Source organism: Micromonospora sp. NPDC005254, assembly GCF_042872525.1.
In the GTDB taxonomy this organism is placed as follows: Bacteria; Actinomycetota; Actinomycetes; order Mycobacteriales; family Micromonosporaceae; genus Micromonospora.
Window position 1 is genome coordinate 594,373 of the sequence record NZ_JBIAKM010000001.1, and the last position, 103,273, is coordinate 697,645.

Consider the following 103,273-nt stretch of genomic DNA (forward strand, 5'->3'; position numbering starts at 1 on the left):
GTCGGAACGGTTGTCCTTGACCTTCAGATCGATCTTCCGGCCGTTCAGTGCTCCGGAGGAGTTCAACTGCTCGACCTTGAGTTTCAGGGCCCGCTGGTATGTCTGACCGACGGGGGCCGCAGCCCCGGAGAGTTCGAGATCGGCAGCGATCACGATCGGACTCGTGTCCTGCTCCGCTCCACCGAACTGGCAGCCGGTGAGCGTGGTGGCCACTACGGCCGATGCGAGCGCCGCGATGGTCGCGGAGCGGATGGGGCTCAACTCAGTCCTCCAGGTGCGGGCGCGGGCGCTGCCCGGTCACCGCCGCTAATCCGTCCTCAGTGGAGGACGGGATCTCCTCTGCCGTACGGTGTGCGCGAAGCCTGCAAAACCTTGCCAATGGCCGGCGCTGTGGTCAAGCGCGGACCCCGGTTGCATTTTCGGGACGGTCATCCCACATGCTGGGGTAACACAATGTTTGCAAAAGCTCACTTTGCATACACGCGTGACCACTCTGGAGTTACATGCCCTGTTCAGGGGCTTGCGGAAATGAAGGTATCAGTTGACCGGATCAGGGGTTCCGCGCCGTCCGACCGTTTCCTGCCTCACTGCGGCTTCCCAAACACGATCTTCTCTGATGAAATCGCGGCCGTGCCGCACGTGGTCCCCTCCGCTTACGGCACGGCTCGGCGGGCCAGGCGGGGAAGAAACGACGGAGGCGATGTCGTGAGCACCGGACCGACGACCCTGCCCGCGCTCGGCGAGAATGCTCGGCGTACGCGCCGGCGCCTGCCGAGACTGCGGGACGCCCGGATCCGGTCCAAGCTGGCGCTGATTCTGGTCGTTCCGGTGGCCGCCGTTATCGCGCTGGCCACCGTCCGGCTGATCTCGGTGGGCGAGGGCGCCTACGACGCCACCCGGGCCCGGTCGCTCACCGCGCTCTCCATCGACGTCAGCGCGCTGACCCAGGATCTCCAGGCCGAGCGGATGGCCGCGGCGGCCTACCTGGCCGCTCCCCAGCAGCCTGCCGACGCGTACAACCTGCGGGTGCGCCAGACGCAGCAGCGCGTGGACCAGTACAACGCCGAGCGGGGCCGCATCGGCGACGTGCCGGCGGCGCTGCGGGACCGGCTGGCGGCGATCGACGACCACCTGTCCACCCTGGACGGCACCCGCCAGGAGGTGCTGGACCGCCGGCAGATGGCGGTCGCCGAGGCGGTGCTGCGCTACGGCGTCATCCTCACCGACCTGGTCGCCTACGGCGACGGGCTGGCCCAGCTGCCCGGCGACGAGAGCCTGTCGGACAGCCGTCGCGCGGTCGCCGCGTTCGCCCGCGCCAAGGCGTCCGTCGCCGAGGAGGAGGCGGTCGCCTTCACGGCGCTGACCGCCGGCCAGCTCGACCCGGAGCAGTTCTCCTCCTTCGTGGCCACGCTGACCAGCCAGCAGGAGGCACTGGTCGCCTTCTCGCTCGCCGCTGACCCCGTGCAGCGGGCCCTCGTCGACAGCACCGTCTCCGGTGACGCGGTCGGCCTCTCCGACCGGGTCGCCACCGACATCACCCGCTCCGTCGGGCAGCGCCCGCTGGTCAGCGCGCAGGACGCCACCGCCGCCATCGGCGCGGTCAACGACCTGATGCGCTGGGCTGAGACCCAACTGCAGGACCGGCTGCTCGAGCAGGCCGACCAGGCGCGTTCGGACGTCATCCGGCAGGCCGTGGTCGAGTCGATCCTGGTGCTGCTCACCCTGATTATCGCGGTGTCGCTGGCCGTGGTGCTGGCCCGATCGCTGAACCACTCGCTGCGCCGGCTGCGCGAGGGCGCGCTCTCGGTGGCCAACCACGACCTGCCGGACGCCGTGCAGCGGCTGCAGAACATGGGCAGCGTGGGTGACGGTGGCGTGGACGAGATCGTCCGCCAGGTCCGGGACCCGATCCAGCTGAACAGCCGTGACGAGGTCGGTCAGGTGGCGTTGGCCTTCAACGTCGTCCACCGGGAGGCGGTGCGGGTCGCCGCCGAGCAGGCCGCACTGCGCACCAGCGTCTCGGCGATGTTCCTCAACCTGGCCCGCCGCAGTCAGACCCTCGTCGACCGGATGATCGGCGAGCTGGACGCGATCGAGCGCGGCGAGGAGGACCCGAAGCGGCTGGCCCAGCTCTTCGAGTTGGACCACCTGGCCACCCGAATGCGCCGTAACGACGAGAACCTGCTGGTCCTGGCAGGCGCCGACTCCGGCGCACCGCGCCGCGACGACGCGTTGGTCGTGGACGTGCTGCGCGCCGCGCAGTCCGAGGTGGAGCTCTACAACCGCATCGAGTTCGGCACCGTCGACACCGACATCTCGGTGGCCGCGCACGCCGTCAACGACGTGGTACGCCTCGTCGCCGAGCTGCTGGACAACGCCACCCGGTTCTCGCCGCCGAACACGACGGTCGTCGCCGACGGTCGCCGTATCCGCGACTACGTCCTGATCCAGATCGAGGACCGCGGGCTCGGCCTCACCGACGAGCAGCTCGACTCGCTCAACCGCCGGCTGGCCGCCCCGCCGAGCGTGGACGTCGCCGCGTTCCGGTTGATGGGTCTGGCCGTGGTGAGCCGGCTCGCCTCCCGCTACGGCATCCGGGTGGAGCTGCGCCGCAACGCGGAGGGCGGCACCGTCGCCCAGGTGACGCTGCCCGCCGCCACCGTGCTCCTGCCCAGCAACCGGGGCCGCGAGCAGGTGCTCACCCGTCCGCGCCAGCCGATGGCGGTCGAGCAGACGCCGCTCACCCCGGTCAACCACGCCGAGTCGTACGCCGGGGCCACCACCGCGGCGGCGACGCTGCCCGACCAGTGGCGGACCAGCGCCCCTGCGCCCGCGCAGTGGCAGTCGCCGGTCGACGCGCGGGACACCGCCCCGGCCGTGCAGGCCGGCGGCTACACCGGGGCCCGCCCGACGGTGCCGCCCGCCGCCGCGCCGGCCACCCCGGTCCCGCCCGCCCGAACCGCGTACAGCAACGGCGCGGGCACCTCGGTGGGCAGCCCGACCGTGGCGTACCCGACCATCGACGCGCTGCCCCGACGCGGCTCGACGGCCGACACCACGGACGGTCGGAGCGCGCCGGTGCTGCCCGTCGGGCCGGTCGCCGGTCCCGGAGCGGTCGCCCCGCCGGCGCCGCCCGCGACGCCGGCCCCGCCCGTGCAGCCCGCCCCGCCGGCCACGCCGCCGACGCCCGCCGCGCCGGTCAGCACCCGGCCGGAGTTCCCCGCCGAGGCGCCGATCTTCCGGGAGATGGAGGCGGTCTGGTTCCGGTCGCACGGCGACGACGCCACCGCGATCTTCACCCGGCCGCAGTTCGACACACCGCCCGCGCCCGCCGACGCCGGCCTGCGGGGGGCCAACGGCGGTCAACCGGCCACCGCGTCCGCGCCGGCGACCGCGCCGGCCCGACCGCCACTGCCCACCCGCACCCCGGGCAGTTCCGAGGGCACCGGAGCGCAGAGCGTGGGAAGCATGGACGGATTCGGCGGTGCGAACACCGGCGGTCGTGGCGGTGCGAGCACCGGCAATCGTGGCGGTGTGAGCACCGGCGGTCGCGGCGCCTCGACGCCGAAACCACCGCCGTCGTACACCCCGCCGGCCGTCCCGACGGCGCCGGTAGCGGCCCCCGCCGCCACGGCGAGCACGCCCCCGCCGGCCACGGACCCGGACGCCTGGCGGACGGCGGCCGACGAGGGCTGGTCGCTGGCCAGCCGGGCCGCCGAGCCGGCCGCCGCCGGCACCACCCGCTCGGGTCTGCCCAAGCGGGTGCCGCAGGCACAGCTCGTGCCGGGTGGCATCGAACCGAAGGGTGGCCGGGACCGCAGCCGGCGGACCCCCGATGAAGTACGCGGCCTGTTGTCGGCCTACCACCGCGGCGTACAGCGTGGTCGGACGGCCGGCACGGACCTGAACAGCACCTCGACCAAGGAGAGCCGATGAACAGGCCAGCTGCCATGCAGGACATGGGTTGGCTGCTCACCAACTTCGCCGACAGCGTGGCGGGCATCGCCCACGTGGTGGCGGTGTCCGCCGACGGGCTGCTGCTCGCGTCCTCCCGGGACCTGCCGGGGGACCGGGCGGACCAGCTCGCCGCGATCACCTCCGGCGTGGTGAGCCTGACCGAGGGCGCGGCCCGGATGTTCAGCGCGGGCGGGGTGTTGCAGACCGTCATCGAGATGGACAGCGGTTACCTCTTCCTCATGTCGATCAGCGACGGCTCGTCGATGGCCGTGCTGGCCGCGCGGAGCTGCGATGTGGGCCAGGTGGGCTACGAGATGGCGCTGCTGGTGGAGCGGGTCGGTGCCGCGCTGGTGCCGCTGCCGAGGGACGCGGTGCGTTCGTAGCGCCGGTAGACCCGGCGCGCGGACCGCGCGCCGGAACAGGGATGGGAGGCGGTGTGGGCCGGCTCCGCTGGGGACGAGGAGGTGATCATGGATGGACCAACGGCGCGCTGACCCGCGCGGCGCTCTGGTGCGTCCGTACGCGGTCACCCGTGGTCGTACCGAGCCCCGGCAGGACATCGCCCTCGAGGCGGTCCTCACGGCCTCTCCCACTCAGGTTGCCGAGTCCCGTTTCGCGGGGCACGACAAGCACCGCATCGCCACCGTCTGCGAGGGCCGTGCACAGTCGCTGGCGGAGATCGCCGCGTACACCCGGATGCCGCTGGGCGTCGCCCGGGTACTGGTCGCCGACATGGTGGCCGAGAGCCTGCTGACGTTACACACTGCTGCTCCCGCCGAGGGGTTCGAGGAGCGGATGGAACTGCTTGGAAGGGTGCTAAGTGGACTTCGCAGGCTATGACCCCCCCGCTGGGGGGCGGCCGAGCCGGGGAATCGTCTCCGCGAAGATCGTCGTCGCGGGCGGCTTCGGCGTCGGTAAGACGACCCTCGTCGGCTCGATCTCCGAGATCACGCCGCTGACGACCGAGGCGGTGATGACAGCCGCGGGTGTCGGTATCGACGACCCGTCCAAGGTGCCGGGCAAGGAGACCACCACGGTCGCCATGGACTTCGGCCGGATCACCATGGCCCAGGACCTGATCCTGTACCTGTTCGGTACGCCGGGTCAGACCCGCTTCTGGTTCATGTGGGACGAGATCATCCGAGGTGCGGTGGGTGCCGCCGTCCTGGTGGACACCCGCCGGATCACCGACGCGTTCGCCCCGCTGGACTACTTCGAGAACCGCAACCTGCCGTACGTGGTGGCGCTGAACCGGTTCGACGGCGCTCCCCAGTACGAGCTGGAGGAGATCCGCGAGGCGCTGGCCATCTCGCCGCAGGTGCCGTTGGTGATGACCGACGCCCGGCACCGGGATTCGGTCAAGCAGGTGCTGGTGACGGTGGTCGAGCACGCGATGCTCCGGCTCCAGGCCGAGCACGGTCGGGGCTTCCCCACGCCGGTCGGCTGAACCACCGCGTCGTGGCCGGCACACCAGGGCCGGCCACGACGCGTCAGTCGACCCGGAGCCGGTAGCCGCGCTTGACCACGGTCTGCACCACGCGCGGCGCGCGCAGGCCGGCCCGCAGGCGTGCCACCGCCATCTCCACCGCGTGCTCGTCGGCGCCCCGGGGGAGGGTCCGCAGCAGCGCGGTGCGCGACAGCACCCGTCCGGGGGCCTGGGCCAGCGCCCGCAGCACCGCCATGGGGGCGGGAGCCAGCGGGCGTAGTTCCCCGTCGATCACCGCCGCGTGCCCGCGCAGGGTGAGCAGGTGCCCGCCGGCCTTGAACGTCAGGGTCCGGCGAGGCAGTTCGTCGACGATGGTCCGCACCAACGCGCCCAGCCGGGCCCGCCCTGGCGCGCTCACCGGCACCCCGTGGCGCAGCAACGGCTCGGCGGTCACCGCGCCGACGCAGCTGGCCAGCACGTCGCTGCGGAGCGCGGCCACCACCGCGTCGGTACGGTCCCCGGCGGCCCGCAGCAGCGCCTCGGCCGCCGGTGCCGAGGTGAACGTCACCGCGTCCACCAGCCGGCCGGCGATCAGGTCGATCAACCGGTGCAGCGGCGCCGGGTCGGTCGGCGGCGCCCAGCGGTAGACCGGCACCTCGATCACCGTGGCGCCGGCCGCCTCCAGCGCGAGCGTGCACTCGGGCTGCCGCTCACCGTGCAGCTGCATGGCGATCACCTGCCCGGCCACGCCACGGCGGCGCAGGTGATCGACCACCTCGTCGCAGCTCTCCGACGCCGGTGACCACTGGTCGTGCAGCCCGGCCGCGCGGATCGCGCCGCGTGCCTTCGGGCCCCGGGCGACGACGTACGAGCTGGCGAGCACCGAACGCAGTGGTTCGGCCAGCCCCCAACCCTCGGCCGCCTCCAGCCAGCCGCGCATCCCGATGCCGGTGTTGGCCATCAGGATGTCGGGTGGCTGGTCCAGGCAGGCGCGGGTCGCCTCGCGCAGTTCCGTGTCGTCGGACAGCGGCACGATCCGCAGCGCCGGGGCGAGCACCACGCGGGCGCCCCGGCGTTCGAGCAGCGCGGCCAACTCGTCGCGCCGCCGGTCGGCGGTCACCCCGATGGTGAAGCCGGCCAGTTCTTCCCGCATCAGCCCTCCCGTCGCAACCGCACTTCGACGATCCCGTCGTGGCAGCGCGTGTCGTGCCGGGCCACGGCCATCCCGGGCAGGTCGAGGCACTCCCCGGTGCGCAGGTCGTACACCTGCTTGTGCAGCGGGGAGGCGACCGTCGGCACGCTGCCGCGGCTGCCCACGATGCCCCGCGACAGCACGTACGCCCCGGAGACCGGGTCGCGGTTGTCGATCGCGAACAGCCCGTCCACGGTGTGGAAGAGGGCGACCTGCACGCCGTCGACCAGGGCGGCGGCGCCCCGGTTCGGCTCCAGCCGGTCCAGCGGGCACACCGGGGTCCAGGTCAGCGTGGTGGTGGGGCTCATCGCCGTACCCCCGGAAGGCCGAGGGTGACCGGCTGCCGGCGGTGACCGCCGGGCGGACCGTCACCACGCGCGGGCACCGGCTGGCCGCGCTCCTGCGCGAAGGTGATCGACGGGTCGGGCACGTCGGGGGCGTTGACGAAGGAGGTGTAGCGGCGCAGCCGCTCCGGGTCGTCCAGCACGTCGCGCCACTCGTCGGAGTACGACGCCACGTGTCGGGCCATCGCCGCGTCCAGGTCGGCGCAGAGCCCCAACGAGTCGTCCACGATCACCGCGCGCAGGTGGTCCAGGCCGCCGTCCATGGCCTCGATCCACCCGGCGGTGCGTTGCAGCCGGTCGGCGGTGCGGATGTAATACATTAAAAATCTATCGATTAGTCGAATCAGTGCTTCTGTCGACAAATCAGTGGCGAACAGGTCGGCGTGGCGGGGCCGGAAGCCGCCGTTGCCGCCGACGTAGAGGTTCCAGCCGGTCTCGGTGGCGATGATGCCGAAGTCCTTGCTGCGGGCCTCGGCGCACTCCCGGGCACAACCGGAGACCGCCGACTTGAGCTTGTGCGGCGCGCGCAGCCCGCGATAGCGCAGCTCCAGCGCAACGGCCAGCCCCACCGAATCCTGCACCCCGTACCGGCACCAGGTCTCGCCGACGCAGGACTTCACCGTGCGCAGCGCCTTGCCGTACGCGTGGCCGGACTCGAAACCGGCGTCCACCAGGCGTCGCCAGATCTGCGGCAGCTGCTCCACCCGGGCCCCGAACAGGTCGATCCGCTGCCCGCCGGTGATCTTCGTGTAGAGCTGGAAGTCCCGGGCGACCTCGCCGATGACGATCAGCTTCTCCGGGGTGATCTCGCCGCCGGGGATGCGGGGCACCACCGAGTAGCTGCCGTCGCGTTGCAGGTTGGCCAGGAAGTGGTCGTTGGTGTCCTGCAACGACGCCTGCTCCCCGTCGAGCACGTGGCCGTTGCCCAGCGAGGCGAGGATCGACGCCACCACCGGTTTGCAGATGTCGCAGCCGCGTCCCCGGCCGTGCTCGGCGACCAGCCGGGAGAACGTGCGGATGCCGCGGACGCGGACGATCTCGAACAGCTCGCGGCGACTCACGTCGAAGTGCTCGCACAGCGCCGTGGACTGTGCCACGCCGGCCGCGTCCAGCAGCTGCTTGAGCATCGGCACGCAGGAGCCGCAGCTCGTGCCCGCCCGCGTGCACGCCTTCAACGCCGGCACGTCCGCGCAGCCGCCCGCGATGGCGTCGTCCACGTCGCCGCGGGTGACCGCGTTGCAGGAGCAGACCTGGGCGGTGCCGGGCAGCGCTCCGGCGTCCGCGCCGCCGCCGTCCGGGGCGAGCAGCGCCAGCGGAGCGGCCGGCAGCGGGCCGCCCACACTGGCCCGCAACGTCGGGTACGCGCTGGCGTCACCCACCAGCACCCCGCCCAGCAGAGTGTGCGCGTCGTCGGAGAGGACCAGTTTCGCGTACACCCGGGTGGCCGGGTCGGTGAACGTGACGTCCAGGCAGTCCTCGGTGGTGCCGTGCGCGTCGCCGAACGACGCCACGTCGACACCGAGCAGTTTCAGCTTGGTGGCGGTGTCCGCGCCCGGGAAGGTCGCCGCGCCGCCGACCAAACGGTCGGCCACCACCTCGGCCGTCGCGTACCCGGGGGCGACCAGGCCGTGGCAGGTGCCGTCGACCGCCGCGCACTCACCGACGGCCCAGACGCGCTCGTCGGCGCTGCGGCAGGTCGCGTCGACGAGCACCCCGCCGCGCGGACCCAGCGGCAGGCCGGCGGCCCGCGCCAGCTCGTCGCGGGGCCGGATGCCGGCGGCCACCACGACCAGCTCGGCGTCGACCACGCGGCCGTCGGACAGCTCCAGGGCGTCGACCGCGCCGTCGGCGCCAGCCCGGATCGCGGTGGTGGCCACCCCGAGGTGGGTACGCACACCCAGCTCCTCGACGTAGCGGCGCAGCATCGCACCACCGGCCTGGTCCACCTGCACCGGCATCAGCCGGGGCGCGAACTCGACCACGTCGGTGCTCAGGCCGAGCAGGCGCAGGGCGTTCGCCGCCTCCAGCCCGAGCAGTCCGCCGCCGATCACCGCGCCGACCCGCCGGCCCCGCGCGTACGCCCGGATCGCCGCCAGGTCGTCCAGGGTCCGGTAGACGAACACGCCGGGCAGGTCGGCGCCGGGCACCGGCGGCACGAAGGGGTACGACCCGGTGGCCAGCACCAGCGCGTCGTAGCCGTACTCGCCGACGGCGGTGGTCACCACCCGCCGGGCGCGGTCGATGGCGGTGGCCGGCTCACCCAGGCGCAGTCGCACACCGTCGTACGGGGTGTGCACGTTGAGCTCGTCCTCGCTCACCCCGTCGAAGTACGCCGAGAGCCGCACCCGGTCGTACGCCGGACGCCCCTCCTCGGCCAGCACGGTCACCCGCCAGCGGCCCTGCGGATCACGGGCGCGCAGCGCGTCGACGAAGCGCTGCCCCACCATGCCGTTGCCGATGACGACCAGGTCCCGACCGCTCATCGCGTCACCTCCACCGATTCCGCTTCGGACAGCCAGTCGACGATGCCGCCGACCGCGTCCCGGCATCCGCCGCATCCGGTGCCGGCCCGGGTCCCCGCCACCACCGCGTCGACCGTCCGCGCGCCGGAGCGCCAGCACCGCACCAGCGCTCCCTTGGTGACGGTGTTGCACTGGCAGACGACTGCCGCGTCCGGCATCAGCGCCGGTGACGCGCTCGGCGCCGCGACGGCCCCGCCCAGCGCCCGGCCCAGCAGCAGGGCCCGCCGGTCGGCCGGCACCGGGTGACCCCGGTCGAAGAGCTGGATCACCGTGCCGACCGAGGGGTTGTCGCCGAGCAGGATCGCGCCGATCAGCCGCTCGTCGTGGATCCGTAGCCGGGCGTACGTGCCCCGGGCCGGGTCGGCGAAGGTCAGCTCCTCGCCCGGCCCGCCGCCCGCCGCGTCGCCCATCGCGGCCAGGTCGATTCCGGCCGCCTTGAGTCGGGTCACCACCGGCCGGGGTCGGTAGCGGGCCAGCGGGTCGGTGCCGGTCAGCACGTCGGCGAGCACCCGGGCCTGGGCCCAGGCGGGTGCGACCAGCCCGGTGATCGCGCCGTCGTGCTCGGCGCAGTCGCCGAGCGCCGAGACCCTCCGGTCGTTGGTGCGCAGCCGGTCGTCCACCACCACGCCGCGCCGCACGGTCAGCCCGGCGGCCTGCGCGAGGGCGGTGTCCGGGCGTACCCCGCAGGAGAGCACCAGCAGGTCGGCGTGCAGCGACCGGCCGTCGGCCAGGTCGAGGCGGACGCCGGTGTCGTCGGCGACGACTCCGGTCGCCGGCACCGCGAGCTGGATGGTGACGCCGAGCCGGGCGAGCGTGCCGGCGAGCACCGCGCCGGCCGCGGGGTCGAGCTGCCGTTCCATGAGGTGCCCGGTGTGGTGCACGACGGTGGTGGCGAGCCCCCGGGTGGCCAGGCCGCGGGCGGCCTCCAGGCCGAGCAGCCCACCACCGAGCACGATCGCGCTGCGGGCCCCGTCGGCGACGGCGAGGATCCGGCGGCAGTCGTCCAGGGTCCGGAAGGGAACGACCCGCTGCGGCAGGTCGGTCGGGTCGAGGCCGGGCAGCGGCGGCACCACCGCCCGCGCGCCGGTGGCCAGCACCAGGTGGTCGTAGGAGATCCGTTCGCCGTCGCCGGTGCGGACCTCGCGGGCGGGCCGGTCCACCGCGGTCACCGGCACGCCGGGGCGCCTGTCGATGCCGTGCCCGGCGGCCTCGGTCAGCTCCACGTCCGGTTCGGCGATCCGGCCGGTCAGCAGCGTGGAGAGCATGATCCGGTTGTACGCGCGGTGCGGCTCCGCCCCGAGCACGGTGACCTTCCGGTCTCCCTCGCGGGCGTGCAGCTCGGCCGCGAGCCGGGCACCGGCCATCCCGTTGCCGACGATCACCACTCGGGCCGTCATGCCTTCTCCACCCGGACCGCGCAGATCTTGAACTCGGGCATCCCGGAGATCGGGTCCACCGCGTCGTTCGTCACCGAGTTGGCTCGGCCGGCGCCGGGCCAGTGGAACGGCGCGAAGACCGTGTCCGGGCGGATCCCCGCGCTGAGGCGGGCCGGCGCGCGCAGCTCGCCTCGGCGGGACGTGACCCGCACCGGGTCGCCGTCGTCGATGCCCAGCCGGGCCGCCAGGTCGGGGTGCAGCTCGACGAACGCCTCGGGCGCGGCGCGGCGCAGCGCGGCCACCCGGCGGGTCTGGGTGCCGGACTGGTACTGGGCGAGCACCCGGCCGGTGGTGAAGTGCAGGGGATACGTGGCGCAGACCTCCTCGGCTGCCGGCCGGTGCTCCACGGCGTGGAACCGGGCCCGGCCGTCCGGGGTGCCGAACCGGTCGGCGAAGAGCCGTGGCGTGTCCGGCCCGTCCTCGCTGGGGCAGGGCCAGAAGACACCGTCGGTCTCGTCGATCCGGGCCCAGTCGATGCCGGCGTAGTCGGCGACCCCGCCGGCGGAGGCGCGGCGCAGCTCGGCGAACACGGTGGCCGGATCGGTCGGAAACCGCGCCGCCGCCGTCCCGGCGTCGCCCAACCTCGCCGCCAGGTCGGCGAGGATGGCCAGGTCGGTGCGGACGCCCGGCGGAGGCGGGCGCAGCGCCCGTCGACGCAGCACGCGGCCCTCCAGATTGGTCATCGTGCCGTCCTCCTCGGCCCACTGCGCGGTGGGCAGCACCACGTCGGCCAGGGCCGCCGTCTCGGAGAGCAGCAGGTCGGCGACGACCAGCAGGTCGAGGTCGCGCAGCCGGCCCTCGATCCGGGCGGCCCGGGGAGCGGAGACCACCGGGTTCGAGCCGAACACCAGCAACGCCCGGGGGCCGTCGGGGGTGCCGAGCGAGTCGAGCAGTTGGTAGGCCGGCACGCCCGGGCCGGGCAGGTCGTCGGCCGGCACGCCCCAGACACCGGCGACGTGCTCCCGGGCCGCCGGGTCGTCGATCCTGCGGTAGCCGGGGAGCTGGTCGGCCTTCTGCCCGTGCTCCCGCCCGCCCTGGCCGTTGCCCTGGCCGGTGAGGCAGCCGTACCCCGAGCCCTCGCGGCCGGGCAGGCCGAGAGCGAGAGCGAGATTGACGTACGCGGTGACGGTGTCGACGCCCTTGGCGTGCTGCTCGGCGCCGCGCGCGGTCAGGATGATCACGCGGCTGCCGGTGCCCAGCGCGCGGGCGGTCGCCTCCAGGTCGGCCACCGGCACGCCGGAGAGCTGTTCCGCGCGGGCCGGCCACCAGGCGGCGACGCTGCGGCGGACCGCGTCGAAGCCGGTGGTCCGCTCGGCCACGTACGCCTGGTCGACCCACCCTTCGGTGACCGCGATGTGCAGCAGCGCGTTGGCCACGGCGAGGTCGGTGCCGGGCAGCGGTTGCAGGTGCAGGTCGGCCTGGCGGGCGGTGGCGGTGACGCGGGGGTCGACGACGATGAGCCGGCCGCCGCCCCGGCGCTGCTCGGTGAGCCAGCGCACCAGCGGCGGCATGGTCTCCGCCGGGTTGGCGCCGACCAACAGCAGGGTGTCGGCCCGGCCGAGGTCGGCCAGCGGAAACGGCAGCCCCCGGTCGACACCGAAGGCGCGCAGCCCGGCGGCAGCCGCCGAGGACATGCAGAACCGTCCGTTGTAGTCGATGTTGCGGGTGCGCAGCGCGACCCGGGCGAACTTCCCCAGCGCGTACGCCTTCTCGTTGGTCAGCCCGCCGCCGCCGAAAACGGCGACCGCGTCCCGACCGGAGCTGTCCCCGATGGCGCGCAGGTCGGTGACGATCCGGTCCAGCGCGGCGTCCCAGGTCGCCGGGCGCAGCTCGCCGCTGACCGGGTCGCGCAGCAGCGGGGTGGTCAGCCGGTCCGGGTGGTCGAGCAGCTCGGCGGAGGTCCAGCCCTTCTGGCAGAGCCCGCCCCGGTTGGTGGGAAACTGGCGGGGGAGCACGCTCACCCCGGTGTCGTCCTCGCGCAGCGTCATGCCGCACTGAAGGGCGCAGTACGGGCAGTGCGTCGCCACCTCCCGGGGCGTACGCCCCGGTCGAGTTGCCGGCCATGCACCGTCTGTCATGTCCCGAAAGCGTGCCGCCGGGCGGTTTCCGGTCCGGGTCTCTTCTGTTTCGGTCCTGTCAAGTGGGGCTCACACCGCACAGGGGCAGCGGACGTGACGGGCGGGTGATGGCGGCCCCGGACGGACGCGTGACCAGCGGCGGCGCCGGGCCTCATCTCCCGGGACGGTCAGCGGAACGATGGTTCCTGCGTGGCCAGGGCACGCCCGGTGACGACGGCGGTGCCGGTTCGGGCTTCGGCTCGGGCTTCCGATCGGGTGGCTTGTCCGGCACAGCGCTCCCCCTAACTGTCGTGGAGATCTTGGACAGTTTCCGTTAGCTCGTAACGGAAACTGTCCAAGATCTGGGGCGGGGCAAGAGCGGCCCCGGCACGAACGGGTCCGCCGGGTCTCGGGTCCTTGCCGGCCGCGCCGTCTATGACCACCTTGCGATCAGTGCTTATAATGTGGGAAACCTGTCTCAATTTATGGGAGACTGCGATGAGCGTGGTGGACGTCTTCGACGCGGTGGCCGGTACCTATGACGAGGCCCGTCGGCGGCTCGTGCCCTGCTTCGACGCGTTTTACGGCACCGCCGTCGAGGTGGCTGCGCCGCCGCTGCGCGCCGCGCTGGCCGCCGGCCGTACCCCCGAGGTGTTGGATCTGGGCGCGGGCACCGGCCTGCTCTCGCTGCTGCTCGCCGCGGCGGTGCCCGGGGTCCGGCTGACCCTGGTGGACGCCGCGCCGGCGATGCTCGCCCGCGCCGCCGACCAGTTGAACGCGCGGTCCGTGCCACACCGAACGGTCCGGGCCGACCTGGCGGACGAGTTGCCGCCGGGCCGGTACGACGCGGTGGTCAGCGCCCTGGCGATCCACCACCTGGACGACGCCGGCAAGCGCGCGCTCTACCGGCGGGCCGCTGCCGCGCTGGCGCCAGGCGGGGTGTTCGTCAACGCCGAGCAGGTCGCCGGCCTCACCCCGGCGCTGGACCGGCGCTACGACGAAGTCTGGACAGCCAGGATCACCGAGCTGGGCTCGTCCCCCGAGGAGATCGCCGCCGCCCGGGAACGGATGAGCCACGACCGCCCGGCGACCGTGGCCGACCAGTGCCGGTGGCTCGCCGAGGCGGGTCTGGTCGACGTCGACTGTTTCTTCAAGGAGTGGCGCTTCGCGGTGTTCGGCGGCCGGGCCGGGTAATCCCGGCGGAATGTACGTTTCGCCGCCCCGGGGCGAGTCGATGGGCGTGGGGATGACTGGGGGTCATACCGCTGGGTAGTCTCAGCGGCATGACTGCCAAGGTGACATTGTCGTTCACGGACGAGACGATCGAGGAGGCCCGACGCTTCGCCAAGCGCGAAGGGCTGTCCCTCTCGGCGTGGATGGACCAGGCCGCCCGCGAGAAGGCGCTGCGCGAGGTCTTCACCGCGCACGCCGCCGCCGTGGGCCGTGCCGGCCTCGACCTGGAGTCCGCCGCCCTCGCCGACGCCCGCGAGGTCGGCATGGTCAACGATCTCTACTCCGGCGGACGGCCGCGTGCTGCGTAGGGGTGAGGTCTGGCGCATCGAGGGCGCCCGGGAACGCCTCGGGCTCGTGATCAGCTCGGACGTCTACAACTCCACAGACGTGCCCATCGTGATCGTGGTCGAGGTGGTCGAGGAATCGCTGCTGCGCGACTCACCCCTCGCCGTGCCGATGGGCCGGTACGTGGTGATGCCCGACCGGATCTCCGCACCGATGAAGAAATGGTTCACCGACTGCGTGGACGTCGCCGACACCGAGACCATGCTCCGGGTCGGCCGCGCCCTGCGCATCCTCCAGCAGCTCTGAGCCATCGGACCTCACCATCGCCGCCGGCCCGTGGTGCGGTAGGCGTTTCCGGGCCGACCCGTGACGGGCACTGCCAGGTAATCCCGCTTCCCTAGCGTTCCTCCTCGTCGCATCGACGAGGAGGAGCCGCCGTGAGCACGCTCACCAGCACCGCAGTCCGGTGGCGGCAACCTCGGCGTGCCCGCGGTGCAGCTGGTCGGGCTGGCGGTGCTCGCCACCGCCGGCGCCGCGTACCCCCGGTTGGTGCCCGCGGTCTACCTGCCGCTGATCGTGCTGGCCGCGCTGGCGGCGGCCCGCTGGCTGGACACCGTGCCCGGCGCGCGCAACGAGCCCGGGTCGCTGCGCGAGGCTGCCCGGGACCCGCACACCTGGATCATGTCGCTGCTCTACATCGGCACCTTCGGCTCGTTCATCGGGTTCGGCTTCGCGTTCGGCCAGGTGCTCCAGCTCCAGTTCGCCGAGCGGTTTCCCACAGCCGTCGACGCCGCCTGGCTGACCTTCCTCGGGCCGCTTGTGGGCTCGCTGATCCGGCCGCTGGGCGGCCACCTCGCCGACCGGCTCGGCGGAGCCCGGGTGACCTTCTGGAACTTCGTGGCGATGGCGATCGGCGCCGGCGCCGTGCTGTACGCGGCCCGCGAGCGCTCGTTCGGGCTCTACCTGGCCAGCTTCCTCGCCCTCTTCGTCTTCTCCGGTGTCGGCAACGGCTCCACGTACAAGATGATCCCGGCGATCTTCCGGGCCCGGGCGGCGGACGCCGTGGCCACCGGCACACGTGACCCGGAGGCCGCCGCGCGGTGGGCGCGGCGGATGACCGGCGCGTTGATCGGCATCGCCGGCGCGATCGGCGCCTCCGGCGGGGTGCTGGTCAACATCGCCTTCCGCCAGTCGTTCCTCGGCTCCGGCAACGCCGATTCCGCCTACCTGGCGTTCATCGGCTGGTACGCGCTGTGCTGCGCGGTGACCTGGTTCGTCTACCGGCGTCCGGGGTCCCATCGGCTCGCCGGGGTGTGATCCGGGTCATGACCGGCGCGTCGCCGCGCGGCATCCCACCCCCGTTTTGACCTGCCGATGGGGCGCCGGGTATCGTTGCCTGCTGTTGTACGACATCCAGAGGCGTGCCCTATCAGGTACGCTTGGTCGTTCGTGCGCGCTGGTCCGGCCTGCTAGATCTGGTCACCTCGGCGCGCGACCCCAGACCGACGACGAGACAAGGTAGACCTGTGCGTACGTACAGCCCGAAGCCGGGTGAGATCGAGCGTCAGTGGCACGTCATCGACGCCTCTGATGTCGTGCTGGGCCGCCTGGCCACCCACGCCGCCACGTTGCTGCGTGGTAAGCACAAGCCGACTTTCGCGCCGCACGTCGACACGGGCGACTTCGTCGTCATCGTGAACGCGGGCAAGGTTGCGCTGACCGGCAACAAGCGCCAGACCAAGGTCGCTTACCGCCACTCGGGTTACCCGGGTGGTCTGAAGCAGGTCGGCTACGACGAGCTGCTGACCAAGCGCCCCGAGCGGGCCATCGAGCTGGCCGTGAAGGGGATGCTCCCGCACAACAAGCTCGGCCGTCAGCTGATCAAGAAGCTGAAGGTCTACGCCGGTGCCGAGCACCCGCACCTCGCGCAGCAGCCGGTGCCGTTCGAGATCAAGCAGATCGCGCAGTGAGCGCGGGCGAAGGAAGCAGCATGACCGACATCATCGAGACCGAGGTCGCCCCGGAAGCCCCCGAGGCTACCGAGGCGCCGGCGCCCGTCGCCCGCGCGCCTCGTGGTGACCGGCCGATCCAGACCGTGGGCCGCCGCAAGGAGGCCATCGTCCGGGTCCGCATCGTCCCGGGCACCGGCAAGATCACCTGCAACGGGCAGGACCTCGAGGCGTACTTCCCGAGCAAGGTGCACCAGCAGCTCATCAAGGACCCGCTGGTCACCGCCGAGAAGCTCGACCAGTTCGACGTCATCGCCAACCTGCGTGGCGGCGGCACCACCGGCCAGGCCGGTGCGCTCCGGCTGGGCATCGCCCGCGCGCTGATCATCAGCGAGCCGGACGACCGCCCGGCCCTCAAGAAGGCCGGCTTCCTGACCCGGGACGCCCGGGTCAAGGAGAGCAAGAAGTACGGCCTCAAGAAGGCCCGTAAGGCTCCCCAGTACTCGAAGCGCTGATCTTTCCCAGCGCGTTGTACTTCTGACGGACGGCCGGTCCGCCTCCCCTCGACCGGGGAGGTGGGCCGGCCGTTCCGCTTTCTCCTTCTCGGTAGTGCTCATCGGAGGTTGGCGGGTATGGGTCGGTTGTTCGGCACGGACGGCGTACGCGGGCGGGCGAACGCGGATCTCACCCCCGAATTGGCGCTCGCGCTCGCCGTGGCCGCCGCGCACACACTCGCCGAGACGGACCGCAGCCACCCGCCGCTCGCCGTGGTCGGCCGGGACACCCGGGCCAGCGGCGAGATGCTGGAGGCCGCCGTCGTGGCCGGGCTGACCAGCGCCGGCGCCAACGTGGTACGCGTCGGCGTGCTGCCCACCCCGGCCGTGGCGTTCCTCACCGCCGAGGCGAAGGCCGACCTCGGAGTGATGCTCTCCGCGTCGCACAACCCCATGCCGGACAACGGCATCAAGCTCTTCGCCGCCGGCGGGCACAAACTGCCCGACGAGATCGAGATGCGGATCGAGGCGGCCGTCGAGACGAACGCCACCACCGCCTGGGACCGGCCGGTCGGCGCCGGCGTCGGCCGGGTGCACGACCTGCTCGACGGTGCGGACCACTACATCCAGCACCTCGTCGGCACCGTGCCGCACCGGCTCGACGGGATCAAGGTCGTCGTCGACTGCGCCAACGGCGCCGCCGCCGAGGTCGCGCCCGTCGCGTACCGGGAGGCCGGGGCCGAGGTCATCGCGATCCACGCCGAGCCCGACGGGCTGAACATCAACGACGAGTGCGGCTCCAACCACATCGAGGCGCTGCGCGAGGCCGTCGTCGAGCACGGCGCCCACCTGGGCATCGCCCACGACGGTGACGCCGACCGCTGCCTGGCGGTCACCGCCGACGGCGACGAGGTCGACGGCGACCAGGTGATGGCGATCCTCGCGCTGGCCATGCGCGACGCCGGCACGCTCACCCAGGACACCCTGGTGGCCACCGTGATGAGCAACCTCGGCCTGCGGCTGGCGATGTCCGCGCAGGGCATCCGGCTGATCGAGACCAAGGTCGGCGACCGGTACGTGCTGGAGGAGCTGCGCGCCTCCGAGCTGGCGCTCGGTGGCGAGCAGAGCGGCCACATCGTCATGCCCGCGCACGCCACCACCGGCGACGGGGTCCTCACCGGCCTGCACCTGATGGCCCGGATGGCCGCGACCGGCAGATCCCTGGCCGAGCTGGCCTCCGTCGTCACCAAGCTGCCGCAGGTGCTGATCAACGTCCCGGTCGGCGACCGCACCGTCGGCGCCGCCGCACCGGCCGTCCGTGCCGAGGTCGAGCGGGCCGAGGCGGAGCTGGGCGAGACCGGCCGGGTGCTGCTGCGCCCGTCGGGCACCGAACCGCTCGTCCGGGTGATGGTCGAGGCCGCCACCGAGGCGACCGCCCGCGAGGTCGCCGAGCGCATCGCCGACCTGGTACGCACCGCCAGCCCCGCCGGGTCGTAGTCGAGTGGACCGGGGCTTTGGCCCGGCGCGTCAGCGGGTCAGGGCGCGCAACCGGGTGACCGCCTCGGTCAGCACCTCCGGACGCTTGCAGAACGCGAACCGGACCAGTCGTCGGCCGGCCTCGGCGTCGTCGTAGAAGACCTGGGTCGGCACGGCCACCACGCCGCAGCGCTCCGGCAGCGACCGGCAGAACTCCACCCCGTCCGAGCCGCCGAGCGGGGTGATGTCGGCGGTGACGAAATACGTCGCCTCCGACGTCAGCACCTCGAAACCGGCGTCGGTGAGGCCGCCCACGAGCTGGTCGCGGCGCTGCTGGAGCCCGTCGCGGAAGCCTGTGTAGTAGTCGTCGGGCAGGGCCAGCGCCACGGCGACCGCAGGTTGCAGCGGAGCGGCGTTGACATAGGTGAGGAACTGCTTCACCCGCAGCACGGCCGAGACCAGCGCCGCCGGGCCGCTCACCCAGCCGACCTTCCAACCGGTGCAGGAGAACGTCTTGCCGGCCGACGAGATGCGCAGCGTCCGCTCCCGCATCCCGGGCAGCGCGGCCAGCGGCACGTGCGGACCGGACGCGTCCGTGAACACCAGGTGCTCGTAGACCTCGTCGGTGACCGCGTACGCGCCGTACTCCTGACACAGCTCGGCCACCAGCGCCAGCTCGGTCGGCGTGAACACCTTGCCGGTCGGATTGTGCGGTGAGTTGAGCAGCACCAGCCGGGTACGCGGCCCGAACGCCGCCCGCAGCGCCGCGGGGTCGAAGGCGTACCGGCCGTCCGCGGCGGGACGCAGCGTGACCGGCCGCCGGACCGCGCCGGCCAGCGCGATCGAGGCGGCGTACGAGTCGTAGTACGGCTCGAAGCAGACCACCTCGTCACCCGGCTCGCACAGCGCGAGGATGCTGGCCGCCACCGCCTCGGTCGCGCCCGCCGTGATCACGATCTCGCCGTCCGGGTCGTACGACAGGTCGTGGAACCGCCGCTGGTGGGCCGCGACGGCCGCGCGCAGGGCGGGTATCCCCGGGCCGGGCGGGTACTGGTTGTGCCCGCCGCGCAGCGCCTCGGCGGCGGCGGCCAGCATCTCCGGCGGGCCGTCCGTGTCCGGGAAGCCCTGGCCCAGGTTGACCGCCCCGGTCCGTACGGCGAGGGCGGACATCTCGGCGAAGATCGTCGTGCCGAACGGCCGCATCCGGGCCACCAGCGGGTCGACATCGGTGCTCGTCGTCACCTGCGCCAGCCTACGGGCACCCGGCGGCGCAACCCCAGCCTCACTCGGGCTCGCAGCGGGTCATCCAGTACCCCTGGCTTTTGTCGATCACCGGCTTTCCGGCGCCGGTGATCGTGATCGTGCAGTCGAGGGGCTTCTCGGCCACGCCGTCGGGCCAGGTCGCCTCCACCATGACCCGGCTCTGGCCGTTGGTCCGGATGGTCGTGCGCCACGGCAGCTTCGCGCTGTCGACGTGGATGAGATCACTCTCGGCGTCGTAGTAGGCGATGTCCGCCTCACCCACGCCGGACACCTGGTAGACCACGGTCACCGGCGCGGGCCCCGACGTCGGTTGCGTGATCGGCTTCTTGGTGGGCCCGGCGGTGGTGGTCTCCGGATCGGTGGGCGCGGTGGGCTCCGGCGCGACGCTCGGCGGCCAGCCGTCGTCGTCGAAGGGGCCGGTGTCGTACGGGTCCTCGGCCACCGGCTCCCCGACCAACTGCCCGACCAGGGGCCCGGCCACGCAGAAGCAGCCGCAGACGGCGAGGGTGAGCGCCGCGACGACCGCGACGACGATCCCGACCACGCGACCGTTGCCGCCGGAGGGGCGCCCGGCCGGCGGATAGCCGGGATAGAGGTAGGGCGGTGGATAGCCGGGTGGCGGGTAACCCGGCGGTGGGTAACCCGGCGGCGGATAGGCGGCTGGGGTGGGCGCCGGCGACGGGGGTGGTGGCCAGGGAGCCGCCGCGGTGGGCGTCCACGAGGTGCCGGTGGGATCGGGTGTCCACGGCGCGGAGGGCGACGCGGGTGTCCACGGCGGTGGGGGTGCCCAGGGCTGGCCCGGGGCCAGTGGGTCGGGCATCGGGAAGGAGCCCGGCGCGGCCCAGTCGGACGGCGGCGTCGCCGGCTGTCCCGCCGTCGGATCCGGCGGCGTCGGGGTTGGTTCCGGGGGTGACGTCGGGGGCACCTCGGGTGGGGGCGCGTCGGACATGGCTGCTCCGGGCGGGAGTGGGTATGGGGCCAACGGGCCAGGGGAGCGCGCGCCGAGCCCGCCGGAAGACTGTCGTACCCGCTGGCCGTCCGCAACCCCGTTGCTGCGGTGGCACCGCGACCGGTCCGGTGACACTCGTCCCATTGCGGCCCGCCCACCACCGATCGCTCAAATTCGGTGCTTGTTTAGCCGACTTTCGAGCACCCATGCTGAGCGAAACTGGGTTAGGCTGCGGGCCATGTGTGGAATCGTGGGATACGCGGGCGCGCGCCCGGCACTGGGCATCGTGCTCGACGGGCTGCGGCGGCTGGAATACCGGGGCTACGACTCGGCGGGCGTGGCGATCGTCTGCGATGACCAGCTGCTGACCGAGAAGAAGGCCGGCAAGCTCGCCAACCTGGAGAAGGTGCTCTCCGAGCGCGCCGCCGACGACCCGACCTCCTGCGCGGCCAGCCCGATCGGCATCGGTGACGGCACCACCGGCATCGGGCACACCCGGTGGGCCACCCACGGCGGGCCGACCGACCGCAACGCCCACCCGCACCTGGCCCCCGACGGGCGCGTCGCGGTGATCCACAACGGCATCATCGAGAACTTCGCCAAGCTCCGCGCCGAACTGGAGGCCGACGGCGTCCAGTTCACCAGCGACACCGACACGGAGTGCGCCGCGCACCTGCTCTCCGCCGCGCTGGCCGACCTGCGCGCCGCCGGCCAGCCGGACAGTCCGCAGCTGCTCGCCGCCGGCATGCGCGTCGTGTGCCAGCGGCTGGAGGGCGCGTTCACCCTGCTCGCGGTCGACGCCGGGGTGCCCGGCGCGGTCGTCGGCGCCCGGCGCAACTCGCCGTTGGTCGTCGGCCGCGGCGAAGGGGAGAACTACCTGGCCAGCGACGTGGCCGCGTTCATCGAGCACACCCGGGAGGCGGTGGAGCTGGGTCAGGACCAGATCGTCCTGATCACCGGCGACAGCATCGAGATCACCGACTTCGACGGTCAGCCCGCCAGCGGCAAGGACTTCCACATCGACTGGGACTCCTCGGCCGCCGAGAAGGGTGGCTACGACTGGTTCATGCTCAAGGAGATCGAGGAGCAGCCGCAGGCCATCGCCGACACGCTGCTCGGCCGGCTCACCGAGACCGGTGAGATCGCCCTCGACGAGGTCCGCCTCAGCGACCAGGATCTGCGCGACGTCGACAAGATCTTCATCGTGGCCTGCGGCACCGCGTACCACGCCGGCATGGTCGCCAAGTACGCCATCGAGCACTGGACGCGGATCCCCTGCGAGGTGGAGCTGGCCAGCGAGTTCCGCTACCGCGACCCGGTGCTCGACCGGTCCACGCTGATCGTGGTGATCTCGCAGTCCGGCGAAACGATGGACACGCTGATGGCGCTGCGCCACGCCAAGGAGCAGAAGGCCCGGGTGCTGGCGATCTGCAACACCAACGGCTCGACCATCCCCCGCGAGTCCGACGCCGTGCTCTACACCCACGGCGGGCCGGAGATCGCCGTCGCCTCCACCAAGGCGTTCCTCACCCAGGTCGTCGCCTGCTACCTGATCGGACTGCACCTGGCCCAGGTCCGCGGGATCAAGTTCGCCGACGAGGTCGGCGCGGTGGTCGCGCAGTTGCAGGACATCCCGGGCAAGCTGCGCGAGCTGCTCGACCGGATCGAGCCCGTCCGTGAGCTGGCCCGGGAGCTGAAGTCCGAGCCGACAGTGCTGTTCATCGGCCGGCACGTCGGCTACCCGGTGGCCCTGGAGGGCGCGCTGAAGCTGAAGGAGCTGGCGTACATGCACGCCGAGGGCTTCGCCGCCGGTGAGCTGAAGCACGGCCCGATCGCACTGATCGACAAGGGCACCCCGGTGATCTGCGTGGTGCCGTCGCCGGTGGGCCGGGGGATGCTGCACGACAAGGTCGTCTCCAACATCCAGGAGGTCCGGGCTCGTGGCGCGCGGACCATCGTGATCGCGGAGGAGGGCGACGAGGCCGTCGTCCGGTACGCCGACCACCTGATCTACGTGCCGCGTACGCCGACCCTGCTGGCCCCACTGGTCACCACGGTGCCGCTGCAGGTGCTCGCCGCCGAGATCGCCGCCGCCCGGGGGCACGACGTGGACCAGCCCCGCAACCTGGCCAAGTCGGTCACCGTCGAGTAGCGCGTCGTCAGCGGCCCAGCACCACGCGGGCCATCCCGTCCAGCGCCGGGTTGTCCGGCTCCCAGTAGCCGGTGTGCCCGCCGCGACCGCTGGGGAACACCCGGCCGCCGAACCCGGGGTCGGCCGGGTCGTGACCGAACCACAGCTCGTGGCCGGTCCGATCCGGCCAGCCCAGCACGGCGGCGAGCGGAGCGGCGCCCAGCAGGACCCGGCGGCCCAGCTCGTCCACCGGCCGGGCCAGGCGGATCACGTCGTCCGGAGCGCTGCTGGCCCACACCTCTGCGGCCGGTACGCCAAGCTCGGCGGCGTGCGCCGCACCGACCCCCGGTGAGCCGACGAACATCAACGCGTCGGCCGCCAGCCCGTGCTCCCGGGCGGCGATGCCCACCACCAGCGACCCGTAGCTGTGCCCGAGCACGGTCTGCCGCGCCGGCGGCCCCTCGTGGGTGGCGCGCAGCCCCTCCTGGAAGCGGTGCAGCGCCCCGCCGGCGTCCCGGGCCTGGCCGGCCGACGCCGCCTCGGTCAGGAAGTCCGGTGCGTCGTAGTCCAGCCACAGCACCGCCGCGCCGCGCTCACCCGGCGCGAGCGTCGCGCAGCGCTCCAGCACCCGGGCCGCGCGACCCAGCTCGCCAGGGGCGTCGTCCAGCCCGGCGGTCATTCCCGGCACGTACGTCAGCACCCGGTCGGCGTGGTCCGGGTCGCCGAGCGCCACCACCACCCGACCCTCACCGGCCGGGTCCAGCCCCAGCAGGTACGCCCGCGGTTCCCCGGTCGCCAGGCGCTCGGTGAGCGTGTCCAGGCCGGCCAGCCGCGCCGCCACCGCGCGCAGCCGCAGCGACGCGAGCGGCCCCGGCGGCACCCGGGCCAGCAACCGCCGACGCTCGGCCAGCAACTCCGCGCGCCGCGCACCGAGCCGCAGGCGGTTGGCCTGGTCGCGGGCGGCCACCGGCACCCCGTCCAGGCCGCCGACGAGGGCCGGCTCGTGCCCGACCAGCCACCGTCGCTGCGCCGGGGTCAACCCGGACCACCAGGCGCGCACCAGCGCCGGCGTCGCCCCGGAGGCCGGTCGGCCGGGCGGCGGTGGGGACGCCCAACCGGTGCCGGCGGCCCGGGCCAGCTCGTCCAACCGGTCGGCGGCCTGCCGGTCCGCCGCGTCGGCCAACTCCAGCGCGCCCCGCAGCGCCGCCGCCACCCCGGCCGGCTCGGTCGGTCGGGGACGAGTCGGATCGACGTGCACGCCACCGGACCGGTCCACCACCAGGCCGGCCGCGTCGGCCCGGGCGACCGCCTCGGCGAGCCGCGCCTTTGCCACCACGAGGCACCCGGCCAGCTCGGACAGCACCTGATCGGCCTCGATCAGCGCGGGCGCCACCGAGGTCACCTCGCCCCGCAGGCCGCCCAGCCGAGCGTCCGCCGCCACCGCGGCCGCGCCGGACCAGCCGCCCCGCAACCGCCCGGCGGAACCGGCCAGCTCGCCGGCGTGCCGCTCGACCGGACCGGTCAGCCCGGCCCAGGCCGCCCCGGCCGCCCGCCAGCCGCCCGGATCGGCGGCCCAGAGCTGCCGGTAGCCGACCCCGCTCACCGGGGCAGGACGGCGAACCGGCCGGCAGCCCGGTCGTCCACCGTCTCGTACGCCTCGGCTGCGGCCCGGACCCCACCAGCGGTCGCCGCCACGTCCGCTCCCAGTCGGCAGAACCACGCGTGCGCGGCCGACTCCAGCCCCGCCAGAGCCGTGGCGGCCCGCCAACCCGGCGCCGGCACCAGCAGGCCGGGCACTCCGGCCAGACCCCGCGCCAGCCGGTACGCCTCGTCGTCGAGCGCACCGGCCACGGCGCGCAGCTCCTGCGGCCGGACGGCGAACGGCTCCTCGGTCATGACCCCCACCCCCGTGCACGATCGGCATCCACGCGCTGACGCTAGGCAGGGTCGGGCCGTGCCGGAGTGCCCTGTGGACAGCCGGCTGCGGCCGTACCCCGGTGTGTCCACAGGCGTTGCCCACGGCGGGCCCGACGGCTAATCTGCCGCCTCGGCCGCCGGTAGGGTGGTCTGGTGATCGTCGCTGTCGGCATCGACGTCGTCCTGGTCGACCGGTTCACCCGGTCCCTGGCGCGGACGCCGCTGCTTGCCGACCGGCTCTTCACCGCGGCCGAGCGGGCCACCCGCTCCGGCACCCCACGCTCGCCCGAGTCGCTCGCCGCCCGGTTCGCCGCGAAGGAGGCCGTCGCCAAGGCGCTCGGCGCCCCGGCCGGGCTGAGCTGGCACGACTGCGAGATCGTGCCCGATAGGGCTGGCCGGCCCTGGCTGACCGTCTCGGGCACCGTCGCGGCGGCGGCCGTCGAGCGGGGGATCAACCACTGGCACCTCTCGCTGTCGCACGACGGCGGGATCGCGTCGGCGATGGTGGTCGCGGAACGGTGACGTCGGCCGGGTGGCCGGGGCGGCCCACTCGCGAGCGGAATGGGGCACGGTGACATGAGAGCGGTGTGGCGGGCGGCCGACGTACGGGCAGCAGAGGCGGGGCTGAAGGGCACACTGCCGGAGGGCACGCTGATGCAGCGGGCCGCCGCCGGGTTGGCCCGCCGGGCCGCTCTGCTGCTCGCCGAGCGGGGCGGGGTGTACGGCGGCCGGGTGCTGCTGCTCGTCGGCTCCGGCGACAACGGCGGTGACGCCCTCTACGCCGGGGAACGGTTGGCCCGCCGGGGCGTCGAGGTGTCCGCCCTGCTGCTCAGCCCGGGGCGGGCGCACCCCGCGGGGCTGGCCGCGCTGCGCGCCGCCGGTGGCCGGCTGGTCGACCGCCCGGCCGGCCCCGTCGACCTGGTCCTCGACGGCATCGTCGGGATCGGTGGCGCGGGCGGGCTGCGGGCGAGCGCGGACGAGGTGGTCCAGCGCCTCGACGACCTGCGCGGGCGCGACGGCGCTCGGGCCACCGTGCTGGCCGTGGACGTGCCGAGCGGGGTGGCGGTGGACACCGGGCACGTGCCGCTGGTCGCGTCCGGCCGGCCCGCCGCGGTCCGCGCCGACGTGACGGTGGCCTTCGGCGCGTTGAAGCCCGCCCTGGTCGTCGGACCGGCAGCCGTCCTGGCCGGGCACGTGGAGCTGGTCGACATCGGGCTGCGGCCCTGGCTGCGGGGCACTCCCGCGCTGCGGGTCACCGAATGGTCCGACCTCGTGCAGTGGTGGCCGCAGCTGGGCGCGGCGTCGGAGAAGTACACCCGGGGTGTGGTCGGGGTGGCGACCGGCTCGGCGACGTACCCGGGCGCGGCTGTGCTCTCCGTCGGCGGGGCGCTCGCCGGGCCGACAGGGCTGGTCCGCTACGCCGGCGGCGCTCGGGCCGAGGTGCTGCACCAGCACCCCTCGGTGATCGCCACCGGGCGGGTCGCCGACGCCGGCCGGGTGCAGGCCTGGGTGTGCGGCTCGGGGCTGGGCACCGGCGACGACGCGGCGGCCGAGCTGCGGGCCGTCCTGGCCGCCCCGGTGCCGGTGGTGCTCGACGCGGACGCGTTGACCCTGCTTGTGGACGGCTCGCTCGCCGACCGGCTGCGCGGCCGGGACGCGCCGATCGTGGTCACCCCGCACGACCGGGAGTTCACCCGGCTGTGCGGGGAGGAGCCCGGCGCCGACCGGGTCGGGGCCGCGCTGCGGCTGGCCGCCTGGATGAACGCGGTGGTGCTGCTCAAGGGGGACCGCACGGTGATCGGCACGCCGGACGGCCGGGCGTACGTCAACCCGACCGGCACCCCGGCGCTGGCCACCGGCGGCACCGGCGACGTGCTGGCCGGGCTGCTCGGCTCGCTCCTGGCGGCCGGGGTGCCGGCGGACCGGGCGGCGGCCTCGGCCGCGTACCTGCATGGGCTCGCCGGTCGGGAGGCGGCCCGCGGCGGCCCGGTGACCGCGCCCGACGTGGCGACCGCCCTGCGCCCGGTCGTCGCCCGGCTGGGCTGATCGTCGCTGTTCGGGGCCGGTTGGCCGGCTCGGCGGGCCGGGCCGTGCGTCGCCGCCCACCCGGATCAGGGCGGAAAGTAGGCTGGGCGTATGTGGCAGGCCGAGGTACGCGTCGATCTTGATGCGATCCGCGAGAACGTGAGCCGGCTCCGCTCCGGCACCACCGCCGAGCTGATGGCGGTGGTCAAGGGCGACGGGTACGGCCACGGGATGATCCCGTCCGCCCGCGCGGCGCTGGACGCGGGGGCCGACTGGCTCGGCGTGTGCACCCTCGACGAGGCGCTCACGCTGCGTCGGGCCGGGATCACCGCGCCGGTGCTGGCGTGGTTGCTCGCGCCGGGGCTGCCGCTGCACGAGGGGGTCGGCGCCGGGGTGGACCTCGCCGCCGCCAGCCTGCCGCAACTGGACGAGATGATCGAGGCGAGCCGGCGTGCCGGACGCCCGGCCCGACTGCACCTGAAGATCGACACGGGGCTGTCCCGGGGCGGCGCCACCGTCGCCGACTGGCCGGCGCTGCTCGACGCCGCCGCGAAGGCCCAGGCCGACGGCCTGGTCGAGGTGGTCGGCGTGTGGAGCCATTTCGTGTACGCGGACATGCCCGGCCATCCGACCACGGACCGGCAGCTCGCCGTCTTCCACGAGGGGCTGGCCATGGTCGAGCAGGCCGGGCTGCGCCCCCGCTGGCGGCACCTGGCCAACTCGGCGGCCACCCTGACCCGCCCGGACACCCACTTCGACCTGGTTCGCCCCGGGCTGGCCGTCTACGGTCTGTCCCCGGTGGCCGGCGAGACGTACGGGCTGCGGCCGGCGATGACCGCGCGGGCCCGGGTGATGCTCACCAAGCGGGTGCCCGCCGGCACCGGCGTCTCGTACGGGCACACCTACACGACCGAGGCCGACGCGAATCTCGCCGTGGTGCCCCTCGGGTACGCCGACGGTGTGCCCCGGCACGCGTCCAACACCGGGCCGGTGCAGCTCGCCGGTGCGCGGCGGACGATCTCCGGGCGCGTCTGCATGGACCAGTTCGTGATCGACTGTGGTGACGACCCGGTGGCCGACGGCGACGTGGCGACCCTGTTCGGCAGCGGTGCCGACGGCGAGCCGACGGCCGACGACTGGGCCGAGGCGGTCGGCACGATCAACTACGAGATCGTCACCCGGTTCGGCAGCACGCGGGTGCCGCGCGTCTACGACGGCGAGCGCTCGCCGTGAGCGCGAGGAGTGAGCCGGGGTTGCGAGCCCCGCAGTCGCGAACAAAGGTGACGCCGTGACGTACCGCATCCCGCGGCCGCGGACCGCCGCCGGCCGGGTCGCCGGCCTGGTCGGCGCCGCGGTCGGAGTGGCGGCGGCCGGCCTGGCCGCCGGCGTCGCGACCGAACGCACCCTGGTCCGCCGGCTCAAGGCCGACCCGGCCGACCGCTACGCGCACGAGAGGTTCGGCGAGCAGCGGTACGACGACGCGTTCCGGCTGGAGCTGCCGGACGGCACCGACATCCACGTCGAGGTGGTCGAGCCGACCCGCCCGGTGCCGGGGCACCCGACGGTGGTGCTGGTGCACGGCTTCTGCCTGGACATGGGCACCTTCCACTTCCAGCGCCGGATGCTCGCCGCGCGCGGCGACTACCGTGTCGTCGCGTACGACCAGCCCGGTCACGGCCGGTCCGGCCGGTTGGAGACCGGGGAGTACGACCTGGCGGTGCTCGGCCGGACTCTGCGCCAGGTGATCGACCGGACCGCCCCGGAGGGGCCGCTGGTGCTGGTCGGCCACTCGATGGGCGGCATGACCATCATGGCGTTCGCCGAGCTGTTTCCGGAGCTGTTCGGTGACCGGGTGGTGGGCACCGTGCTGATGGCCACCTCGGGCGGGTTGATCGCGGAGACCAAGCTGGTCGCGCCGGCGCTGCTCGGCCGGGTCGGCGGGCCGGTGCTCTACATGGTCAGCAACGCCACCCGGTACGGCGGCCCGGTGATCGACAAGGCCCGCAAGTCCACGTCCAACGTGGCCTGGCTGCTCACCCGCAAGTACGGCTTCGGCACCCGCAAGCCCAGCCCGGCGCTCGTTTCGTACGTGGAGACGATGAACTCCCGGACCTCCGCCGACACGGTGACCCGCTACCTGCGGACGCTTGCCACGCACTCGCGCTTCCCGGCGCTGGCCGCGTTGGCGAACGCGCCGGTGCTGGTGGTCGTCGGCGACAAGGACATGATCACTCCGGTGACACACTCGGAGGAGATCGTCCGGCGGTTGCCACACGCCGAGTTCATCAAGATCAAAGACAGCGGTCACGTGGTGATGCTGGAGCACGCCGACGAGGTCAACGCCGCGCTGGCGCGGTTCCTCGAGTCACTGGAGAGCATGGAGGACCGGTGAGTTTCGTCGTCAAACTGCCGACCGTCGAGGACACTCGGGAGTTCGGTCGCCGGCTGGCCAGGCTGCTGCGGGCCGGTGACCTGGTGCTGTTGACCGGTCCGCTGGGGGCCGGCAAGACCGCGCTCACCCAGGGCGTCGGCGTGGGGCTCCACGTTCTCGGCGACGTCACCTCGCCGACGTTCGTGATCGCCCGCGTGCACCGGCCCGACCCGGCCCGGGGTGGCCGGGTGGCCCTGGTGCACGCCGACGCGTACCGGCTGGGCGCCGCCAGCGACCCGCGTGCCGAGATCGACGACCTGGATCTGGACGCCTCGGTGGACGAGTCGGTGACCGTGGTGGAGTGGGGCGAGGGCCTGGTGGAGCAGTTGGTCGACGCGCACCTGCGGGTCCGTATCGACCGCCGCGACGACGACACCCGGATCGTCGAGCTGGAGCCGGTCGGTGGCGACTGGGCCCGACGGCTCGCCGAGCTGAGTTAGGGCCCGTGTCGGCGCGGCGTTGTCGGACCCGGTGCCTAGAGTGCGGGGACCGACCCGCGCTGGAAGAGGTTCCTGATGCCCGACGACGCCCCCGCCCTGGATCTGCTGGCACTGCTGCCGGAACAGTGGCGTGCCGTGCTCACCCCGCACCTCGATCCGGCCCGCACCGCCGCGCTGGCCGAGTTCGTCGCCCGGGAGTACGCGACGCAGACCGTCTTCCCGCCGTTGGACGATCTCTTCTCGGCCTACCGGCTCTGCCCGCCGCAGAGCACCCGGGTGCTGATCCTCGGGCAGGATCCCTATCACCGCGCCGGGCAGGCCCACGGGTTGAGCTTCAGCGTCCGCGAGGGGGTGGCGATGCCGCCGTCGCTGCGCAACGTCTTCAAGGAACTGGGCGAGGACGTGGGCGTGGCCAAGCCGCGCAGCGGCAACCTCGACGGCTGGGCCGCGCAGGGCGTGCTGCTGCTCAACGCGGTGCTGACGGTGCGCCAGGCCACGCCGGGTTCGCACGCCAACTCGGGCTGGGAGGAGTTCACCGACGCCACGATCCGGGCGCTGAACGCCGCACCGGACCGGGTGGTCTTCCTGCTCTGGGGCGGCTACGCGCGCAAGAAGGCGGCCCTGGTTACCAACCCGCAGCACGTGGTGCTGGAGGCTGGCCACCCCAGCCCGATGAACCCGCGCGGCTTCCTCGGCAGTCGCCCGTTCAGCGCGGCCAACAAGGCGCTCGCCGACGCTGGCCGGCCCACCATCGACTGGGAGCGCACCGCGGGCTGATCCCTACGGCGCGGGCCGCGTCGCCGGCTCTGCGGCGTGGGCCGCGTCGCCAGCTTGTTGTTGTGGTGCGGGCTGTGCCGCCTGGCGAGACCGCGTGGCCCTTCGCCGCGCGGCGCGGGTCAGCCCTCGGCAGCGAGTTGCCGCGCCCGGTAGCGGCGCAGTAATTCGGCGGCCCGCGGCTCGGTCAGCTCCAGCTCGACCAGCGGCACCACCCGATAGTCGCGCCCGCCGTGGCGCACCTCGATCGTCTCGGGCAGCTCGTCGCACATGGTCGCCCTGATCTCGCCGTACCGGGTCGACCAACGGTGCTCGCCCGGCTCCTCTGGCTCCAGCCACACCCCGCCGAACTCGCCCCACCGGGCGTTCCACCGCTGGCCGTAGTTCGCCTTCAGCCAGCCGGTGAACCGTTTCGAGTCCTGCCAGCGCAGGGCGATCTCCACGGCGTCCACCGGCACCGGCGCGCCCTGCAACAGGGCCGCCGTGCCGCCGGTGAGCACCTGCGGAAAGTCGGTGAGTCGGTCCAGCGTCTCATCCAGGCCCAGCTCGTCGATGCGTTGGGCGATCGGCCGGGCGGCCAGTTCGTCGATGCGGGCGTCGAGGTGCGCGTCCAGCGGCTCGACCTCGACCACCATCTGCACGTCCATCGCGGCGAACAAGCGCTCCAGCACCGCAAGGCTCGCGGCGCGGCTGCCGCTCTCGATCCGGGCAACAGCCGCCTGGGTGACCCCCGCCGCCTCTGCCAACTCGGACTGGGTCAGGTCGCGCAGGTGCCGTTGCTGGCGGACAGCCCTGCCGAGCAGGGTGGCGAGGCGCGTGGGCGGCATGCCGACATGGTGGACCGGGCACGGCCGAGGAGAAACCGCTGAGCCGGATTCACGACTGCGTGGCCTGGGTCCGAGATCCCGGCGACCCGGCGCCGTCGGGTGGGCAATTCCCTGATGAGCGGTATTCCTGTGGGTCATAAATATGACTCACAGGTATACCGTTTCTCACCGCAAGTGGCCTCCGGCCGAGCGGTGGCGTCCGCACAGGTCGACTGAGAACGGCCAGAACGGTGAGAGCGGCCAAGACGGCCAAGGCGGCCGATGCGGGCGATAGCGACAGCCCTGCTCGACGGCCTGAACGGCCGGAGTGGCCATGACGACAGTCGGAACGGCCAGGACGACCCGCTTAGAGCGGCCCAGGCGGCCGAGGATGACAGGCGGCCGGGCTTGAGCGGCCCAGCCTGAGTGGCCGGGCTTGAGTGGCCGGGCTTGAGTGGCCGGGCTTGAGTGGCCGGGCTTGAGGGGCCGGCACCCAGGGTGCCAGGGCGTCCAGGAGTGAGTGGCTGACCCTGGGCGCAGGCAGGGGGCGGGGCGTGGCCGGGCGGCGGTGGCGGGGCCGCTAGGCTGGCTAACCGTGCTCGTACTCGTGGTGGACAGCTCTACCCCCGCGGTGACCGCAGCGTTGGTGGAGATCTCGGCGGACGGCGTGACGTCCCGGGCGCACCGGTGCACGGTCGACGCCCGCGCGCACGGTGAACTGCTCGCGCCCCAGGTCGACGCGGTCCTCGCCGACGTCGGAGCGCGCCCGCGTGACCTGGGCGCCATCGTCGCCGGCCTCGGCCCGGGGCCGTTCACCGGGCTGCGGGTCGGCCTGGTCACCGCCGCCACGATGGGGCAGGTGCTCGGCGTCCCGACGTACGGCGTCTGCTCCCTGGACGGCATCGGCTACCCGGCGGCGGCCGGCGAGCCGGTGCTGGCCGCCAGCGACGCCCGCCGCAAGGAGCTGTACTGGGCCGTCTACGACGGCGCCGGTCAGCGGATCGTCGGGCCCGAGGTGTCCGCCCCGGCGGTGGCCGCCGCGCGCGCCCGGGAACTGGGGGCGACGGTCGCGGTCGGCGACGGGGCACACCGGTACGCCGAAGCCCTGGACCTGCCGGTCCGGGTCGAGCCGCGCTACCCGGAGGCCACCGTGCTGGCGCAGCTCGCCGCCGAGCGGATCCGGGCCGGCGCACCCGGCGAGCGGCTCACCCCGCTCTACCTGCGCCGTCCGGACGCCGTGGCGGCCACCGGCCGCAAATCGGTCCTGCCGTGAGCACGACGGTACGGCTGGACCCGTTCCGCTGGTGGCACATCGACGAGGCGATGCCCATCGAGGTGGACCTCTTCGGCGCGGAACACTGGTCGCCGGCGATGTTCTGGAACGAGCTGGCCAACAGGCACCACTATCGGGTCGCCACCGACACCGACGGCACCCTGCTCGGCTATGCCGGGCTCGCCGGAGCCCCACCGGACGAGGTGTGGGTGCAGGTCATCGCGGTCCGCCGGGACGTCCAGCGGCGCGGTGTCGGGCGTGTCCTGCTGGAGGAGCTGCTCGCCGAGGCGGCCCGACGTGACGCCCGCAGCACCCTGCTGGAGGTCGCCGTGGACAACGTGGCCGCCCAGCGGCTCTACGCGATGTACGGGTTCGAGCCGATCGGGGTGCGTCGCGGCTACTACCAACCGAGCAACACCGACGCGCTGGTCATGCGGCGCGACGCCGAGCCGACCGGGGACGGACCACACGACCATGGCTGACGAACCGCTGATCCTGGGCATCGAGACCTCGTGCGACGAGACCGGCGTCGGCATCGTACGCGGGCACACCCTGCTGGCCGACGCGCTCGCGTCCAGCGTCGAGGAGCACGCCCGCTTCGGCGGCGTGGTGCCCGAGGTGGCCAGCCGGGCCCACCTGGAAGCCATCGTGCCGACCATGCAGCGGGCGCTGACCGAGGCCGGTGTCACCCTGGCCGACATCGACGCCATCGCGGTCACCTCCGGGCCCGGGCTGGCCGGCGCGCTGCTCGTCGGCGTCGCCGCCGCCAAGGGGTACGCGCTGGCGGCCGAGAAGCCGGTGTACGGCGTCAACCACCTCGCCGCGCACGTCGCGGTGGACACGCTTGAGCACGGCCCGCTCCCGGAACCCGCGATCGCGCTGCTGGTCTCCGGCGGGCACTCGTCCCTGCTGCTGGTCGATGACCTGGCCCGGGGCGTCACCCCGCTCGGCGCCACCATCGACGACGCGGCCGGTGAGGCGTTCGACAAGGTCGCCCGACTGCTGGGGTTGCCGTTCCCGGGCGGCCCGCCCATCGACCGGGAGGCCCGCGCCGGTGACGCCGCCTCGATCGCGTTCCCGCGTGGCCTCACCGCCGCCAAGGATCTCGCCGCCCACCGGTACGACTTCTCGTTCTCCGGGCTGAAGACGGCGGTGGCCCGCTGGGTCGAGGCGCGGCAGCGCGCCGGCGAGCCGGTGCCGGTGGCCGACGTCGCCGCGTCCTTTCAGGAGGCGGTCTGCGACGTCCTGACCAGCAAGGCGCTCGCCGCCTGCCGGGCGCAGGGGATCGAGACGCTGGTGATCGGCGGTGGAGTGGCGGCGAACTCCCGGCTGCGGGCGCTGGCCGAGCAGCGGGCCGAGAAGTACGGCATCCGGGTGCGGGTGCCCCGGCCGAAGCTGTGCACCGACAACGGGGCGATGGTGGCCGCGCTCGGATCGCACCTGGTCGCCGCCGGGGTCGCGCCGAGCCGGCTGGACCTGCCGGCCGACTCGGCGCTGCCGTTGACAACGGTCAGCGTGTGACGGGGGCACCGGAGATGATCGTGCGGATGTGGGAGGCGCGCGCCGAGGCGTACGGCGTCGCCGACCTGATCACCTGGGTGTGCGACACCGCCCTGCCCGAGTTGGAGCACGACCCTCTGCACGTGTCGAGCGAGGTCTTCTCCTCCACCGACCACCGTGTCGTGGTCATCTCCAAGTGGCGCAGCAGCCCGCGTCCGCTGCCCGATCCACCCGCCCTGCTGGTGGCCCGCGCCCCGCACTCCTGGGATTTCACCCAGGTGGACCGCTGACGGGGGCCACCTCCACGGGTGGTCAGCTGCGGCGCAGCATCCGGTAGGTGGCGATCCCGCCGGTGCCGAGCGCGGCGAGGAAGACCAGCCAGACGACTGTGCTGCTGACTCCGACCTGTGGGCCGGCGTTCGCTCCGGCGGCGGCGAGCAGGCCGTCCTTGCCGGGGGCGGGCAGCGCGGCCGGCGGCAGTTCGGGCCACCGGACCAGTCCGGTGGACTCCAGCATCTGCATGTGGTGCTGCACGAAGGCGTTGGCGTCCTCGCAGAGCTTACGAACTGTCGCGTCGCGGGTGCTGGCACGCACCGCGCCGATCACCGGGAAGATCTTGCCGTGGGCCACGCGGAGCCGGGTCACGAAGATCTGGTCGAACCGGGCGCCGGAGGCGTTCTGCATCTCCGACAGCCAACCCTTCTGCTCGGCGGTCGGCTCGGTGGGGATGGACGCGCCGAGCTTGTTGGCGGCGTCCACGACGAGCTGGTCGAGCTTCTGGTGCTCGCCGGCGATGGCCGCGCCGATCTCCCGTACCTTCGCCGACTGTCCCTTCTCGGCGGCCATCTGACCGGCGGGCATCTCCCACAGCCCGGCCAACCGCACACCGTTGAGCAGTGTCATGTCGGCGGCGTTGAGCTGCTGCCCGCCGGAGGGGGCGGCAATGGCCACTCCGGGCAGGACACCGACCCCCGCGACGATCGCGATGAGCAACATCGCCGCGCGGTGCATCCGGTTGCCCGGCCGACGACGGGCGGATCTGAGCGGTGCCATGTCTGTGGTGCCTCCTCGGTCCGGACCGAAACGCGTCTGGACCGGGCAGCCGCACCCTGCCGGCCGCCCGTCCGCCCACTGGTACGGACTGATCGCCCGATCAGTTCATCCGCGCGCCCGGTGGAAATGCGTGCGGTGGACGAGCCGAAGCCCTCGGCGCGACGCGGATCAGCGGGTGACGGCGAGGAAGCCGCCGAGCAGCAGCAGCGTGAGCGCGGCGACGGCGAAGAGCACCAGCAGCTCCCGGCGGCCGTGCCCGATCGGGTCACCGCCGCCGGCCGTCGCGGCGGCGGGGTCGGGCAGGGCCGGCAGGTCGCGGGTCAGCGCGGCCAGGTCACCGAGGGTACGGGAGGCCCAGACCGCGCCGGCCCGCTCGGAGAACTCGTCCAGCGTGAGCCGGCCCTCGGTGGTGTGCCGGTGCAGCTCGGCGACCACCCGGTGGCGGTCGTCGTCGGAGGCGCGCAGCTCGACATCCACGCCGGACAGGGTACGCGGGTCAGCCCACGTCGAGGGGGTCGGCGAGGAGCCGTTCGAAGGCCAGTTCGGCGGCGCCGATCAGGGGCGCGTCCTCGCCCAGTTTGGGGGTGCGCAACCGGACGTGTTCCAGGCAGGCGCCGAGGGCGTTGGAGTTGAGTCGACTGCGGATCTGGGCCGCCGCGGCGAGGTAAAGGTCCCGCATGGTGCCGCCGAAGATGACCATCTCGGGGTTGAAGACGTTCACCAGGTTGGCCACCCCGAAGCCCAGCCAGTCACCGGCCTTGCGGACCGCCGTCTGGGCGCGGGCGTCTCCCCGGTCGGCGGCGTCGAAGACGGCCAGCAGCGCGTCGCGGCCCCGGGCGTCGGATCGTCCGGCCGCGCGGAGCAGGCCGTGCTCGCCGATCTCGGTCTCCCAGCAACCCCGGGCGCCGCACTCGCAGGGCATGCCGTCACGGACCACCTTCATGTGGCCGACCTCGCCGCCGTACCCGCCGTGTCCGGTGAGTCGACGCCCGCCGGCGATGATGCCGGCGCCGACGCCGACGTCGCCGTACAGGTAGATGACGTTGTCGCAGCCGGCCGCGACCCCCCGGGCGTGCTCGGCGAACGCCGCCACGTCGGCCACGTTGCCGACCGTGACCGGCACGTCGAGGCCCAGTTCGGCGCCGAGCGCGGCGCCGATCGGCTCGTCCACCCAGCCCGTGGTGGGGCCGAGCCGGACCAGGCCGTCCTCGCGGCGGACCATCCCGCAGACCGCGACGCCGGTGCCGACGCAGATCGCGTCGGCGGGCACCGCCTGCTGCATCTCCTTGACCGCACCGGCGAGCAGCGGCGCGGCCTCGGCGGCCAGCAGCCCGCGCGGTCGGTCCAGCTCCCGGCGGTCCAGCACCGCGCCGCCCAGGCCGACCCGGGCGGCGCGCAGCCGGTCCACCTCGACGGAGTACGCGTACGCGTACACCCGGGCCGACTCGGGCCGGACGACCAGTGACGGCCGTCCGGCCCGGCCGGTCTCCTTCGGTGTCCCCTCGCTGACCAGTCCGACGCCGGCCAGGTCGGCGGTGAGCGCGCCGATGGTGCTCCGGTTCAGCCCCAGGGTGGTGGTGAGTTCGGCGCGGGTGGTCGCCCCGTGGACGTGCACGTGCCGCAGCAGGGCCCCGAGATTCTGCCGCCGGACCTCCTCCTGGCTGGGTGCCGGGCGCATGCTGGTGCTACCTCCCGCGCGGTCAGCGGGTGCCGGTGGCTGCCGCGCGGCGGCGGGAGAGGGCGTCGACGCTGGCCGCGAGCAGCAGCACGACACCGGTGACCACGTACTTGACTCCCGCGCTGTACCCCATCAGGCCCATTCCGTTTTCGATGACCGCGACCACCGCGCCTCCCAGGACGGCGTCGAGGACGCGACCCTTGCCGCCGAAGAGGCTGGTGCCGCCGATCACCGCCGCGCCGACCGCGTAGAGCAGTACGTTACTGCCCCCCGTGTTCGGGTCGACCGAGTTGGCCCGGCTGGCGGCGACGATGCCACCGATGGCGGCCATGGACGAGCAGATGACGAAGACCGAGATCCGGATCCGGTCGACCTCGATGCCGGCCCGGCGGGCCGCTTCCCGGTTGCCGCCGACGGCGTAGATGTGCCGGCCGTAGCTGGTGCGTTGGAGTACGAACGTCCAGATGATCAGCAGCACCGCGATGACCGGCACCACGATCGGCACACCCTTGAGCGAGACGATCAGCACGTTGCGGCTGCGCTCCAGGTTGAGGACGTACACCGCCGTGCCGAGGATGACGGCGAGCACGCCGATCCGGAGCGCCACCACCGCGAGCGGGTCGGTGATCAGGCCACGGGCCACGCGGTTGCGGTGTCGCAGCAACTGCACCGCCGCGTAGCCGACGACCGCGAGGGCGGTCAGCGCCCAGCCCAGCGCGGGGGCGAGGTTGCGGTTGGCGATGGCGACCAGCACCTCGTCGCGGACCGAGATGTTGGTGCCCTCCTTCACGAGCAGCAGCACGATGCCCTGGAAGGCGAGGAAGCCGGCGAGGGTGACCACGAAGGACGGAATGCCGATCTTCGCGACGAGCAGGCCGAGGCTGGTGCCGATGAGCACACCGGTGGCGACCGCGGCCAGCACGGCGACCCACCAGGGGTACCCGAGCACGGTGACCACATTGGCCAGCACGGCCGCGCAGACGCCGCTGGCGAAGCCGGCGGAGAGGTCGATCTCGCCGAGCAGCAGTACGAAGACCAGACCCATCGCGATCAGCGTGACCGCCGCACCCTGGGTGAAGAGGTTGGCGAAGTTGCCCGCCGACAGGAACGACGACGGCCGCATGATCGCGAAGACGGTGCAGAGCACGACCAGGCCGAGCACCGCCGGTAACGCGCCGACGTCGCCGCCGCGTACCCGGCTGAGGTAGTTGCGGACGTGGCTCCCGACGGTCGGCGGCGGTGTGACGGCTGCGGGGCCGTCCTTCCGCACGGCGGCGGTGGTGGTCATCGGACGCCTCCTGAGATCGAGTCGGCCGGCTCCGGGCCGTCGCCGTTGCTGCCCGGGTCGGTGGCGAGGCCGAGGCCTCCCGAGCGCCCGGCGGTGATCAGCTCAACCACCTGGGCGTGGGTGATGTCGGTGGTCTTCACCTGGGCGACCATCTGGCCGAGGTACAGCGCGGCGATCCGGTCGGAGACGGCGAAGACGTCGTTCATGTTGTGCGAGATGAGCACCACGGCCAGGCCGTTGTCGGCGAGGCGACGGACCAGTTCGAGGACCTGGGCGGTCTGTGCCACACCGAGCGCCGCGGTCGGCTCGTCCAGGATGACGAGCTTGCTGTTCCACAGCACCGCCTTGGCGATGGCCACGGTCTGGCGCTGACCGCCGGAGAGGCTGGACACGTGCTGACGAAGCGACGTGACGGTGCGGATGGAGAGCCCCGCCAGAGTCTCGGCGGCGAGCTGTTCCATGGTCGGCTCGTCCAGGACGATGCCGCTGTGCTTCTCCCGCCCGAGGAACATGTTCTGCACGATGTCCAGGTTGTCGCAGAGCGCGAGATCCTGGTAGACGACCTCGATGCCGAGGGCGGCGGCGTCGCGGGGACTGCCGATGTGCACCTGTTCGCCGTTGAACAGGACCTCGCCGGCGTCGGTGGGGTAGATGCCGCTGATGCACTTCACCAGGGTCGACTTGCCGGCGCCGTTGTCGCCGACCAGTGCGGTCACTTCGCCCGGGTGGACGGTCAGGGCGACGTCGCGGAGCACCTGGACGGGACCGAAGCTCTTGTCGATCCCGCGAAGTTCCAGCAGGGGGGTCGCGGACACGGGGTCTCCTTCTTAAGGGAGGGTCGGGGCCCGTCCGGCGGGCGCCGCCCGGCACGGGAGGATGCTCCCGTGCCGGGCGGCGATGGTCGTCCCGGCGGGTACTGCGGCGTCGGTCAGCTGATGCCGGCGTCGGCGCAGGCCTTGGCGTACGCCGCGGTGCAGACCTCTTCCTTGGTCACGTAGCCGTCGGCGATGACGTCCTTGACGTTGTCCTTGTAGATGGCCTTCGGGGTGAGCAGCACCGAGGGGACGTCACGGCCACCCTCCGGGTCCTTCACCGTCTGGCCGGTGTCCTTCTTCTCGCCCTTGGCGAGCGCGATGGCCAGGTCGGAGGCGGCCTTCGCCTCTTCGCGGACGGCCTTGTAGACGGTCATGCACTGGTCACCGGCGAGGATGTTCTGCAGGCCCTCGGTGCTGGCGTCCTGGCCGGTCACCGGCACCTTGCCGTTGAGCTTGTTCTTCCTCAGGATCGAGATGGCCGCGTTGCCGAGACCGTCGTTGGCGGCCAGCACGCCGTCGATCTTGCCATTGGCCTTGGTGAGCTGCTGCTCGAAGATCGTCGTGGCCTGCGCGTTGTCCCAGGCCGGCACGGCGTCCTCGGGGCCCTTGACGTACTCCTTGGAGTCGAACTTCGGCTTCAGCACCGAGTCGTAGCCGGCCTTGAACAGGGTGGCGTTGTTGTCGGTGGGGGAGCCGTTCAGGTACGCCACGACGGGGTTCTTGGCGTTCTTCTCAGTCAGGCACTTCGACAGACCCTCGCCCTGGAGCTTGCCGACGGTCTCGTTGTCGAAGCTGACGTAGTACTGGGCGGAGCCGCCCAGGGTGAGCCGGTCGTAGTCGATGGTGGCGACGCCCTGCGACTTGGCCTTGTCGAGCACGGCCTTGCCGGTGCCGGAGTCCAGGTTGACGATCATCAGAACGGTGACGCCGCCGGTGATCATCTGGTCGGCGATGGTCTGGAAGGCGGTCTTGTCGTTCTGGGCGTTCTGGATGTCGGACTGGACGCCGGCGGCCTTGAACGCCTCCTCCAGGAACCGACGGTCCGCGGTCTCCCAGCGGACGGAGGACTTGCTGTCCGGGAGGATGACGCCGATCTTGGGGGTCTTGGCGGAGCTGGCCTTGTCGGAGCCGGAGTCGTCGCCGCAGGCGGTCAAACCGCCGGTCGCGAGCAGGCCCACGGCGGCGATGGTGAGGATCCCCTTACGCATGTGCAGGGTCCTTTCGGAGGTGGGGGAGGTGTTGTTTTGTTGTGTCCGGCAACGTATTTCGCGTCACACTGGTCCCACAAGACCGCGCAGGTGCCAAGTTTGTTGGAAGCGATAACAATTCAGCAACGCGACTGTTACTCCCCGCGTATGCCATGCGGGAGTCGACGTAACGACTGTCGTCAGTGGGTCTGCAACGGCGCGGCGCGGGCGTCGGTCAGCGCCACCAGATCCGCTGCGGCCAGTTCGAGTTGCAGACCGCGCCGACCAGCCGAGACGTAGATCGTCGGCAGATCCAGCGCGGATTCGTCCAGCACTGTGGGCAGGCGCCGGCGCTGCCCGAGCGGGCTGATCCCGCCGCGCACGTAGCCGGTGGCCCGCTCGGCGACCGCCCGGTCGGCCATCGTCGCCCGCTTGCCGCCGACCGCCGCCGCGAGCGCCTTGAGGTCCAGCTCGCCGGTGACCGGGACGACCGCCACGGTCAGGGCGCCGTCGACCTCGGTCACCAGCGACTTGAACACCCGCTCGGGTGCCACACCGAGCGCCTCGGCGACCAGCGCGCCGTAGTTCGGCACGTCCGGGGAGACCCGGTACGGATGGGTGCGATACGCGATCCCACGCTTGACCAGTAGTGCCGTCGCCGGAGTGCCCTGTCCCGCCACACCGACGACGCTAGTGGACCGGGTGGCCGACCAACACGGTCGGGGCACCGGCGATCCGGGTGAGCACCAGGCTCGCCGCCTGGTCGCCGGCCAGCCGCAGATCCCGCCGCAACTGCTCCGGGGTGAGCGCGGAGCCCCGCTTGAGGATCTCCACCCGGCCCACCCGCCGTTCCCGCAGCAGTGCCCGCAGGCGCTTGAGCGAGAACGGCAGCACGTCGGTGATCTCCAGGCACCGGGCGTACGGGGTGGGCGTCGGCCGGTCGGCGTAGAGGTAGGCGATGCTCGGGTCACCCAGCGTGGCGTCCAGCTGGTCGGCCAGTTCGGCGACGAGGTGCGCGCGGACCACGGCCGGGTCCGGGTCGTACAGGTAGCGGCGCGGTGGCCCGACCGGCGCCTCGGTGGCGCCCGAGCCGGTGAGCTGGAAACGGTGCGTCTCGGCGCCCACCTGCCGGTAGAGCGTGGCGCGGCGGGGCACCTGGGCCAGGTCGCCACACCAGAGCGCGGCCTCGACCAGGTCGCCGTCCACGCCGACCCACTCCGCCTCCGCGCCGGCCGGGATGAGCGCGTGGTCCAGTCCCGGCGCCACCTTCACCACCGTGCGCGGCACCCGTTCCGCGAGCCCGGTGACGAAGTCCCACGGTGGCGAGTAGGCGCGCGGGTCGAAGATCCGCCGACCGGTGCCGCTCGTACGTCGGGCCGGGTCACAGAAGACCCCGTCGACCCGGGAGACGTCGAACGCGGTGGCGTCGCCGCACTCGACCGTGAACAGCTCGGCCAGCCCCGCGGCGGCGGCGTTGGCGGCGGCCATCGCGGCGGTCACCGGGTCGGCCTCCACCCCGTACACCCGGATGCCGGCGCGGGCGGCGGCGAGCGCGTCGGCGCCGAGGCCGCAGCCGAGGTCGGCCAGCGTGCGCACGCCGGCCGCGCGCAGCCGCTCGGCGCGGCGGTCGGCGACGACCCGGCGGGTGGCCTGCTCCAGCCCGGCGCGGGTGAGGAACATCCCGGCGGCGGCCGGGCCGAACTTGCCGACCGCCCGGTGGCGCAGCTCGGCCTGGGTGAGCGCCGCCGCGGCCAGCGCGGGCGGCACCCCGCCGGCGCGTAACGCCGACGCCGCCGTCAGTGGATCACCGCCGGCCAGCTCGGCCGCCGCCGTGAGCGCGGCCGACCCCTCGGGGGTACGCAGCGCCGCCAGCTGATCGAGATCCACCCCACCATTCTCCCGGCCGAGGCGGAAATACCGGCTGGCGGGGCGCGACGCGCTGGCACTCTCCTTGACGGAGTGCTAGCCACGGAATAACCTGCGATTAGCACTCTCGCCCTGAGGGTGCCAGCTTCCGGGTCTCGCGACCCGGGTGCGCACGCCAGGCGGACCGGCACCCGCGACGACGGCCCCGCCCGGTGGCATGAGGCAGATTGACGCTGGTCAGCCCCGCTGGCCGGCAACGAAACCAGTAGTACCCCAGGAGGGTATGCCCGTGACTACCGCGACCAAGGTTGCGATCAAGCCGCTCGAGGACCGCATCGTGGTCCAGGCGAACGAGGCTGAGACCACCACGGCGTCGGGCATCGTGATCCCCGACACCGCCAAGGAGAAGCCGCAGGAGGGCACCGTCCTCGCTGTGGGCCCGGGGCGCGTCGACGACAACGGCAACCGGGTTCCGGTTGACGTGCAGGTCGGCGACACCGTCCTCTACTCGAAGTACGGCGGCACCGAGGTCAAGTACGCCGGCGAGGAGTACCTGGTGCTCTCCGCCCGCGACGTCCTCGCGGTCATCGAGAAGTAAGCAACCGATCAGTGTCGCTGCCCCGGTCCGGCTCGCCGGGCCGGGGCAGCTTCGCTTCGAAGGGACATACATGGCGAAGATCCTGAGCTTCTCGGACGACGCCCGGCACCTGCTGGAGCACGGTGTCAACGCCCTCGCAGACGCGGTCAAGGTCACCCTCGGCCCGCGCGGGCGCAACGTCGTCCTGGACAAGAAATTCGGTGCGCCGACGATCACCAACGATGGTGTGACCATCGCCAAGGAGATCGAGCTCACCAACCCCTACGAGAACCTCGGCGCGCAGCTGGTCAAGGAGGTGGCGACCAAGACCAACGACGTCGCCGGCGACGGGACCACCACCGCGACCGTGCTGGCGCAGGCGATGGTCCGTGAGGGCCTGCGCAACGTGACCGCCGGGACCAACCCGGCCGGCCTCAAGCGGGGCATCGACGCGGCAGCCACCAAGATCTCCGAGGCGCTGCTCGGCCGCGCCGTTGAGGTCGCTGACAAGAAGTCGATCGCGAACGTGGCGACGATCTCGGCGCAGGACGCCACCATCGGCGAGCTGATCGCCGAGGCGATGGAGCGGGTCGGCCGCGACGGTGTCATCACCGTCGAGGAGGGCTCGATGCTCACCACCGAGCTGGACGTGACCGAGGGTCTCCAGTTCGACAAGGGCTTCATCTCGCCGAACTTCGTCACCGACCTGGAGGGTCAGGAGTCCGTCCTGGAGGACGCGTACATCCTGGTCACCACCCAGAAGATCTCGGCGATCGAGGAGCTGCTGCCGCTGCTGGAGAAGGTCCTGCAGAACAGCAAGCCGCTGCTGATCATCGCCGAGGACGTGGACGGTCAGGCGCTCTCCACCCTGGTGGTCAACTCGCTGCGCAAGACCCTCAAGGTCTGCGCGGTCAAGGCCCCGGGCTTCGGCGACCGGCGCAAGGCCATGCTCCAGGACATCGCGATCTCCACCGGCGCCGAGCTGGTCGCTCCGGAGCTGGGCTACAAGCTCGACCAGGTCGGCCTGGAGGTGCTCGGCAGCGCCCGGCGCGTCGTGGTCGACAAGGAGAACACCACGATCGTCGACGGCGGCGGCCAGAAGGCCGACGTCGACGACCGGGTCTCCCAGATCCGCAAGGAGATCGAGGCCTCCGACTCCGACTGGGACCGGGAGAAGCTGGCCGAGCGGCTGGCGAAGCTCTCCGGCGGCATCGCCGTGATCAAGGTGGGTGCGGCGACCGAGGTCGAGATGAAGGAGCGCAAGCACCGCATCGAGGACGCCATCGCGGCGACCAAGGCCGCGGTCGAGGAGGGCACCGTGCCCGGCGGCGGCGCCGCCCTGGTGCAGATCCTTCCCGTGCTCGACGACGACCTGGGCTTCACCGGCGAGGAGAAGGTCGGCGTCTCGATCGTGCGCAAGGCGCTGGTCGAGCCGCTGCGCTGGATCGCGCAGAACGCCGGCCACGACGGCTACGTCGTGACGCAGAAGGTCGCCGACATGCAGTGGGGCCACGGCCTCGACGCCGCCACCGGCGAGTACGGCGACCTGGTCAAGGCCGGCATCATCGACCCGGTGAAGGTGACCCGCAACGCGGTCACCAACGCCGCCTCGATCGCCGGTCTGCTGCTCACCACCGAGAGCCTCGTGGTGGAGAAGCCGGAGCAGGCCGAGCCGGCCGCCGCCGGTGGGCACGGCCACGGCCACGGTCACCAGCACGGCCCGGGCTTCTGACCCGGTAGCGACACCCGCCCCGGGGCACACCGTCGTACGGCGGTGTGCCCCGGTTCGTCTCCGCGATCATTACCAAGCGCTGACATGGTTGGCGACCCGGCGGATTGATCGCGCACACTGGGCCGATGAGCACCACGTCGCGGCGGTACGCCGCGCTGGCCGGAGTGACCGCCGCCGCCGTCGCGATCGGGATCGCGGAGCCGGTGGCGGTGCTGACGGGCCCCCGGTCGGCGCCACTGGTCGCGGTGGGCGGGGTGGTCGTCGACGCCGTCCCCGAGCCGCTCAAGCAGTTCGCCATCGACGTCTTCGGCACCGCCGACAAGATCGCCCTGCTGATCGGAACGGCCCTGCTGCTGGGCGCCTTCGCCGCGCTGCTCGGAATGGTGGCGGTCCGCCGGCTGGCCCTGGGCCTGGCCGGCATCGCGGCGTTCGGCGTCGTCGGTGTGGCCGCCGCGCTGACCCGCCCCGGCGCGGACGTCTTCGACGCGCTGCCGTCGCTGGTCGGTGGCGGACTCGGCGCCCTGGTGCTCTGGCTGTTCATCGCCGGCCCGTTCGAGCTGGACCCCTGGCCCTGGACCTCACCCGCCACCTCCCGCCCGGCAACCCCGCCGGCTGCCGGTCCTGGTGAATGGCCGGTGTCGCCCGCCGGGCCGACGGAGGGCCTGCCGGTCCCGGTGACCCCCGCCGCCCCGCCGGTGCCGGTGACCCCGGCCGCGCCGGCCGCGACTGTCGATCCGGAGTCGCGCCGACGGTTCCTGACCGGCACCGGTGTGCTACTCGGCACGGCCGCCGTGGCCGGACTCGGCGGGCGCTGGCTGGCCGGGCGGCGCGGCGTGTCCGCCGCCCGGGACGCGATCCGGCTGCCCGCGCCGGTCGCCCCCGCACCGGCCGTGCCGGCGGGCGCGGACCTGTCGCTGGCCCAGCTCGCGCCGTACGTCACCCCGAATCTCGGGTTCTACCGGATCGACACCGCCCTGGTGGTGCCGCAGGTGGACCCGGAGACCTGGCGGCTGCGCATCCATGGCCGGGTGGGCACCGAGCGCACCTACAGCTACGCCGATCTGCTGGCCCGGCCGTTGGTCGAGCGGTACGTCACGCTGGCCTGCGTCTCGAACGAGGTCGGTGGGGACCTGATCGGCAACGCCCGCTGGCTGGGCGTACCCCTGCGGGAGCTGCTGGACGAGGTGCAGCCGGAGGAGGACGCCGACCAGGTCGTCGGCCGGTCGGTCGACGGTTGGACCTGTGGCACCCCCACCGCCGCGCTCCGCGACGGACGCGACGCGCTGCTGGCGATCGGCATGAACGGCGAGCCGCTGCCGGTCGAGCACGGGTTCCCGGTCCGGATGGTGGTGCCGGGCCTCTACGGCTACGTGTCGGCCTGCAAGTGGGTGACCGAGCTGGAGCTGACCCGGTTCGCCGACTTCGACGCGTACTGGGTGCCGCGTGGTTGGTCCGCCCAGGGCCCGATCAAGACCCAGTCGCGCATCGACGCGCCGCGACGGCGCAACCGGTTGACCGCCGGTCCGGTGACGGTGGCCGGTGTGGCCTGGGCGCAGCACCGGGGCGTTCGCCGGGTCGAGGTACGCGTCGACGACGGCCCCTGGCAGGAGGCGCAGCTGGCCCCGACGGTGTCGGTGGACACCTGGATGCAGTGGTCCTGGCGCTGGGACGCCACGCCGGGCGAGCACCGGCTCCAGGTCCGGGCAACGGACGCGACAGGCGAAACCCAGACCGAGCGCACGCAGAGCGTCGCCCCGGACGGCGCCACCGGCTGGCACACCGTCCCAGTCAACGTCCACTAACCCCCACCCCGCCCCTGGTGATCATGAAGTTATTGCCCCGATCGACGGCGTGTCGGGGCAATAACTTCATGATCGACGGGGGAGGGGGCAGGCGCGCGGAACCGCGCTCCCGCTGGGCGGGGGCGCGGTTCGCGGTGTTCGGGGTGGGTGCCGGGTCAGGCGACGTTGCGCTGGGCCGGGACCGTCGACTTGTGCGGGCGGCCCAGTCGCGCCTCCAGGCGGGCGACGTCGACCCGGATCTGCCTGCGGTCGGCCAGGTCCTCCCAGCCGACGGCGAGCAGGCGCAGCCGCTCCGACTCGCTGAAGCCGCCCCAGACGCCGTACGGCTCGCGGACCGACAGGGCGTGCGCGGCGCACTCGGCGCGGACCGGGCAGGCCCGGCAGACCGACTTGGCGGCGGACTCCCTGCGCAGCCGGGAGGAGCCCCGCTCCCCGTCCGGGTGGAAGAACTGGGCGCTGTCCCGGCCCCGGCAGGCACCGAGCCGCTGCCAGTCCCAGAGATCGACGATGGGTCCGGGCAGTCTACGTACGTTCGACATCAGCACCCCTCCTCCCGCGCGGCACCGCGAGACTCTTGTGGCCGGCTTCCGGGCGGCGGGCCGCGCAGGCGCACCGTTCCCGGCCTGGACCTCCCGGTACCCGGGCTGCCGCCGGCTCACACGTGTGTGATCCAAAACGTCTGGCAACTCGCGGCTTTTGCCCTATCTGTCGGAAAAGTTCAGATGATTGCCGGGAACCCCCTCCCCAGCCGACGCCGTCATGGTCTGCTCGTGTGCGGAGAGGAGACCACCACAGTGCGTACCGTTCTTGTGTGCGTTCGGACACCGCTCGCGGCTCAGCACCTCACTTCTGCTGCCGCGCGGCTGGGGTTGTCCGCGATCGTCCGTACCGCCGTCTCCGATCCCGAGGTGATGCTGCGACTCGCCGAGCGCCCGGCCGACGTGGTCCTGGCCGACACGGCTCTCACCCGGCCGGACAGCGCGGGTTTCGTCCGCCGGGTGCTGGCCCGCGCGCCGCAGGCCGCGGTCCTGCTGCTCGGCGCCGAGGAGTCCGAGGCCGCCGCCGCCACCATCAGCGCTGGCGCCCGGGGTCTCATCCAGAACGCCGACCACGACCTGACCAGCGCGGTCGCCAAGGCCCTGCTGCTGCTCACCGCACCCGGCCGAGCCTCCCGGCAGCGGGTCACCGACCCGGCCCGGGACACCGCGGCGGTCGGTGGGTCGGGCCGCTCCGCGCCATCGGTACGCGGCTCCGCCGAACCCGGCTGGACGGCCGTGCCCGGCGACGGGTCGCCGGGCATGCCGTCGGTGCCGGTGCAGCGGGGTGACGACGAGGTCGAGTCGGCGACCGACGGGTCGGCAGCCGGCCAGACCGATCCGACCCGGCCCGCCCCGAGCGCCCGCCCCAACCGGGCGTCGATCGGGCTCACCGAACGGGAACTCCAGGTGCTGCTGGGCATGGCCGAGGGCAAGAGCAACGCGGAGATCGGCCGGGAACTGTTCGTGTCCGAGGACACCGTCAAGACCCATGCGCGACGGCTGTTCCGCAAGCTCGGCGCCCGGGACCGCGCCCACGCGGTCGCCGCCGGCTTTCGTGCCGGCCTGGTCTCCTGACCCACGCGGCCCCGCCCCCGGCGGGGTCAGCCAGCGGTCACTCGCCGGTGGTGGCGGTGCCCGGTTCGTCCTCGGTGCCCTCGGTCAGGGTGTCGTGCACCCCGTCGGCGTAACCACGGGCGTAGTCCCAGGTCACGTAGTGGTCCGGGTCCGGGTCGTACGCCGGCTCGTGCACCCGGGGCCGCCCCGAGTTGAGCAGGTGCCGCAGGTTGCCCCGCAGCAGGTCCCAGTCGAAGTAGTGCGGTTCCCGGCAGTCCTCGCATTCGATGACCAGCCCGCGCACCCCGATTGGCGCCAGCAGGGCCTGGTAGATCTCCAGGTCGGCGAGGTCCTCCAGCACATCCTGCCGCTCGACGTCGGTCAGCGGATCCGGCGTCGCGTCGTCGCCCGGGTCGTCCAGGCCTGCGGTCGGGTCGGCCGGGTCGCCGTTGAACGGGTCGATGGGCTCGTCGTGCACCCCCTCACCGTAGACCCAACGCGGCGCGAACGTCCGCCCCCCGGCACCGCGCCCACGCGGCCGCCGCCGACGGAGGTCGCCCAGGTCACTGGGTACGATAGGACGACGTGCCGGCACCGTGGCGTGCTCCGGTGCCCGCCCGCGCCACCTCGCTGAAGCCCATCCGAGCAGCTCAGGAGAGCAATCGTGGAAAATTCGCCCAGCACCGATCTTCCGGCCGGCGTCGAGCACGCCGATCTGGGCGGCCACCTGCCCGAGCTGCCCGCCGGCTCGGCCCGGGTCGTTCCGCTCGGGCTCACCTTCGATGACGTGCTGCTCCAGCCGGGCGAGTCGGACGTCGTCCCCAGCCGGGTCAACACCCGGACGAAGCTCACCCGCGGCATCGAACTGACCGTTCCGCTGCTCTCCAGCGCCATGGACACGGTCACCGAGGCGCGCATGGCGATCGCCATGGCCCGCCAGGGTGGCATCGGCGTGCTGCACCGCAACCTCTCCGTGGAGGACCAGGCCCTCCAGGTCGACCTGGTCAAGCGCTCCGAGTCCGGCATGATCACCAACCCGGTGACCGCCAGCCCGGACGACACCCTGCGCGAGGTCGACGAGCTGTGCGGGCGCTACCGCATCTCGGGTGTCCCGGTGGTGGACGGCGATGGCCAGCTGGTCGGCATCGTCACCAACCGCGACATGCGTTTCGTCTCCGAACCGAGCACCCCGGTCCGCGAGATCATGACCCGGACGCCGCTGGTCACCGCCACGGTCGGGGTGAGCAAGGACGACGCGCTGGCGCTGCTGCGTCGCCACAAGGTCGAGAAGCTGCCGATCGTGGACGACTCGGGTCGGCTGCGCGGGCTGATCACCGTGAAGGACTTCACCAAGAGCGAGCAGTACCCGAACGCCACCAAGGACGACGCGGGCCGGCTGCGGGTGGCCGCCGCCGTCGGTGTCGGCGAGGACTCGTACAAGCGGGCCCGCACGCTCGTCGACGCCGGCGTCGACGTGCTGATCGTGGACACGGCGCACGGGCACCAGCGGGCCGTGCTGGACATGGTCCGCCAGCTCAAGAAGGACGTCACGATCGACATCGTGGGCGGCAACGTGGCCACGTACGCCGGTGCGCGCGCGCTGGTCGAGGCCGGCGCCGACGGGATCAAGGTGGGTGTCGGCCCGGGCGCGATCTGCACGACCCGGATCGTGGCCGGAGTCGGCGTCCCGCAGATCACCGCGATCATGGAGGCGGCCCGTGCCGCCCGCCCGGCCGGCGTCCCGGTGATCGGCGACGGCGGCATCCAGTATTCGGGCGACATCGCCAAGGCCCTGGTCGCCGGCGCCGACACGGTGATGCTCGGCAGCCTGCTGGCCGGCTGCGAGGAGAGCCCCGGCGAGCTGATCTTCATCAACGGCAAGCAGTACAAGGCGTACCGCGGGATGGGCTCGCTCGGCGCGATGCAGTCCCGGGGGCAGGCCAAGTCGTACTCGAAGGACCGGTACTTCCAGCAGGACGTGCTCGCCGAGGACAAGCTGGTCCCCGAGGGTGTCGAGGGGCAGGTGCCCTACCGGGGCCCGCTGTCTGCGGTCGCCCACCAGCTCACCGGCGGGCTGCGGGCCGCGATGGGGTACGTCGGCGCGGAGAGCATCCCCGAGCTGCACCGGCGTGGCCAGCTGATCCGGATCACGGCGGCGGGGCTCAAGGAGAGCCACCCGCACGACATCCAGATGACCGTCGAGGCGCCCAACTACCACTCCCGCTGACCATCCCCCAACAACCTGGAGTCCCCCATGCGTGACGTGGTCGAGATCGGGCTGGGCAAGACCGCGCAGCGCGGTTACCACCTGGACGACATCGCCATCGTGCCGAGCCGCCGGACCCGGGACGTCGACGACGTCTCGACCGCGTGGCAGCTCGACGCGTACCCGTTCGGCATCCCCTGTGTCGGGCACCCCTCGGACGCCACGATGAGCCCGTCCTCGGCGGTCCGGCTCGGTCAGCTCGGCGGTCTCGGCGTGCTCAACGTCGAGGGGCTGTGGACCCGCTACGAGAACCCGACGAAGGTGCTGGAGGAGCTGGCCGGCCTCGACGAGGACGCCCGCGCCACCAAGCGGCTCCAGGAGGTGTACGCCGAGCCGATCCGCCCGGACCTGATCGCCGAGCGGGTCCGCGAGCTGCGCGCCGGTGGCGGCACGGTGGCGGTGCGGGTCTCCCCGCAGCACACCCTGGCGCTGGCCCCGGTCATCCTGGACGCCGGAGTGGACATCCTGGTCATCCAGGGCACCATCGTGTCGGCCGAGCACGTGTCGACGACCGACGAGCCGCTGAACCTCAAGGAGTTCATCGCCGACCTCGACCTGCCGGTCATCGTCGGCGGCTGCACCGACTACAAGACGGCCCTGCACCTGATGCGTACCGGCGCGGCCGGCGTGATCGTCGGCATCGGCGGCGACGAGTGGTCGACGACCGAGTCGGTGCTGGGCATCCGGGTGCCGATGGCCACCGCGATCGCCGACGCCGCGGCGGCCCGTCGGGACTACCTCGACGAAACCGGCGGCCGGTACGTGCACCTGATCGCCGACGGCGACATCCAGACCTCCGGTGACATCGCCAAGGCCCTCGGCTGTGGCGCGGACGCGGTGATGCTCGGCGAGCCGTTGTCGCTCTGCGACGAGGCGCCCGCCGGCGGCGCCTGGTGGCACTCGGCGGCCAGCCACCCGTCGCTGCCCCGCGGGGCGTTCGAGGTCGCCGGTGAGCCGCTCGGGTCGATGGAGCAGCTGCTCTTCGGCCCGGCGGACGAGGCCGACGGTCAGCTCAACCTGTTCGGCGGGCTGCGCCGGGCGATGGCCAAGTGCGGCTACCGCGACCTCAAGGAGTTCCAGAAGGTCGGCCTGGTCCTCGACCGCTGACCTGCCGTTCAGACGCCGGAAGGCCGGCCCCGCCACGTTGCGGGGCCGGCCTCCGTCGTACCGAGGGCGTGCCGGGGGTGGGCCGGCTCGTCAGCCCTCGGTGAACTCGACCCAGTTCAGGTTGCCCAGGCCGCTGGTCGGACCGCCCGGTACGGCGGCGTAGACCAGGTAGAGCCGGTGCGCCCCGGCCGGCTGGTCCACCGGCACCGTCGTGCTGGTGAAGGCCGCGTTGCCGGTGGTCGCGTTCACCGTCGCGGTGGCGACGAGCGGGCCGGTGGGCGAGTCGAGCCGCAGCTCCACCGCCGCCCGGGGAGTGCCGGCGGTGGCCGCCGAGCCGCCGGAGTGCCGCAGGGTAACGCTGGACACCCCACCCAGGTTGATCGGGTCGAAGGCGATGTGGTCGCCCGGGTCGATCCCGCTGACGTGCTGCCCGCCGCCGGTGTCACCCGTGGTGGCGACCTCGACGCCCTGCTTCACCTGGGCGTACTCGGCCTGCTGCCGGGGTGTCTGGATGATCGCCTGGCCGACCGTGGTGAGGGGGGCCTGGCCGCCGCCACCGAGGTCGGTGTACGAGGCGCTGATCCCGCCGTACAGGTACCCGCCGGCGTGGTCACCGCCGTCGGCGGGGGTGGCGAGGGTGCCGGTGCAGCCGGTGGTGGAGCTGTCCGGGTGGCCGTGGCTGTCGTGGCCGAGGACGAAGGTCACGGTGACCCGCGCGCAGTCCACCGGCCCGTCCTCGGGGTCGGTCACCGTGACGGTGAACGGCACGCTCTCGCCCCAGGTGAAGAAGCTGCCGCTCACCGGGGAGGTGACGGTCACCGTGGGCGCGGTGTTGCCGACCACGATCTCCTTGGTGAGCACCGCGGTCTTCCCGCTGGAGTCGGTCACCGTCAGCTTCGCGGTGTACGTCCCGTTCGCGGTGTAGGTGAACGACGGGCTCGGGTCGGCCGAGTCGACAGTGCCGTCGCTGGTGAAGTCCCAGGCGTACGAGATGGACTCGCCCGGGTCCGGGTCGTAGCTGCCGGCCGAGGAGAACCGCACCGTCAGCGGTGCCGTCCCGGAGGTCGGTGTGGCGTCGAGCTTCGCCACCGGCGACCGCTTGCCCTTGACGTAGCGGATCACCGAGAGCTGGGCGTCGGGGTTGGCCCGGAAGAAGCCGTCGCCGTACTCCAGCAGGTAGAGCGAGCCGTCGGGGCCGAACTCCATGTCCATCGGGTTGTCGAACACGACGCCCGGCAGGAACTGCTCCACGCCGGTCAGGGTGCCCTTGCCGTCGGTGCGCATCATGAAGATCTTGTCGCGGGTGAACTCACCGAAGACCACTGCGTTCTGGTAGTACTCGGGGAACTTCACCTCGGAGGTCGACGCCGGGTCGTACGAGTAGATCGGGCCGCCCATCGGGCCGACGCCGCCGGTGCCGATGACCGGCCATGTGAAGTCGCAGCCGACCGGCGGGGTCTCCAGGTACGACCCGGCACACGGGGTGCGCCCGTCGAAGGTGTACCAGAACTGCGGCTGCTCGACCTTCGGCAGCACCCGCAGGCCGGTGTTGCGGGGTGAGTCGTTGACCGGGGCGCCGCAGTTGAACGGGGCGCCGGAGGTCCGGGTGACGAAGTCGTAGTCGATGTACGGCAGGCTGGGCGAGTAGCAGTACGGCCAGCCGTAGTTGCCGGCCTTGTTGGTGGCGAACCAGCGGCCGGTGCCGTCCGGGCCGCGGGTGGCGCTGGGTACGCGGGAGTCCGGCGAGTAGTCGCCCACGTAGACCATGCCCTTGGCGTCCACGTCGTACCGGAACGGGTTGCGCAGCCCCATCAGGAAGATCTCCGGCCGCGTCTTCCCGGCGGTGTCCTGCTCCTCGGGGAAGAGGTTGCCCTTGGGAACGGTGTACGTGCCGTTGGCCCGCACCTTGATCCGCAGCAGCTTGCCGCGCAGGTCGTTGGTGTTGGCGGCGGAGCGCTGCGCGTCGTAGCCGGGGCCCTGCGTCGGTGACTCGTTGATCGGGGTGTAGCCGTCGGAGCCGCCGGCGTTGGTGTCATCCCCGGTGATCAGGTAGAGCAGCCCCTTGCCGTCGAACTTGACCTCACCGGCCACGTGGCAGCAGATGCCACGGTCGGTGTCGACCCGAAGGATCTGCTGCTCGGTGCTCATGTCCAGGTGCGGGGTGGGGGAGTCCACCAGCTTCACCCGGGAGAGCTGGTTGTAGCCCTTGAATTTGTCCCACACGGTCGGGTCGGTGGAGGTGACCGGCGCGTCGCCCTCGTTGACGCCGGGGGTGGCCGGGTTGTCGACCGGGGTGTTCAGCTTCGGGGCGTAGTAGATGTAGACCCACCTGTTGGTCGCGAAGTCCGGGTCGATCGCCACCGACTGGAGGCCGTCCTCGTCGTGCTGGTACACGTCGACGGTGGTGATCACCGGGCTGGCGCCGGTGGCCGGGTCGTAGAGCCGGACCTCGCCGCCGCGGGTGTTGTGCAGCACCCGGCCGTCCGGCAGCACGGCCAGCGACATCGGCTCGCCTGGGTCGTCGTTGAGGGTGACCTTCTCGTAGTTGCCGAGCACGGTGGCGCCGCAGTCGCCCTCGACCACACCGGCGGACCACCGGATGCCGCCGAGCAGGTGCTCACGGAACTTCGCCGAGCGGTACGTCTCGATGCTGTGCCCGAGGCCGGTGTAGAAGGAACGGCCGCCCTGATAGTCCTTGCACCAGGTGACCGGGTGGTCGTACCCCATCGTGCCGCCGGTGTAGGTCTTCTCGTCCACGGTGGCCAGCACGTGCGCGGCGCCCCGGACGTTGCGGTCGAAGTTGTACCACTCCTCGGTGAGGGTGAGCGTGCGGGGCAGCGTCTCGGACGCCGGGTGGGCGCGGTCGGCCACGTCCACCACGCCGCGGCCGACCGGCGAGGCGGCGGCCGCCTTCGCGCCGACGAGGTTCTGGTAGAAGGCCCAGTCCGGCTCGGTCTCCGCCGCCGCGTGGACGCCCACGTAGCCGCCGCCCGCCTTGACGTACGCCTCGAAGGCCGCCTCCTGGCTGGCGTTGAGTACGTCGCCGGTGGTGTTGAGGAAGACCACCGCACGGTACTTCGCCAGCTCGGCGGCGGTGAACACGGCGGCGTCGCGGCTCACCGTGACGGTGAAGTGGTTCGCCTTGGCCAACTGCTGGATGGTGTCGACACCGTCGGTAATGGACGCCCGGCGCTCACCGGCGGTCTTGGTGAACACCAGCACCCGGTAGGTCTGCGGAGCGCGCACGGCGGCGCGGAGCGCGGCCGGTCCGTTCTCGACCACGGACGGCGCGATCGGGGGCGCGTCGTCGGCTGGTGCGGCGGTGGCGGGAACGGCGGAGGTGAGGGGGATGGTCAGGATGAGTCCAGCGGCGACGGCGAACCATCGTCGTCCGGTCGGTCGGGTCATCGTTCCTCCGGTGGTCGGCAGGCGCGTGGCATCCCCGGCCTGTTCGGGCCGGCAGCGCGACTGCGGTGGGGGATGGACCGGGCGCGTCCCGTCGCCGTACGGGAGGCGCGGGTGCGCAGGGCCGGTGCTCGACCGGCCCGTCACCACCTGCCGGCGGCTCGGCCGGCGGGGTGGGACGCGGCCGGCGTCGGACGGACGCCGGCCGCGCCGGAGGTCACTTCTTGAGGTAGATGGTCAGGTCCGACATGTTGCGGTAGCTGAGCGCCGCAAAGTCCAGCGACTGGGCCCGGTTGGCGGTGCCGCCGGGGGCGGTGTCCATCTCCCAGTTGGCGTGGTGGAAGTCCCGCTCGCCGATGGTCTGGAAGAACTGCTGGAAGTTGATGTCGCCCTCGCCGAGCGGGGTCATCTGGTGACCGTTGGGCACGCTGGTGTCCCGGTCGCCGTCCTTGGCGTGGAAGAGCGGGAACCGGGTGGTCCGGTCGGCCACGTTGAGGATCGGGTCGAACAGATCGGTCACCTCGCGTCCGGCCGGGTCGACGTACTTCTGGTGCTTGTAGCGGGCCACGTAGCCCCAGTAGATGTCGAACTCGAAGAAGACGTACCGGGGGTCGGTCCTGCCGAAGAAGTACTCCAGCCGCCGGATGCCCGACGAGCGGGTCGGGCGGCCCTGCGCGTCCAGCGGCCCGGAGTCGAGCAGGAAGCTGTACGCGACGTCGTGGTTGTGCGTGTAGAGGCGCATGCCCCGGGCGTGCGCCTGCCGGCCCAGCTCGTTCCAGGTGTCGGCGGCGGCGTCCCAGTCGGCCTTGTACGCGCTGTTGGTCGGGTCGCTTCCGGTGCCGATGTTCTTCATGCCGAGTTCCTCGGCGATGTCCAGCTGCTGCTGGAACGTGGCCGCCTGGATCGAGGCGTGCGTGCCGTTGGCGACCAGGCCGTTGTCGTCGAGGATCTTGCGAATCTCGGTCGGGGTGATCTGCCGGCCCAGGATCTCGGTGTTCTGGGTGTAGCCGGCGAACTCGATCTCCTTGTACCCGATCTCGGCGAGCCGGGCGAGGACACGCTCGAAGCCGTACGGCACGCCGCTGTCGTCGGGGGCGGCGGTGATCCGGTCCCGGACGCTGTAGAGGATGATGCCGCGGTTCTTCGACGGAATCAGCGGCTCGACCCGCAGCTTGCTCTTGCCCTTGTCCTTGGGGTGGGCGAGCGCGGGGGTGCCGGTGGCGAGGACCGGCAGGCCGGCGGCGCCGAGCGCGGCGGCGGCTCCGGCCGACGCGGCAAGCAGGGAGCGGCGGCTGAGCCGACCGGCAGATGAGGCGTTGGGTGCGGTGTGATCTGGCATTGTTCCACCTTTCGCGACGGTGGTGGCCGTCGATGACGATCAGCAGAGGTGCGACGAGGGGTCAGGTCGCGGGCGCCGCCGAGCGCCCGATCCGCGTCCCGGTGAAGCCGAGGGCGTGCCCGGGTACCGCGAGTCGAAGGGGCAGTTTCCACGCCGTCGCTGCGGCGTGGTGGTGCGGGACGCCGGTCCCGTCCATGGACACGATCGGCTTGAATGTTCCGAGCGCGTTACATCTTGGAGACAGACACTAACGTCGGTCGAAGCCAAAAGAAAGCATCGATCCGCACGAACTTTTGTTTGTTTAAGCGAAAGTAACCGATGATCGTCAATATGCGCGTCGGGTCCGATGACGCTGGCTACGCTCGTCGTGACCGAGGGACGAAGGAGTCGTGCATGGTCCTGACCGGACGCACACCGTCCCGCAGGCTGGCCGCCGCCCTCACGGTGCTGAGCTGCGCCGTCACGCTGACCGCCGCCGGGTGCACGGGCGACGACGACGGCGGGTTCCGACCCGGCGCCGCGGACGTCGGCGACCCGTACGTGCCGGGCCATGGCAACGGCGGTTACGACGTCACGCACTACGGGCTGGACGTCCGCTACGACCCGAAGACCGACCGGCTCACCGGTCGGGCGACCATCACGGCGACGGCCACCCAGGATCTGTCCCGGTTCAACCTGGACCTGGTCGGCCTGGACGTCGGCGCGGTCACCGTCGCCGACGAGCGCGCCAAGCACCGCCGCGATGACGGCGAGCTGGTGGTCACCCCGCGCGACCGGCTTCCGCGCGGCCGGACCTTCACCGTGGCGGTCGACTACGCGGGAGTGCCCACCGCCGTGACCGACGGCGAGCTGGGCAGCGGCGGCTTCCTGCACACCGACGACGGGGCGATCGCTCTCGGTCAGCCCGACTCCGCGGCCACCTGGTTCCCGGTCAACGACCACCCGTCGGACAAGGCCAGCTACGACATCGCGGTGACCGTCCCGGACGGACTGTCCGCGCTGAGCAACGGGGTGCCCGGGCCGAAGAGCAGCGCCGACGGGTGGACCACCTGGCGCTGGTCGGAGCGCACCCCGATGGCGAGCTACCTGAGCACCCTCGTAATCGGAAACTATCGGGTGGTCAATGGCGAGCACGCCGGACGACCGCTGGTCACCGCGGTCGCGGCGAGCCTGCCGGCGAACGGTGGGGCGGCCGGCTCCCTGGCCCGCACCGGCGAGATCGTGGACTTCCTGGCCAGCCGCTTCGGCCCGTACCCGTTCGACTCGTACGGCGGGATCGTGGTCGCCGACGACCGGATCGGGTACGCGTTGGAGACCCAGTCCCGGCCGGTCTACGGGCCCGCCTTCTTCACCGACGACCATCCCAACCCCGGCGTGGTGGCACACGAGCTGGCCCACCAGTGGTTCGGCGACAGCGTTTCCCTGCACCGGTGGAGCGACATCTGGCTCAACGAGGGCTTCGCCAGCTACGCCGAGTGGCTGTGGGAGGAGCACGACGGCGGTCGGACCGCGCAGCGCAACTTCGAGCTGCAGTACGCGTCGACCGACTGGTCCCAGCCGTCGGTCGAGCCGGGACGGGAGCGGATGTTCGGCACCGCCGTCTACAAGCGCGGCGCGCTCGCCGTGCACGCGCTGCGCCGGACTGTCGGTGACGACACCTTCTTCCGCATCCTGCGTACCTGGACCACCGAGCGGGCGGGCGGCACCGCCACCACCTCGGACTTCGTGGCGCTGGCCGAGCGGGTGGCCGACCGGCAGCTACGGCCGCTCCTCGACGCGTGGCTGGTGGGCGGAGCGGCACCGACCCTGCCGTGACGGCCTCGTGATCATCTGTCGATAGGCTGCCGCCTGCGATCAGGCAGGAGCGCCGGTCGCGCGGGGTGGCCAGGCCCCCCGCACCGGGTGTACGGGGAGGGTTCGTGATGCGGGGAACGCGGCGCAGGCTGCGGGTGGGTGCCGGTCTGCTGGTGACCGGGGCGCTCGTGCTGTCCGGATGCGACTCGTCCACGAAGGAGGCCGCGGCCCCGACGCCGAGCGCGTCCCCGACGCCGTCGCGGACCTTCACCGCCGGGGCGGCCGGGCTCGGGGACGCGTACTTCCCGACGTACGGCAACGGCGGGTACGACGTCGGGAAGTACTCCGTGAAGGTGCGCTACGACCCGGCGAAGGACCGGCTGACCGGTACGGCAACCGTGCAGGCCACGGCGACGGCGGACCTGTCGACGTTCAACCTCGACCTGGCCGGTCTGACCGTCAAGACGGTCACCGTGGACGGCGCGCCGGCCACCTACACCCGGGACAAGAACGAGCTGGTGATCAAGCCGGCGGCCGGCCTGATCACGGGCAACGGTTTCGTCGCGGAGATCGTGTACGAGGGGGTGCCGAAGCCGCTGAAGAACGAGGTGCTCGGCGAGGGCGGGTTCCTGCACACCGCCGACGGCGCGATCGCGCTGGGCCAGCCGGAGTCGGCGAGCACCTGGTTCCCGGTCAACGACCACCCGTCCGACAAGGCCGCGTACGACTTCGAGGTCACCGTCCCGCAGGGCCTGACCGCCGTCAGCAACGGCGTGCCGGGCGGCAACACCACCACGGACGGCTGGACCACCTGGAAGTGGTCGGAGAAGTCGCCCATGGCCAGCTACCTGAGCACCGTGGTGATCGGCAAGTTCCGGATCACCACCGGCCAGCACAAGGGGAAGCCGGTCTACAGCGCCGTCACCACCAAGGTGGCCAAGGGCGCGTCGGACGCGTCGATCGCGCAGACCGTCAAGGTGGCCGACTACCTGGAGAGCGTCTTCGGGCCGTATCCGTTCGACGCGTACGGCGGTGTGGTCGTCTCGGACAGCCGGATCGGGTACGCGCTGGAGACGCAGAGCCGCCCGGTCTACTCCGCCGGCTTCTTCCGCCGTGGCGAGAACACCGAGGTGGTCGCCCACGAGCTGGCCCACCAGTGGTTCGGCGACAGCGTGGCGCTGGCCAAGTGGGAGGACATCTGGCTCAACGAGGGCTTCGCGACGTACGCGGAGTGGCTGTGGGCCGAGCACACCAAGCAGTACACCGCGAAGCAGGCGTTCGACATCCGCTACGAGCGGGTGCCGGCCGCGGTGTGGAAGACCCCGCCGGGCAAGCCGGGGGTGAAGGACCTGTTCAGCGAGTCGGTCTATCAGCGTGGCGGGATGACCCTGCACGCGCTGCGGGTGGCCGTCGGCGACAAGGCGTTCTTCCAGATCGTCAAGACCTGGGCGGCGGAGAAGCGCAACGGGACCGCCACCACCGCCGAGTTCGTGGCCCTCGCCGAGCGGATCTCCGGCAAGCAGCTCGACGCTCTCTTCGAGGCGTGGCTCAACGGCACCAAGAAGCCCGCCCAACCCAAGAAGCTCTAGGAAGGTGCCCCGGGGGCCTCGGTCGAGCCGAGGGCCCCGGGGCGCGGGTCAGGTCTTGACGACCAGCTTGGGGTGGGCCGCGAGGTACGCGTCCGCGTGGCCGGCCCGGAGTTCGGTGATGAACTTCCGGCCCTCGCTGGTGAGTTGTTCGCCCTGGTAGGCGCTGCCCTTGCCGACACCTGAGCCGGGCAGGCCGACCAGGACGAACTTGTTCTCCGGCACCCCGCTGAGCGCGTACGCCAGGTCGACGATCCGGTTGCCGCCCACGTAGATCAGGGTGTCGCCCAGCGCGGCGACCACCTGGTCGACGCGCTCCGGCTGCCGGGCCAGGCCCTCATCGAGGATCTTGCGGGTCAGCGCTCGGACGAGCTGCTGCTGGTGGCGCTGGCGGGCGTAGTCGCCGCCGGTGATGTAGCGCTGCCGCGCGTAGTCGAGGGCCTGCCACCCGTTGAGGTGCTGCTCGCCCTTCTCGTAGACCTGCTGCGGCCCGGTGTACCCGCCGGGGGCGCTGTCCCGGTACTTGCCGTCCGGCTTGCGGTGCAGGGAGGCGACCCGCTGGTCGACGTAGATGTCCACCCCGCCGAGGGCGTTCACGAGCCGGTCGAAACCGGCGAAGGTGAGCACCGCCCCGGCGTCGATCCGCAGCCCGGTGTATCCGCTCACCGTGCTGCGCAGCAGCTCGTACCCCTGGGCGGTGCTCGGCTGCTTGGGCTTGCCGGGCACCCGGCTGCCGAAGCTCATCGAGTGGGTGAGCTTGGTCTTGCCGCCCTTGTAGCCGGCCTTCGGGAACGCCGGAATGTCCACCAGCAGGTCGCGGGGGAGCGAGAAGAGGTACGCCCGGCCCAGCCCCTTCGGCACGTGCAGCACCAGCACGGCATCGGAGTGCGGCTCCCAGCCGGGAACGCTGACCCGGGTGTCCACCCCGACGAGCAGCAGCGTCAGCGGGCCAGTGATTTTCGCGCCCGGAGGCGGGCCGCTCGGGCTGGGCGTGGGGGTGGGCGTGCCGACCGACGACGGGCTCGGCGAGCCGGCCACCGGAGTGCCGGCGGGCGAGTCGCCGCCGGTCAGGCGGGTGATCACCACAGTGCCGCCGGCGATCAGCGCGACGACGGCGAGGGCGGCCAGCCCGAGCACCAGCCACCGCCGGCGCGGCTCCATCGACCCCAAGATCATCTTCGTTTCCTTCCACCCGTATCCGGCACAACGCTCCGACGGGTGCTCCGGGTTGCGGCCGGGAGGCGCCGGGTCGGTCGGCCGGTGCATGATCGCGCGAAAACTGCCGCTGGCGCGAGCGCTACTGACGGGTAATGATGCGTCCATGCGGTACGACGTGGTCGTCATCGGGTCCGGCTTCGGCGGCAGCGTCACGGCGCTCCGCCTGGCCGAGAAGGGTTACTCGGTCGGCGTCCTGGAGGCCGGCCGCCGCTTCGCCGACGACGAGTTCCCGCAGACGTCCTGGCGGGCCCGCCGGTTCCTGTGGGCGCCGAAGCTGGGCTGCTACGGCATCCAGCGGCTCACCCTGCTCCGCCCCGCCGAGCGGCGATCCGGCGGCGGCGTGCTCGTGCTCTCCGGCGCGGGAGTGGGCGGTGGCTCGCTGGTCTACGCGAACACCCTCTACGAGCCGCTGCCGGCGTTCTACACCGACCCGCAGTGGCGCGACATCACCGACTGGCGCGACGAGCTGGCCCGCCACTTCGACCAGGCGAAGCGGATGCTCGGCGTCACCACGTACCCGATGGACACCGGCGCGGACCGCGCCATGCGGGCGGTGGCCGACCGGATGGGGGTGGGCCACACCTTCCACGCCACCCCCGTCGGCGTGCACATCGGCCGCCCCGGCCAGCGCGTCGCCGACCCGTACTTCGGTGGCGTCGGCCCGGAGCGCACCGGCTGCCTGCACTGCGGCTCGTGCATGACCGGCTGCCGGCACGGGGCCAAGAACACGTTGGTCAAGAACTACCTGTGGCTCGCCGAGCGGCTGGGCGCCACCGTGCACCCGCTGACCACGGTGACGGCCGTCCGGCCGGCCGCCGACGGCGGGTACGAGGTGCACACCGAGCGCACCGGCGCCTGGCTGCGCCGACGGCGGCAGGTGATCCACGCCGACCAGGTGGTCTTCGCCGCCGGGGCGCTCGGCACCCAACGGCTGCTGCACGGCATGAAGACCGACGGCGCCCTGCCCCGGCTCTCACCCCGCCTCGGTGAGCTGACCCGGACCAACTCGGAGGCGATCCTGGGCGCCTCGGTGGACCACCGGCGGGCCCGGTCCGAGCGTCTGGACTTCACCGAGGGGGTGGCGATCACCAGCTCGTTCCACCCGGACCCGCAGACCCACATCGAGCCGGTCCGCTACGGGCGCGGCTCCAACGCCATGGGGCTGCTCCAGTCGCTGCTTGTCGACGGCGGCCCGCACCGGGTTCGGCGCTGGCTGGGCAGCATCGTCCGGCAGCCGGGGCTGGCCGCCCGGATGCTGTCCGTGCGCGGCTGGTCGGAGCGGACGGTGATCGCCCTGGTGATGCAGTCGGTGGACAACTCGCTGACCACCCGCTGGCGGCGCGGCGTGTTCGGTCGCCGGCTGGTCACCGCGCCCGGCCACGGCACCCCGAGCCCGACCTGGATCCCGGCCGGCAACACCGCGACCCGGCTGCTCGCCGAGGAGATCGGCGGTACGCCGGGCGGCTCGCTCACCGAGCCGTTCGACATCCCGATCACCGCGCACATCCTGGGCGGCGCGGTGATCGGCGCCACCGAGGCCGACGGGGTGATCGACCCCTGGCACCGGGTGTACGGCCACCCGGGGCTGCACGTGGTGGACGGCGCGGCCGTCTCGGCGAACCTGGGCGTGAACCCGTCCCTGACGATCACCGCACAGGCGGAACGGGCGATGTCCTTCTGGCCCAACCGGGGAGAGCCGGACCCTCGGCCCCCGCTCGGAGATCCGTACCGGCGGCTGCCTCCCGTACCCCCGCTGCACCCGGCGGTGCCGGCGGACGCCCCCGGCGCGCTGAAACCCTGACCCCGGCGGGCTGTGACCCTGACCCCGGCGGGCGAGCCGGTGCCGGGGACGGCGGTGACTGTCGGTAGGCTTTGTGCACATGAGCCTGCCTCGCCCTGTCCTCGTGGTGGACTTCGGAGCCCAGTACGCCCAGCTCATCGCGCGCCGGGTCCGCGAGGCGAAGGTCTACTCCGAGATCGTGCCGCACTCGATGCCGGTCGCCGAGATGCTGGCGAAGAACCCGGCCGCGATCATCCTCTCCGGCGGTCCGGCCAGCGTGTACGCGCCGGACGCCCCGCAGATCGACGCCGGCGTGTTCACGGCCGACGTGCCGGTCTTCGGCATCTGCTACGGCTTCCAGGCGATGGCCCAGGCGCTCGGCGGCACCGTCGCGCGGACGGGCAACCGCGAGTACGGCGGCACGCCGCTGCGCCCCCGCCTCCTCGAGCCGGGTGTGCTGCTGCGCGACCTGCCGGCGGACCTGCCGGTCTGGATGAGCCACGGCGACTGCGTCACCGAGGCCCCCGAGGGCTTCACGGTCACCGCCGAGTCGGCGGGCGCGCCGGTGGCGGCCTTCGAGGACGTGGCCGGGCGCCGGGCCGGCGTGCAGTTCCACCCGGAGGTCGGGCACACGGCGCACGGTCAGGAGATGCTGACCCGCTTCCTGTACGACATCGCCGGCATCGAGCCGACCTGGACGCCCGAGAACATCATCGACGAGCAGGTCGCCCGGATCCGCGCCCAGGTCGGTGACAAGGAGGTCATCTGCGGCCTCTCCGGCGGGGTGGACTCGGCGGTCGCCGCCGCGCTGGTGCACAGGGCGGTCGGTGACCAGCTCACCTGCGTCTTCGTCGACCACGGTCTGCTGCGGGCGGGCGAGGCCGAGCAGGTCGAGAAGGACTACGTGGCGGCCACCGGCATCAAGCTGAAGGTGGTCGACGCCGCCGACCGGTTCCTCGGCGCGCTGGCCGGGGTGACCGATCCGGAGCAGAAGCGCAAGATCATTGGCCGGGAGTTCATCCGGGTCTTCGAGGCCGCCGCCCGTGAGATCGCCTCGCACGGCGACGTGGAGTTCCTGGTCCAGGGCACCCTCTACCCGGACGTGGTGGAGTCCGGCGGCGGCACCGGCACCGCCAACATCAAGAGTCACCACAACGTCGGCGGCCTGCCGGAGGACCTGAAGTTCGCCCTGGTCGAGCCGCTGCGCACCCTCTTCAAGGACGAGGTCCGGGCGCTCGGCCTCCAGCTGGGCCTGCCCGAGGCGATGGTCTGGCGGCACCCGTTCCCCGGCCCCGGCCTGGCCATCCGGATCATCGGCGCCGTCGACCGCGAGCGCCTCGACCTGCTGCGTCGCGCCGATCTGATCGCCCGCGAGGAGCTGACCGCCGCGGGCCTGGACCGGGGTGTCTGGCAGTTCCCCGTGGTGCTGCTCGCCGACGTGCGCAGCGTCGGCGTGCAGGGTGACGGGCGCAGCTACGGGCATCCCGTGGTGCTGCGCCCGGTCTCCAGCGAGGACGCGATGACCGCCGACTGGTCCCGGCTGCCCTACGACGTGGTGGCCCGGATCTCCACCCGGATCACCAACGAGGTCGCCGAGGTCAACCGTGTGGTGCTGGACGTGACCAGCAAGCCGCCGGGCACCATCGAGTGGGAGTGACCGCGGCTCACGCGGCCGGCGGCGTGTGGGACGGGGTCGTCGGCGGGTAGGGCGGCGTCGGCGCGTACCCCGGCTGCGGTCCGCCGGGCGCGGGCCCGGCGGTGGGCTGCGGCGCGGCGCCCGCCGGGTGCGGCCAGGCCGGCGCGTCGGTGGGCTCCTCGGGCATCAGGAACCACATGATGGGGTACGCGAACAGCGCGAGCCCGCCGGTGAGCAGGCCGGTGACCGCGAAGGCCACGCGGACCACTGTGGGGTCGACGTCGAAGTAGCGGCCGAGGCCGCTGGCGACCCCCGCCACCATGCGGTCGGTGGTGGGTCGCCGGAGCTGCTTGTACGGGGCGTGCGGAGCGGCGGTGGATGTCATGTCTCCACGGTCCGCGCCGGTGCCCGGCCCGCCCTCGGTGACCGCCCGGATCCTTACCCTGACCGATCCCTGAGCGGGTAGCAAAGAGTCAGGAATCCGACTCTTTTCCGTCCCGGTAACCCGTCCCGGGGAGAATTTGGTCCCGTGACCACCTTGCTGGAGCCGCTTCGCAGGATCGCGGCATACGCAGTTTGTGCTGATTCAGACGGCCGAGTGTTGCTGGTCCGCGCATCGGAGCGCTCCGGCACCCCCGGCACCTGGTCGCTGCCGGGCGGAGCGGTCGACCACGGTGAGGACCCGAACCACACAGTCGTCCGCGAGACCGCCGCCGAGACGGGCCTCTCGGTCGCCGTCTCGGGCCTGGCCGACGTGCTCGCCGACATGCGGGCGCTGCCCGAGCGCGGCATCACCATCCACACCGACCGGCTGATCTACCGGGTGGCGGTGCGGGGCGGCACCCTCGCCGACCGGGTCGGCGAACGCCCCACCGACCTGGCCCGGTGGTACACGCTCGACGAGGCCCGCGAGTTGCCGCTGCGCTCGTTCACGGCCCGCGCCCTCGGCCTGCCCGCCTCCTCGGCCGACGTGGTGCCCGACGAGGTGCCCGAGTTCCCCTCCTTCTACGCGGTGCCCGGCCCGGACGGGCTGCACCGGGCGCAGCGCTTCGCCGCGTACGCCGTGTGCACCGACCCGGCCGGTCGGGTGCTGCTCACCCGGATCTCCGACGGCTACCCCGGGGCCGGCTGCTGGCACCTGCCCGGCGGCGGCACCGACTACGGCGAGCAGCCCGGCGCGGCGCTCATCCGGGAGTTGGTGGAGGAGACCGGCCAGTCCGGCCGCCTCGTCGAGCTGCTGGGTGTGGCGAGCCACCGCGACGCCGCCTCGCTCGGCCCGGAGGGCTACCCGATCGACTGGCACGGCGTCCGCGCCTTCTACCGGGTCGTCGTCGACGAGCCCAACGCGCCGACGATCACCGACGTCGGTGGCTCCACCTGCGAGGCCCGTTGGTTCGCCCGCGAGGAACTGGGCGCCCTCCCGACCGACCGCCTGACCGAGGTGACCGCAGAAGCAGTCCAAGCAGCCCAACTAACCTAACCCCCACCCCCACCCCCACCCCCACCCCCACGCCCCCGGCCTCCCTCGTCGCGGCGATCATGAAGTTATTGTCGGGACACGCCGGGATGGGCGGCGATAACTTCATGATCACCGGCCTGGAGGCGGGTGCGGGGAGCGGGGGCCTGGTTGTGGAGCTGGTGCGGCGGGTTGCGGCTTATGGTCTGTTGTCGGCCTCGGGGCGAGTTCTGGTTGTTCGGGGGGCTGTGGGGGCGGTGTGGTCGCTGCCTGGGGGGCCGGTCGCGCACGCCGAGCATCCTGAGCGTGCGGTCGTGCGCGCGGTGGGCGAGCAGACCGGGCTGACCCTGTCGGTGGGCCGGTTGCGGGCCGTGGTCGCGGACGTCAGCACCCTCGCGCAGGACGGTGTCTCGCTGCACACCGACCGGTTGCTGTTCGAGATGACCGTTGACGGCGATGCGCCGGGCGACACCGGAGACGGCACGATCGTGGCCCGCTGGGTCAGCCCCGAGGACGCGGCCCGGCTGCCGTTGACGCCGTTCAGCGCCGAACTGCTCGGACTGCCGGTCACCCCGCTCCCGGCCGACGCGCACCCGTCCGCCGAGCCGCTCCCGCCGCCGCACCCGGATCGCCGGCTGCGCTTCGGGGCGTACGGGCTGGTCACCGACCCGGCCGGGCGGGTCCTGCTCACCCAGATCGCCGACGGCTATCCCGGGGCCGGCAAGTGGCACCTGCCCGGCGGTGGCACCGATCACGGCGAGCAGCCGACCACCGGGCTGCTCCGTGAGCTGGTCGAGGAGGGCGGTCAGGTGGGCCGGGTGGTGGAGCTGCTCGGCGTGGACAACCTGCACAACCCGGCCGCGCTCGGCCCGGAGGGCCGTCCGCTGGACTGGCACGGCGTCCGGGTGATCTATCGGGTGCTCGTGGACGTACCCACTGACGCGGTGGTGACCGAGTCCGCCGGTGGCTCGACCGCCCGGGCGGGCTGGTTCACCATCGCCGAGACAGCTGACCTGCTGCTGACCGGCATCGCTGCCTCGGCAATCGGACAGCTGGGTCGATAGCACCCGGCTCGGCGAGCCGAGATGGTGACCCTCCGGTACAGTCAGAGACGGGAATGGTGGAGGAAACGGGCGATGAGGCCCGGGATGGGAATAACAAGGCGGTTCGCGCGGTTTGCACCAGATATAAGTACCGCCGGCAGCTATCGCCAAGCCACGTTCCCCTATGCGATGGTGTACTCCGCAAAACGGCTGCCGGGCCACGCAAGGTCCGGCACGAGACAGCCGGACATCCGCCCCAAACGGCGGTAAGCCGATCCGGTGATGGAGGAAACGTGCCGAGAGCCCCATGGCGCCGGCGTCGTACGACTGACAGTCCGCGCCCCGCAGGGCGTCGCTGGGCGGGCCCGTTGCGCCGCAGCAGCACGTTCGCCCGCCAGGTGCTGCTGGTCCGGGTGGGTCGCCGTGACGGCGACCTGCGGACCACCGACGTGACACTGCCCGAGCACCGGTACGCCGACCGCCAGCGCCGCCGTTACGGCCTGGACCGGCTCGGCCGTCCGTCGCTCGGCGTCAACCGGGCCGAGGTCGAGGCGGTCATGCCGGTCAGCCCGGCGCTGCCGCCGATGGCGCACGCCGACGAGGCGTCCCGGTCGATCCCACTGCTGCCCGGCGAGCACACCGTCGCCCGCCGGATGAAGTTCGGCCTGGTCAACGCCTGCACCCTGGCCAGCCTCATGCTCGGCATGCTGGCCATCTTCCTCGCCATGCAGGGCGAGGTGCGCATCGCCGCCCTCTGCCTGATCGCCTGCGTCGGCTTCGACGGCCTCGACGGCGCGTTGGCGCGCCGGCTCGGCGTCGCCAGCCCGTTCGGCGCTCAGATGGACTCGCTGGCCGACATGTGCTCGTTCGGCCTCGCCGCGCCGGTGGTGGTCTACGCCTCGCTCGCCGGCTCCGTGTCGACGGCTGCGGCCGCGGTGGCCTGCGCCCTGGTCGCGGCGTGTGCGGCGATCCGGCTGGCCCGCTTCAACGTCTCGCCGAAGGACGGCCGCTTCTTCTGCGGTGTCCCCACCACCATGGCCGCGGCCGTGCTCGCCGTGACCGTGGCGATCGGCCTGCCGGTGCCCGGCCTGGTGCTGGTCGCCGGGGTGGCACTGCTCGCCTTCGCGATGGTGTCCAGCTTCCCGTACGCCAAGCTCGCGCGCCTGGTGAAGCTGCCGCCGTGGCTCTGGCTGGCCCCGGTGCTCGGCGCGCTCGTCGACATCCGGCTCACGTTCGCCCTGATCGTGGTGGGCTACCTGGTCAGCGGGCCGGTGCTCTGGCTGCGCCAGCGTCGTACCGCCTGATCCGACACACGAAAAGGGGCGCCGCGGACAGCGGCGCCCCTTTTTCGCGTCTTGGCGTCAGCGCCAGCGGGCGATGACTGTGGAGCCGCCGACCACCTTGTCGCCCGGCCCCACCAGCGGGTCCGCGGCCTCGGCCGGCAGGTAGACGTCGGTCCGCGAGCCGAACCGGATGAGCCCGAAGCGCTCCCCCTTCGCCAGCAGCGCGCCGATCGGCGCGCGCTGCACGATGCGGCGGGCGATCAGGCCGGTCCGCTGCGCGACCACCACCGTGCCACGGCTGGTGTCCAGGACGGTGTACGCGGCGACGTTGTGCTCGGCGTCCGGCTTCATCGCGTTGACGAAGCCGCCGTCGGCGACGAAGTAGTCCACGACCTTGCCGGCGACCGGAGCCCGGTTGACGTGCACGTCCAGCACGGAGAGGAAGACCGCGACGCGCAGCCACTCACCGTCGCCGAAACGCTCGTCGTGCAGGCGCTGCACCGACAGGACCTTGCCGTCCGCGCTGGCCACCACGGCGTTCGGGTCCTCCGGGACGTCCCGCTGGGGATCGCGGAAGAACGCGGCGACCGGCCCGGCGGCCAGCGCCGGCAGCAGCCACAACTTGGACGACGGACGCGCCACCCGGGCCAGCGCCGCCAGACCCAGTGTGATGCCCGCCGCGGCCACCCCGTTGGAGTCGATGTGCATTCCCCGGGTCAGCGGCACGCTCGACGGCCGGTACGCCGGGGCCAACCGGTCGGCCGTGGCCGGGCTGGCCGGGGTGAACCGGAGCCGGTAGACCCGTACCGGCGGTGTGTTCCGCAGCACCAGGTCCCCGCCGACGCCGTAGAGGGCGTCCTGCCGGGCCAGCTCGCTGGCCGCGCCGGTCGTCCGGCCCGGCGTCGCGGTGGTCGCCACGCTCAGCACCCCGCCCTCGGTCAGGTACTTGGACAACCCGTCGATGCCGCTCCGGGTCTCCTCGGCGGTGCCGATGAACGCCTCGCCGGCGATGACCACGGCGGCGGCCTCGGCGTCGGCGAGCGAGTCGACCACGCGTACGCGGTCGGCGACCCACCGGCCCTGGGCGGTGACGTGCTCGCGGAGCACGGGGGCGCCGGACGAGTCGGCGGGCACCACGGTGAGCTGGTCACCGGGGAGCAACGCCTCGATGGCCGCGGCCAGCACCGCGGACTCCGGGCTCGCGCCGACCAGCAGGGCGGCCTTCGGGTCGTTCATCCGGGCCAGCTCGGTGACGAGGGTACGGGCGGCTCGCTCGCCGATGCGGACCGGACCGGACCGGCCGGTGGTACGCACGGCGGGGGACTGCGTCATGTCGGGCGGGCTCCTGACGGGGTAGAGACGGGAATCGCGGCGGGGCCGCCATGGCGGGGGCGGGCCGGCCGGCGGAGGCGAGATCTCCACCGGTCAGCATATGCGCCTGCCCGCGCCGGCCGCACCGCCGTGGAGCTGGTGCGGGCCGGCGCGGGCAGGTGGCCGGGTCAGGATTCCCGCCGTCGGCCCTCCCGCTCGTCCGCCGGATCGTCGCCGGTCGCCGTGCTCGGGTGGTCGGGCCGGGGCTGCTCGTCGGCCCCGTCGCCGGGCCGGTCGGAGACCGGCGCCGCCTGCGACTCCGACGCGACGTGGGCCAGCCAGGCGGGGTGGATGGCGTCCGCCGACGCCTCCGGTGCCCGGATCTCGGCGGTCGACGCCTCCGGCAGACGCATCTCGGCGGTCGGCGCCTCCGGTGCCCGCAGGGCCACGGTGGGTGCCTCTGGCGCCGGTCCCGGCAGGGGAGCGTCCCAGGTGGAGTGTTCGGCGGTCCAGGCCGGAAGGCCCGCGCCGGAGGTCGGGGCGGGCACCCCGGAGGTCGGCACGCCGGGCTCGGCGGCGCCCGTGACCGGCCCGGACGCCGAGGTCGGCGTGCCGGGCTGCTGGGCCGCGATGGTGGCCGGGTCGGCGACGTCGTTCGGCTCCGGGCGGCCGGAGCGGCCGGAGCGCAACGCGCCGACCAGACCGAAGATCCCGATCAGGATCAGCGCGCCGGCCAGGAACCAGCCGACCGGCGGCAGCGCGAGCCCGAGCAGTTGGGCGAGCAGCCACCAGGCCGACAACGCCAGGAACACCAGCCCGAAGGCGAACGAGAGCAGGTCCGTACGGTGAGCCTTCACCGGGTCACCTCCAGGTTGCCGGCATTGACGTGGATGTACAGGCGCAGCTTCCCGCCGCCGGGACCGTCCGCGCCCAGGTCGGTGGACTCCCGCAGGCGGCCGTCGATCCCGCCGGAACGGTTGCCGAAGATGGTGGCGTCGCCGGCGTTGACGTCGGCCACGGTGGTCACGTCCACGTTCGGCGGTACGACAACCGTCGCCTGCCCGAAGTTGATCGCGACGGTCACCTCGCTGTCCTGCTTCGTGAAGTCGATGCCCCGCAGGTCGAGCACGGCGTCACCGAAGCTGTTCTCGTACCGGTTGGCGAGGTCGCGGTAGTCGGTGGGCGCCCAGGTGACCGCGCCGTCCACGCCACGGATGCGGTCGTAGGACTCGGCGACCGTGGCGGTTCCCAGAGCCGCGGCGGTCACCAGGCCGAGCGCGATCAGCCAGCGGGCCCGACCGAACCAGGTGCCGACCAGCAGCCCCAGCCCGATCGTGGCCAACGCGGCCGCGAAGTACGCCGAGGCGCCGACGGCGAAGACGTCCAGCAGGTCGAGCAGGGCGACCACGCCGAGGGCCAGGAAGATCAGCGAGAAGGTCACCGCGCCGAGCGGTGAACGCTCCCGGGGCCGCTTCGGCGGCTTCGGTGGTTTGGGCGGCGGATACGCGGCCGGGGCCGGCGCGGCGTACGGGCCGTGTGGCGCGAACGGTGGGCGGTACCCGCCCGGCGTCGCCGCGGCCGGGTAACCGGACGGACCGGCGGGCACTGCGGTCACCGGCGCCGACGGCCAGCCGGCGGTGGGGGTGACCTCGGTGGCCGTGCCGCTGCCCGGCCAGCCCTGCTCGGGTGCCGGCCAGGTGGCCTCCTGCGGCCCGGTCGTGGCGCCGGCCGGCTGCCCGGACACCGGCCCCGCCCCGGACGACAGCGCCGCCCCGGACACCGGCTGCGCGCCGACGAACGGCTGCGTGGCGGTGGCCGGCTGGGTGCCGTGGACGGGCGCGGGTGCGCTCGGCCTCTCACCCGGCGCCGCGGCGGCGTACGCCGGAGCGCCACCGGCCAACGGCGCGGTCGCCAGCGGCCCGGTGGACGGCGCCGCGCCGTACGTCGGAGCGGGCCAGGCGACCGGCGGGACCGGCCCGGGTGGCGTACCGGTCGGGGCGGGCGGCACCGGCCCACCCGGGGCGCCGGGCTGTGGTCCACGACTGTCCCGGTTGAGCAGCAACGCGCCGCCGATCAGGATGGCCGCGCCGAGCAGCACCGCGCGGAAGGCGTCGGTGACGATGTAGCCGAAGCTGGCCGCCACCAGGATGCCCAGCACGATCACGGTCACCGGGGACATGCTGGAACGGCCGCGCCCCAGCATCGACTCCACCGGGGATGCCGTGTCGCCCTCGTTCGGGATGATCAGCCAGGCGGCGACGTACACCAGGATGCCGATGCCGCCGAAGAACCCGAGCACCGCGAGCAGCACCCGCCAGAGCACCGGATCGGTGTTGGTGGCTCGTCCGATCGCCGCGCAGACCCCGGCCAGGTAACGGCCGTCGCGCGGTCGGACCAGCCCGTACCGCGAGGTGAAGCCGGTGCCGCCCAGCGGCCCCACGGACGGCCCCGGCCCACCGGGCCCTCCAGGCGTACCCGCGCCCCCGCCGGGCCCGTAGCCCGCACCGGTCGTACCGCCGCCGGGCCCGTAGCCCGCACCGGTCGTACCGGCGGGCCCGTAGCCTGCGCCCGGCGCGAAGCCGGCGCCGGGCGCGTAGCCCGCAGCGGGTCCCTGGCCCGTGCCGGGCGTGTAGCCGGCGCCGGGCGTGTAGCTCGCGCTCGGAGGCTCGTACGCGCCCGGCGTCGGTTCGGCGGTCGGGCCGGTGTCGGCGGGCGGGCCGAACGTGGTGGGCTCGGTCCAGCCGGCGGGGGTCCCGGCTGGTGCGGGCGGTGCTGAACCGCCCGGCTGTGCCGACCCGGGGCGGGGCGGCGGGGCAGCTTCCTCGGTCATGCCTCGATCCTGCTGCCCGCGTCGCCCGAACGACCTCAGGACCCGACCCTGACCCCACCCTGAGATCCGGGCGGCCGGAATGTCGGGGGCGTCCCCGTGGTCGGCGGACGCCGCAGCGTGTGACGATCGGACTCACCGACCTCCGGACAGCCCACCACCGTGACCAGGGAGCCTGCGATCAGCACCGTGACCCCGCCTCCGCGCCTGTACCGCGCCCCCGAGCATCGGATGGCCGCTGGCGTCGCCGCCGGTATCGCCGACCATCTCGGCATCTCGGTGCTGCGCGTGCGGGTCGCGTTCATGGTGCTGCTCGGGCTGAGCGGGCTCGGACTGCTGCTCTACGCGGCCTTCTGGGCGGTGGTGCCGCTGCGCCCCGGTGACACCGCGGTGCCGCCCCGGCGCGACGTGGCCCAGCTCCTGCCGTTCGTCGGGATCGGGCTCGGTGTCCTGCTGATCCAGGTGATGGTCTTCGACTCGGTCGGCGCGGCGGGCACCGCCGGTTGGCTGGTGGCCATCATCGCGGTCGGCGCCGGGGTCATCTGGCACCAGTCGGCGCCCGAGCGGCGACGGCGCTGGGGCGACACGATGCCGGTCCCGTGGCTCGGGGCGGTCGTCGAGGAGAGCGACCGGCGGGCCTTCGTCCTCCGGTTCATCGGCGGCGGGGTGCTGGTCGCGGTCGGCATCATCGGTGTCGCGGCGGTCTACTCGCCGGCACAGAACTTCGACGCGGTGATCAACGGGGTGATCTTCGCGCTGGTCGGGTTGGCCGGGGTCGGGGTGGTCACCGCGCCGGTGCTCTGGCGGACGTACAGCCAGCTCCGCGCGGAGCGCGAGGGGCGCATCCGCGAGCAGGAGCGGGCCGAGCTGGCCGCGATGGTGCACGACCAGGTGCTGCACACGCTGGCGCTGATCCAGCGCAACGCCAGCGACGTCAAGACGGTGCAGCGGCTGGCCCGGGGGCAGGAGCGTTCGCTGCGCAACTGGCTCTACAAGCCCACGGCGTCACCGAGCGAGCGCTTCGCGGCCGCCCTGGAGCAGGCCGCCGCCGAGGTCGAGGACACCTTCGCGATCACGGTGGAGACCGTGGTGGTGGGCGACCGGGAGACTGACGAGAAGGTCGGCGCGCTGGTCGCCGCCGCGCGGGAGGCGCTGGTGAACGCGGCCCGGCACGCCGGCGTGCAGACCGTGTCGCTCTACGCCGAGGTGGAGCCCGATCAGGTCAGCGTCTTCGTCCGGGACCGGGGCAAGGGCTTCGATCCGGATACGGTGGAGGACCACCGGCACGGCGTACGCGGTTCGATCATCGGACGGATGAAGCGGCACGGCGGACGGGCCGAGATCCGGTCCGGCCCGGGGGAGGGGACCGAGGTCCGGTTGATCCTGCCGATCTCCCGGGACTCGTCCGCAGCGGAGAGGAACAAATGACCATGGCCGAGCAGCCGATGGAGCACCTCGACCCGGCGACCAGCCGCCCGGAACGCCTGCGGGTTTTCCTGGTCGACGACCACGCGATGTTCCGTGCCGGGGTGCGTGCCGAGCTGGGCGCCCATGTCGAGGTGGTGGGTGAGGCGAGCACGGTGGCCGAGGCGGTCACCCGGATCGCCGCCACCGTCCCGGACGTGGTGCTGCTCGACGTACACATGCCCGACGGCGGTGGCCGCGCCGTGCTGGAGGCGATGCGGCGCAGCCATCCGCAGGTCAAGTTCCTGGCGCTGAGCGTCTCCGACGCGGCGGAGGACGTGATCGGGTTGATCCGGGCCGGCGCCCGGGGGTATGTCACCAAGACCATCTCCCCGGACGAGCTGACCGCGGCGATCCGTCGGGTCGCCGACGGTGACGCGGTGTTCAGCCCCCGGCTCGCCGGGTTCGTGCTGGACGCCTTCGCGGCCCGGCCGGACGCCCCGGTGGCCGACCCCGAGTTGGACCAGCTCACCAACCGGGAGCGGGAGGTGCTGCGCCTGCTCGCCCGGGGGTACGCGTACAAGGAGATCGCCAAGGAGCTGTTCATCTCCATCAAGACGGTGGAGACGCACGTGTCGAACGTGCTGCGCAAGCTCCAGATGTCCAACCGCTACGAACTGTCCCGCTGGGCGGCGGACCGCCGGCTCGTGTGATCTATTCCTCCGCCCCGGCATTTCGGGCAGATGCCACGGATGCCGCCGGGCGGGGCTGACAAACGATCACCCGTCGTCCCATACTGCCCCGGTCCCGTTTCCGCGCGTGGGTGTTGGCATCCCGCGGAGGCGGCGGCTTACGCGTGCCCGCGGTAGCGGGTCACCCCTGGGGGAGAGGTACACAATCTTGATGTTGGGACAACGAGGACGACACTGGGCGCGGGTCGCGTTGGCGGCCGTCGCCGGCGGCGCGCTGGCGCTCGGCGTGGCGGGTGCCGCAGCCGCTGCTCCGGCCACCGGTGTGGCCAAGGTGGTCGATGGCACCGAGGTCACCCTGAAGCTCGACGGCAAGACGCGCACCACGTCTGCGCTCGCTCTGAAGATCGACGGCAAGCTGGTGCCGGCGTTCTGCATCGACTACCACACCAGCGTGAAGCTCGACGGCAAGTACGAGGAGGGCAGCTGGGACGAGTCCGAGGTGCGGAACCTCGGCAAGGTCCAGTGGGTGCTCACCCACGGCTACCCGAACGCCGACTCCACCGCGCTTCTCGCCGCCGCCGGCGTGGAGACGAAGGTCGGTAAGAAGCAGCTGGAGACGCTGCTCTACTTCGGCACCCAGACCGCCGTCTGGCACTTCAGCGACGGCATCGAGCTGGGCGCCTGGGAGAAGGACCTGCAGGCCCGCAACCAGTACGAGGTGATCACGAAGGTCCGTGACTACCTCATCAAGAACGCCACCGACCAGCCGGAGCCGCGTGCCGAGCTGTCCGTCGACCCGGCCAGCGCCACCGCGACGGTCGGCGGCAAGGCCGGTCCGTTCACGGTGAAGGGCCCGGCGGGCGCCATCACCGTGGCGGCCACCGGCGGCACCGCCGTCGACGCCGAGGGCAAGCCGGTCACCACGACCACCAACGGCGGGCAGTTCTGGCTGGCCGCTGAGGCCGCCGGCGCGGTCAACGTGACCCTGACCGCGCAGGACTCGGTCTCCTTCGGCCGGGTGTTCCTGTTCACCGGCGCCAAGAAGGCGCAGAAGCTGATCCTCGGCGGCAGCACCGGCGCCACCGTCACCACCCAGGCGGCGGCCACCTTCACCGCCGTCCCCACGACGCCGCCGACCACCCCGACGGCGACCCCGAGCGGGTCGGCCTCGCCGACCACCCCGTCGGCCACGCCGTCGGACTCGGCGCAGCCGGCCAGCCCGGCCCCGTCCACCTCGCCGGCGAGCAACGGTGGCGGCCTGCCGCTGACCGGTTCGCCGATCGCGGCGGCGGCGACCGCCGGTCTGCTGCTGCTCGCCGCGGGTGCGGTGGCCGTCCTCCTGGTGCGTCGTCGCAAGGTCCGCTTCACCGCCTGATCCATCCCCGCCACACCACCGGCCCCGGCCCCGCCTCCAGGCGGCGCCGGGGCCGGTGTCGTCGCAGCCGCCGCGGTCGCTCTTCGGTGATCAGAAAACCGTCCGCGGCACCCTCGTCCACCCAGCCGGCCATGGTGCCCGTGCAGCCGACGTTGACCTCGTCCGGACGGGTAAAGAAAGTCGAGCCCGCGTTAGACGTCGGACCGCGTGGTCGTCAAGCGAAAAAGCTCACATAAGCCGAGCCTGAGCGGGGCGCGAGCGTCCCAGCAGGTCAGGTACTTCCAGGTCGGAGACACCTGAACTGACCGTTTTGTGATCATTTTTCAAGTATCGGCAACGTGGCGGACAACTAACGGCTTGATAACGGCACCTTCACGAAAGCGGCCAGTGGGTGTCACAGTGGCAGCACCTCACCCTCGGTGTGTGGCACTCCGCACGGCCCACGACCACGGCCTCCGCTGTTTTCCCGGCGGGTTCGTGGCTGTGCCGCCTGCGCAGAGTCGCGTCTCGTCGGGTGAGGGAGCCCGGCGGATCGGAACATCAGGGGTGTCCCCAACTTCCCTGTGGTCCCGACGACCCCCGCCCCGGGGTGGTCGGGCGGTGTCACCCCCAAACGTGCGTGAAACCCACGACGGAACCAGGTTAGAAAGAGGAGGCCCCTCGGAATGAGAGTCTCGAAGCGGGCGACGAGCGCGATCGCGCTCAGCGCGGCTGCCGCGCTTGTCGCGAGCGGTTGCTCGAGCGGTGACGGCGACGGCGACGCCGCCGCCAGCAAGGATGGCGCGATCGTCATCCACGGCGTCCAGCCGGAGAACCCGCTGGTTCCGTCGAACACCACGGAGACCGGCGGTGGCAAGATCATCGACTGGCTGTGGACCGGCCTGGTCGAGTACCCCAACGACGGTGGGGCCCCGCGCAACGCGCTGGCCGAGTCCATCGACACCAAGGACTCCAAGGTCTTCACGATCAAGATCAAGAAGGGTACCAAGTTCCACGACGGTACCGAGGTGAAGGCGAAGAACTTCGTCGACGCCTGGAACTGGGCCGCGTACTCGCCGAACGGCGCGCAGAACGGCTCCTTCTTCTCGGACATCGCGGGCTTCGACAAGACCTACACCGAGGACCCGGACGGCCCGGACGGCCCGCAGAAGGCCCCGACCCCGACGGCCGACAAGCTCTCCGGCCTGAAGGTCATCGACGAGCAGACCTTCGAGGTCACCCTCGCCGCCCCGACCGCGGTCTTCCCGACCAAGCTCGGCTACAGCGCGTTCATGCCGCTGCCGGACGCGTTCTTCACCATGAAGCCCGAGGAGTTCGGCAAGAACCCGATCGGCAACGGCCCGGTGAAGTTCGTGTCGTGGCAGGACAACGTCCTCATCAAGCTGACTCGTTTCGACGACTACAGCCTGCGCGACAAGATGAAGATCAAGGACGTCGACGTCAAGCTGTACCAGGACGAGACGGCGGCCTACGCCGATCTGCTGGCCAACAACCTTGACTTCATGGAGGTTGTCCCCACCTCGGCGCTCGCCGGCGACAAGTGGAAGACCGACCTCGGCGACCGCGGCCTGAACACCGTCACGCCGTCGACCGCGTTCATCGCGTTCCCGATCTACGACAAGCGCTTCCAGAACCCGAAGCTGCGTCGCGCGGTGTCGCTGTCGATCAACCGGCAGGAGATCTCGGACAAGATCTTCTTCGGTACCCGCAAGCCGGCCGACAGCTGGGCGAACCCGCTGACCCCGGGCGCCAAGCCGGGTAACTGCACCGCCTGCAAGTTCGACCCGACCACGGCCAAGCAGCTGCTGACCGAGGCCGGCGGCTTCACCGGTGAGATGGTCTTCTACTACAACTCGGACTCCAGCCACAAGGACTGGATGGACGCGGTTGCGCAGCAGGTCAAGACCAACCTCGGCATCGACGCGCGGGCCGAGGGCATCCCGACCTTCGCGGTGTTCCGCCAGAACATCAACGCCCACAAGATGACCGGCCCGTACCGTGCCGCCTGGCAGCAGGACTACCCGGACGTGGAGAACTGGGTCAACCCGCTCTACGTCAAGGGTGGCTCGTCCAACGACGGCCTGTACAGCAACCCCCAGGTCGACACCCTGGCCAAGCAGGCCAGCGCCGCGCCGAGCCTGGAGGCCTCGCACGAGGCGTTCGCCAAGGCCGTCGAGGTTGTCGACCAGGACGTCCCGAGCATCCCGGTCTACTTCTACGGCCAGCAGTCCGGCCACTCGGAGAAGATCAAGAAGCTCGAGCTGAACAACGTCGGCGAACTCGACATCACCTCGGTCGAGCTCTGATCCGAACGGTCTGACCCCGGGTCGGGCTCGCCACATCCGGTGAGCCCGACCCGGGGCCGTTCCGCGAGTGGGTGCCACAGCACTCCACTCGCCACGTTGTCACCACCGTGTCGGCCGTCCGACGCGCCCCCTGTCTGGAGGACCACCCCATGGGCCGTTATCTGTTGAGACGGCTGCTCCAACTCGTGCCGGTCTTCATCGGCTCGACCTTCCTGATCTACTGGCTCGTCTGGTCCGTCCCGGGCGACCCGTTCGCCGGCAAGTGCGGCGAGCGCCGCTGCCCGGACCAGTACGTCGCGTACATGACCGAGAAGTACCACCTGGACCAGAACGTCTTCGTGCAGTACGGCAACTACATGAAGAACCTGCTCCAGGGCGACTTCGGCCAGACGTTCTCGCAGCGCGACATCGGCGGCATCATCGCCACGGCGTACCCGAACACGCTCAAGCTGGCCCTGGTCGCGCTCGCCATCGAGGCCGTGATCGGCCTCGGCGCCGGCATCCTGACCGGTCTGCGCCGCAACGGCTTCCTGGACAACCTGGTCCTCGTCTCGACCCTCTTCCTGCTCGCGCTGCCGGTGTTCGTCGTCGGCTTCGTGCTGCAGTGGCTGCTGGGTGTGCAGTGGGGCATCGTCAAGCCGACCGTCTCGTCCGAGATGCGATTCTCCGAGCTGATCGTGCCGGGCTTCGTGCTCGGTAGCGCGTCGGTGGCGTACATCGCCCGGGTGGCCCGAACGAGCATCGCGGAGAACCGCCGTGCCGACTACGTGCGCACCGCCATCGCCAAGGGCCTGCCGATGCGCCGGGTCGTGGGTGTGCACCTGCTGCGCAACTCGCTCATTCCGGTCGTCACCCTGCTCGGCACCGACCTCGGCGCCCTGATGGGCGGTGCGATCGTCACCGAGGGCATCTTCGGCATCAACGGAATCGGCCGCGAGGTCTACCGCGCGATCGTCACCAAGGAAAGCGCTACCGTGGTTGGCATCGTGGTCGTACTGGTGGTCGTCTATCTGCTGATGAACCTGTTGGTCGACCTGCTCTACGCCGCCCTGGACCCGAGGATCCGTTATGAGTGACCCAAGCACCGCATCGATTGTCAGCACCCCTCCCGCACAGGTGACGGACACCCCGGCCACCTCCGGGCCGCAGGGCAACGAGAAGCCGCGTGGTCTGCTCGGTGACGCCTGGCGGGACCTGCGCCGTAAGCCGCTGTTCTGGATCTCGACGACGATCATCGTCATCTTCCTGTTGATGGCGGCCTTCCCGTCGCTGTTCGCCCCGGGCGACGCGGTCAACGGATCGCTGTCGCGCAGCCTCAACAAGGCGTCCGGCAACGCGTGGTTCGGGTACGACCTGCAGGGCCGGGACGTCTACGCCCGGGTCATCTACGGCGCGCGTGCCTCCATCGTGGTCGCCGTGCTCTCCGTGGTCGGCACCCTGCTGATCGGTGGTGCCATGGGCATCATCTCCGGATACCTCGGTGGCTGGGTCGACACGATTCTCAGCCGGGTCGCGGACGTGTTCTTCGGAGTGCCGTTCGTGCTCGGCGCGATCGTCATCCTGACCACGTTCAACGGTTCGGGCAGCAGCAACAGCAAGGCCGAGATCATGGGCCTGGTGATCATCTCGCTGATCGTGCTGAGCTGGCCGGTCGTGATGCGGTTGATGCGTTCCTCGGTGCTCTCCACCAAGGAGGCCGACTACATCGTGGCGGCGCGTGCGCTGGGTGCCGGCAGCGGCCGGATCATCCTCAAGCACCTGCTGCCGAACTGCCTGGCCCCACTGCTGGTCTACGGCACGATCATGGTCGGCTCGTTCATCGGCGCCGAGGCAACCCTGTCGTTCCTGGGTGTCGGCCTGAAGTCGCCGGTGGTGTCCTGGGGCATCATGATCAGCGAGGGTAAGGATTTCATCCGGGTCGCGCCGGGGCTCGTGTTCTTCCCCGCCGCATTCCTCGTCGCCGCGGTGCTGAGCTTCGTGATGCTCGGTGAAGCGGTCCGCGAGGCTCTCGATCCGAAACTCCGCTAGGGGAGATCCAGTGTCCGACATTCTCGTGTCTGAGCAGTCCGCGCCGGGATCCGGCGGGTCCGGGCGCCCCTCCGGCCGGCTGCTCGAGGTCGACGACCTGCGGGTGGAGTTCCGTACCCGGGACGGCGTCGCAAAGGTCATCAACGGGGTCACGTACCACGTCGACGCGGGGGAGACCCTCGCCGTGCTCGGCGAGTCCGGCTCCGGTAAGAGCGTCACGGCGCAGACGATCATGGGCATCCTCGACACGCCCCCCGGCTTCGTCACCGGTGGGCGGGTCCGCTTCCACGGAAAGGACATGCTCCGCATGTCCGCCGAGGAGCGCCGCCGCATCCGCGGTGAGGGCATCGCGATGATCTTCCAGGACGCGCTCTCCGCCCTGAACCCGGTCTTCACCGTCGGGTTCCAGATCGCCGAACAGTTCCGGGTTCGGCGGGGTCTGGGTCGCGCGGAGGCCAAGAAGCGCGCGATCGAGATGCTCGACCAGGTCAAGATCCCGAACGCCAAGGGCCGGTTCAACAACTATCCGCACCAGTTCTCCGGCGGTATGCGGCAGCGCGCGATGATCGCGATGTCGCTGGCGCTCGACCCCGAGGTGCTGATCGCGGACGAGCCGACCACCGCGCTCGACGTGACCGTGCAGGCCCAGATCATGGACCTGCTCGCGGAGCTCCAGCGTGAGCGGCAGATGGGCATGATCCTGATCACCCACGACCTCGGTGTGGTCGCCGACGTCGCCGATCGGATCGCCGTCATGTACGCGGGCCGGATCGTCGAGGAAGCCGACGTGTACGACCTGTACGCCAAGCCGGCGCACCCGTACACGCTGGGTCTGATCGACTCGATCCCGCGTCTGGACGAGAAGGGGCAGCAGCTCCGGACGATCAAGGGCCTCCCGCCGAACCTGATGAACATCCCGCCGGGCTGCCCGTTCAACCCGCGCTGCCCGATGGCGCAGCCGGTGTGCCGGGAGAAGGTCCCCCCGCTGCTCCAGGTGGGCCCCGCCCGGGCCAGCGCCTGCCACTTCGCCGAGGAGCTGGTGAACCGTGTCTGAGAACATCCTCGAGGTCCGTGACCTGGTCAAGCACTACCCCGTCACTCAGGGTGTGGTGTTCAAGAAGACCGTCGGTCAGGTCAAGGCCGTCGACGGGGTCTCGTTCGGTCTGCGGGCCGGCGAGACGCTCGGTGTCGTCGGCGAGTCCGGCTGCGGCAAGTCGACCCTCGCCCGGGTTCTGATGAACCTGGAGAAGCCGACCGCCGGCAGCGTGGTCTACAAGGGCCAGGACATCTCCAAGCTCTCCGGTGGGGCGCTGCGTCGGCTGCGTCGGCAGATCCAGCTGGTCATGCAGGACCCGTACACCTCGCTGAACCCGCGGATGACTGTCGGTGACCTGATCGGGGAGCCGTTCGAGATCCACCCGGAGGTGGCGCCCCGGGGCAGCCGTCGGGCCAAGGTCCGCGAGCTGCTCGACCTGGTCGGGCTCAACCCGGAGCACATCAACCGGTACCCGCACCAGTTCTCCGGCGGTCAGCGTCAGCGCATCGGCATCGCCCGCGCGCTCGCGCTGCGGCCCGAGGTGATCGTCTGCGACGAGCCGGTCTCGGCGTTGGACGTCTCCATCCAGGCCCAGGTGATGAACCTGCTGGAGAAGCTGCAGACCGAGCTGGGGCTGTCGTACATCTTCATCGCCCACGACCTGTCGGTGGTCCGCCACCTGTCGGACCGGGTGGCGGTGATGTACCTCGGCAAGATCGTTGAGATCGGCACCGAGGACGAGATCTACGAGCGGCCGACCCACCCGTACACCCAGGCGCTGCTCTCGGCGGTGCCGGTTCCGGACCCGACCCAGCGGAACAACAAGACGATCATCCGGCTCACGGGTGACGTGCCGTCGCCGATCAGCCCGCCCTCGGGCTGCCGGTTCCGGACCCGCTGCTGGAAGGCGCAGGAGGTCTGCGCGGAGCAGGTCCCGCTGCTGGAGATCCGGCGCGACTCGGACCACCCGAGCGCCTGCCACTTCGCGGAGCGGCGCGAGATCGTCGCCACCCACGAGGTGTGAGTCACCGGAACCGCCTGCCGACGTCACCACGACGACGGCAGGCGGTTTCGTCTGTCCGGAGCCCTCTGAGCGGTTCGCCACGCTCCCGCACCGCCGGTCGGTGACGACCGCACCGGCGGCCCACCGAGGCGCCTCAGAGCGGCCCGCGGCCCGCGCGCAGCAGCAGCAGCGCCAGTTGGGTGCCGTCGGCGCCGAGCGCGAGCCGGAAGCGCTCCAGGATGTCCCGTTCGCGGGAGAGCACCAGGCGGGTTCCACCGGAGGCCATCCGGGTCGCCCCGACCTCCTGTGACAGCGCGGCCCGCTCCTGCCAGAGCGCGATCAACGCGTGGTCGATCTCGTCGATCCGTTCTCTGATCTGCACGATCCGCGCAGCGGCGGTCGGCTCCACGGTGCCGGTCCGTGCCTCGGACGGGTCGCCGGTCCGCACCGAAGGCACCACCTCCGGCACGCTCCCGCTCGCCGACGGCTGTCCCGCCTCCGGTCCGGCCGGGCCACCGTTCTGCTCCACCACGTCTGTCATCATCGGGTACCTCTCGCGCTGTGGTGCCCGGTGCCCGGAACCCGGGACGAAAAAGCCCCGGACTCCAGGAGCCCGGGGCTTTTCGCAGGTCTGTCGATCAGGCGCGACCTACGGCAGCCGGACTCCCGGTGCCGTAGTAAAAGTAGTAGCGCGCAGCGATCACGCCGTCGAGTATGCCCACGCCGGTGGCCGGCGCGCAAGGATTCCGGCGCAAAAGGGCGGCCCGGCCGTGTGCTCCAGGCGCAGGCACGGCGACCCGGCCTGGCGGACGGCGCGGTCGGGAAGTGTCCGGCTGGCGGCATAGACTTGGTGCGCGATGCATCCTCTCTTCGACATTCCCGCGTCCCCGCCCGCGCCGGAGTCCGCGCCGGCCCGTCCGCACCGGCCCGGGTCGGCCTCCGTCCGCCTCGATCCGCAACAGCTCCTCGCCGGGCTGAACGGGCCGCAGCGCGACGCCGTCAGCCACGCCGGTTCCCCGTTGCTGATCGTGGCTGGCGCGGGGTCCGGCAAGACCCGGGTGCTCACCCACCGGATCGCCTACCTGCTCGCCGCACGGGACGTGCATCCCGGTGAGATCATCGCCATCACCTTCACCAACAAGGCGGCCGGCGAGATGAAGGAGCGGGTCGCCGCGCTGGTCGGCCCACGGGCCCGACTGATGTGGGTGTCGACGTTCCACTCGGCGTGCGTCCGCATCCTGCGCGCCGAACACGAGCACGCCGGCCTCAAATCGACGTTCTCGATCTACGACGCGGACGACTCCCGCCGACTGATGCAGCTGGTCACCCGCGAGCTGGATCTCGACCCGAAGCGCTACCCGGCGCGTGGTCTGGCCGCCCAGGTCTCCAACCTCAAGAACGAGCTGGTCGACCCGGAGCAGTTCGCCGCGCGGGCCAGCGGGCCCAACGAGCGGGCGCTCGCCGAGGCGTACACGCTGTACCAGCGCCGGCTGCGCGAGGCGCACGCGCTGGACTTCGACGACCTGATCATGACGACGGTGCACCTGCTCCAGTCCCACCCGCACGTCGCGGAGAGCTATCGGCGGCGGTTCCGGCACGTGCTGGTGGACGAGTACCAGGACACCAACCACGCCCAGTACGTCCTGATCAAGGAGCTGGTCTCCGGCACCGACGGGCTGGAGCCGGCCGAGCTGTGCGTGGTCGGTGACGCCGACCAGTCGATCTACGCGTTCCGGGGCGCGACGATCCGCAACATCCTGGAGTTCGAGCGGGACTTCACCGACGCGCGGACGATCCTGCTGGAGCAGAACTACCGCTCCACCCAGACCATCCTCAACGCGGCCAACGCGGTGATCGACCGGAACACCTCCCGCAAGCCGAAGCGGCTGTGGAGCGAGGCCGGCGACGGCGAGCGGATCGTCGGCTATGTGGCCGACACCGAGCACGCCGAGGCGGACTGGGTGGGCCGGGAGATCGACCGGCTGGTCGACGCCGACGAGACACGCCCCGGTGACGTCGCGGTCTTCTACCGCACCAACGCCCAGTCCCGCGTCTTCGAGGAGGTGTTCATCCGCGCCGGCCTGCCGTACAAGGTGGTCGGCGGGGTGCGCTTCTACGAGCGCAAGGAGGTCCGCGACGCGCTGGCGTACCTGCGCTCGGTGGTCAACGACGACGACACGGTGAGCCTGCGGCGGGTGCTGAACACCCCGCGCCGGGGGATCGGCGACCGCGCGGAGGCGTGCGTCGAGGCGCTGTCCAGCCGTGATCGGATTTCCTTCGGCGCGGCGCTGCGCCGGGCCCGGGAGGCGCCCGGCATCTCCACCCGGGCGGCCAACGGCATCGCCGACTTCGTGGCGCTGCTCGACGGCGCGCGGGAGCTGGCCGAGACCGGCACCCCGGAGGAGGTGCTGGAGGCCCTGCTGACCCGCTCGGGTTACCTCACCGAGCTGGAGGAGAGCCTGGACCCGCAGGACGCGGGCCGGGTGGACAACCTCCAGGAACTGGTCAGCGTCGCCCGGGAGTACACCGAGCGGATCGAGGCGACCGGCGCCGACGGGGAGCGCGCCACCCTGGCGGGCTTCCTGGAGCAGGTCGCGCTGGTGGCCGACGCCGACCAGATCCCCTCCGACGACCCCGACCACCAGGGCGTCGTCACCCTCATGACGTTGCACACCGCCAAGGGCCTGGAGTTCCCGGTGGTCTTCCTGACCGGGCTGGAGGACGGCGTCTTCCCGCACCTGCGCTCGCTGGGCGACACCCGCGAGCTGGAGGAGGAGCGCCGACTGGCGTACGTGGGCATCACCCGTGCCCGACAGCGGCTCTACCTCTCCCGGGCGGTGACCCGCTCGGCCTGGGGGCAGCCGTCCTACAACCCGCCGTCGCGGTTCCTGGAGGAGCTGCCGCCGGAGCTGGTGCGCTGGGAGCGCACCGAGGGGTCGTACACCTCGTGGGCCGGCGGGGGCGGCGGCGTCGGCGGTCGTGCCGACCGTGCGCCCGGCGGTCGGGGCACCTTCACCGGCGGCACCCCGAAGGCGGCGCAGCTTGCCCAGCGGCTCGGCGTGGACGGCAGCCGCCTCACCACGGCCAGCGAGTTGCCGCAGGGGCCGAAGGTGGCCGCCGGCGACCGGGTCAACCACCAGCGCTACGGGCTGGGGCGCGTGCTCGCCGTGGAGGGGCACGGCCCGGGCGCCCGCGCGCAGATCGACTTCGGCGACCAGACCATGTGGCTGGTGCTGCGACACGCCCCGGTCGACAAGCTCTGACGCCCGAAACGGCACCTTCGCGAGGTCGCGCTAGAACATGGAAAGAGTGGCCTCCGCCAGCGCGGAGGCCACCCTTTCAGGATTCTGTGCGGGCCAGGCTCAGCAGCCCAGGTCGACGCCGCGCGCCCGCATGAACGGGGCGGGGTCGATCTGGTTCCACATGCCCTGGTGCACCTCGAAGTGCAGGTGCGGGCCGGTGGCATCGCCGGTGGCGCCCTCGTAGCCGATCACCTGGCCGGCCTTGACCGCCTGCCCGACGGTGACCGCGATGCGGCTCTGGTGGGCGTAGTGGGTCAGGTAGCCGTTGCCGTGGTCGATGAAGACGGAGTTGCCGTACCCGTCCGCGGCGTCACCGGCCTGGGTGACCGTGCCGGCGGCCGCGGCGCGGATGGGGGTGCCCGAGGGCAGCGCCAGGTCGATCCCGGCGTGCAGGGTGCCCCAGCGCTGGCCGTAGCAGGAGGTGACCGCGGCGCCCGGCATCGGGTCGACCCAGGCGGCCGTCGGCCTGGTGGTCTTCTTCGGCTTCGGCTTCGGCTTGGCGGTGGCCGTCTTCGTCGGTGTCGGGCTGGCGCTGGCCGTCGACGGGCTCACGGTCGGGCTGGCCGACGCCGACGCCGGCGCGCTCGACTCGCGGGTCGAGCGGTCGGCCCGGCTGGCGGCCTCGGCGCGCGACTGGGCGTCGAGCGAGACGGCGGTGGGCGCCGGCCGGTCGGGGCCGGAGGTGGCGACGGCGACCCCACCCAGGCCGAGGGCGACCAGCGCGGCCGCGCCGGCCACGATCAGGCGGTTCCGCCGGCGGGCACGTCGCGGCTGCTCGACGGTGGTGTCGGGGGTGTTCTCGTTCTGGACGGGGCTGTCTTCCTGCACGGCGAACCTTCACAGTCGAGGGGCACTTGACCTCGAAATACTGGTGTCGGGCCGAGTTGGACGACCGTCCGGGACCGGGCGTCCGAACCGGGGGCGGCAGCCCGGCTGACCTGGTATGCGCCGGTCTGAAGCGCTCCGTCCGGAAAAGTGATCATGCTGCGCCGTGCGGTGGGTCACAGTCCATGCTGTGATCCAGCAGACATCAGCCGCATGCCGGGCAGGAAAAAACCGCCCGGATCGACAGATCCGGGCGGTCAACGGGCGGTACGCAGCGTCAGGAACCCGCTACCTCGCTGTAGATTGCCTCGACTTGCAGCTTGATGTCCACTCCGCGCTCCTGGAGGTACGGAACGGGGTCGATCGGCGCGCCCTTGACATGAAGCTCAAGGTGCAGGTGGGTGCCGTAGGCGTGGCCGGTCTGGCCCACCAGGCCAAGCTGGTCGCCCGCCTTGACCTGCTGGCCCTCCTTGACGCTGAGCGCGGAGGAGTGACCGTAGATCGCCTCGCTGCCGTCGGCGTGCTGGACGATCACCGCGTAGCCGTAGCCGCCGAACCAGCCGGCCTTGGTGACCAGCCCGTCGTGGACCGCCACGTACGGCGTGCCCTCGGGGACGACCAGGTCGACGCCTGTGTGCAGCTTGCCCCACCGCATCCCGTACGGGGAGTTGAAGTCGTAGCCCTGCAGCGGCAGCATCCAGACCTCGGGCTCGGCCGCTTCCTTCGTGCGGCTGTCCCGGGAGGCGCGCTCGGCGTTGTCCGCACGGGCCGCGACGTCCTGACTGGTGATCGACGCCTGCTTGAGCTCGTCGAGCACGGTCGGGCTGACGTCCTTGGCGTCGGGCAGGGCCGACGCGCCCAGCGCGACGATGCCCGCGCCGACGAAGGCGGTGGTGACGACGGCCGCGTAACGGCTACGTGGGGGGGTGGGTACGCGGCGGCGACCGCGATATCGATCGGGCTCAGACGACAGGCGCTGGCGCACGCACACCCTCCGTTGTCGGGGTTCCGAGGCGGCCGGTGGACGTCCGTGAAGCTCCGGTGAACGTCTGCCGACCGCGTCGTCACCCGTCCATGGACCTGATGACAACCGTGGACACGTTAACCAACCACCAGGCGACTCACAAGCCAGAGCGCCAAATTGGCGTGTCGATCTGTCCGTTTGCGTCCAAGATTGTCATGCATCGCGCCGTCGAACGGTGCCCCCGTAACCACCCGTTCGTCGCCGAGCGTGACCGATCCGGCGGAGTCGTCCGGCTTGACGCCGGGGCCCGGGTAAGACGGCCTCGATCGACAGTGCCGGAGGCCGTGCCTGGGCGCGGCGGAATGTCGTACGTGTTTCCGGCCCGGATTTCCCGGCCCCGGCCGGGCGGGTTACCGTTCGTTCAGGTGAAGGCCGTGAAGCCGGTGAAAGGTGTGCGCTGATGAGCTCTCGTATTCGGGTCGTCGTCGCGAAGCCAGGTCTGGACGGCCACGACCGTGGCGCGAAGGTCGTCGCACGCGCCCTGCGCGACGCGGGGATGGAGGTCGTCTACACCGGCCTGCACCAGACGCCCGAGCAGATCGTGGAGACGGCCATCCAGGAGGACGCCGACGCCGTCGGTCTCTCCGTACTCTCCGGCGCGCACATGACGCTCTTCCGTCGGGTGCTGGATCTGCTGGCCGAGCGTGACGCCCGGGACATCGTCGTGTTCGGTGGCGGCATCATTCCCAACGGCGACATCCCCGAGCTGGAGAAGCTGGGCGTCGCGAAGATCTTCACGCCGGGCGCCACCACCAAGGCGATCGTCGAGTGGGTCCGGCAGAACGTCGCGCAGCCGGTCGCCTGAGGCGCCGGTCGGTTGCGCCGACCGGATCTGGGCACGGGGGAGGGGCCGGACGCACCCCTCACACGTCCGGCCCCTCTATGCACGATGCCCCGCCGCCACCCCTCGACCGACAGGGCATCGGCCGTATCCCGTCTTTGCGCTGATCAGCGCGCCGACACCTGACTCAACGACGCCCCGACGGGCGGGTTACGGACCCCCGGCAACATCGTCCGGACGATTGACGCCGCCCACGGCGCGGCCGGAATCAGCCCCACTCGGCACGGGGGTTGTGCATTACCGCACACCGTGCACCCGCTCGGTTGCCGGCGGTGCCCACCTCGCTAGGCTGCCGCCAATGGCCTGTTTCAACTGATGACAGGCGTCAAACTGTTTTCTGAACGCTGGTGGCGGCGCGACGGCGCGCCGCGGAGACGGGACGGGACGCGCAATCGTGGACCTGTACGAGTACCAGGGGCGGGACCTGTTCGAGCGGCACGGCTTGCCCGTGCTGGCCGGCGGCGTCGCCACTACCCCGGAAGAGGCCCGTGCGATCGCCGAACGCCTCGGCGGTCGCGTGGTCGTCAAGGCGCAGGTGAAGGTCGGCGGCCGAGGTAAGGCCGGCGGCGTTAAGCTGGCCGAAGGCGCCGAGGAGACGGTGGCCCGCGCCACCGACATCCTCGGCATGGACATCAAGGGCCACACCGTCCACAAGGTCATGATCACGGTGACGGCGGACGTGGCCGAGGAGTACTACTTCTCGTACCTGCTCGACCGGGCGAACCGCACCTTCCTCTGCATCGCCAGCGTCGCTGGCGGTATGGACATCGAGCAGGTCGCCGCCGAGACCCCCGACCGCGTGGTGAAGGCGCCGATCGACGCGAACACCGGCGTCGACGAGGCCAAGGCGCGGGAGATCGTCACCGCCGCCGGCTTCCCGGCCGAGGTCGCCGACCAGGTCGTCGAGGTGGCCGTCGGCCTGTGGCAGGCGTTCGTCGCCGAGGACGCCACCCTGGTCGAGGTGAACCCCCTCGCGAAAGACGGCGACGGGCGGCTGCTGCTGCTCGACGCGAAGATCACCCTGGACGAGAACGCCGCGTTCCGGCACCCGGACCACGAGGCCCTGGTCGACCAGGCCGCCGTGGACCCGCTGGAGCAGGCCGCCAAGGCCAAGGACCTCAACTACGTCAAGCTCGACGGCGAGGTCGGCATCATCGGCAACGGCGCGGGTCTGGTCATGTCGACCCTCGACGTCGTCGCGTACGCGGGTGAGCGGCACGGCAACGTCAAGCCGGCCAACTTCCTCGACATCGGCGGCGGCGCGAGTGCCGCCGTGATGGCGAACGGGCTGGAGATCGTGCTCTCCGACCCGGCCGTGAAGAGCGTCTTCGTCAACGTCTTCGGCGGCATCACCGCCTGCGACGAGGTCGCCAACGGCATCATCCAGGCGCTCGCCCTGCTGGAGCAGCGCGGCGAGAAGGTCACCAAGCCGCTCGTCGTCCGGCTCGACGGCAACAACGCCGAGGCCGGCCGGGCGATCCTGGACGGCGCGAACAACCCGCTGGTACAGCGGGTGGACACCATGGACGGCGCGGCCGAGCGGGCCGCCGAGCTGGCAGCTGCGGGGGTCTGATCATGGCTATCTGGCTGACCAAGGACTCGAAGGTCATCGTTCAGGGGATGACCGGCTCCGAGGGCTCCAAGCACACCCGGCGGATGCTCGCCGCCGGCACCAACGTGGTGGGCGGCGTCAACCCGCGCAAGGCGGGCCAGAAAGTCGACTTCGACGGCACCGAGCTGCCGGTCTTCGCGTCCGTGGCGGACGCCATGGCCGAGACCGGGGCCGACGTCTCGGTCATCTTCGTGCCGCCGCAGTTCACCAAGGCCGCCGTGGTCGAGGCGATCGACGCCGCGATCCCGCTGGCCGTGGTGATCACCGAGGGCGTGCCGGTGCACGACACCGCCGCGTTCTGGGCGTACAACCTCGCGCAGGGCGAGCGGACCCGGATCATCGGGCCGAACTGCCCCGGCATCGCCTCCCCGGGCGCCTCCAACGCCGGCATCATCCCGGCCGACATCACCGGCTCCGGCCGGATCGGCCTGGTCAGCAAGAGCGGCACGCTGACCTACCAGATGATGTACGAGCTGCGCGACATCGGCTTCTCCACCTGCGTCGGCATCGGTGGCGACCCGATCATCGGCACCACGCACATCGACGCCCTCAAGGCGTTCGAGGCCGACCCGGAGACCGACGCCATCGTAATGATCGGTGAGATCGGTGGCGACGCCGAGGAGCGGGCCGCCGAGTTCATCAAGGGCAACGTCACCAAGCCGGTGGTCGGCTACATCGCCGGCTTCACCGCGCCCCCCGGCAAGACCATGGGTCACGCCGGGGCGATCATCTCCGGCTCGGCCGGCACCGCCGAGGCGAAGCAGGCGGCGCTCGAAGCCGTCGGCGTCAAGGTCGGCAAGACGCCGACCGAGACCGCGAAGCTGATGCGGGAGATCATGTCCGGCAGCTGAGCCGGCACGGCAACACCGAAGGGGTCGACCGGAACTGGTCGGCCCCTTCGTCGTACCGCCGGATCAGTCGTTGTTCCAGAACGGGTAGTTGCCGGTGAGGCGCAGGATCGCGCCGCCGATGATGTTGATCACGCCGAACGCGATGGCGAGGTAGCCGAGAACCGGCGACTGGCCGTTGCGCCGCGCGTCGCGCAGTGACAGGTAGCCGAAGATGATGCCGAGGATGCCGCAACAGATCAGGCCGAGGACGATGCCCAGCACGCCCCAGAGTGTGGTGCGGTCGCGTCCCCGGGCCGGCGGTGGTGGGGGCGGCGGGTATGCGGTCGTCACGGCTACCTCCGGGCGGTCGTGGGCGGCGGACCCCGGGCCGCGACCGGCGAACGAGACCCGGTTGGCGACGACGGCCACCCCCTCTGGCCCGACGCTAGACCCGACGGGACGGCTCCGACTCCGGTTCGCCCAACTCGCCGCCCTCCGGGGCGGGTTAACGGACTGCCCCCGCCCGCGCGACGTGCCAGAGTAGAGCGGATGTCCCCCGTCACCCCTGACCCACCCAGCCGTGCCGGCGGCGTACGCGCCGACGACCGGCCGGTCGACCGCGCCGCGCCGCGTCGGCGGGTTCCCGCGCCGCGCGCCGGTGGGTCGCCGCGTGGGCGTGCGCCGCTGGCCGTCGCCGCCGGGGTGGCCGCGGCCGGGGCGGCTCTCACCTCGTACCTGCCGGTCGCCATCGTGCTCGGCCTGGTTCAGCTCGGCGCGGATTCCACCACGCTGGGCGGCACCCTGCGCACCGCGCTCGCCGGTTGGCTGGTGGGGCACGGGGTGCCGCTGCACACCGAGGCGGGCCCGTTCGGGCTCGCCCCGCTGGCGCTCACCGTGCTCGCGCTCTGGCGACTGACCCGGGCCGGCGTGCACGTGAGCCGCGCGATCGGCGCCCGCGACACCCGCTCACCGCGCCGCGCGCTGATCGCCGCCGCAGCGGTCGGTCTGGCGTACGCGCTGCTCGGCGCGCTCGCCGCGGTGCTGATCGGCGCGGGCGGGCCGCAGGTGTCCCCGGTGCGGGCGGCGGCCACGTTCGCGGTGGTCGGCACGCTCGGCGCGCTGGTCGGTGCGATCCGGATCACCGCAGTGACCCGGCTGCTCGTCACCCGGATACCCGGCCCGCTGCGCGACGGCGTACGCGCCGGGCTGGTGGCCGCGCTCCTCCTGCTCGGGGCGGGCGCCGGCGCGGCCGGCCTGGCCGTGGCCATGGGCGGCGGTGACGCCGCGGACATGATCGGCGCGTACCGGACCGGAGTGGCCGGGCAGGCCGGGATCACCCTGGTCAGCATGGCGTACGCGCCGAACGCCGCGGTCTGGTCGACCAGCTATCTGCTCGGGCCGGGCTTCGCGGTGGGCGTCGACACGGCCGTGCGTACCAGTGAGGTGTCGGTCGGCGCGCTGCCGGCCGTACCGTTGCTCGCTGGCCTGCCGCGCGGCCCGGTGGACGGCCTCGGCGCCCTGCTGCTCGCGGTTCCGGTGCTGGCCGGGATGGTCGCCGGCTGGTTGCTCGCCCGCCGGCTGGCCCGGTCCGCCGGGTCGGAGCGGCCGCCGCGGCGCTGGGCGGAGCTGTTGGCGCCGGCGGCGCTGGCCGGGCCGGTGGCCGGCGTGCTGCTCGGCGTCGCCGCCGCGGCCTCCGGTGGGCCGCTCGGCGCGGGACGGCTGGCACAGCTCGGGCCGGTGGCCTGGCAGGTAGGCGCGGTGGCGGCCGGTGTCGTCGCGGTCGGCGCGCTGCTCGGCGCCGCCGCCACCCGGGTGCTCGCCCGGAGCCCGCGCGCCGCTCAGACACCGCCGGTGCGCCCCGGAGTCTGACCGTCCGGCTGCGCGGCCGGCGGTGGCTCGACCGAGGCTGGGCACGGCCGACGGCGGCGCGGCCAACGGCGGTACGGCCAACGTGGCGCGGCCAACGTGGCGCGGAGACGACGCGGGGCGCCCCGGACGGATCCGGAGCGCCCCGTCGGGAGCAGGGTCTTCTCAGGGCTCGGTCGGCAGGTTGACGTTCGCCACGATGCTGATGATGAGCAGCAGGATGCCCAGGCCGACGCCGACCGCGCCGCAGATCAGGCCAGCCTTGGCCTGGCCGGCGTTGCTGGCCTGGCCCTGGGCGACCTTCTGCTTCGCGAGGTAACCGGTCACCACGCCCGCGATACCCACCGGGATGCCCAGGTAGAGGCAGCAGATCAGCGGGATCGACGCGATGCCGAGGATCATCGACACCAGGCCCAGGGTGTTGTTCTGGCCCTGCTGCTGCGGGTAGCCGGCGTTCGGGTACGTCGGGGTGCCACCGTAGGGCTGCTGCTGGCCGTACGGGGCCTGCGGTGCGCCGTACGGGTCCTGCGGCTGCTGGCCGTACGGGGCACCGGGCTGCTGGCCGTAGGGAGCCGCCGGCTGCTGGCCGTACGGCTGGCCCGAGGTGGGCTGGCCGTAGGGCTGGCCCGAGGTGGGCTGCTGGCCGTACGGGGCGGCCGGCGGCGGGGCGTACGGGTCGTGCGGCGGCTGGGGGGCGGTCGGGTCCTGGTTGGGCTGCTGGCCGTACGGGTCCTGACCGGGGTTGCCGGGCTGCATTCGAGAAGCTCCTTGGACTGGTTCCGTCAGTTGCTGCTGTTGTTCCCATCCATGATCGCGGTCAGACCACCTCAGGCACAGCACAGCAGCGCGACGACATACCGCGCATTACCCACGATAACTATTCAGTCCGCCCGTCGGTCACTGTCACAGATCGGCGAACCGCCCAACCGAGGGGCGTCCTGACCTGCCCGATAGGGTGGCCCGGTGACCGAGCCCGCGTCCGCCGCCCGCATCGTCGTCCTCATCTCCGGCTCCGGGAGCAACCTGCAGGCCCTGCTGGACGCCGCCGCCGACCCCGCGTACGGCGCACAGGTCGTCGCGGTCGGCGCGGACCGCGACGGCATCGCGGGCCTGGACCGGGCCGAGGCCGCGGGGGTGCCGACCTTCGTCGAGCGGGTCCGCGACCATGACAGCCGGGAGGACTGGGACCGCGCGCTCACCGCGCACGTCGCCAAGCACCAGCCCGACCTGGTCATCTCCGCCGGCTTCCTCAAGCTGGTCGGCCCGCACTTCCTCGCCGCCTTCGGCGACCGCTACCTGAACACCCACAACACACTGCTGCCGGCGTTCCCCGGCATCCACGGCCCGCGCGACGCCCTCGCCTACGGCGTGAAGCTCACCGGGGCCACGCTCTTCTTCGTCGACGCCGGCATGGACACCGGGCCGATCGTGGCGCAGGTCGCGGTGCCGGTGCTCGACGACGACGACGTGGACGCGCTCACCGAGCGCATCAAGGAAGCCGAACGGCGCCAGCTCGTCGAGCAGGTCGGCCGCCTGGTCCGCGAAGGCTGGACCATCACCGGAAGGAAGGTCACGGTTCCGTGAGTCCCACTCAGGACGGACGTCGCCCGATTCGGCGGGCGCTGGTCAGCGTCTACGACAAGACCGGATTGGTCGAGCTGGCCCAGGCCCTGCACGCGGCCGGTGTCCAGATCGTGTCCACCGGCAGCACGGCGGGCACCATCGCCGCCGCCGGGGTGCCGGTGACGCCGGTGGAGACGGTCACCGGGTTCCCCGAGGTGCTCGACGGCCGGGTGAAGACCCTGCACCCGAAGGTGCACGCCGGTCTCCTCGCCGACCTGCGCAAGGACACGCACGTCGCCCAGCTCGACGAGCTGGGGGTGGCCGCGTTCGACCTGCTGGTCTCCAACCTCTATCCGTTCCAGGCGACCGTCGCCTCCGGCGCCGGCGTCGAGGAGTGCGTGGAGCAGATCGACATCGGTGGCCCGGCCATGGTGCGGGCCGCCGCCAAGAACCACGCCTCGGTAGCGGTCCTCACCGACCCGGCCGGTTATCCGGCGCTGCTCGGCGCGCTCGACGAGGGTGGCTTCACGCTGGCCCAGCGCCGCGCGCTGGCCGCCCGCGCGTTCGCCGACATCGCCGAGTACGACGTCGCGGTGGCCCAGTGGTGTGCCCAGGAGCTGGCCCCGGCCGACGACTCGTGGCCGACGTTCGCCGGGTCCGCGCTGCGCAAGTCGACAGTGCTGCGCTACGGGGAGAACCCGCACCAGCCCGCCGCGCTCTACGTCGACCCGGACGCCCCGGCGGGGCTGGCCCAGGCCGAGCAGCTGCACGGCAAGGAGATGTCGTACAACAACTACGTCGACGCCGACGCCGCCTGGCGGGCCGCCAACGACTTCGCCGACCAGCCGGCGGTTGCGATCATCAAGCACGCCAACCCGTGCGGCATCGCCGTGGGCGCGGACGTGGCCGAGGCGCACCGCCGGGCGCACGCCTGTGACCCGGTGTCGGCGTTCGGCGGCGTCATCGCGGTCAACCGGCCGGTCTCGGTCGAGCTGGCCCGGCAGGTCGCCGAGATCTTCACCGAGGTGGTGGTCGCCCCCGGCTTCGACGAGGGCGCGGTCGAGGTGTTGCAGGGCAAGAAGAACATCCGGTTGCTGCGGGCGCCGGCCTGGAGCCCGGCGAGGGTCGAGTGGCGGCCGGTGACCGGTGGCGTGCTGTCCCAGGTCGCCGACCGGGTGGACGCTCCCGGTGACGACCCGGCGAACTGGCAGTTGGCGACCGGCGAGGCCGCGGACGAGGAGCTGTTGCGGGACCTCGCGTTCGCCTGGCGGGCGGTGCGCGCGGTGAAGAGCAACGCGATCCTGCTCGCCAAGGACGGCGCCACCGTCGGGGTCGGCATGGGTCAGGTCAACCGGGTCGACTCCGCGCGGTTGGCGGTCGACCGGGCCGGCGCCGACCGCGCCCGGGGATCGGTCGCCGCGTCGGACGCGTTCTTCCCGTTCGCCGACGGCCCGCAGATCCTTCTCGACGCCGGCGTCCGCGCCATCGTCCAGCCCGGCGGCTCGATCCGCGACGAAGAGGTCATCGCAGCGGCCAAAAAAGCCAACGTAACGATGTACCTGACCGGAACCCGCCACTTCTTCCACTGACCCTCGTCTGCACCCCGTCGATCATGAAGTTATTGCCCTGACACGCCGATGTGCAGGGCAATAACTTCATGATCAACTGCCCCTTTGGGGTCAGGCTGGCGTGACCGGGCGGAGTTCGGCGAAGTGGCAGGCCGAGGGGTGCGGGTCGGCCGCTCTCGGGACCGTCTGCGGATCTTCCTTGGCGCAGATGTCCTGGGCCTTCCAGCAGCGGGTGCGGAAGTGGCAGCCGCTCGGCGGGTCGGCCGGGCTGGGCACGTCGCCGACCAGCCGGATCATGTTGCGCTGGTCGCGTACCTCCGGGTCCGGCACCGGCACGGCCGAGAGCAGCGCCTGGGTGTACGGGTGGGTGGCACGCTCGTAGATCTCGTCCTCGGTGCCGATCTCGACGATCCGGCCGAGGTACATCACGGCCACCCGGTCGGCGATGTGCCGGACCACGGACAGGTCGTGCGCGATGAAGATGTAGGAGAGCCCGAGCTCGTCCTGGAGCTGCTCCAGCAGGTTGATCACCTGGGCCTGGATGGAGACGTCCAGCGCCGAGACCGGCTCGTCGCAGACGATGATCTCGGGCCGCAGGGCGAGCGCGCGGGCGATGCCGATGCGCTGGCGCTGACCGCCGGAGAACTGGTGCGGGTACCGGTTGATGTGTTCCGGGTTGAGCCCGACCAGGTCCAGCAACTCCTGCACCCGCTTGGCCTTGCTGCCCTTCGGTGCGGCGTCCCGGTGGATCTCGAACGGCTCACCGATGATGTCGCCGACCGTCATCCGCGGGTTCAGCGAGGTGTACGGGTCCTGCATGACCATCTGCATGTTGCGGCGCAGCCGGCGCAGCTCGCCCCCGGAGGCCTTGAACAGGTCCCTGCCCTCCAGGGTGGCCCGGCCCGAGGTGGGCGTCTCCAGCCGCATCAGCAGCCGGGCGAGGGTGGACTTGCCGCAGCCGGACTCGCCGACCACGCCCAGCGTCTCGCCCCGGCGCAGCTCGAAGCTCACGCCGTCGACGGCCTTGACGGCGCCGATCTGCCGCTGGAACAGCACACCCTGACTGATCGGGAAGTGCTTCACCAGGTTGTCGACGGAGAGGATGGTCTCGCCCCGGACCTTGGTGGAGCTAGCGGGCGCTGTCATCACGAACCTCCTGCGCGAAGTGGCAAGCGCTGGTCCGGCCGTCGCCGAGGACCAGGTCGTGCGGCACCACGTCCACGCAGACCTGCTGGACGTACGGGCACCGGGGGTGGAACGGGCACCCGGACGGGATGTGCATCAGGTTCGGCGGCAAACCCTTGATCGTCGACAGTTCCTGGCCGCGGACGTCCATCCGCGGGATCGACTCCAACAACCCCTTGGTGTACGGGTGGGCCGGCGCCTTGTAGAGCGAGCGGACGTCGGCGTGCTCGACGATCCGACCCGCGTACATGACCGCGATCCGGTCCGCGACGCCGGCGACCACACCCAGGTCGTGGGTGATCAGGATCATCGCCATGTTGAGGTCCCGGCGCAGGTCGGCCAGCAGGTCCATGATCTGGGCCTGCACGGTGACGTCGAGCGCGGTGGTGGGCTCGTCGGCGATCAGCACCTTCGGGTCCAGCGCCAGCGCCATGGCGATCATGACGCGCTGCCGCATGCCGCCGGAGAACTGGTGCGGGTAGTCGCCGATCCGCTTGGCGGCACCGGGGATCTTGACCAGGTCCATCAGCTCGACGGCCCGGCGGCGGGCGTCGCCCCGGGACATGCCGGAGCGCTGGCGCAGCGTTTCGCCGATCTGCCAGCCGACCGGGAAGACCGGGTTCAGCGCGGAGAGCGCGTCCTGGAAGATCATCGCGATCTCCTTGCCGCGGACCTGCCGGCGCTGCTCCTCGGACTGGGTGAGCAGGTCCTGGCCCCGGTAGAGGATCTGCCCGGAGCGGACGTGCGCCGGCGGGGTGTCCAGGATGCCCATGATCGCCTGGGCGGTGACGGACTTGCCCGAGCCGGACTCGCCGAGCACCGCGAGGGTCTCCCCGGCGTCCAGGTGGTACGATACGCCGTTGATCACCCGGGCGACACCCTCGTTGGTGCGGAACTCGACGTGCAGGTCCCGCAGTTCCAGCAGGTGACCGCCCTCAGGGGTGGGGGAGGCGGGGGTGGGTTCGACGGTGGAGTGGGTCATCAGAGAGTCACCGCAACTTCGGGTCGAAGGCGTCACGGATCGCGTCGCCGAGCATGATGAACGCGAGCACGGTCAGGGCGAGGAAGGCCGACGGGACGATCAGGGGCGTCGCCGCCTCCCGCATGTGGATCCGGCCGGTGTCGATGTCCTGGCCCCACGAGATGGTCGGCGCCTTCAGGCCGATGCCCAGGAACGAGAGCGTTGCCTCGGCGGCGATGAACGAGCCGAGCGCGATGGTCAGCACGACGATGGCCGGGGCCAGCGAGTTCGGCAGGATGTGCCGCCACATGATCCGACCGTTGCCGGCGCCGAGCATCCGGGCCGCCGCCACGTAGTCCTGCTCCTTGGCGGTGATCACCGAGGAGCGGACGACGCGGGCCGCCGTGGTCCAGCCGAGAATGGCCAGTACGAAGATCACCGCGGCGATCCGGGCGTTGTCGCTGGCGGTGGAGACGCGCTTGAGCAGCACGATCGCGGCCAGCAGCAGCGGGATGCCGAGCACCACGTCGATCACCCGGGAGAGCACGGCGTCGACCCAGCGGCCGAAGTACCCGGCCACCATGCCGACGGTCAGCGCGATCACGCCGGTGCCGAGCGCGGCGAGCGCGCCGACCAGCAGCGAGGCGCGCGTGCCGTAGACCGCGCGGGAGTACGTGTCGCAGCCCTGGAAGTCGTACCCGAAGATGGCCCCGCCGGACGGCCCGGCGTGCTGCCGGGAGAGCAGGCAGTCGCTCGGGCTGTTGGCGGTGAACAGGCCGGGGGCGAGGGCCATCAGGGTGAAGAGGACGACGAGCGTCAGCGAGATCCAGAAGATCGGGTTGCGGCGCAGGTCACGCCAGGCGTCGCCGGCCAGGCTGCGCGGCTTGTGCGGCGCGCCGACCTGGTTCGGTGTGCCCGGCTCGCCCGAGGGGCCCCGCCGTGCGGCCTGGTTCTCGCTGGCCGCCACAGTTTCAAAGTCACTCATGCCGGCACCTCGCTGCGCTCGGTGCCGGCATGAGAGCCCAAGCACGCTGCGCTGATGATTCGTTCGCTGCGCTCACTCATAGCGGATCCTCGGGTCGAGTACGGCGTACAGGACGTCCACCACCAGGTTCGAGACCAGGTAGACCACGACGAGCACGCTGACGATGCCCACCACCAGGGGGCCGTCCTCGGTGCGGATGCCGCGGAAGAGGTTGAAGCCCACGCCGGGGATGTTGAAGACGCCCTCGGTGATGATCGCGCCGCTCATCAGGTTGCCCAGCTCCACACCGAGGAAGGTGACCACCGGGATGAGCGAGTTGCGCAGCACGTGGACGGTGACGATGCGGCGCTTGACCAGGCCCTTGGACCGCGCGGTCCGGACGTAGTCGGCGCGCAGGTTCTCGGCCACCGAGGTACGGGTCAGCCGCAGCGCGGTGGCCAGCGACAGCGAGCCGAGCACGATGCCCGGCAGCAGCAGCGCGTAGAACGTCGGCTGGGAGCCGGCGGTGGGCGGGAAGAGCTGCCACTTGACGCCCAGGAAGTACTGGGCGAGCGGCGCCAGCACGATGGTCGGGATGCCCAGCACGAGCAGGGTCAGCACCAGCGTCGAGTTGTCGAAGATGCTGGCCCGGCGGATGCCGGCGACCACGCCGGCGCTGACTCCGAAGATGATCGCCACGGCGAGCGCGATGAGCGCGAGCTTGAGGGTGACCGGCCAGGCCGCCTGCAGGATGTCGCCGATCTGGCGGCCGGTCAGGGACTGGCCGAGGTCACCCTGGAGCAGGTTCTTGACGTAGTCGAAGTAGCGGTAGAAGAAGCCGCCCACGCCTGTCGCGTCGAGGTGGTACTTCTCCGTCAGGTAGGCCCGTTGGGCCGGCGTCACCGGGCGTTCGCCCGCGAGGGCCTGGATGGGGTCGCCCTGGCCGGCGAACATCAGCGCGTAGACGATCAGGGTGGTCCCGAAGAACGCCAGGACCATCTGCAGTAGGCGCCGCAAGATGTAGCGGAACATGCTTAGCAGTCTCTCCGGAAATATGCGAAAGGGTCGCAGGACGGCATCTCTGGTCGTACCCGAAATATCCGAGACGTGCCGTCCGGCCCGGGGGAGGCCGGCGCCACCGACTGCGGGCCCACGCGAGCGGCCCGGCCGGTACAGCGCGGTCCGGGCCACCCGGGCGTCGTCGCCCGGGTGGCCCGAATCCGTTGGTCAGCTCAGCTGGCCGCTTCGATCTTGATGAGGTTGACCCGCTGGAACAGGTCCATCTGCACGTTCTTGACCTTGGACGAGGTGCCGTACACGTTCTCGCCGAAGCGGAGCGGGATCACCGGCATGTCCTTGGCCAGGATGTCCTCCGCCTGCTGGTACTTGGCGATCGCCTCGTCCTGCGTCTTGGCGGCGGAACCCTCCTTGACGAGCTTGTCGAACTCCGGGTTGCTGTAGCCGTAGTAGTTCGACGAGCCGTTGGTGCTGTACAGCGGGCCGAGGTAGTCCTCCATGGAGGGGTAGTCCATGACCCAGCCCAGCCGGAACATGCCAACCGGCTGCTTCTTCTCGACCTTGGTGAGCAGGTCGGCGAACTTCGGCTCGGCCGAGCCGACAACGTCCACGCCCAGGTTGGCCTTCAGCTGGTTGGCGGTCGCGTCGACCCAGTCCTTGTGACCGCCGTCGCCGTTGTAGGAGATGACGATCTTCGACGGTCCGCCGGCGGCCTGGTAGAGCTTCTTGGCCTCGGTCGGGTTGAACTCACCCGACGCGCCGGTGGTGTTCTCCCGGTAGCCCGGCAGGACCGGCGAGACGAAGGAGCGCGCCGGCGTCTGCGAGCCCTTGAAGACCGACTTGGTGATCTCGTCACGGTCGATCGCCATCGAGATGGCCTTGCGCACGTCCGGGTTGCTGAAGTTCTTGTCGAACGTCGGGAAGGCCAGGAACTGGAACGACGACATCGGGCTGGTCTGGTACCGGTCGCCCAGGTCGGTCGGCGCGTTGCCGAGGCTCTCGGTCGGGATCGTCGGGAGCACGTCCAGGTTGTCGCCCAGCACGTCCGCGTAGGCCGCGGTGAGCTGCTGGTAGACCCGGAACTCGACGTCCTGCACCTTGGGCTTCTCACCCGGGTAGGCGTCGTACCGCTCGACGTCGATCTTGCTGTCGTGCTGCCAGGTGCCCTTCATCTTGAACGGGCCCTGACCGATCGGTGCCTGCTCGTAAGAGTCCTTGAGCACGCCCGGAGCCGAGAACGCGGCGTCCGGCAGCGGGTAGAACGCGTTGTATCCGAGCATCGTCTTGAAATCGATGTACGGAGCGCTGAGCGTCACCTGGAAGGTCAGGTCGTCGACCTTCTTCAGGCCGGACATCTCCTTGGCCTTCGGCTTGTCGCCCTGCAGGTCCTGGTAGCCGGCGATCTTCTCGAAGAAGTAGCTGCCACCCTGGCCGTTGGGCGCGTAGGCGCCGTAGTTCCACGCGTTGATGTAGTCCTCGGACGTGACCTTCTCGCCGTTGTGGAAGGTGTAGCCGTCCTTGAGCTTGATCGTCCAGACCGTGTTGTCGGACGAGGTGATCGACTGCGCGGCGACCTCGTACGGCTTGTTCTGGGCGTCGTAGTCGACGAGCGGGCTGAACAGGCCGGCGAGCACCTGCGACCCGGACGTCTCGGTGGTGTTGGTCGGAACCAGGTGCTGGGGCTCGGCGATCTGAATGCTGACCGCCGAACTGCCGTTGCCGCCGGATCCACCGTCTCCGCCGCTGCCGCAGGCCGCGAGGCCCAGCGTCACCGCGAGCGGGAGGGCGGTCCAGGCGGCGAGTCTACGAACTCGCATAGAGCCTCCTCATCTCCTCACGCTGCGCAGTCAGGCCCGACGCTGGGTTTACGCTGCGCAACAAGCGGTAACGGTAGGTCGAAATACCGGCCGTCGACAACGGCCCGGTTGCGGGTGCGTAACGGTCCGAGGACGTCTTCCTTGCGCGGCTCCCTCGTGCGTGCTAGCCCAAACCGGACAAGCGGCTCTGGGCTGCACATTCGCCAACAAGACCGAAGTGTCGGGGGGTCTGCTGGCAGGGATTCGGCCGCCTCCGGCGGGTCCGTCCGGTATCCGCCGCGTGCGCAGGCGCCGACCGCTTTCGCGGTGACAAGGTCCACAAATTGTCACCCAGAGTGATGAGCAACACGTAACTCATCGTGACCTTCGGTGGTGTGGCCGGTGCCTCGGCGGCCGTCCGGAGTGAGGTCGCCGGAACGGCACGTGCCGGACATGAGACGATCTGGTGGTGACGGCGACGCTTCTGGACGGCAAGGCGACCGCGGCGGAGATCAAGGACGAGCTGCGGATACGGGTGAAGGCTCTCGCGGAGCGCGGCATCACCCCCGGGCTCGGCACGGTCCTGGTTGGCGCCGACCCGGGCAGCCAGGCGTACGTCAACGGCAAGCACCGTGACTGCGCCGAGGTGGGCATCGCCTCGATCCGCCGGGAGTTGCCGGCCGACGCCACCCAGCAGCAGGTCGACGACGTCCTGGCCGAGCTGAACGCCGACCCGGCGTGCCACGGCTACATCGTCCAGCTGCCGCTGCCCGCCCACCTGGACACCCAGCGGGTGCTGGAGCTCATCGACCCGGCCAAGGACGCCGACGGCCTGCACCCGGTCAACCTGGGTCGTCTCGTCCTCGGCTACGACGGTCCGCTGCCCTGCACCCCGCGCGGCATCGTGGAGCTGCTCCGCCGCCACGACGTGGCGCTGCGCGGTGCCACCGTGGCGGTCGTCGGCCGGGGCAACACCGTCGGCCGTCCGCTCGGCCTGCTGCTCACCCGTCGCAGCGAGAATGCCACCGTCACCCTGTGCCACACCGGCACCCTCGACCTCGCCTCGCACACCCGGGCCGCCGACATCGTCATCGTCGCGGCCGGCGTACCGGGGCTGCTGACCGCCGACATGATCAACCCGGGTGCCGTCGTCGTGGACGTCGGCATCACCCGGGTGATCGGCCCGGACGGCAAGGGCCGCTACACCGGCGACGTCGCTCCGGAGGTGGCCGAGACGGCCGGCGCGCTGGTTCCGATGCCCGGCGGCGTCGGCCCGATGACCCGCGCCATGCTGCTGACCAACGTCGTGGAGCGCGCCGAGCGCGGCTGACGCGTCGACGCTGTCCCACGAGTGCCGTTCGCGTCTGTCCGGTCATAACTGTCCGCCCCTGGCCCGATCAGTGCCAGGATGGCTGATACGGTCCGGAAAACCGACTGGTATCAGGGAGTGGGACGACCATGGGTAAGAAGGTCACTGTCGTCGGGGCTGGCTTCTACGGCTCCACCACCGCACAGCGCCTGGCCGAGTACGACGTCTTCGACACCGTTGTGATCACCGACATCGTGGAGGGCAAGCCCGCGGGCCTCGCGCTCGACCTCAACCAGTCGCGGGCCATCGAGGGCTTCGAGACCAAGGTCGTCGGCGTGACCACCGGCCCGAACGGCGAGGGCTACGAGGCCATCGAGGGCTCCGACGTCGTCGTCATCACCGCTGGCCTGCCCCGCAAGCCGGGCATGAGCCGGATGGACCTGCTGGAGACCAACGCCAAGATCGTGCGGCAGGTCGCCGAGAACGTGGCCAAGTACGCCCCCAGCGCCGTCGTCATCGTCGTCTCCAACCCGCTGGACGAGATGACCGCGCTGGCGCAGCTCGCCACCCAGTTCCCGAAGAACCGGGTGCTCGGCCAGGCCGGCATGCTCGACACCGCCCGGTTCAGCAACTTCGTCGCCGAGGCGCTGAACGTGCCGGTGGCGTCGGTACGCACGCTGACCCTGGGCTCGCACGGCGACACCATGGTCCCGGTGCCGTCCAAGAGCACCGTCAACGGCAAGCCGCTGCGTGACGCGATGCCGGCCGAGCAGATCGAGGAGCTGGTCGTCAAGACCCGCAACGGTGGGGCCGAGGTCGTCGCGCTGCTCAAGACCGGTTCGGCGTACTACGCCCCGTCCGCCGCCGCGGCGCGGATGGCGAAGGCCGTGGCCGAGGACTCCGGCGACGTCATGCCGGTCTGCGCCTGGGTCGACGGCGAGTACGGCATCTCCGGCGTCTACCTGGGTGTCGAGGCCGAGATCGGCCGCGAGGGTGTCCGTCGGATCGTCGAGACCGACCTGGACGCCGACGAGCTGGCCAGCCTCCTGGCCGCCGCCGAGGCCGTCCGCGCCAAGCAGGGCGACATCTCCAGCATGTAGTTCGTACCCAACCCGCAGGAGGGGGGGGGGGGGGGGGGGGGGGGGGGGGGGCCCGGGGGGCCCCCCCCCCCCCCCCCCCCCCGCGAAAACGTTTTTTTGAGGGACCCCGCGCGACCAGCCGCAAACAAAAAAAAAAAACAAAGGC

87 protein-coding genes and 4 pseudogenes (1 of these 91 cut by a window edge) are annotated in these 103,273 nt (G+C 72.0%); 53 read left to right on the forward strand and 38 right to left on the reverse strand.

Translation table 11 applies throughout. From position 1 onward, the window contains the following. Positions 1-261 carry the beginning of an ABC transporter substrate-binding protein gene (locus tag ACFYPR_RS02900; RefSeq protein ID WP_354862017.1) on the reverse strand. 921 nt of this gene lie to the left of the window's left edge, so the window shows 261 of its 1,182 coding nt (coding positions 1-261); it begins with the start codon at positions 259-261; its stop codon lies beyond the left edge, outside the window. 444 nt (positions 262-705) lie between these two features. On the opposite strand from ACFYPR_RS02900, the gene ACFYPR_RS02905 reads away from it, so the two are divergent. From ACFYPR_RS02905 to ACFYPR_RS02920, 4 genes are all read left to right on the forward strand, one after another. Further along, positions 706-3,936 carry a nitrate- and nitrite sensing domain-containing protein gene (locus ACFYPR_RS02905; RefSeq protein WP_387184293.1) on the forward strand — a complete coding sequence of 1,077 codons (3,231 nt, stop codon included), beginning with the start codon at positions 706-708 and terminating at the stop codon, positions 3,934-3,936. Then, positions 3,933-4,340: a roadblock/LC7 domain-containing protein gene (locus ACFYPR_RS02910; protein WP_007465177.1), complete on the forward strand. Its 408-nt coding sequence runs from the start codon at positions 3,933-3,935 to the stop codon at positions 4,338-4,340. Before ACFYPR_RS02905 ends, ACFYPR_RS02910 begins: the two co-directional genes overlap by 4 nt. Before the next feature lie 91 nt (positions 4,341-4,431). Then, a complete protein-coding gene (locus tag ACFYPR_RS02915; RefSeq protein WP_007465174.1) occupies positions 4,432-4,797 on the forward strand; it encodes a DUF742 domain-containing protein in 366 nt (121 codons plus the stop codon). Further along, positions 4,778-5,404 (forward strand): ATP/GTP-binding protein, encoded by a 627-nt coding sequence (locus tag ACFYPR_RS02920; RefSeq protein WP_354862014.1) that lies wholly within the window; start codon positions 4,778-4,780, stop codon positions 5,402-5,404. Before ACFYPR_RS02915 ends, ACFYPR_RS02920 begins: the two co-directional genes overlap by 20 nt. Before the next feature lie 43 nt (positions 5,405-5,447). Here ACFYPR_RS02920 and ACFYPR_RS02925 read toward each other — a convergent pair whose 3' ends face one another. Genes ACFYPR_RS02925 through ACFYPR_RS02945 form a run of 5 tightly spaced genes read right to left on the reverse strand, consistent with a single transcriptional unit; the run spans position 5,448 to position 12,955 of the window. Further along, positions 5,448-6,536 (reverse strand): uroporphyrinogen-III synthase, encoded by a 1,089-nt coding sequence (locus ACFYPR_RS02925; protein WP_354862012.1) that lies wholly within the window; start codon positions 6,534-6,536, stop codon positions 5,448-5,450. After that, on the reverse strand, positions 6,536-6,883 hold the full coding sequence (gene nirD / locus ACFYPR_RS02930) for a nitrite reductase small subunit NirD (protein ID WP_354862010.1): 348 nt from the start codon (positions 6,881-6,883) through the stop codon (positions 6,536-6,538). The genes ACFYPR_RS02925 and nirD overlap by 1 nt, the downstream gene beginning before the upstream one ends. Next, the gene (gene nirB, locus ACFYPR_RS02935; RefSeq protein WP_354862009.1) at positions 6,880-9,402 is read right to left on the reverse strand and encodes a nitrite reductase large subunit NirB; all 2,523 of its coding nucleotides are present in this window, start codon (positions 9,400-9,402) and stop codon (positions 6,880-6,882) included. Before nirB ends, nirD begins: the two co-directional genes overlap by 4 nt. Then, positions 9,399-10,838, reverse strand: a complete 1,440-nt coding sequence (locus ACFYPR_RS02940) for an FAD-dependent oxidoreductase (protein WP_354862007.1) — start codon at positions 10,836-10,838, stop codon at positions 9,399-9,401. Before ACFYPR_RS02940 ends, nirB begins: the two co-directional genes overlap by 4 nt. Next, positions 10,835-12,955: a molybdopterin oxidoreductase family protein gene (locus ACFYPR_RS02945; protein ID WP_387258419.1), complete on the reverse strand. Its 2,121-nt coding sequence runs from the start codon at positions 12,953-12,955 to the stop codon at positions 10,835-10,837. The genes ACFYPR_RS02940 and ACFYPR_RS02945 overlap by 4 nt, the downstream gene beginning before the upstream one ends. Positions 12,956-13,432: 477 nt before the next feature. Between ACFYPR_RS02945 and ACFYPR_RS02950 the strand changes: the two genes are divergently transcribed. The 7 genes and pseudogenes from ACFYPR_RS02950 (at position 13,433) to glmM (ending at position 18,392) form a co-directional block, all read left to right on the forward strand. Next, the gene (locus ACFYPR_RS02950; protein ID WP_387258421.1) at positions 13,433-14,128 is read left to right on the forward strand and encodes a methyltransferase domain-containing protein; all 696 of its coding nucleotides are present in this window, start codon (positions 13,433-13,435) and stop codon (positions 14,126-14,128) included. 89 nt (positions 14,129-14,217) lie between these two features. Beyond that, on the forward strand, positions 14,218-14,475 hold the full coding sequence (locus ACFYPR_RS02955) for a DUF6364 family protein (RefSeq protein ID WP_354855324.1): 258 nt from the start codon (positions 14,218-14,220) through the stop codon (positions 14,473-14,475). Continuing rightward, a complete protein-coding gene (locus tag ACFYPR_RS02960) occupies positions 14,465-14,758 on the forward strand; it encodes a hypothetical protein (protein WP_354855325.1) in 294 nt (97 codons plus the stop codon). The genes ACFYPR_RS02955 and ACFYPR_RS02960 overlap by 11 nt, the downstream gene beginning before the upstream one ends. 156 nt (positions 14,759-14,914) lie before the next feature. Continuing rightward, a pseudogene (locus ACFYPR_RS02965) lies at positions 14,915-15,769 on the forward strand (nitrate/nitrite transporter); the annotation flags it as partial. Positions 15,770-15,978: 209 nt separating this feature from the next. Continuing rightward, on the forward strand, positions 15,979-16,422 hold the full coding sequence (gene rplM, locus ACFYPR_RS02970) for a 50S ribosomal protein L13 (protein ID WP_007465158.1): 444 nt from the start codon (positions 15,979-15,981) through the stop codon (positions 16,420-16,422). A gap of 20 nt (positions 16,423-16,442) precedes the next feature. Further along, positions 16,443-16,916, forward strand: a complete 474-nt coding sequence (rpsI, locus tag ACFYPR_RS02975) for a 30S ribosomal protein S9 (protein WP_355068231.1) — start codon at positions 16,443-16,445, stop codon at positions 16,914-16,916. Between the two features lie 117 nt (positions 16,917-17,033). Next, on the forward strand, positions 17,034-18,392 hold the full coding sequence (gene glmM / locus ACFYPR_RS02980; protein ID WP_354855327.1) for a phosphoglucosamine mutase: 1,359 nt from the start codon (positions 17,034-17,036) through the stop codon (positions 18,390-18,392). A 30-nt stretch (positions 18,393-18,422) separates the two neighbouring features. On the opposite strand, the gene ACFYPR_RS02985 is transcribed toward glmM, so the two are convergent. After that, positions 18,423-19,613: a pyridoxal phosphate-dependent aminotransferase gene (locus tag ACFYPR_RS02985; protein ID WP_354855328.1), complete on the reverse strand. Its 1,191-nt coding sequence runs from the start codon at positions 19,611-19,613 to the stop codon at positions 18,423-18,425. 40 nt (positions 19,614-19,653) lie between these two features. Continuing rightward, positions 19,654-20,583 (reverse strand): MmpS family transport accessory protein, encoded by a 930-nt coding sequence (locus ACFYPR_RS02990; RefSeq protein WP_387258423.1) that lies wholly within the window; start codon positions 20,581-20,583, stop codon positions 19,654-19,656. 238 nt (positions 20,584-20,821) lie between these two features. Here ACFYPR_RS02990 and glmS point away from each other — a divergent pair, with 238 nt between their 5' ends. Then, positions 20,822-22,735, forward strand: a complete 1,914-nt coding sequence (gene glmS, locus ACFYPR_RS02995) for a glutamine--fructose-6-phosphate transaminase (isomerizing) (protein WP_355068237.1) — start codon at positions 20,822-20,824, stop codon at positions 22,733-22,735. Positions 22,736-22,742: 7 nt separating this feature from the next. Here the strand turns inward: glmS and ACFYPR_RS03000 are convergent, their stop codons facing one another. Together ACFYPR_RS03000 and ACFYPR_RS03005 are read right to left on the reverse strand one after the other, a co-directional pair. Further along, positions 22,743-24,317: an alpha/beta hydrolase gene (locus tag ACFYPR_RS03000; protein ID WP_355068239.1), complete on the reverse strand. Its 1,575-nt coding sequence runs from the start codon at positions 24,315-24,317 to the stop codon at positions 22,743-22,745. Beyond that, positions 24,314-24,610, reverse strand: a complete 297-nt coding sequence (locus ACFYPR_RS03005) for a hypothetical protein (RefSeq protein WP_387258425.1) — start codon at positions 24,608-24,610, stop codon at positions 24,314-24,316. Before ACFYPR_RS03005 ends, ACFYPR_RS03000 begins: the two co-directional genes overlap by 4 nt. 174 nt (positions 24,611-24,784) lie before the next feature. On the opposite strand from ACFYPR_RS03005, the gene ACFYPR_RS03010 reads away from it, so the two are divergent. The 6 genes from ACFYPR_RS03010 (at position 24,785) to ung (ending at position 30,304) form a co-directional block, all read left to right on the forward strand. Continuing rightward, complete coding sequence (locus tag ACFYPR_RS03010) at positions 24,785-25,153, forward strand: holo-ACP synthase (RefSeq protein ID WP_354855333.1); 369 nt, start codon at positions 24,785-24,787, stop codon at positions 25,151-25,153. A 54-nt stretch (positions 25,154-25,207) separates the two neighbouring features. Beyond that, entirely contained in the window at positions 25,208-26,677 is a 1,470-nt protein-coding gene (locus ACFYPR_RS03015; RefSeq protein WP_387258427.1) for an NAD(P)H-hydrate dehydratase, read from the forward strand. Between the two features lie 90 nt (positions 26,678-26,767). After that, positions 26,768-27,889: an alanine racemase gene (gene alr, locus ACFYPR_RS03020; RefSeq protein WP_354855335.1), complete on the forward strand. Its 1,122-nt coding sequence runs from the start codon at positions 26,768-26,770 to the stop codon at positions 27,887-27,889. Between the two features lie 55 nt (positions 27,890-27,944). Beyond that, positions 27,945-29,048 carry an alpha/beta hydrolase gene (locus ACFYPR_RS03025; protein WP_355068243.1) on the forward strand — a complete coding sequence of 368 codons (1,104 nt, stop codon included), beginning with the start codon at positions 27,945-27,947 and terminating at the stop codon, positions 29,046-29,048. Beyond that, positions 29,045-29,527 carry a tRNA (adenosine(37)-N6)-threonylcarbamoyltransferase complex ATPase subunit type 1 TsaE gene (gene tsaE / locus ACFYPR_RS03030; protein ID WP_354855337.1) on the forward strand — a complete coding sequence of 161 codons (483 nt, stop codon included), beginning with the start codon at positions 29,045-29,047 and terminating at the stop codon, positions 29,525-29,527. The genes ACFYPR_RS03025 and tsaE overlap by 4 nt, the downstream gene beginning before the upstream one ends. 75 nt (positions 29,528-29,602) lie before the next feature. Further along, positions 29,603-30,304, forward strand: a complete 702-nt coding sequence (gene ung / locus ACFYPR_RS03035; RefSeq protein ID WP_387258429.1) for a uracil-DNA glycosylase — start codon at positions 29,603-29,605, stop codon at positions 30,302-30,304. A 119-nt stretch (positions 30,305-30,423) separates the two neighbouring features. Here the strand turns inward: ung and ACFYPR_RS03040 are convergent, their stop codons facing one another. After that, positions 30,424-31,128, reverse strand: coding sequence for a helix-turn-helix transcriptional regulator (locus ACFYPR_RS03040; RefSeq protein ID WP_354855339.1), 705 nt, complete (start codon positions 31,126-31,128; stop codon positions 30,424-30,426). Positions 31,129-31,702: 574 nt separating this feature from the next. Here ACFYPR_RS03040 and tsaB point away from each other — a divergent pair. The 4 genes from tsaB to ACFYPR_RS03060 are packed head-to-tail and all read left to right on the forward strand — an operon-like array spanning position 31,703 to position 34,170. Further along, positions 31,703-32,380 carry a tRNA (adenosine(37)-N6)-threonylcarbamoyltransferase complex dimerization subunit type 1 TsaB gene (tsaB, locus tag ACFYPR_RS03045; RefSeq protein ID WP_355068247.1) on the forward strand — a complete coding sequence of 226 codons (678 nt, stop codon included), beginning with the start codon at positions 31,703-31,705 and terminating at the stop codon, positions 32,378-32,380. Continuing rightward, on the forward strand, positions 32,377-32,862 hold the full coding sequence (gene rimI, locus ACFYPR_RS03050) for a ribosomal protein S18-alanine N-acetyltransferase (protein ID WP_354855341.1): 486 nt from the start codon (positions 32,377-32,379) through the stop codon (positions 32,860-32,862). The genes tsaB and rimI overlap by 4 nt, the downstream gene beginning before the upstream one ends. Beyond that, positions 32,855-33,901 carry a tRNA (adenosine(37)-N6)-threonylcarbamoyltransferase complex transferase subunit TsaD gene (gene tsaD, locus ACFYPR_RS03055; protein ID WP_007465128.1) on the forward strand — a complete coding sequence of 349 codons (1,047 nt, stop codon included), beginning with the start codon at positions 32,855-32,857 and terminating at the stop codon, positions 33,899-33,901. Before rimI ends, tsaD begins: the two co-directional genes overlap by 8 nt. 14 nt (positions 33,902-33,915) lie before the next feature. Continuing rightward, entirely contained in the window at positions 33,916-34,170 is a 255-nt protein-coding gene (locus tag ACFYPR_RS03060) for a hypothetical protein (RefSeq protein ID WP_039906914.1), read from the forward strand. Between the two features lie 22 nt (positions 34,171-34,192). Here the strand turns inward: ACFYPR_RS03060 and ACFYPR_RS03065 are convergent, their stop codons facing one another. The 8 genes from ACFYPR_RS03065 to ACFYPR_RS03100 all read right to left on the reverse strand — a co-directional run bounded on the left by ACFYPR_RS03065 (position 34,193) and on the right by ACFYPR_RS03100 (position 41,788). After that, positions 34,193-34,933, reverse strand: a complete 741-nt coding sequence (locus ACFYPR_RS03065; protein ID WP_354855342.1) for a DUF4142 domain-containing protein — start codon at positions 34,931-34,933, stop codon at positions 34,193-34,195. Positions 34,934-35,101: 168 nt separating this feature from the next. After that, a complete protein-coding gene (locus tag ACFYPR_RS03070; RefSeq protein ID WP_354855343.1) occupies positions 35,102-35,410 on the reverse strand; it encodes a DUF1707 domain-containing protein in 309 nt (102 codons plus the stop codon). Positions 35,411-35,429: 19 nt separating this feature from the next. Next, positions 35,430-36,611, reverse strand: a complete 1,182-nt coding sequence (locus tag ACFYPR_RS03075) for an ROK family protein (protein WP_354855344.1) — start codon at positions 36,609-36,611, stop codon at positions 35,430-35,432. A gap of 22 nt (positions 36,612-36,633) precedes the next feature. Continuing rightward, positions 36,634-37,899, reverse strand: a complete 1,266-nt coding sequence (locus ACFYPR_RS03080) for an ABC transporter permease (RefSeq protein WP_354855345.1) — start codon at positions 37,897-37,899, stop codon at positions 36,634-36,636. Further along, a complete protein-coding gene (locus ACFYPR_RS03085; RefSeq protein WP_354855346.1) occupies positions 37,896-38,714 on the reverse strand; it encodes an ATP-binding cassette domain-containing protein in 819 nt (272 codons plus the stop codon). The genes ACFYPR_RS03080 and ACFYPR_RS03085 overlap by 4 nt, the downstream gene beginning before the upstream one ends. 113 nt (positions 38,715-38,827) lie before the next feature. Continuing rightward, entirely contained in the window at positions 38,828-39,922 is a 1,095-nt protein-coding gene (locus ACFYPR_RS03090; protein ID WP_355139150.1) for a substrate-binding domain-containing protein, read from the reverse strand. Between the two features lie 179 nt (positions 39,923-40,101). Next, on the reverse strand, positions 40,102-40,581 hold the full coding sequence (gene ybaK, locus ACFYPR_RS03095) for a Cys-tRNA(Pro) deacylase (protein WP_387258432.1): 480 nt from the start codon (positions 40,579-40,581) through the stop codon (positions 40,102-40,104). 10 nt (positions 40,582-40,591) lie between these two features. Continuing rightward, positions 40,592-41,788 (reverse strand): methyltransferase domain-containing protein, encoded by a 1,197-nt coding sequence (locus ACFYPR_RS03100; RefSeq protein WP_387258434.1) that lies wholly within the window; start codon positions 41,786-41,788, stop codon positions 40,592-40,594. A 262-nt stretch (positions 41,789-42,050) separates the two neighbouring features. Here ACFYPR_RS03100 and groES point away from each other — a divergent pair, with 262 nt between their 5' ends. The 3 genes from groES to ACFYPR_RS03115 all read left to right on the forward strand — a co-directional run bounded on the left by groES (position 42,051) and on the right by ACFYPR_RS03115 (position 45,878). Then, positions 42,051-42,365 (forward strand): co-chaperone GroES, encoded by a 315-nt coding sequence (gene groES, locus ACFYPR_RS03105; RefSeq protein WP_030330046.1) that lies wholly within the window; start codon positions 42,051-42,053, stop codon positions 42,363-42,365. A 70-nt stretch (positions 42,366-42,435) separates the two neighbouring features. Then, positions 42,436-44,076: a chaperonin GroEL gene (gene groL / locus ACFYPR_RS03110; protein ID WP_355068452.1), complete on the forward strand. Its 1,641-nt coding sequence runs from the start codon at positions 42,436-42,438 to the stop codon at positions 44,074-44,076. 125 nt (positions 44,077-44,201) lie between these two features. Next, a complete protein-coding gene (locus tag ACFYPR_RS03115) occupies positions 44,202-45,878 on the forward strand; it encodes a molybdopterin-dependent oxidoreductase (protein WP_354855351.1) in 1,677 nt (558 codons plus the stop codon). Between the two features lie 155 nt (positions 45,879-46,033). Here the strand turns inward: ACFYPR_RS03115 and ACFYPR_RS03120 are convergent, their stop codons facing one another. Further along, on the reverse strand, positions 46,034-46,417 hold the full coding sequence (locus ACFYPR_RS03120; protein ID WP_234589302.1) for a WhiB family transcriptional regulator: 384 nt from the start codon (positions 46,415-46,417) through the stop codon (positions 46,034-46,036). Positions 46,418-46,672: 255 nt separating this feature from the next. Between ACFYPR_RS03120 and ACFYPR_RS03125 the strand changes: the two are divergent. Together ACFYPR_RS03125 and ACFYPR_RS03130 are read left to right on the forward strand one after the other, a co-directional pair. Continuing rightward, positions 46,673-47,216 (forward strand): annotated as a pseudogene (locus ACFYPR_RS03125) (helix-turn-helix transcriptional regulator); the annotation flags it as partial. Positions 47,217-47,287: 71 nt separating this feature from the next. Continuing rightward, positions 47,288-47,491: pseudogene (locus ACFYPR_RS03130) on the forward strand (response regulator transcription factor); the annotation flags it as partial. Positions 47,492-47,528: 37 nt separating this feature from the next. On the opposite strand, the gene ACFYPR_RS03135 reads toward ACFYPR_RS03130, so the two are convergent. Beyond that, positions 47,529-47,948 carry a DUF5319 domain-containing protein gene (locus ACFYPR_RS03135; RefSeq protein ID WP_354855353.1) on the reverse strand — a complete coding sequence of 140 codons (420 nt, stop codon included), beginning with the start codon at positions 47,946-47,948 and terminating at the stop codon, positions 47,529-47,531. 186 nt (positions 47,949-48,134) lie between these two features. On the opposite strand from ACFYPR_RS03135, the gene guaB reads away from it, so the two are divergent. After that, complete coding sequence (gene guaB, locus ACFYPR_RS03140; protein WP_354855354.1) at positions 48,135-49,697, forward strand: IMP dehydrogenase; 1,563 nt, start codon at positions 48,135-48,137, stop codon at positions 49,695-49,697. A 27-nt stretch (positions 49,698-49,724) separates the two neighbouring features. Then, positions 49,725-50,843 (forward strand): GuaB3 family IMP dehydrogenase-related protein, encoded by a 1,119-nt coding sequence (locus ACFYPR_RS03145; protein WP_354855355.1) that lies wholly within the window; start codon positions 49,725-49,727, stop codon positions 50,841-50,843. Between the two features lie 90 nt (positions 50,844-50,933). Here ACFYPR_RS03145 and ACFYPR_RS03150 read toward each other — a convergent pair whose 3' ends face one another. Continuing rightward, positions 50,934-54,251 (reverse strand): ThuA domain-containing protein, encoded by a 3,318-nt coding sequence (locus ACFYPR_RS03150; protein WP_387258436.1) that lies wholly within the window; start codon positions 54,249-54,251, stop codon positions 50,934-50,936. Positions 54,252-54,465: 214 nt separating this feature from the next. After that, the gene (locus ACFYPR_RS03155; protein WP_354855357.1) at positions 54,466-55,587 is read right to left on the reverse strand and encodes a sugar phosphate isomerase/epimerase; all 1,122 of its coding nucleotides are present in this window, start codon (positions 55,585-55,587) and stop codon (positions 54,466-54,468) included. A 393-nt stretch (positions 55,588-55,980) separates the two neighbouring features. Between ACFYPR_RS03155 and ACFYPR_RS03160 the strand changes: the two genes are divergently transcribed. Next, positions 55,981-57,402: a M1 family metallopeptidase gene (locus tag ACFYPR_RS03160; protein ID WP_354855358.1), complete on the forward strand. Its 1,422-nt coding sequence runs from the start codon at positions 55,981-55,983 to the stop codon at positions 57,400-57,402. A 107-nt stretch (positions 57,403-57,509) separates the two neighbouring features. Continuing rightward, entirely contained in the window at positions 57,510-58,970 is a 1,461-nt protein-coding gene (locus tag ACFYPR_RS03165) for a M1 family metallopeptidase (RefSeq protein WP_387258437.1), read from the forward strand. A gap of 48 nt (positions 58,971-59,018) precedes the next feature. Here the strand turns inward: ACFYPR_RS03165 and ACFYPR_RS03170 are convergent, their stop codons facing one another. Then, a complete protein-coding gene (locus tag ACFYPR_RS03170; protein ID WP_387258439.1) occupies positions 59,019-60,143 on the reverse strand; it encodes an LCP family protein in 1,125 nt (374 codons plus the stop codon). A 145-nt stretch (positions 60,144-60,288) separates the two neighbouring features. Here ACFYPR_RS03170 and ACFYPR_RS03175 point away from each other — a divergent pair, with 145 nt between their 5' ends. Together ACFYPR_RS03175 and guaA are read left to right on the forward strand one after the other, a co-directional pair. Further along, positions 60,289-61,986, forward strand: a complete 1,698-nt coding sequence (locus ACFYPR_RS03175; protein ID WP_387184342.1) for an FAD-dependent oxidoreductase — start codon at positions 60,289-60,291, stop codon at positions 61,984-61,986. Positions 61,987-62,065: 79 nt separating this feature from the next. Beyond that, complete coding sequence (gene guaA, locus ACFYPR_RS03180) at positions 62,066-63,622, forward strand: glutamine-hydrolyzing GMP synthase (protein ID WP_354855362.1); 1,557 nt, start codon at positions 62,066-62,068, stop codon at positions 63,620-63,622. Between the two features lie 7 nt (positions 63,623-63,629). Here the strand turns inward: guaA and ACFYPR_RS03185 are convergent, their stop codons facing one another. Next, complete coding sequence (locus ACFYPR_RS03185) at positions 63,630-63,986, reverse strand: PspC domain-containing protein (protein WP_387258441.1); 357 nt, start codon at positions 63,984-63,986, stop codon at positions 63,630-63,632. 144 nt (positions 63,987-64,130) lie between these two features. Here ACFYPR_RS03185 and ACFYPR_RS03190 point away from each other — a divergent pair, with 144 nt between their 5' ends. The 3 genes from ACFYPR_RS03190 (at position 64,131) to ACFYPR_RS03200 (ending at position 67,404) form a co-directional block, all read left to right on the forward strand. Next, positions 64,131-65,081, forward strand: a complete 951-nt coding sequence (locus ACFYPR_RS03190; RefSeq protein ID WP_354855364.1) for an NUDIX domain-containing protein — start codon at positions 64,131-64,133, stop codon at positions 65,079-65,081. A gap of 104 nt (positions 65,082-65,185) precedes the next feature. After that, a complete protein-coding gene (locus tag ACFYPR_RS03195; protein WP_387258691.1) occupies positions 65,186-66,121 on the forward strand; it encodes an NUDIX hydrolase in 936 nt (311 codons plus the stop codon). 347 nt (positions 66,122-66,468) lie between these two features. Continuing rightward, a complete protein-coding gene (locus ACFYPR_RS03200) occupies positions 66,469-67,404 on the forward strand; it encodes a CDP-alcohol phosphatidyltransferase family protein (protein ID WP_387258443.1) in 936 nt (311 codons plus the stop codon). A gap of 57 nt (positions 67,405-67,461) precedes the next feature. Here the strand turns inward: ACFYPR_RS03200 and ACFYPR_RS03205 are convergent, their stop codons facing one another. The 3 genes and pseudogenes from ACFYPR_RS03205 to ACFYPR_RS03215 all read right to left on the reverse strand — a co-directional run bounded on the left by ACFYPR_RS03205 (position 67,462) and on the right by ACFYPR_RS03215 (position 71,524). Next, complete coding sequence (locus ACFYPR_RS03205; RefSeq protein WP_354855367.1) at positions 67,462-68,715, reverse strand: phosphatidylserine decarboxylase; 1,254 nt, start codon at positions 68,713-68,715, stop codon at positions 67,462-67,464. Positions 68,716-69,367: 652 nt separating this feature from the next. Further along, a pseudogene (locus ACFYPR_RS03210) lies at positions 69,368-69,551 on the reverse strand (hypothetical protein); the annotation flags it as partial. Beyond that, positions 69,548-71,524, reverse strand: coding sequence for a PspC domain-containing protein (locus tag ACFYPR_RS03215; protein WP_387258445.1), 1,977 nt, complete (start codon positions 71,522-71,524; stop codon positions 69,548-69,550). The pseudogene ACFYPR_RS03210 and the gene ACFYPR_RS03215, both read right to left, overlap by 4 nt. 159 nt (positions 71,525-71,683) lie before the next feature. On the opposite strand from ACFYPR_RS03215, the gene ACFYPR_RS03220 reads away from it, so the two are divergent. The 8 genes from ACFYPR_RS03220 (at position 71,684) to ACFYPR_RS03255 (ending at position 81,386) form a co-directional block, all read left to right on the forward strand. Continuing rightward, positions 71,684-72,949 carry a PspC domain-containing protein gene (locus ACFYPR_RS03220; RefSeq protein WP_354855369.1) on the forward strand — a complete coding sequence of 422 codons (1,266 nt, stop codon included), beginning with the start codon at positions 71,684-71,686 and terminating at the stop codon, positions 72,947-72,949. A gap of 2 nt (positions 72,950-72,951) precedes the next feature. Beyond that, positions 72,952-73,638, forward strand: coding sequence for a response regulator transcription factor (locus ACFYPR_RS03225; protein WP_354855393.1), 687 nt, complete (start codon positions 72,952-72,954; stop codon positions 73,636-73,638). Positions 73,639-73,828: 190 nt separating this feature from the next. Continuing rightward, entirely contained in the window at positions 73,829-74,992 is a 1,164-nt protein-coding gene (locus ACFYPR_RS03230) for a thioester domain-containing protein (RefSeq protein ID WP_387258447.1), read from the forward strand. 665 nt (positions 74,993-75,657) lie between these two features. After that, positions 75,658-77,298 (forward strand): ABC transporter substrate-binding protein, encoded by a 1,641-nt coding sequence (locus ACFYPR_RS03235; RefSeq protein ID WP_387258448.1) that lies wholly within the window; start codon positions 75,658-75,660, stop codon positions 77,296-77,298. Between the two features lie 149 nt (positions 77,299-77,447). Beyond that, on the forward strand, positions 77,448-78,374 hold the full coding sequence (locus tag ACFYPR_RS03240; RefSeq protein ID WP_354855372.1) for an ABC transporter permease: 927 nt from the start codon (positions 77,448-77,450) through the stop codon (positions 78,372-78,374). Beyond that, complete coding sequence (locus ACFYPR_RS03245; protein ID WP_355068473.1) at positions 78,367-79,326, forward strand: ABC transporter permease; 960 nt, start codon at positions 78,367-78,369, stop codon at positions 79,324-79,326. The genes ACFYPR_RS03240 and ACFYPR_RS03245 overlap by 8 nt, the downstream gene beginning before the upstream one ends. Positions 79,327-79,351: 25 nt before the next feature. Further along, positions 79,352-80,380: an ABC transporter ATP-binding protein gene (locus ACFYPR_RS03250; protein WP_354855394.1), complete on the forward strand. Its 1,029-nt coding sequence runs from the start codon at positions 79,352-79,354 to the stop codon at positions 80,378-80,380. After that, on the forward strand, positions 80,373-81,386 hold the full coding sequence (locus tag ACFYPR_RS03255; protein WP_354855374.1) for a dipeptide ABC transporter ATP-binding protein: 1,014 nt from the start codon (positions 80,373-80,375) through the stop codon (positions 81,384-81,386). The genes ACFYPR_RS03250 and ACFYPR_RS03255 overlap by 8 nt, the downstream gene beginning before the upstream one ends. Positions 81,387-81,519: 133 nt before the next feature. Here the strand turns inward: ACFYPR_RS03255 and ACFYPR_RS03260 are convergent, their stop codons facing one another. Then, on the reverse strand, positions 81,520-81,909 hold the full coding sequence (locus ACFYPR_RS03260; protein WP_354855375.1) for a chorismate mutase: 390 nt from the start codon (positions 81,907-81,909) through the stop codon (positions 81,520-81,522). Between the two features lie 313 nt (positions 81,910-82,222). Here ACFYPR_RS03260 and pcrA point away from each other — a divergent pair, with 313 nt between their 5' ends. Further along, a complete protein-coding gene (gene pcrA, locus ACFYPR_RS03265; RefSeq protein ID WP_354855376.1) occupies positions 82,223-84,628 on the forward strand; it encodes a DNA helicase PcrA in 2,406 nt (801 codons plus the stop codon). A gap of 99 nt (positions 84,629-84,727) precedes the next feature. On the opposite strand, the gene ACFYPR_RS03270 is transcribed toward pcrA, so the two are convergent. Beyond that, on the reverse strand, positions 84,728-85,495 hold the full coding sequence (locus ACFYPR_RS03270; RefSeq protein ID WP_387258450.1) for a M23 family metallopeptidase: 768 nt from the start codon (positions 85,493-85,495) through the stop codon (positions 84,728-84,730). A gap of 274 nt (positions 85,496-85,769) precedes the next feature. Further along, entirely contained in the window at positions 85,770-86,477 is a 708-nt protein-coding gene (locus ACFYPR_RS03275) for a M23 family metallopeptidase (RefSeq protein WP_234590189.1), read from the reverse strand. A gap of 439 nt (positions 86,478-86,916) precedes the next feature. Here ACFYPR_RS03275 and ACFYPR_RS03280 point away from each other — a divergent pair, with 439 nt between their 5' ends. The 3 genes from ACFYPR_RS03280 (at position 86,917) to sucD (ending at position 89,820) form a co-directional block, all read left to right on the forward strand. After that, positions 86,917-87,321: a cobalamin B12-binding domain-containing protein gene (locus ACFYPR_RS03280; RefSeq protein WP_387258452.1), complete on the forward strand. Its 405-nt coding sequence runs from the start codon at positions 86,917-86,919 to the stop codon at positions 87,319-87,321. Between the two features lie 430 nt (positions 87,322-87,751). Further along, positions 87,752-88,930 (forward strand): ADP-forming succinate--CoA ligase subunit beta, encoded by a 1,179-nt coding sequence (gene sucC / locus ACFYPR_RS03285; protein WP_387258454.1) that lies wholly within the window; start codon positions 87,752-87,754, stop codon positions 88,928-88,930. A gap of 2 nt (positions 88,931-88,932) precedes the next feature. Next, positions 88,933-89,820 (forward strand): succinate--CoA ligase subunit alpha, encoded by an 888-nt coding sequence (gene sucD, locus ACFYPR_RS03290; protein WP_354855380.1) that lies wholly within the window; start codon positions 88,933-88,935, stop codon positions 89,818-89,820. A 63-nt stretch (positions 89,821-89,883) separates the two neighbouring features. On the opposite strand, the gene ACFYPR_RS03295 is transcribed toward sucD, so the two are convergent. Next, on the reverse strand, positions 89,884-90,150 hold the full coding sequence (locus ACFYPR_RS03295; protein ID WP_354855381.1) for a DUF4190 domain-containing protein: 267 nt from the start codon (positions 90,148-90,150) through the stop codon (positions 89,884-89,886). Between the two features lie 198 nt (positions 90,151-90,348). Between ACFYPR_RS03295 and ACFYPR_RS03300 the strand changes: the two genes are divergently transcribed. After that, positions 90,349-91,668 carry a DUF6350 family protein gene (locus tag ACFYPR_RS03300; protein ID WP_354855382.1) on the forward strand — a complete coding sequence of 440 codons (1,320 nt, stop codon included), beginning with the start codon at positions 90,349-90,351 and terminating at the stop codon, positions 91,666-91,668. Between the two features lie 162 nt (positions 91,669-91,830). On the opposite strand, the gene ACFYPR_RS03305 is transcribed toward ACFYPR_RS03300, so the two are convergent. Then, positions 91,831-92,421 carry a DUF4190 domain-containing protein gene (locus ACFYPR_RS03305; RefSeq protein WP_387258455.1) on the reverse strand — a complete coding sequence of 197 codons (591 nt, stop codon included), beginning with the start codon at positions 92,419-92,421 and terminating at the stop codon, positions 91,831-91,833. Between the two features lie 207 nt (positions 92,422-92,628). Here ACFYPR_RS03305 and purN point away from each other — a divergent pair, with 207 nt between their 5' ends. Then, complete coding sequence (gene purN, locus ACFYPR_RS03310) at positions 92,629-93,249, forward strand: phosphoribosylglycinamide formyltransferase (protein WP_354855384.1); 621 nt, start codon at positions 92,629-92,631, stop codon at positions 93,247-93,249. Further along, entirely contained in the window at positions 93,246-94,817 is a 1,572-nt protein-coding gene (gene purH, locus ACFYPR_RS03315; protein WP_387258456.1) for a bifunctional phosphoribosylaminoimidazolecarboxamide formyltransferase/IMP cyclohydrolase, read from the forward strand. The genes purN and purH overlap by 4 nt, the downstream gene beginning before the upstream one ends. 90 nt (positions 94,818-94,907) lie before the next feature. On the opposite strand, the gene ACFYPR_RS03320 is transcribed toward purH, so the two are convergent. The 5 genes from ACFYPR_RS03320 to ACFYPR_RS03340 all read right to left on the reverse strand — a co-directional run bounded on the left by ACFYPR_RS03320 (position 94,908) and on the right by ACFYPR_RS03340 (position 100,740). Continuing rightward, entirely contained in the window at positions 94,908-95,942 is a 1,035-nt protein-coding gene (locus ACFYPR_RS03320) for a dipeptide ABC transporter ATP-binding protein (protein WP_354855386.1), read from the reverse strand. Continuing rightward, the gene (locus ACFYPR_RS03325) at positions 95,926-96,963 is read right to left on the reverse strand and encodes an ABC transporter ATP-binding protein (RefSeq protein ID WP_387258458.1); all 1,038 of its coding nucleotides are present in this window, start codon (positions 96,961-96,963) and stop codon (positions 95,926-95,928) included. Before ACFYPR_RS03325 ends, ACFYPR_RS03320 begins: the two co-directional genes overlap by 17 nt. Positions 96,964-96,970: 7 nt before the next feature. Continuing rightward, positions 96,971-97,927 (reverse strand): ABC transporter permease, encoded by a 957-nt coding sequence (locus ACFYPR_RS03330; protein WP_354855388.1) that lies wholly within the window; start codon positions 97,925-97,927, stop codon positions 96,971-96,973. 72 nt (positions 97,928-97,999) lie between these two features. Continuing rightward, a complete protein-coding gene (locus ACFYPR_RS03335; protein ID WP_354855389.1) occupies positions 98,000-98,938 on the reverse strand; it encodes an ABC transporter permease in 939 nt (312 codons plus the stop codon). 200 nt (positions 98,939-99,138) lie between these two features. Continuing rightward, positions 99,139-100,740, reverse strand: a complete 1,602-nt coding sequence (locus ACFYPR_RS03340; RefSeq protein WP_354855390.1) for an ABC transporter substrate-binding protein — start codon at positions 100,738-100,740, stop codon at positions 99,139-99,141. A gap of 448 nt (positions 100,741-101,188) precedes the next feature. Here ACFYPR_RS03340 and ACFYPR_RS03345 point away from each other — a divergent pair, with 448 nt between their 5' ends. Then, on the forward strand, positions 101,189-102,049 hold the full coding sequence (locus ACFYPR_RS03345) for a bifunctional methylenetetrahydrofolate dehydrogenase/methenyltetrahydrofolate cyclohydrolase (protein WP_355139184.1): 861 nt from the start codon (positions 101,189-101,191) through the stop codon (positions 102,047-102,049). Positions 102,050-102,177: 128 nt separating this feature from the next. After that, positions 102,178-103,128, forward strand: a complete 951-nt coding sequence (locus ACFYPR_RS03350) for a malate dehydrogenase (RefSeq protein ID WP_354855392.1) — start codon at positions 102,178-102,180, stop codon at positions 103,126-103,128. Positions 103,129-103,273: the final 145 nt, after the last annotated feature.

What these genes read in the sequence shown, in the direction of transcription:
- ACFYPR_RS02910 (WP_007465177.1), top strand. Translation starts at nt 3,933, where the DNA reads ATGAACAGGCCAGCTGCCATGCAGGACATGGGTTGGCTGCTCACCAAC.
- ACFYPR_RS02915 (WP_007465174.1), top strand. Translation starts at nt 4,432, where the DNA reads ATGGACCAACGGCGCGCTGACCCGCGCGGCGCTCTGGTGCGTCCGTAC.
- ACFYPR_RS02925 (WP_354862012.1), bottom strand. Translation starts at nt 6,536, where the DNA reads ATGCGGGAAGAACTGGCCGGCTTCACCATCGGGGTGACCGCCGACCGG.
- nirD (WP_354862010.1), bottom strand. Translation starts at nt 6,883, where the DNA reads ATGAGCCCCACCACCACGCTGACCTGGACCCCGGTGTGCCCGCTGGAC.
- nirB (WP_354862009.1), bottom strand. Translation starts at nt 9,402, where the DNA reads ATGAGCGGTCGGGACCTGGTCGTCATCGGCAACGGCATGGTGGGGCAG.
- ACFYPR_RS02940 (WP_354862007.1), bottom strand. Translation starts at nt 10,838, where the DNA reads ATGACGGCCCGAGTGGTGATCGTCGGCAACGGGATGGCCGGTGCCCGG.
- ACFYPR_RS02945 (WP_387258419.1), bottom strand. Translation starts at nt 12,955, where the DNA reads ATGACAGACGGTGCATGGCCGGCAACTCGACCGGGGCGTACGCCCCGG.
- ACFYPR_RS02950 (WP_387258421.1), top strand. Translation starts at nt 13,433, where the DNA reads ATGAGCGTGGTGGACGTCTTCGACGCGGTGGCCGGTACCTATGACGAG.
- ACFYPR_RS02955 (WP_354855324.1), top strand. Translation starts at nt 14,218, where the DNA reads ATGACTGCCAAGGTGACATTGTCGTTCACGGACGAGACGATCGAGGAG.
- rpsI (WP_355068231.1), top strand. Translation starts at nt 16,443, where the DNA reads ATGACCGACATCATCGAGACCGAGGTCGCCCCGGAAGCCCCCGAGGCT.
- glmM (WP_354855327.1), top strand. Translation starts at nt 17,034, where the DNA reads ATGGGTCGGTTGTTCGGCACGGACGGCGTACGCGGGCGGGCGAACGCG.
- ACFYPR_RS02990 (WP_387258423.1), bottom strand. Translation starts at nt 20,583, where the DNA reads ATGTCCGACGCGCCCCCACCCGAGGTGCCCCCGACGTCACCCCCGGAA.
- glmS (WP_355068237.1), top strand. Translation starts at nt 20,822, where the DNA reads ATGTGTGGAATCGTGGGATACGCGGGCGCGCGCCCGGCACTGGGCATC.
- ACFYPR_RS03005 (WP_387258425.1), bottom strand. Translation starts at nt 24,610, where the DNA reads ATGACCGAGGAGCCGTTCGCCGTCCGGCCGCAGGAGCTGCGCGCCGTG.
- ACFYPR_RS03015 (WP_387258427.1), top strand. Translation starts at nt 25,208, where the DNA reads ATGAGAGCGGTGTGGCGGGCGGCCGACGTACGGGCAGCAGAGGCGGGG.
- alr (WP_354855335.1), top strand. Translation starts at nt 26,768, where the DNA reads ATGTGGCAGGCCGAGGTACGCGTCGATCTTGATGCGATCCGCGAGAAC.
- ung (WP_387258429.1), top strand. Translation starts at nt 29,603, where the DNA reads ATGCCCGACGACGCCCCCGCCCTGGATCTGCTGGCACTGCTGCCGGAA.
- ACFYPR_RS03040 (WP_354855339.1), bottom strand. Translation starts at nt 31,128, where the DNA reads ATGCCGCCCACGCGCCTCGCCACCCTGCTCGGCAGGGCTGTCCGCCAG.
- tsaD (WP_007465128.1), top strand. Translation starts at nt 32,855, where the DNA reads ATGGCTGACGAACCGCTGATCCTGGGCATCGAGACCTCGTGCGACGAG.
- ACFYPR_RS03060 (WP_039906914.1), top strand. Translation starts at nt 33,916, where the DNA reads ATGATCGTGCGGATGTGGGAGGCGCGCGCCGAGGCGTACGGCGTCGCC.
- ACFYPR_RS03065 (WP_354855342.1), bottom strand. Translation starts at nt 34,933, where the DNA reads ATGGCACCGCTCAGATCCGCCCGTCGTCGGCCGGGCAACCGGATGCAC.
- ACFYPR_RS03075 (WP_354855344.1), bottom strand. Translation starts at nt 36,611, where the DNA reads ATGCGCCCGGCACCCAGCCAGGAGGAGGTCCGGCGGCAGAATCTCGGG.
- ACFYPR_RS03080 (WP_354855345.1), bottom strand. Translation starts at nt 37,899, where the DNA reads ATGACCACCACCGCCGCCGTGCGGAAGGACGGCCCCGCAGCCGTCACA.
- ACFYPR_RS03090 (WP_355139150.1), bottom strand. Translation starts at nt 39,922, where the DNA reads ATGCGTAAGGGGATCCTCACCATCGCCGCCGTGGGCCTGCTCGCGACC.
- groES (WP_030330046.1), top strand. Translation starts at nt 42,051, where the DNA reads ATGCCCGTGACTACCGCGACCAAGGTTGCGATCAAGCCGCTCGAGGAC.
- groL (WP_355068452.1), top strand. Translation starts at nt 42,436, where the DNA reads ATGGCGAAGATCCTGAGCTTCTCGGACGACGCCCGGCACCTGCTGGAG.
- ACFYPR_RS03115 (WP_354855351.1), top strand. Translation starts at nt 44,202, where the DNA reads ATGAGCACCACGTCGCGGCGGTACGCCGCGCTGGCCGGAGTGACCGCC.
- ACFYPR_RS03120 (WP_234589302.1), bottom strand. Translation starts at nt 46,417, where the DNA reads ATGTCGAACGTACGTAGACTGCCCGGACCCATCGTCGATCTCTGGGAC.
- ACFYPR_RS03145 (WP_354855355.1), top strand. Translation starts at nt 49,725, where the DNA reads ATGCGTGACGTGGTCGAGATCGGGCTGGGCAAGACCGCGCAGCGCGGT.
- ACFYPR_RS03150 (WP_387258436.1), bottom strand. Translation starts at nt 54,251, where the DNA reads ATGACCCGACCGACCGGACGACGATGGTTCGCCGTCGCCGCTGGACTC.
- ACFYPR_RS03155 (WP_354855357.1), bottom strand. Translation starts at nt 55,587, where the DNA reads ATGCCAGATCACACCGCACCCAACGCCTCATCTGCCGGTCGGCTCAGC.
- ACFYPR_RS03160 (WP_354855358.1), top strand. Translation starts at nt 55,981, where the DNA reads ATGGTCCTGACCGGACGCACACCGTCCCGCAGGCTGGCCGCCGCCCTC.
- ACFYPR_RS03165 (WP_387258437.1), top strand. Translation starts at nt 57,510, where the DNA reads ATGCGGGGAACGCGGCGCAGGCTGCGGGTGGGTGCCGGTCTGCTGGTG.
- ACFYPR_RS03170 (WP_387258439.1), bottom strand. Translation starts at nt 60,143, where the DNA reads ATGATCTTGGGGTCGATGGAGCCGCGCCGGCGGTGGCTGGTGCTCGGG.
- ACFYPR_RS03175 (WP_387184342.1), top strand. Translation starts at nt 60,289, where the DNA reads ATGCGGTACGACGTGGTCGTCATCGGGTCCGGCTTCGGCGGCAGCGTC.
- guaA (WP_354855362.1), top strand. Translation starts at nt 62,066, where the DNA reads ATGAGCCTGCCTCGCCCTGTCCTCGTGGTGGACTTCGGAGCCCAGTAC.
- ACFYPR_RS03185 (WP_387258441.1), bottom strand. Translation starts at nt 63,986, where the DNA reads ATGACATCCACCGCCGCTCCGCACGCCCCGTACAAGCAGCTCCGGCGA.
- ACFYPR_RS03195 (WP_387258691.1), top strand. Translation starts at nt 65,186, where the DNA reads ATGATCACCGGCCTGGAGGCGGGTGCGGGGAGCGGGGGCCTGGTTGTG.
- ACFYPR_RS03205 (WP_354855367.1), bottom strand. Translation starts at nt 68,715, where the DNA reads ATGACGCAGTCCCCCGCCGTGCGTACCACCGGCCGGTCCGGTCCGGTC.
- ACFYPR_RS03215 (WP_387258445.1), bottom strand. Translation starts at nt 71,524, where the DNA reads ATGACCGAGGAAGCTGCCCCGCCGCCCCGCCCCGGGTCGGCACAGCCG.
- ACFYPR_RS03225 (WP_354855393.1), top strand. Translation starts at nt 72,952, where the DNA reads ATGGCCGAGCAGCCGATGGAGCACCTCGACCCGGCGACCAGCCGCCCG.
- ACFYPR_RS03230 (WP_387258447.1), top strand. Translation starts at nt 73,829, where the DNA reads ATGTTGGGACAACGAGGACGACACTGGGCGCGGGTCGCGTTGGCGGCC.
- ACFYPR_RS03235 (WP_387258448.1), top strand. Translation starts at nt 75,658, where the DNA reads ATGAGAGTCTCGAAGCGGGCGACGAGCGCGATCGCGCTCAGCGCGGCT.
- ACFYPR_RS03240 (WP_354855372.1), top strand. Translation starts at nt 77,448, where the DNA reads ATGGGCCGTTATCTGTTGAGACGGCTGCTCCAACTCGTGCCGGTCTTC.
- ACFYPR_RS03245 (WP_355068473.1), top strand. Translation starts at nt 78,367, where the DNA reads ATGAGTGACCCAAGCACCGCATCGATTGTCAGCACCCCTCCCGCACAG.
- ACFYPR_RS03260 (WP_354855375.1), bottom strand. Translation starts at nt 81,909, where the DNA reads ATGATGACAGACGTGGTGGAGCAGAACGGTGGCCCGGCCGGACCGGAG.
- pcrA (WP_354855376.1), top strand. Translation starts at nt 82,223, where the DNA reads ATGCATCCTCTCTTCGACATTCCCGCGTCCCCGCCCGCGCCGGAGTCC.
- ACFYPR_RS03280 (WP_387258452.1), top strand. Translation starts at nt 86,917, where the DNA reads ATGAGCTCTCGTATTCGGGTCGTCGTCGCGAAGCCAGGTCTGGACGGC.
- sucD (WP_354855380.1), top strand. Translation starts at nt 88,933, where the DNA reads ATGGCTATCTGGCTGACCAAGGACTCGAAGGTCATCGTTCAGGGGATG.
- ACFYPR_RS03300 (WP_354855382.1), top strand. Translation starts at nt 90,349, where the DNA reads ATGTCCCCCGTCACCCCTGACCCACCCAGCCGTGCCGGCGGCGTACGC.
- ACFYPR_RS03305 (WP_387258455.1), bottom strand. Translation starts at nt 92,421, where the DNA reads ATGCAGCCCGGCAACCCCGGTCAGGACCCGTACGGCCAGCAGCCCAAC.
- ACFYPR_RS03320 (WP_354855386.1), bottom strand. Translation starts at nt 95,942, where the DNA reads ATGACAGCGCCCGCTAGCTCCACCAAGGTCCGGGGCGAGACCATCCTC.
- ACFYPR_RS03325 (WP_387258458.1), bottom strand. Translation starts at nt 96,963, where the DNA reads ATGACCCACTCCACCGTCGAACCCACCCCCGCCTCCCCCACCCCTGAG.
- ACFYPR_RS03330 (WP_354855388.1), bottom strand. Translation starts at nt 97,927, where the DNA reads ATGAGTGACTTTGAAACTGTGGCGGCCAGCGAGAACCAGGCCGCACGG.
- ACFYPR_RS03335 (WP_354855389.1), bottom strand. Translation starts at nt 98,938, where the DNA reads ATGTTCCGCTACATCTTGCGGCGCCTACTGCAGATGGTCCTGGCGTTC.
- ACFYPR_RS03340 (WP_354855390.1), bottom strand. Translation starts at nt 100,740, where the DNA reads ATGCGAGTTCGTAGACTCGCCGCCTGGACCGCCCTCCCGCTCGCGGTG.
- ACFYPR_RS03350 (WP_354855392.1), top strand. Translation starts at nt 102,178, where the DNA reads ATGGGTAAGAAGGTCACTGTCGTCGGGGCTGGCTTCTACGGCTCCACC.